Here is a 113,809-nt window from a genome sequence, read left to right as displayed (position 1 = left end):
CTCACAGGGGTACTTAATTGAAATTCTAATCAATGCAGCGGATTCTCTGGTCAGACCTTGGATACGGGGGCTGGAAACCCTTCTCTCCTCAGAGCAAGTCGCCATTAATTTGGGCAAAACTTAGGTACATAAAATGACCGCTCCCAATGGTCACGAAATGTGGCTACTCACGAAGTATGAAGCAGTAAATCCACAGTTAATTTGGGAGCCGGTCAGTCCAACTCAAGCAGAAGCCGCAGTCTTTGAAGCTTCTCGTGATCAACACAGCAGTAGTTGGGATGAAGGACTTGATCAGCTTGTCGCGTATTGTGAGACGTTATGATCCGAAAACCTGGCTGATAGCCTCAGATATCTCAGGGCTGAACCTCAGCGCGAACTTTGTCGAATCGCACAAGGAACAGTATCTATGAGATGATCTATTTTAAATTGGGGTAAAGAAATATGTATTCGGTGAGAAGGTGAAGGTTAATTGCAAATGGTTTACTTCATAATCTTTGAACCCAGCAATATACCTAATGTTCTTTGGGAGCGCACCATTACTGCCCTAACTACTTTTCCGACATTACAAGATTGGATTATAGCTACAGGTATATTCCTGGTTTATGGGCTATTAGCCCTGGGTATTGGCAGTGCTTCTCATTTCTTTCGTGGGAACTCACCAGTCGACCATTGGTTGCAGATTAGTGTTCAAGCTTTTTTGGCCCCAGCCTTTATCGAAGAAATTGGTTTTCGGATTGTACTTATACCTCACCCCAGTGAAACTGTCTCTTTAACAAGCTGGTGGCTGTATGCAGGCATTAGCCTGTTGCTGTTCCTGTTCTACCATCCCCTAAATGCTTTAACGTTGTATAAAGCTGTTGATCCTACTTTTTTCATGCCAGGTTTTCTAATTCAGGCCACCCTCTTGGGGCTTGCTTGTACTCTGGCGTACGAGACAACGGGCTCTGCATGGCCCCCTATATTGATCCATTGGATCCCTGTCGTGATCTGGCTTTGTTGGCTGGGAGGCTATGATCGTCTGACTTCATAAAAACTGACGACTACATGGACTCCTTGCTCTTTTTTCAAGAGGTGTTTTCTTCCCTCGACATTGTTTTAGTAGGTGGAATATCTCTGTTTATTGAACCTGTCGTGTGTCCCCACTGACGAGGTGATTGGCCAAAGTACCGCCGGAAATCTCGACTGAACTGTGACTGGCTAGAATAGCCTACCCGATGTGCTGCCTCACCGACTGTAGTACCACTGGCAATAAGGCTGGACGCATCGTTGAGACGATGAAGTTTAATGAACTGAATGGGGGAATAAGTCGTAACTTCCTTAAACTTACGGTGAAATACTGCGCGGCTCATGCCAGCCTGTTGAGCCAAATCGTCAATTGAAATCGCCTCATGAAGATTAGCTCTTAGAAAAGTCAGTGCCCGTGATATCTTCTGCATTCCCCCATAGGCTTGACGCACTGAGGAACCAGCTTCACCTCGAAGAACAGCAAATATTAGTTCTTTCATCCTGCCGTTGCTGAGCATGTGCAGGGCAACCGAATCATCTATCAATTCCAACAGCCGCCCCAGTGCTTCCGTAAAACCATCATCCCACTTTGCCACTGTCAACCCTGGCATAACCTCGGCAGTAGAGTCGCTAGCATTTTCCATGGCTGCCATCTCTATGACGGTCTCGATGATCACATGGGTGTCAAAGTTCAAGGAGAATCCGAGCAGTGGTTTTTCCGGTGAAGCCTCAATTATTTCCCCTTCTATAGGCAGGGGCATTGTACAGCACAAGTATTGATGCTCATCATAGACATGGGTTGTGCCATTTAAGTAGGCCCGTTTGCTGCCCTGAACAATGGCACAGATGCCGGGCTCATATACTCCCGGTACCCGTTCCACTAAGTGACTCATGCGAAACAGCCGTAATCCTTCCAATGGGGTATCGATGACTCCCTCGGTCACTGCATATCGGTCGATAAGTTGGACAATGTCATGCTTGTTCATGCATTTAGGATGACCTATTTTTCCTATTTTGAAACCTCACTGAGATAAATAGGCAAAAAAATGAGAGGAATGGGGCTGAATTTTAGCTTTTCAAGCGCTTAACCTGCAAATAGATTCCGCTAGGCCTTTATAAGCCACAACCGAACATGTGATTTACTCTCCCCACCCTTCAGCTTTATGCATTGGAAGGGGATGGAAACGTAATTTTTAATTTAATCATGAGTGCACAGCAACTCATGGTTGACTAACCGACAGGAGAAAACTATGAGTACCAACATTACAGCGGGCAAGAATACCGTCACCTTTAAAAGCGGGAATTACCAGCTGGTAGGAAATCTCTATGCGCCGGAGGGATTTGACGCTTTGCAAAAGTATCCCACCATTGTGTTTACACCGCCTTTTAACCAGGTAAAAGAACAGATGGGTGCACTCTACGGGCGTAAGTTATCAGAAAAAGGTTTCTTGTTTCTGGCCTTTGACCATACTGGTTATGGTGATAGCGAAAGCGACATTCGCAACTACGAAAATGCCTTTATCAAAATCGAAGACATTCACAACGCCATTAGCTTTTTGCGGACACTCCCTTATGTGGATCGCGACCAATTTTATGGCATTGGTGCCTGTGCTGGCGGTGGTTACATGGCGTTGACCGCTGTGACCGACAAACGGATGAAAGCCATTGTGACCGTCTGTGGCATGCTGGATAACCGTTCTACCTACCTGGCGACAGCGGATAAAGATATGGCAATCGCCATGTTCATAGCTGCTAATGAAGCACGGCAGCAACAGTATGAAACGGGTGAGCCAGTTTATATGGATACCCTCGGATATGAAGGCAAGTCACCAGACGAGATTCCCGAAGGTGCACCCCGCGAGGGCTTTGATTATTACATGACCAAGCGTGCCGGTGCAGAAACCTATCCAAATTATTCAAACCGCAGCCTGGCTAGTATTGCCGATATTAATGCGCTGACCGATGCGACCAGCTGGGCTCAATATCTTTACACACCGTATCTTGGCATTTACGGGAAAAAAGCATTGGCCGATACCGGTCCACTGACAGTGGCCTACTACGAAAAATGTACCGAACCAAAAGAGCTATTTGAAGTGCCTGGAGCTTCCCATGTAGACCTGTACGATGTTGAAGAATATGTCGATCAGGCCGTGGACAGAATTGCTACTTTCTTTGGCAAATATGGTAATCAACCATGAACCTTAAAACGCTCGGTAAAGGCCACCGGATTGCCAGCTTTGTGATTATGTTCTTGATGGTACCCTGTCAGCGTTCCTCGGTGAGGGTTGGTTTGAACAGTTTTGAGCACGCTGACAGCCTAAACATTGACACTGGTCATATTGTGATGTATACGCGGGCGATGGTTTAGCGGCGGCTTTTACCCAATTTACCTGCGATCGCAGGTAATTATACCAACTGCTGTTATACCCAATGCTTGACCCGCTGAACATCAACAGGCTGGTGGGGGTATTGACGACACCTATATTGGGAATTGCTCTATACCCCCCGACTCAGAATAGGAATATCAAGCACTAACAGGTTCCAAGAGAGGGTTCGGCTTGAGCCGCCCATCTTCCATGTAGATAATGCGATCGGCAATGTCGAGAATGCGATTGTCATGGGTAACTAACAAAATGGTACAGCCCTGTTCTTTAGCTAAGCGCTGCATAATGTTCACCACATCCCGTCCTGATTGTTTATCTAAAGCAGCTGTGGGTTCATCGGCCAGGACAATTTTGGGGTGACTGGCTAGGGCCCGTGCGATCGCAACTCGCTGGCGCTGTCCCCCCGATAGTTCATCAGGGTAATAATCAATCCGGTCCTCCAGCCCCACATGCGTCAGCATATTAGCCGCTACCTCGTCTAGATCTTGATCGAGAAAATGAGGATGTAGCTCCAGGGACATCCGCACATTTTGTCGAGCTGTGAGAAAACTTAGCAAATTATGGGCCTGAAAAATATAGCCAATATTGCACCGCAGTTTATTCAGCACCGGCTTAGGGACTCCGAGAATTTCTTGCCCTAAAATCTTTAAACTCCCGCTTTGTGCTGCCCTCAGCCCCCCCATAAGGGTGAGTAACGTAGTTTTTCCAGAACCAGAAGGGCCGGTGAGGATGACGATTTCGCCAACACGAATGGTTAGGTCGATGTTGAATAGAACCTGTTTTTTTAGATTTCCTTCACCAAAGTGATGGTTCAATTGTTGAGAGACGATAACTGGAGACATGGTCACACCGGAGAATCAGGGTAGAGATAGCGTAAAGTAGTTAGGCGCAAGGAGAATGTACGTAGAAGCTGTAGTAGGGGAAATTAGAGGATATATCCTTCAGTGTTGGTTTTAAGTAGGCTGTAGGGCATACCCTAAAAACCATTCTGTGTGATTAAGCTGTAACAACGATATTCATAGAAAAGACTCAAGCAATAAAGGGAATAAACAGTCTAGATGGGGAAACTCACTAAAAAATGTCAGCGGGATCGGCAGTACGTAGCTTTCTCATGGCAATGGCTCCTGAAACAGAGCACATAACAATGGTCAAAATGAGCACGGTGATGGCTCGTCGACTGGTCATGGCAATGGGCAACATTGTGGCTGTAAAAGCCAGCTGATAAAGACCAAAGGCGAGAACAATACTGGGCACGTAACCCAACACAGCCAGCAGCAACGACTCTTGGATGAGGACACTCAGCAAGTAGCTGTCGGTATAGCCCATGGCCTTGAGGGTGGCATATTCTGGCAAGTGTTCAGACACATCGGAGTAAAGAATCTGATAAACAATCACAATGCCGACAATAAAGCCCACACCGACGCCCAGGCCAAAGATAAAACCAATGCCGGTACCATTGGCCCAGTACTCCCGCTCAATTTGGGCAAAATCTTCTGGTGAACCAATTAAAACGTCGTCAGGCAAAGCGGCTGTGAGTTCATGCTGTACCTTTTCAACATCAGCCCCAGGCTTGAGCTGCACCAGCCCCACCTCAATGTGGTCAGCATTCTGGTCAGGAAAGAGCCGCAAAAATGTTGAGTCACTGGCAATCACGTTCCCATCGGCGGCAAAAGACGCACCGTTGGTAAACACCCCTGTCACATCCACCTGCATCCCATTTAGTTCTGCGGAAAATTGACCAGTCTCCCCATAAGCAGCCGCTGTGAACCCATACTCAGGTCGCCCCGCCTGGTCAAATAACAGTTGATTGAGGGGCTGAATTTTGTGTAAATTCTGATTCACCTCCGGAAAATTAAAGGAGGGTTCTGTTGGATCAATCCCCCAGACTAAAATAGCTCGCTCTAGCCTGGTCTCGGGATTTTTCCACTGCCCGGTGGCAATGTAAACACCGCTGACTGAAGCCACATCTTCATGGGCCAGGGTTTGATATAACCGCTGTCTGGGAAAATCTTTTACCGAGAACAATGTTTGCATCTGGGGATTGGTTAATACTAAGTCTGCCTGCAGGTTGCGGTGGGGCTGAATGGCCGCATCGTAAAGCGCACCTTCAAATCCCATTTGGATGAAAATTAGCATGTCGGCAAAGGCAATACCTGCGATCGCAACCATCAACCGTGTCCGCTCCCGCTTAACCTGCAGCCAGGCCAACGGCGTTTTTTTGAGAAATCGAGGCTTAAACATGGTCACAAAGAAAATCGAACGTTCGTTATCTAAAAAAGCAAATTAGAGCTGAACGGTGTGAACAAGACATTCTGTAAGCTAGGATTACCAAGACCAATATCAACGATAGGTTTAGCTGGAGTTGGTGGGGTTTGGGCCGCACGGCTAACCGCAATCACCGTCTGTACCTGGAGGTTGCTCAAGTTGGCCACACGCTCACTATCCCCAGGGTTGATGGCAATCTTCACCTCGACGACGCGTCGATCTAGATTCTCACCAGGTTCACGGGCGAAGACATTTTGGCGACTAATCTGACGACCAATTTCAATCACTTCCCCCTGCAAATCACCTGAGAAAGCTTGACCTCGCACTGTTGCTGATTGACCCAGGCGAACGCGACCAATATCGCTTTGATACACCTCTGCAATCACCAACATTTGGTCAGTTTGACCCAAGGCAACAATGCCATCCGTACTCATCTGTTCCCCGGGGCGAGTATAAACTTTCAAGACTTGACCCGCACTTGGGGCTCGAATAGTCGCCTTAGCCAAATCATGCTCAGCGCTCAATAAGGCTGCTTTGGCAGCATCTAATTCCACCTGCGCCAGTTGCACATCTACCGGGCGGATCTCGGCCACCTGTTCCAGGGTCGATTGAGCCGCCGCCAGCTGAGCCTGCCCCGTATGCTCCAAGCGAACAAGTTCAGCACGAGCTTCTTGTAACTGTCGCTGGGCTGTTGTTGAAGTCCTTTCTAGTACAGCTTCAGCTTCCACCTTAGCCTGGCGGGCCGTATCTACCGCTAACTGTTTTTCGTCATAGAGAGAGGCAGAAATAGCCCCAGCTTCGTAAAGAGATTGGTAGCGAGTTAGTTCAGCCGTCGCCGTTTGTAGCTCTGCCTGCAATCGACGAATCGTAGCCGTTTGAGCCGCGCGATCGCCTTCGTATTGGGCCTCAATGCGGGCAATAGTTTCTCGTTGTATTTGCAGCTGTCCTGTCAGTTCAGCCGATCGCTGTGTCACCGTTGCCTGCTGCGCCAAAATCTCGCCGGATTTTGCTCCTGCCTGTACCTGGGCCAACCTGGCCTCGGCCAGTCGAATTTGTTGTTGAGCTTGGATCACTGCATTCTGAAGCCGATCGTAGGAATCAAGCATAGCGATCGCATCGCCCTGGTTCACCTGGTCTCCCACATCAACAAACAGCTCTGCTAGGCGATCTCCATCCAACTCCAATGGAGCCGCCACCTGAACAATTTCTCCCGTAGGTTCTAACCGACCTAATGCTGCAACCCCCGGCAACTCCGTTGGCATAGCCGCCATTTCAGACTCGGTTACAACCGGTTGACTGTAGAGAGAGAAGCCAAGATACAAAATACCGCCAGAAGCTGCCAGTGCCGACAGTATCAGCCATAACAATCTTGAATTAAGGCTAAGAACAGTTTTGTTCATGGTGTATCACCATCTGAATCATAAGTTGACTTTGTTGTTCAAATGAAGGGGTCTCTGTGGTTGCTATATCGTAGCCATGATCATAGACATGTTGCAAAACCAATCCATCCATAAACACCATGACAAAATCCACTAATTCGGGCTTAGATAGTTGCAGATAGTCAGCCAGCAACTCTCGTGTCCGTCGCCAAACTTCACGCAAGGCCTGGATATCGCTGTCAGGATTAGGGCGGGTTTGTTGGGAAAAATCCACCCACAGTAATAGCTGTTGATAGTAATACTGCGTATTCTGCAAAACAAAATCCACGATGGCCTGTAGACGACCCTCTAAATCATTCAATTCAGGGACTTGCGCCAGAAAATCATAGATATCTTGCTCACATAGCTCCTGCACGAGCTGGATGAAAATACTCTCCTTACTTGGGAAGTAATGGTACAAGGTGCCTGTAGACACCCCCAGACCCTTGGCAATTTGCCGCATCGTAATCGAACCGTATCCTCGTGCAGCGAAGAGGTCGAGACACCCGCTTAGCAACTCCTTACGGTAACGATCATGATCGACAATTTTAGGCATAGCGACGTGTGAAGAACGGTAGACATAATTTTACCCCCCTCTATTTATTTATAACATATGTTCGTTATAAATAATCAAGACTCGATTAGATAAAAATCAAGAATTGTCAGTATGTTCAAGGTAAGAGCTAGCTTCATGCTTCAGGATCTTGCCAAGAAACCCACATCGGCAGACGCCTACAAGCCTCAATCAGTTAAGCGTTCAGCAACATTCAAAGGAGTATCAATAGAATGAATAGCGCATCAACAAAGACTAAGTATCACTGTGAACAGGAAAGACGTTACAGGAATGAAGTTAATACATTAAGCGCATGGCACGAAAAAGCAGAGTACCTGCACGCAATCAAGGGATGGGAGATAAAGACCCCATCTGGTCTAATTCCAAGATGTAGTCAGACGAGAAGAATTCCCACCTACAAGCATGGCTCAGGGTAGCTTTTTGGGCCACGTTTATACCATACTTTAGCTGGGCTGAGCTGAAAGATAATGGACGTACGCCGACTCGAACGGCGGACCTCATCGATGTCAACGATGCGCTCTAACCAACTGAGCTATACGTCCTCAATGGCTTATAAGCGTAACATGGTAATTCGAAATAGGGCAACGTTTCTTCGCAAGAATTTGTTTGAGTAGTTTTTAGAGTCCCGGATTGGGTGCGATCGCACTCACCCCTTGGCATCATCCCAAGCCTACGCAGGTTGAGCCCCCGGCTGCCCATCCTCAACCACAAAAGAGGCCAGGGTTTGCACTGCTGATGTAGGCGACTCTATGGACTCCACTGTGCGATAGTCCGCCTGCCAAAGATCGGGTGTGATGGTACAGCGCACATAGCCCCGATTAAGACCATCAAAGAACTTAGTGTGAGGATTACCAGGCACTGCCAGCGACACAAGCGCGTTAGTGTCTGCACCATCCCCAAAGCTCGACGAAATTGACGTACCGACAAATTCGGTACCCACGGTGGCAGAGGCAGGATTGTCAAAGTCGGCTTTGATGTCGTAAACCCAGCTGGAGTGAATATCACCGGTGATCACGACGGGGTTAGACGGTCGGCGAGCTTGTAAAAACTCGATAATGCGATCGCGCTGAGCCACATACCCATCCCACTGGTCAGGATTAAAGAAATCCCCTGGTAAAACCTGGGTGTTGCCAAAGTTAAATTGAGAAAATATTGTCTGCTGGGCCAGCACATTCCAGCGCGCATTTGAGCGATTTAACCCCGAGAATAACCAGTTCTCCTGACGTTGGCCTGTCATGGTAGCAGCCTCACTCAACGCTTCGGCACAGCGAGGGCCAAACTGATCGCCGCAGGGTTGGTCGGTGCGATATTGACGGGTATCTAAAATGTTAAAGGTGACCAGGTTGCCAAAACTCAATCGTCGATACAGCTGGAGAAAGGCACCGCGAGAGGCAGACTGTCGCCGCATCGGCATGTGTTCGTAGTAAACCTGGTAAGCAACAGCACGACGTATGGCAAAGTCTCTGGCGCTTTGTTCATCCTCAGGGAGAAAGTTAGCATAGTTGTTGTCTACTTCGTGATCATCCCAAGTGAAGGCCCATGGAAATGCGGCATGGGTCGCTTGCAAATTTTGGTCTAAACGATAGAGGGCATAGCGATTTCGATAGTCTTCCAGGGTAATCACGTCGCCGCTGTTGTGCTGACGTACAGCGTCCGCGCTAATCCCCCCTTCGTAAATGTAATCACCCAGGTGGATAACCAGGTCCAGGTCTTCCCGGGCCATGTGTTGATAAGCCGTGTAGAACCCATTTTCGTAGTCCTGGCAAGAAGCAAACGCAAACCGCAGGTCGTTTAACGGCGTTCCCGGTGCAGGTGCTGTACGGGTGCGGCCAACCAGGCTTTCTTCACCACCGGCCTCAAAGCGATACCAATAAACCCGATCCGGTTCTAGGCCAGATACTTCCAGGTGAACTGAGTGGCCTAAAGCGGCGCGGGCTAAAGTAGACTCTCTCCGGACCACATTTTGTAGGGCTTCATCCGTAGCAATGGTGCAGGTGACAGTGACATCGCTATTGGGCATGCCACCCCCCTTGAGAGGATCCGGTGCCAGACGGGTCCATAGCACGATGCCATCTGGTAGGGGATCGCCCGAGGCCACACCTAAGGTGAAGGGATAGCTGGAAAACCTTGTCTGGGCAAGAACGGGGTGCTGATTGACAAGGATAAGGCCGGTAAATGCACCCATGCCTGCCAATAGGCTACGCCGATTGAAACGATTAGACATGGGACGATCAATAGATGAACGGTGCATGCTGATGTTCCTGGTAAATGCTGACTGTTAGAAAGTTGTTGCCGCTGATTTAGGGGATGCCTCGCTCTGGCAAGATGGCCCTATGAATAATGATCAGTAACGGCAGCAAGTTTTGATAGCTGAGGCTATGGGCGACGACATAGGGCCAGGCCGACGAGCGTCACCAGGCCCGCCACCATGGCAGGTTCTGAAACAGGCATGGGCTCGGCAAATGTAACGGTGCCTGTATTGAGTTCAAATGTGGAAAAATTGTCAGTAAAAAAGCCAAAATCACCACTGCCCAAGGGCTCTTCGCGAAACTGAAAACTCAGGTCTGAGGCAATGGCAACAGAATAGTCTAAGCCTACGAGTTCACCGTCTTGAAATATTGCCAGGGGAAAGCCGCTGTCGGTATCGTCATCGCCCTTGCTATAGGTGACCGCTGTACTCAGGTCGGAACCCACATAGTCAAAGGTGAGGGAAATCAACCCAAAGTCTGGGGCTACCTGCTCCAGGCCAATGCCGCTCAGTAAGCTATCGTCGTAGGTGACCTGCCCTGAGAATGTGTCCCCCACTAGAAAATCACCGCTGACAATATCTACGAAGAAGTTTGTTTGAAACCTGGCTGCGTAGGCAGGGGCTGTGGATAGAAACGTCGAACCGACTAGAGTGGATGCGATCGCAACCGTTGAAAGAGCCATTCTCATTGCATGAACTTCCAGCTTTTAAGACTTACTTAATGTGTGAAAAAGACTAAACTATATAGCTTTAGAGAAGAGTCTTTACACGATCTTTTAGAATGTCTCAAACGGTTAGTCAGAGGACATTTTAACAAGGATGCAGGCTTTCTAAAAGATGCCTGAGCAATCTAAAAAGAGCCTTGCAAACTAATATAAATACGAAATAACAATACCCTTTTTTAGGCGGAAATTATGTTTGCCAAAACACATAGAAATAAGTTGTTATTGGCGGCATACCCCGCTTTAAAGCATCTAGAGTGGTTTCAATGTTGAGGCTGCGCTCTAGGCATCAGATCGTTAGGATAAAACAGCAGTTTCCTGATTCCGTGTGTATGACCTGGCAAGAAGTCTCTGGTAACTGGCTTCTCGTTCCCGATCGCCCAAAAGCCATTATTCATTTCTTAGGGGGTGCTTTTATTGCCGCTGCGCCGCACCTAACCTATAGTTGGCTATTGGAAAATCTGTACCAGCAGGGCTATTGCATCGTGGCAACGCCCTTTATCAATACCTTTGACCATGGTGCGATCGCAGACGAGGTGCTGACCACATTTGACCAGGCCATGATCTATCTCCGGCGTCAGGTCATTGGCGATCGCTACATACCTATATATGGTGTCGGTCACAGCATGGGCTGCAAAGTTCATCTGCTCATTGCCAGTCTGTACAACATCGAGCGAGCAGGCAATATTCTGATTTCCTTTAATAATTACCCCGCCCGCAAATCTATTCCGTTGTTAGAACAGTTCGTTCAGTTTGCTCCAGATTTTGATGTGGAATTTACCCCCAGCCCCAACCAAACCCTTAATCTGGTTCGCGATCGCTACGCCATTGGCCATAACCTGCTGATCAAGTTTCGCCGAGATACCATTGACCAAACCTACGATCTCAGTGATGTGCTCTACCAGCGCTTTCCCCAGTTCACTGCGATTCAGATTCTCCAAGGTACACACACCACACCCATTGCCCAAGATGTCCGCTGGCAGCCCGGTCAGTCATTTACAGCCTTTGATGCCATTGGTCAGTTTGTTAAACAAGAGTTCTACAAAGACTTAGGGCAGCTTAAGAAAACCATGCTCCAATGGCTGGGTTAAAAATCCGCCTACTCTATGACGACGTCTCTAACATTTGCTGCTAGGGTGGATAAACTCTTGCCACATTGAGCTCCACACTATGCTGTTTCGCTTGCTAACGTTCAGTACCGTTGCTCTGCTACTTACGTTCCCAGGCCAGCTAGCCTGGGCTGATTCGTCTAGATTACTTGCGCAGGCTGAGGAAAGTGAGGCTGCTGAAACTTCCGATGATTCAGAAGAGAATGCGACCTCAGAAGAAGTGTCCTCAGAAGCCGACGTTGAGACTAATGCAGACGCATTAGTGTCTGAAGAGGCAGCACCAGAGCAGCAATCTTTGGATGACGTAGATCAGCTAATTCTCACCGGGTTATCCCTGTATGAAGACGGCAATCTGGCGGAGGCAAAAACTACCCTTGAACAGGCGCTTGACGCTGCCCGGGCCAATGAGAATTTGGCCCAGGAGTCTTTTGCTTTAACTATGCTAGGGCTGGTGACCGTTAATCAGGGGGACTATACAACTGCCTCTGACTACGGTGAGCAGGCGCTGACGGCTTTAGAGGGGGTGGATGATCCTGAATCTAGGGTGGTCGCCCTAAATGTGCTGGCACTCGCGACCCAATCCCAGGGCAATTTACCGGATGCCATTACCTATGCCCAGGACGCCCTCACCCTGGCTGACAGCCTTGAGTTTGACTCAGGTCGCTTGAATTCTTTGAGCATTTTGGCCACCAGCTACAGAACCATTGGTCAAGATGTATTAGCCCTGGAGGCGGCCCAGTTGGTGATTCCCCTGGCACAATCAGAACGGAATGGCCAAGCCTTGTTGAGTGCTTTAAATGTGGCAAGTTCTTCGCTGTTGGCCCTGGGAGAGTATGAAACTGCGTTGACAGCGGCTGAAGATGCGCTGACCGTAGCAACTCAGTTGCAAAGCCCAGGATCGCAGGCCTTGGCGCTGAGCAATATGGGGGTGGCCCACTATCGCTTAGAAAACCTTGACGAGGCGATTGAGGCTCAAACCGAGGCATTGGCGCTGGCTGAAGAGGCAGAGGCCCTAGATGTGCAGTTCACGGCGCTATACGTATTGGCGCTGGCATTCTACGACCAGGGAGATTTGGATCAGGCAGTTGAGCTGTATGAGGACCGTTTGCAGCTGAGTCGTGAGTCCAACGCTGTGGGTGCAGAGCTACAGTCACTGCTGGGTCTAAGTTCTACTTATTTAGATAGTGGTCAGTATGAAGCTGCGATCGCATCCTTTGACGATTTACTCGTTCTTGCCCAGGAGCGTAATCAGCCCCTATTCCAAAGCTTAAGTCTGTCTGGTTTAGGCTTTGCCAATGTCCAGCTGGAGAACTATCCTGCGGCCCAAGGTCATCTTGAACAGGCTTTAGTGATTGCTAAAGACATGGGCGATCGTGAAGCCGAGTTTGGCCTGCTCAGCTTATTATCTGAAGTGCATCAAGCTCAGAATGAGCCGCAACAGGCGCAAGACTATGCTGCCCAAGCCGCAGCGCTGCAGGCAGAAGCAGAAGCGGAAAACGCATCGCCTTCAGATGACAATTCAGAGGAGGCCGCAGACGATGCAGAGTAACGCAAATTGCTGTTGCTGATTTAGAGCATGAACGGCTCAACCCAACAGGCTAACAACCTAGCCTTGAAAGGTGAAATCATACCGAGGATTAGCAACACTAAAAGGTGCATTGATTGAGCAACCGCCCACATAATTATTGCGGTTGCTTTACCAAGCTTAATTTGTTGCATCGGTTGAAATATATTAATATTCAAAGCTGTTTGGAACGTCGTCTTCGAACAAATTTTCGGATGTCATAAAATCTTGAACGTTGTGTAGAGCAGTTGGCTAGAAGCGCCAAGTTGCCTGTCTATTAGGAATACAGTGCCTTGGGCTGCACTCATCCTAAAGACTTTCTAGCTGTCCATAGGATTATGTATATCAGGGTTGAAGCGTCAGCCCTGCATAACTTTGACAATGCTGCTTGCCGTCGACGCACGTATTTTAAAACGCTTAAATCTAGTGATTACTCAAGGAGTGTTAGGTCAGATGGCCCAGGTCATTGTTGGTGAAAATGAAGGTATTGAGTCAGCGTTACGACGTTTTAAACGTCAGGTATCGAGGGCTGATATCTTCTCAGATATAAAAAAGAAACGTTATTTTGAAACCCCTATTGAAAAAGCTAAACGCAAGGCAATTTCTCGTCGTCGTAAGCGCCGCTTTAAATCCAATGCCAATGCCAGCGCCTAAGCACATTGCCTGAACAATAGCGACCCAGCAACTAAGGGGCGATGACGGTTAACCGTCATCGCCCCTTAGTCATAGATATAGCCCTAGCCTTTAAGCGGCTCTGCCTATAATAGCGCCAAGCCTTTTAAGGTCAGGCGGTTTAGAAATATAGTTTTCTTATATGTCCTAACTTTACTCCCGTCTATAGTTCATAACGGTGCGTCAGATCACAAAATTTTAAGTTTCGTATCACACCAATCAAGCCAAACCTTGTAAACAGTCGTAAACAAAGGCGTTTGCTTAGCTGGTGGTGAAAAAAAGATGCCGTTACGGCTGGTGTTCAGAAAGGACACTTTTAACCTGAACTGTATGCATAGGGTGCCCATACATGTCTGAGAAATTTGCCGCCAGTGCAATATCAGTCATTTGACTTAGACGAGCACGCTGTGTTGCTTAATGTGATGCATCCTTAAACTTCGTAAAGCTCTAAAGGCAACCCGTCAGGGTCTTGGAAAAAGGTGAAGCGTTTGCCGGTTAGTGCATCTAATCGGATGGGTTCTACTGGGATGCTGTGTTTTTGTAGGTGAGCAATATTGGCGTCCAGATTGTCGACGGCTAGGGCTAAATGGCGTAGACCGCAGGCTTCAGGACGTGTGGGTCGAGGTGGTGGTTCTGGAAATGAAAATAGTTCTAATTGGGCATTGCCCAGGGTGAGATCAAGCTTGTAGGATTGCCGCTGTTCGCGCCAGGTTTCACAAATAATGTCAGCTCCTAGAATGTCAACGTAAAAGTGCTTTGATTGCCCATAGTCTGAACAGATGATGGCAATGTGGTGAATGGCTTTGATGTGCATGGATTGATCGGTTAATGGGGACAGCCGTTCCATGGAACAGCTGTCCCTGAGGATAGTAATGGCTTGTCCTTAATGACATCGGGGCTGTCAAGGCTGTTTCAGCGATTATTGCTAAAAGCTGACTTTAAAAAACGTCTACGGTCGACGATCCGTTTTAGATGATTTTTCAGATGCAGCGACTATGCTTTTTCCTAAAATCCCTTGCTAATTTAAAGGTGGCTTAAGAATGTTTGGTGCATTTAATCAGTCACAACTAACTTGGCAAATACCTCGGCCCACATGCGGTCGGGGTTTCACTTTATGGGTTTAGCCCCTGCTTTAGACTTACAGCCAAAGCGTTGCGTTGTTATCGATGTAGTCAGGTTGTCCACAGCTGTTGGTGGCGCTAAAGGTTTGAAAATAGCGTTGCAGCTTAGGGGGTAGCTCAGGGTAGTTAAATAGACCATCACCCGATGCAATTTTGGCCCAAAAATTTTCTAGGACAGGGGCATATTGCTCTGCCTCGGCTGAAGATAAGTTAAGGGGCTTACTGGTGAGTAGTTTCATTATGAAGGGGAAGGAGCGATCGGCCATCCACTGATGGGAAGTGGCCTGTAGAGTGGGCCACTCAGGTACCGCCTCAATGCGGTGAGAGGTAATATCCAGCCGGTGGCGATCGTCTACAGTCGTCAGTTCACAGATGCGGTAGGGGTGAGGATAGCTGACGAGAGAGCCAGTGGTGATTTCATAGAGTCCATCAGTTTGGGCTACATCTTGCACATGTAGGTGGCCAGTGAGCATTAGGGGCACCCCAGCAGCCTGCAAACGCTGGGTGAGGTCAGGCGCATTTTTGACCATGTAACGCTGTCCCATGCGGCTATGGGATTGGCGGGGCAGATGTTCTAGGGCGTTGTGGTGCAGCATCACCAGGGTGAGCTGGTTGGTGAGCTGATCTAGCTGTTCATCTAGCCAGTCTAGTTGTTCTGAGTCGAGCCAGCCGGTGTAAAAGGGCTCGCCCTCTACATCAAAGCCGTTGGAATTTAATCCGATTAGATGGAGCCCATCCAAAATAGTGTGGTGATAGTACGGACGGGTTGGATCGGTATAGCCAAAGGCCTGGTAAAGATCAACAAACTCGTCTAAGGAAATGGTGCGATCGCACCCTGCCTGTCTCACCACATCATGATTGCCAGGCACCACATAGACCGGAAACGGCAACCGCTCCAGACGACGGACCAGCCAGTGATGATTTTCCCGCTCACCATGCTGAACCAAATCCCCAGGCAATAACAAAAAATCAATATCCATCTGTTCCAGATGATCCAAAATCTGTTCCAAGGCTGGGATGCTGACTTCCACAAGATGGAATCGATTAGGTGAGTCCCAGATGGTGTGGGGCAGGGCAACGTGCAGATCGCTAACCACTGCAAAACGAGCCAAAAGAGACATAGGAGTTGATAGGGTAGATAAGCAAACGGTACAAAGGCTTAGTTAGTTGTGAGCGCTTAATCTTGAGTTTTGAATTAAGCCATTGGCTTAGACCTTAAAACTCAAAGCTCAAAACTGTGTCCTCAGCCTAGTGCCATCATCGCCTGTTTTCGACTATGTCCCGTGTGCGCCAGCACGTTAACCCACTCAATATTCGCTACGCCACCCCTGTTACCCCGCCTTGCTGGGCCGATGTCTTTGCCCAGCCTGCCCAACCATTACATATAGATATTGGCTGCGCTAAAGGCTATTTCATCAGCGATATGGCTCAATCTTGCCCAGATTGGAACTTCCTTGGTTTGGAGATTCGAGCCCCCTTAGTAGAACAGTGTCTGAAACATCGTGACCAGCTGGGACTGCACAATCTACATATGCTGTTTTGTAATGCCAACAATTCCCTACGACCGCTATTGGCAAGTTTGCCTCACCCCCCCCAACGAGTGAGCATTCAGTTTCCCGATCCGTGGTTTAAAAAGCGCCACCAGAAACGGCGTGTGGTGCAACCGCAGCTAGTGGCAGATTTGGCTGAGTATATGCTGCCCGGTGCATGGATTTGGCTGCAATCTGATGTGCAAGCTGTGGCAGAGGACATGGTTGAGGTATTTGCCGCCAATTCCTCTTTTCGGCGTTCCTTTGAGCCTCCTCATCCAGCACCCGTTGGCACCACAGGACCCTGGTTAGCAAACAATCCCTTGCCAGCCCAAACTGACCGAGAACGAGTCACCCTAGGGCAGGGCAAACCTGTTTATCGGGCTCTCTTTATCAAAGCCTAGATGACCTTCTAGAGACGAGTTTAAGAGAATGAATAGCTGTCCAGCATGTGCCTCTCTAGAACACGTCTTGGTAAAAAGCTCTATTCGGTGACTTTGAGTGCGTAACGATGGCGACCTTCCGGTTCAAAGGAGCCAACCCAAACGCGATAGGTACCTTTGGTAAAGTTATCCTGAATCATAGCGTCACGATTTTGACGGCTGGCACTGTCGTTACAACGCACAGTGTTGTTATTCGGCCCTTGAATCAGCAATGTGGTGTCTGCGCCACCACTATCAACCGCTATCGTTAGCTCACTAAAGTCTTCCTCTAACGTCAAAACATGGTCTGGCGTGCGGTCAGCGTATCCTAGACAAAACTCACCATTGCTGTCACGGTTAGCGATGTTTGATAAACCATAGGAACCAACCGTTTCACCCGTTGCTTGAGTAGAGGTAAAGCCCAGGGCCAGGCTCATTTCATCGGCAGCTTGGGCAACGGCAGCTAATGCTAAGGGTAAAACAAGACCCGTTAATTTGAATGCTGTTGATTTGAAAGTTGTTGATTTAAACATGATGGTCACACCTCAGGGGCACACATTGGATGCTATAACTCACTATTTCTAGCATCCCTACACTCTTACAGTATCTCCTTTAATAGGGTTAGATACTATTAAGATGACGCTTTTTATCACTGGTACAATCTCCAAAATATCAGGATAAAAATTGATGGTTTATGGTGAAATAATTCTTTAATTTCTAATTTTCTAAGGGTAAAAACTCTGGGCCTGAAAGTGAGGATTATATCCCTTAATTTCTTTCTGTTCCGGTAGGCGGTAGGTAAGGTGTTTGCTGGTACTTTTTCCTAAGTGCACCAAAGATTCTGCCATTTTAACCGCTGCTGCCACAGCGTCAATTACCGGCACCCCTAAGCGTGCTTCTAACTGTTTTTCCAAACCACTCATACCAGCACAGCCCAGGCAAATGGCTTCAGCTCCATCCTGTTGAATAGCCAGTTGGCTAGCTTTGATCAGAATATCTAATGTGGCAGTCCGATCCTGCTCCGTATCGAGCACCGATAGTTTTGTGGTGCGTACCGATGCACATCGAGCTGTTAGCCCTGTTTTTTGAATTGTTTTTTCCACCATGTCTCGTACACGGTGGAGGGTGGTAACAACACTCCATTTAGCCGCTAACATATTGGCCATGTAGAGACTGGCCTCGGCAATTCCCACTACGGGCTTCGACGTAATTTCACGGGCTGCTTCGATGCCAGGATCTCCCCAACAGGCCAAAATAAAGGCATCAGAGCTAGTATCCAGAATAATTTGTTCCAAAATCCCAGGAATAGCCAGATACTCATCATAAAAACTCTCAATGGACTCAGGTCCTGTTTGAGGTTGTACAGTGATTATCTCCGTATTAAGGAACTTGATAGCTTGGGCTGAGGCATTGATATTCGCCGTCATCGGCTGGCAAGTATTGCCGTTGATGATCTTTATGTGACACGTTGGTTGAGCCATGGCCTTAGGGAGCTAGAACATGACAATGCTCCCATGCCATTAGGACCCAGCCTTAGTTTTTATCGTTGGCTGCTATGTATCCCCAGCTATAGGCTGTTGGGCCAATGGATTGATGCACGGTAAACTCGGTCACTGGCACATAATAGTACGAGTCAAAATAGGCTTCGGTGGTGGGCCATTCCCAGGGGGAAGGACTGACTTCATCGGCAAATTTCTTAATCGGTGCTTCCCATCGACCTGCATGGCCATTGGGATTTTGAACATCCATCGGGCCATAGATGGTGATACCTGGCGGTGGATCCTGCCCCAATGCCCGTACATCTGACATCAGCGGCATTTGGGGATTTCTGTGACCCAGACCAATGGTGTACATCATATTGCTAGGGTTGGCCCCTGCTGCAAATTGAGTTGCTAAAATGCCCGCCCGTAAATAGTCCTCATCCCCTGTTAGGGTGTGGGCATGGAAAAGCGCCCGAGTTTTGGGTGTGGTCGTAGAACCCCAGCCAATCGAACGACTCGGATCTGCGTTCCACTTAAAACCGGTGCTCTCAATACTTTCGATATCAGTTTTAGCTGCCCGAATGATGGCATCGGTTGCATTTTTTTGAATAGTTTTATTGACCGTTGGTTGATTGGTACGGCTATAAACAAATGCCGAATGGCTCTGATCGTGATAGCTATGGGGTGAGATGGAGACATCGGCACTAGTAAACACAGTTGTGTCGAGAAAAATCTGATGCCATTGGTCATCACCAGTCAGTCGATAGAGCTCTGCAGCCGCTAGATTACGGGCTGAGTGCACAATTTCATGCTGTTCTTCAGTCTTTTTGGCTAGCTCTGCTTCAGCCCAGTCCATGGCCCGAATAGCACTATCTTGATAGGTTTTAGCTAAGGTCTGATCGTAATTTTGCAGCACATAGGCGGCTCGCGTTGCCACATTGGCATAGAAATAGCTAGACCAAATGCCTGGGCCATACACCATGACCATCTGGGATTCTTGCCAACTGCCCTGGGGCTTAATTGGATGCTCAGCGGATTCAATGCCGCCTGGAATGCCGCCTGCTTCGGTCTGTAAACGGCGAAAAACATCCAAACCCCAGAGGGCCTCATCCATAATGTCCGGTAAATTATTGTTGGATTCAGGTAGATTCAGCTTAATTGAGTCGAAGAACTCTGGATGGAGTTCTACCAGTTCTAGAAATGACCGACTAACATGCAGGTGAGAAATACGACGGTCCCAATCTCCGGCATCCATCCATCCACCCCAGGCATCAGGCACTTCTTCCTCGGTGCGGGTTTCCACTAATGCTTCGAACGAATTTATCCCATCCCAATAGTTAAAACCCATGCGAGTATCCATCAGCGGCACGGTGGAGCGGTAAATGACCATGCCGTCTTCTGGATGGAAAGGGCGAGGTCGTCGGTAATCGGTGTAAGGTTGTTCGAGGGCAATGCCGCTGCGTTGATGGTACATTCCCCGGGCCGAGACATAGAATCCATCACGCCATGTATTTTCACCAATTTCGAACTCATAGGATGTGCCTACCCCGTCCACGTAGACACGGTACTGTCCCGGTGTGGAAAAGTCACTAAAGTCCATAATGAAAACATCGGTGTCATTATGGTTGCGATCCTGTGAGTCCCTGTAGTCTTTTGATTGCGATAGGGCCGTTTGACCTTCATAAACTCTGTTACCCGTGGCTGTATCAATCAGCCAAAATGCCTTGCCCATACTATAGTCAAGGCCCCCACCGTTCCCCATCCAGGTAGATAAGAAGGCTACTTTGGCCGGGTCATCGGGGTCGAACCCCAGGTGTGAGACTTGAACTGCTTCACTGCGGGTTTGTTCGGGTTTATAGATAAAACTAGTATCTTGCAGGACGGTTTTACCAAATTTGAGCTGATAGGTTTCACCCACCACTAGCTCGTCCGGCATTTCTAGGAATATGGTGTGGGTTGTAGGCCACTCAAACCGCCAGGGTCCAGTTTCTGCCATGGACCTGATGTTGCTTTTGCGATAGACATTGCTAGGAGCAACCTTTTTACCATCACTGGTTAGGATTTGGTACTGGTTAAGGCTGTCAATACAGTTGGTGTTGAATTTAGGGCCCACATATTGATCTGCCAATCGAATCATGTTGGGTACATCGGGAACCAGCTGCCCCAGAAACGTCCCCTGCCGCGATACCCAACCGTCTTTCTTAATGGTGTCACCAGGTTCAGCATTGTAAACAACCTGTTTGCCCCGAACCAGTTCACCCACTTCGACACGTAGGGCCACTACATTTTTGCTGACGGTATAAGCGTGGGTTACTGAGATACCCGATGCATCATCCTCTTTTGAGGATGATGAGTTGACGATGGCTGGAATTTCAATACCTGCCAAGTTAGCGTTGCAATGGTTAACGGTAGTCCAACCAAGTAGAAAAGAGAGGAGGTTTTCTAACATTTGGGTGTGAAGGTGTGGAAGTTGGACAGTGGGATTTAGTAGACAGTCTATTCCTGGGTTTGAAAAGTTCCTTGGATTTGCCTCGATGACATTTGCGGTAAATTTGCTGTCATCGAGATATAAGACATCTAAGTGCCTGAAATTGACGTTGGGACAATTGGAAACGTTAGGATTACTTAACCCTTCTTAAATTGTTGAACTGTGTCCGGATCTGTACTCCATGTTGTTGCCTATGCAGTTGTTGAGAACCAACAGCTGCTCACTGTCCGTAAAAAAAATACCCACAAGTTTATGTTTCCCGGTGGTAAGTTCCAGCCGGGTGAGAATGCGAAAGCGGCTATTCAGCGAGAGGTTCGGGAAGAACTAAGCTGTGAGATTGCCCCTGGCACTATTGAGCTCCTTGGTAAATATGTGACAACGGCTGCCAATGAAGCTGACACTGAGCTGGTGGCCACTGTGTTTCAAGGGGATTTGATTGGTACTCCTACGGCATCTAATGAAATTGTTGAGCTCCAGTGGATACCGATTATGGCGGAGGATTATGTAATTGAGCTTGCTCCGCTGATTACTGACTGTATTTTGCCGCAGCTTAGGATGTCGTAACCCGTCATCAGAAATCCTTAGTTATTTCTCACTAGCTCTCTATGTTGATGCTTTGTAAAAAGGTTTTTTGACTACGGTAGCAGGTACTGTTTTCTGACGGATTTGGACATTGATTACTGTGCCCACTTTAGCGAGTTCAATGGGGACATAAGCCAGTGCCACTGGATATCCCAGTGTGGGAGATAGGGTGCCACTGGTAACAATACCTATTTGTTTGTCATCCTGAATAATTGGATAGTTATGACGAGCAATATTGCGACCTTCTAGCTGTAGGCCCACCAGACGACGGGTGATTCCATCCGCCTTTTGTTGGGCAAGACTATCTCGACCGATGAAGTTGGGCACTTTATCTAGGTGGACTAACCAGCTCAGTCCGCCTTCTAGCGGTGTGGTTTCATCGTTAATGTCCTGACCGTAAAGGGCCATGGATGCTTCTAGTCTCAGGGTATCCCTTGCCCCCAGACCGCAGGGTTCAGCGCCATGTTCTTGTAGCGCTTGCCAGATAGCAGTAGCACCGTCAGCCTCTACCATTATTTCAAACCCGTCTTCACCGGTATAGCCTGTGCGGGCAAGGAACGATTTGTGTCCCAGCACCTGGCCATAGGCGTGGTTGTAACGACGAATAACGCTGAGGTCAATATCTGTGATTTTCTGTAAAGTTTCTACTGCTTTGGGACCCTGTATAGCGATTAGGGCATGGGTTTGGGAATTATCGTGCAGTTCGACATTGGCTAGATGTTCAAGTAGCCATGTCTTGTCTTTATCAGTTGTTGCGGCATTGACGATGAGAGTGACCTGTTCACCTTCGTCATAAATAATTAGATCATCAATGATGCCGCCCTGGGGATTAAGCAATACGGTGTACTGTGCTTTGCCAGGGGAGAGTTTGTCTAAATCTGAGGGAACGAGTTGCTGTAGCGATCGCAAAACATGATCCCCAGTCAAAATGAATTTCCCCATGTGGGAAATATCAAAGATGCCCACCTGATTACGTACAGCGGCATGTTCTTGCTTGATACCGCTAAACTGCACCGGCATTTCCCAGCCCGCAAAGTCAGTCATGCGGGCTTTGTTTTGAATACACAAATCGTAAAGCGGGGTACGAAGCAAACTCATGGCAAGCGGAGAGACAGTATAGACAATCCTACTCTCTCGTTTGACCCTATTTTTATCTATTGAAAGACATCTATGGATAGGCAATTCCGTACTTTATGGGGTATAAATCATGCTATTCAATGGGAAGGTAAAATTTCGCTGCAATTGATTGGAATAGCTCTTCAGGGAATACTAAGACCTCTCAGGGTTAGCGATCATGACAGAACATGCCATCTACACACTATTCCTCTTGGTTTGCCCATCAGCTTCAGGGTCTGATAAATCGCGGTCAGCGCAATCTAACGGCTCAACCATCCCATCGCTTTGTGTTGTTTGGCGAAGACTTTAGCGGTGGGCGCATGGTGACGGATTTGCTACGTCAGGTGGTGACCGACACTCGCTATGGTTCCTTGCCATCGACGTGGACCATGGAACCGCTATTAGAACAGCGACACTTTTTCCCGTTACGGCATATTCAGCGCCATGGATTGGCTTGTCCCGATTATCTGTTCGGATTCAAACTATCGGCAGCAGATCTGATTAAGACCCATGGTATGAGCGAACCCTCTCGGTTTATGGCCATCCTCTACGACCAGGGGTATAAGGTCATTCATCTGCGGCGGCGAGATTTAATGCGCCATGGGATTGCAGTTCTTAAGGCCCAACAGCCTGGTAGTCGTCACATCAACCCTACAGCTTTGATTGCCATCCTCAAAAAGCTAGATGAGCAACGCATTTCTGAAGCCGCCATTGTTGCCCAGGTACCTCATCTGACTATCACCTATGAAACTGATCTGTTAGATCCCAACGTCCACGACACAGTAGCCCAGCGTCTGTGTCGTTTCTTATCGCTACAGCAGCGTAAGCGGGTTCAGTACTCCATAAAATTAGTGCACCAAAGACTTTCAGATCTCATCGCTAACTACGACGAAGTCCATACTGCTTTAGAAAATTCAGACTATGCCTATGTGTTGACTGAGGCTTCGGCAAAGCTAGTTATCTAAAGATGGAATAGTTTTGAATTATTAGCCCTTTAATATGGTTGCTTCAAGTCAAAGGCTAATAACTCAAAATTCAAAACTCAATCTAATCACCCTGGTTTTCCAAAGCAGCAGCAGCATTTCGTCGCCACATGGTCGGTTTAATGCGTCTGAGGGCTGATGCGGGAAATTGCTGATTCCATTCTTCGTCACTTAGGTTGGCCAGGTCCTTTAACTTAGGAGCCACATTACCAGGGTAGGGTTCAAACTCAGCCACATCCGTGGGTTTGGCAAAGCGCTGATTCCAGGGGCATACGTCCTGGCAAATGTCGCAACCGGCAACCCAGTTATCCAGATGGTTGGCCACATGAGATGGCAGCTGCTCACTACGGTTTTCGATGGTGTGATAGGCAATACAGCGGCTAGCATCAACCACACCGGGGGCACGAATTGCACTGGTCGGACAGGCATCAAGACAGCGGGTACAGGTGCCGCAGTGGTTAGTGTGTGGGCGCGATGCCGGTAGGGGTAGATTGGTTAAAACCTCGCCTAAAAACACCCAAGAACCATAGTCACGGGTGATCAGGTTGCCATTTTTAGCCACCCAGCCCAACCCCGCTTCCTCGGCCCAGAATTTATCCTGCACCGGTCCTGTATCGGCGTAATAGCGAGCCAGGATAGGCTGACCGTTGTCATCCGGTTGCGCCTGTAGCCATAGCGATAGCTGTTTCAACTTTTTGTGCATGACCCGATGGTAGTCGCGGCCCCAGCCATAGCGGGCGATTTTGCCATATTCAGGGCTTTCAGGTCGCTGGTGGTGGGTGTAATAATTGAGCGCTACACAAATGATCGACCTCACCTCTGGCATCACCCGGCGAATGTCTTGGCGTTTTGGGTTGGCCATCCATGCCATATCTGCCTGATGCCCCTGGTCTAACCACTGCTGGAGCCGTGTCTGCATCGTCTTTTCCTGAACACTTGGCTCAGGCGTCACAGCCACAATCCCAACGCGATGGAAGCCTAATGTTTTCACCTGTTGCTTAATCTCAGCAAGCAGTGGATTGGTTACTGGGGAGGAGGGAGAGATGGAATCTGGCACTGCATTACTACCCGGACCTGACGACTAAATCCATGATGGTCTTCATGGTTAACAATGGCACGGATATCTGGAGTGTAGTCTTCTGGAACAACAATTTCAAATCCTAACCGTTGGTAAAAAGGAATTGTCCAAGGGATATGGCGAAATGTGGTTAAGGTGACCGTTGTAAAGCCTTGCTTACGGGTAGCCTCAACAACTTGCTTCATCAGAGCTGTGCCAATACCCTGTCGACTGTAATCAGGTAAAACATCAAGCTCCACCACAAAATAGCCGGTGGGTAAGCGATCAACGACTACAAACCCGACGAGCGAGGTCTGAGGTATTGCCGTGGCTGCTACCCATAGATGCCGTTGATGTAAGGCCTGATTTAGAAAATCAACGGAGACAATATCGTCTAGTGTTCCTGGAGTTAGCCCCAATGGACGGAGATAGGGGACATAACGTTGGGCTGCCGCTCGCTCTATGGCGGGTAGATGTTCCACATCTGATGGTTGGGCTGGCCGAATTAGATAGCCCACGGCGTACTCTACCGCATTGACCATATCCCCATTGTCCATTCCTTTTATCTTTGAATACTGATTTATTTGTATCCCAATCTTGTTTTTTAGGAAAGTCTTTATTTCTCTCCTTGCTGAAAATAATACGTCACAATTTAATAGGAAATTTGGTAACAAAAGATACTTCTCAAAAGGTAGTGACCTTTAATACTGGAGCCAACAAGGAAGGTTTCTAGGGTTCCGATTTAATCATTTGAGATATCTCGATGTTAAATGTCTGGTCCGAGAGAAACCGCCAGTTTTCTGGTACACGGCGGGATAAAAGCCCGGGAGAAACCGTTCAGCAGCTTGTGTCTGCTATGGATTCTCTCGGGCTTTTAATTTTTTGATTTCCTGTTGAATGTCATAACGGTTCAATATCCTTGCCTATTTAGCGCTATGCACCAACATCATGAGTGACACACCTACCTTTCGTAATCCAGCTGATTCAGAGGCGAACCGCGCCCTAGAGCGTGAGGCTCAACTGCCCCTCACGGGCTGGCAACAGGAAGTAGCCCAAGGGTTGGAGTATGGGTTAGAGGCCGCCGATAGTATTCGCGATCGCACCATTCCCACCTTCTCTCGTGGCGAGCTCCCCCACTACGCTGGCATTAATACCTTTCTCAAAGCTCCCTATATCGAGGACGTCCGCAAGGTGGGTGACTATGACATTGCCATTGTGGGTGTCCCCCACGACTCTGGCACCACCTATCGTCCTGGTACCCGCTTTGGTCCCCAAGGTATTCGTCGCATCTCCGCTCTCTACACCCCCTACAACTTTGAAATGGGGATTGATCTACGAGAGCAAATTACCCTTTGTGATGTGGGCGATATTTTTACAATTCCTGCCAACAACGAAAAGTCTTTTGACCAAATTTCTAAAGGCATCGCCCATATTTTCAGTTCCGGTGCGTTTCCCATCATTCTCGGCGGTGACCACTCCATCGGATTTCCCACTGTGCGAGGTGTATGCCGTCACCTGGGGGATAAAAAAGTCGGCATTATCCACTTTGATCGCCATGTGGATACTCAAGAAACCGACCTGGATGAGCGCATGCATACCTGTCCCTGGTTCCATGCCACCAATATGAAAAATGCACCTGCTAAGAATTTAGTACAGTTGGGCATTGGCGGGTGGCAGGTGCCACGCCAGGGCGTCAAAGTGTGTCGTGAGCGGGCCACCAACATTCTCACGGTTACAGACATTACTGAGATGGGGCTGGACGCCGCCGCTGACTTTGCTTTAGAACGAGCCCTGGATGGCACCGACTGTGTTTATATCAGTTTCGATATTGATTGCATTGATGCCGGATTTGTCCCCGGTACCGGTTGGCCTGAGCCCGGTGGCCTCCTGCCGCGTGAGGCCCTATACCTGCTGGGCAAAATCATTCGCAATGCCCCAGTCTGCGGTCTAGAGGTGGTAGAAGTCTCACCACCCTACGACATCAGCGACATGACATCTCTGATGGCCACCCGCGTAATTTGTGATGCCATGGCTCACCTGGTGCAATCTGGACAGCTGCCAAGGACAGGCACCCCTGACTATATTCACGCCGAGGCCAACATGGACGTCGGCAACGATTGGCAATAAACCAACCATGCACGAAACCGACATGACCAAAGCCTTAATTGGCACCATTCGCGACTGGTGGGACTCTCAGCCGGAAACCCCGATCATTGAAAAGGTTCATCTGATTGTGGGGGCATTTACCTGTGTCGAACCGGCCAGTTTGCAGTTTGCCTTTGACGTACAGACCCAGGGAACGTTTCTCGACGGTGCTCAGTTGGTGATTAAGGATGTTCCCCTGGTGGCCCACTGTCATACCTGCCGCGCTGATTATCGACCTGAATTTGGCAGCCAATATGCTTGTCCCACCTGTCATAGCCCCATGGAAGATATTCGATCTGGTCGGGAATTAAAAATTGACCGCCTTGAATGTGTTGCGGCCTAATGCCACCCCCCCCTGTGGAGACGTTCCATGGAACGTCTCCACACCCCGTTGTCCATTGCCCATTACCTAACAATGCACCAAACCTTTGACGCCGCCCTCGAAATGAATCTGCTCCATGCCAATCAGAAAGGAGCCGATCACAACCGTGCCCATTTTGATGAATGGGGCATCACCTGTATCAACCTGATGAGTAGTCCTGGTGCGGGTAAAACCCAGCTGCTGGAAACTACGCTTAAAGGATTACAGGGCTTAAATATCGCTGTGATTGAAGGGGACATGACCACTGAGCTGGATGCCAATCGCCTCCGTCAGTACGGTGTTCCGGTCATTGCCATCAACACCGGTCGTTCCTGCCACCTGGATTCCAAAATGGTGGCTGGTGGCATACATCAGCTGCAACATGAGCAAGATCCCGCCAGTCTGGATCTCGTTGTTGTTGAGAACGTCGGTAATCTGGTTTGCCCTGCTGAATTTGAAGTGGGTGAACATGCCAAAGTTGCTCTACTCAGCGTGACTGAAGGAGAAGACAAACCTCTGAAATATCCGGTGATGTTCCGAGAAGCAGATTGTTTGTTGATCACTAAAACAGATTTAGCACCCTATCTGGATGTTGACTTAGAAGAGATTGAAGCTAACGTCAGACAAATTAATCCCAATGTGATGATCTTTCGTGTGTCTGCCAAGACTGGTGACGGTCTAGCAGGCTGGTTTGAGTGGGTTCAGCAGACGGTTGCTAATCAGCCAAACCGTTTACAGCTCACAGTATGACGTTCCAAGGTCCTGTATAAAAGCTTTGTCCCTATGCAAAGCTTTAGGTTTTCAGCAGACGAAACCATTGGCTACAACCTGGATGTGATGCGATTGCTGATTTAGGGGATGAATCAATCTAGAGCTATTGCTATTTGACGATATCTCACAACTAAAGTCATCCCGAGGATCAGCAATGCCGATGTGATTACCCAAGACAGCTACTAACTAGTTCCACAGTTTAGTGAGGTGTGCGATGCGACGACAACGATTTTTATCTACATGTTTAGCCTTTGTCTTTGGTGTGGTGGTGGCTGTGGGGTGTGCTGGCAATGCTCCAGAAACCACCTCTGAACCTGCCGCTGATGCCCCAGAGATAGCTGCAGCTGAAGGTGCTCCTTTAGTGATTGGATACAGTAATTGGCCCGGCTGGCTACCCTGGGCTGTAGCGGAAGAAAAAGGCCTGTTCGAGGCCAATGGAGCCAATGTAGAACTCAAGTGGTTTGACGGCTATCTAGCCTCCATGGAGGCCTTTGCTGCTGGTCAGCTGGATGGGAATAGTCAAACGTTGAACGACACCATTTCATTTGCGGCGGATGCTGTCAATGGGGAAGTGGCTGTTTTGGTCAATGACAACTCAGCCGGCAATGACAAAGTGGTTGTTGCCGAAGGGGTTAATAGTGTGGAAGATCTAAAGGGCAAGACTGTTGCCCTAGAAGAAGGTGTGGTGGGTGACTTTATGCTTACCCAGGCCCTGGAGGAGGCTGGTATGTCTCGTTCTGATATCACCATCAAGAATTTAGAAACGGGGGCAGCGGCGGCAGCGTTTGCCTCTGGTCAGGTGGATGCCTTTGCTGGATGGCCGCCTTTCTGGGGGATTGCCCTGGAACGTGAAGGCAGCAAAGAACTGTTATCGTCCAAGGATTATCCAGGGGCAATTCCGGACCTATTGGTGGTGAGTCAAACAATGATTGATGAGCAACCTGAACAGGTGCAGGCTTTGGTTAACACCTGGTTTGCCACCCTTGATTACATCGCCAAAAATCCAGAGGAGTCCAATAAAATCATGGCGGAGCGCTCTGGTGTTTCCGTTGAAGACTATGAAGATTTCAAAGCGGGTACTCGCATCTTCACCATTGAAGAGAATTTAGAAGCATTTAGCGAGGGTGAGGGTATGAAACATATGCCCTTTGCTGCGCAGAAAATGAACGACTTTATGGTGGATGTGGGCTTTATTGAGGCCGGTCCTGAAGATTTGGGTGCCATCTTAGATGACAGTTTCGTGCAAGCCTATTCAGAGGGCTTGTAAATAGCTCTGATGGTAGGGGCGAACTGTGCGCCCCTACCTGTTTTTTATGTTTTCTTAGGAAGAACGACCGATGACTCAAACATCTGAACCGTTCAAAGATGATTTTGAGCCAACGCCTAAAAGCTTAGAGCCCACGGTGTTTTGGCGTATTGCTGAAGAGATTCCAGATTCGCTGAACTGGATTCTAATTGTTGCTTCCGTAGTAGTGCCTTTAACAGCCTGGTGGCTATTGTCTAACTATACGGGGGTAAATCCTAAGTTCTTGCCTAGTCCTCAGAATGTGGCTGGCGCTTTTCAACGACTATGGGAAAAAGGATTTATCACCCAAGATATTTTTGCAAGTTTTGGGCGAGTAACGATTGGCTTCACCTTGGCGGCGATTGTCTCGATACCGTTGGGAATCAGTATGGGAGCCTTTGCCAGTATTCGTGCCATGCTGGAGCCGATTGTTGGGATTTTGCGGTACATGCCTGCTCCGGCGTTTATTCCGCTATTAATTATCTATCTGGGTCTAAATGAGGAACCTAAAATCGCACTTATTGTGATCGGTACGGTGTTTTACAACATTCTGATGATCATGGATGCGGTTAAATTTGTGCCTAAGGACTTGATCGAGACTACCTATACTCTGGGGGGACGACGCTGGCAGGTGCTGATGTCAGTGATTACGCCCTACGTTATTCCGAGTATTATCGATACTTTTCGTATTAACGTCGCCACAGCTTGGAACTTGGTGGTAATTGCCGAGCTGGTGGCAGCCGAGGAAGGGTTGGGCAAACGTATTCTGCTGGCCCAGCGCTTCTTTAAAACTGATGAGATTTTTGCTTGCCTGATTATGTTGGGAGTCATCGGATTTGCTTTAGATTTAATCTTTCGTTGGGTGCTCAAGACAAGCTGTAAGTGGGCGTTTGATTAGTTATGCATCTTGAAATTTCTAAGCTTTATAAACAATTTTCAACGAAGCAGGGGCCGCTGCTAGCTCTTAAAGACATTAATATCCATGTTGAAACAGGGGAGCTGGTCTGTGCTGTGGGCGCTTCTGGCTCAGGGAAGTCAACATTACTGCGATTGGTTGCTGGTTTGGATACGCCCACCGGCGGTGAGATTACCGTTGATTTTGAGCCAGTGACGGGGCCAGGGGCTGACCGTGGCATGGTATTCCAGAAGTACACCCTCTATCCCTGGATGACGGTACAGCGCAATGTTGAGTTTGGTCTGAAGCTACAGGGGGTAACCCAAAAGGCAAGGCGTGAGCGGGCTAGCTACTATTTGGATGTGGTAGGGCTGGCTAACTTTGCTAAGTCATTGCCTAAAGAGTTGTCGGGGGGAATGAAACAGCGGGTTGCGATCGCACGCGCCCTGGCCTGTCATCCTAAAATCCTGCTCATGGATGAACCCTTTGGAGCCTTGGATGTGCAAACCAAAGAAGTCATGCAGCTATTTCTGTTGGATTTGTGGAAACGCACCCGCTGCACCATTTTGATGATTACCCACGATGTGGAAGAAGCCGTGTTTCTATCCCAGCGGATCTATGTGATGACGGCACGTCCCGGAACCATTCAGCGTGAGATTACCGTTGATCTACCTGAAGCACGCACCTACGCCATGAAGCGCGATCCTAAGTTTCAGTCGTACAAACATGAAATAACCGACCTATTGCGAGGCAAACAGGACTTAGATCTGGTAACTGCTTAGCCGCTGGTTTGCACAGCAATGCTATGTCAACAGCCTCTATCCCAGCCACTGATGGCCAAGGGTGAACTGCCCGAGCGGTTTTTGCCCAATGCCGAACATAACACCCCTCCTACCCGATGGCCCTTATAAAGGACCCGTATTTTGGCTGTACTTGGCACTATGGGAATGATAGTGCCCAAAGGCAGTGAACCAGTTAGAGGCTCGCATTTTGCATCAGTAACAGCTGATTTTGAACTTTTTACAGTCAGGTGAAGATAGCTAAGGGCTAAGCCCTATATTTAGACAAACCCAGTTCAATAAAACCGGGTAGGCAAAGCAGCATTTTTAGTTGCTTCTGCCACCTGCAGTCGTCAAACTAAGCCAACGTTGGGAAAAATTGCCACAGCGATGACCTTTAGCTTTTTTTCTAGAGGTTCTCAGCCAGGTTTCAGGAATGGCCTGTAGCTTCGAACATGAACCCAAACAGGAGCAGCAAACTATGGCAGTGGAGTACGATCTTGTCGTTATTGGTGGCGGTTCTGCCGGTTTAGTAGCCGCTAGCGCTGGGGCTCAGCTCAAGGCTCGTGTTGCCTTAGTCGAAAAACATCTACTGGGGGGCGACTGTCTCCACTATGGATGTGTCCCCAGTAAGTCCCTTATCCACGCTGGTCAGGTGGCCCACCATGTACGGACTGGGTCCCAGTTTGGCATCTACACCTCAAAACCCACCATCAAGTTTGAAGAAGCCATCAACCATGTTCAGAACGTTATCGGTATCATTCAAGAGCATGACTCAACGGAGCGATTTGAAGCCCTCGGCGTCGATGTTTTCTATGGCTCCGGTCAGTTTACTGACTCAAAAACCTTTGAAGTCAACGGCAAGCAATTAAAGGGACGTAATTTTCTAATTTCAACCGGTTCTCGACCTGCAATTCCTCCCATTGAAGGCATCAAAGAAGCTGGCTTTTTGACCAATGAACAGGTCTTTTCCTTGAAAAAGCGACCCGATTCCCTAGCCGTAATTGGCGCTGGCCCCATTGGCTGTGAACTCGGTCAATCCTTTGCCCGTTTGGGAGCTGAGGTCACTATTATTGCCAGCCGCGATCAGATTATGCCTAAGGAAGAACCTGAGGCAGCGGCTGTTGTCCAAAAGCAACTTGAGACCGAAGGCATTCGCATTCTTACCAAAAGCCGAGCCCAGAAAGTAGAGGTGATTGACGGCAAAAAGCATCTCTATGTCGGCGACCAAGTCATTGTTGTGGACGAGATCTTGCTCTCCACAGGTCGCATTCCCAATGTAGAATCCTTAGGTCTGGAGGCAGCCGGTGTAGAAGTCGGCAAAGCGGGTATTAAGGTCAATGAAAAACTTCAGACCAGCGTCAAGCACATTTATGGTGCTGGCGACGTTATTGGTGGATACCAATTTACCCACGTCGCTGGTTATGAAGCCGCTGTTGTGATCCAGAATGCGCTATTCTTAGCCACTAAAAAAGCCGATTATCGGGTTATCCCCTGGGCGACATTTACAGAGCCAGAGCTTGCCCGCGTTGGTTTAACGGAAGCGCAGGCAAAGGAACGATACGGGGATGACGTAGCTGTACTAAAGCACGATTTTAAGGATGTCGATCGCGCTTTAGCTGAGGCCGCAGGCCATGGATTTGCCAAATTTATTACCCGTCAAAACGGTGAAATTCTAGGGGCTCACATCGTCGGTCCCCATGCCGGTGAGCTCATCCATGAAGTGGTTTTGGCTATGAGCTACAAAATGAAAATTGGAGCCCTTAAGAGCATCATTCACATCTACCCCACACTGTCAGAAATCAATGCTAAGACGGCTTTGCAACTGACTAAGCAAAGCTATGCCCAAAACGATCGGTTACAGAATATACTGCGTGGGTTCTTCAGCTGGCGACGTTCCCTTGCTTAAGAGATCATTAAGTATCCAACCCTACTAATCACAGATACGCTCTATCAAAATCCTATGGGACGTGTGATCAAAATCATCCTCACGGTAATTTCACACAGGTAAAGTTAAATGCATGTTCCCTGTTATCAGCGCATCTACTGAATTTTACGAGGGTTACCCCCATGCCTTTCCTACCATTATTCATCGTCATTGGTATCTTTTTAGCAGGAAGTAAAATTCTCCAACAGCCTAATCAACGGCTTGAAAAACGATCAACCAAGCGCACATCCTATGGAGATTTTGAAGATCAGTCACTAAGCTTAGCCTTGATCGACTACATTTCTCGGGAGGCTAACGGCAGAAATAATGATGACGACTACAAGGGCAAATCTGGCTCTAAGTCTAGAAAGCACAAAACCCAGGTGAAATCTAAACGATAGTTCCTCATAAATACTGAGATTTCACCTATACAAAACCGTCTTAGAAAAAGTATCTAGGACGGTTTTTGTGTGTCTAGATGACTCAACTCTGATGTATAGCTTGGCGCACATCGTTTACAACATCAGCTCTTGCTGAAAACTATAGATAACATTGTTGTGTAAGTTGATGAGTTTATATGTCTGTTATTGCGTCATTATTTATTTCCGACAAATGGCGAAACATTATTAGTTGATTTCTTCTAAAAACAGTTACTTTAATCTTCACTTTAAAATTAAATAAAAGACTTAGGGTTTGAAAGGCAACGTATTTCGGGGGTTTTAGTGCCTGTTAGCTAGAGCGTAAATAGCTCTACTTTTGTCTAAATAGGTAAATTTATTTTCGCATAATACACATAATCAGGTAAGTACAACCACGGTTTTGGTTCAGGTAGCCCATGGCTTAGAAAAGTTAAAGAGAGGCATGTTGAGGGAATTAAGGAGATAGCCTCATCCATAGAACGTAAAACTAATTTTGCTTCGCTCTGTGCTTTTTAGTTCATAAAGAACTAGACGGTATGTCTTCTCTGAGTCCTGTTTATTCTATGGGTGCTATTTAAATTGAGAACTTTGTCAAAAATAACAACACGTATAAACCGCAGGACATCGAATTTACTATTTCACATGAAACTCACAAATAACACAATTACCCCAGTTTCTTTACCTGCCTCTAAATGGTTAGTGCGCTTGACAGCGATAGGAGTAGCAACATTGTTAGGGCTTCAATGTTGTTCTCCTAGTATAGTTCAGGCTTCTGAGGAAGAAGAAGTTCGCCAAGGTTTGCCAGGCAGACGCATCAGTGGTGCCTCTCGTCTGCCAACATCTGCCTGTGCCCAAAATACGGCACCTCTGGTGGCCATTGTGCCAGAGACTAATCTAGGGGCAACGGCCTTAGCGGAACCAACACTTTGGCTTAGTGTGCCAGAGGTCAAAAGTACCAAACAGTTAGAGTTTTATCTGTTTAATGCCCAGGATGAGATTATTTATCAAACGAACTTAACGGTTGAACCTACCGCTGATCTTGTTGGTTTAGATTTAGGTGTCATGGGTGGAGCGCCCAAATTAGAAATCAATCAGCGATATCGTTGGGCAGCTTCCATCGTTTGTAACCCTAACAACCGCTCAGAGAATATTTCAGTGGAGGGTTGGGTTGATCGGGTTGAGGGTTCTAGCTTAGACGCCAACAAACTTTGGTATGACCATCTGGGAGTATTGCTGGAACAGATGCAACGTCATCCACACAATCAAGATGTATGGAGTCAATGGCATACGCTAATGGCTTCAGCTAGGCTAGAACAAATTGTTCCTCTGTCGGTGAGTGCCAGCTCTGTGGAAATTATGCTGCCAACAACGGAGGCGATAAACTAACGGTTGCTCAAGAGCAAGCCATCAAGAAATTCCAAACGTAAATGTTGAAGAGATGTTCCATGGAACGTCTGCACATCCAAAATTTGGACGTTAATTGATTTTATTTCCAGTGCCACAGCTTGAGACTCTGCAGTAGAACCGACGGTGGGAACTGTACTGATCAGAAATCGTCACCTGAGGAGTGTTAATCGTCATGGGTAAGCTTCAAATATTATGGCGTAGTTATGGTCAAAAGATATGTGCTGCTGGGATCGCTAACACAGCTCTTTGGCAAGGGATCCCATGGGCTAATGCCCAGGTAATCTCAGCTCAAGACTCTATACAAACTCAAGTTGTTCAACAGAACAATCAATTTGAGATTTCTGGAGGAACAACAGCGGATAATGCCAGACTATTGTTCCATAGCTTTGAGCAATTTGACTTAGAGCAAAATCATCAGGCTGAATTTCAGGTGACATCTTGCGTAGAAGCTGTTTTTAGCCGCATCACCAATGGCATGCCCTCGCAGATCAATGGACTGATAGACGTTATTGGGGGTCCAACTAGTTTGTATTTGATCAATCCGGCAGGTGTGTTATTCGGTACTGACGCATCTATCAATTTGGCAGGTGATTTTACCGTCTTAACAGCTGAACGTCTAGATTTTGAGCGGGGACATTTTGGACTAACGGGTCTTTCCAGTGATGTACAGGGTAACGTTTTACAGTTACAGTTCAATCCTGACAGTCCTGGTAACATTACGAATTTAGGTGATCTGACGGTTGGTGCCGATAATTCTTTATCCTTAATTGGTCATAGTGTTGTTAATCAGGGAACCATAAGAGGTGGAGCAATTAACATCGCTGCGGTTGGCACCCATGAGATTGTTGGTTTGGCTGGTGGATTGCAGTTTGCGGCGGCGGCTCAACCCAGGGCATCGTTACCCCTGTGGCTTACATCCACAGGAGTTGACCATGCTACGGCCATTGAAGTCAATCAGGATGGAACCCTAAGCTTGACTGGGGGACAGTTGCTCGATGTTCCTGTTGGAACAGCGCTAGTGGGGGGGCTGCTAACAACTCAGCAAACAACCAATCTAGGCTTAAACCGTATTCAGATTGTTGGTGACCATGTGGCGACTGTAGGAGCGACATTGCGCACCACTGACGGTGGTCAAGTTTTGATTGGTGGTGACTATCAGGGCAGGGGCTTGTTGCCGACGGCTCAGTCAACTTTTATCGATGCTGCTTCTACAATTATTGCTGATGGTGAGGCGGGTGGACAAGTGGTCATCTGGTCAGATGGACTCACCCAATTTAGGGGGGCGATTAGGGCTCGGGGAAATACCGCTGGAGGGATAGTCGAGGTATCTGGCAAGGAGCAGCTGTATTTTGGTGGACAAGTAGATTTGCGATCGCAAGGTGCCCCAGGCACCTTACTGCTCGACCCGGAAAATATTGAAATTCGGGCGGGGAGCGATCCAGGAAGTATGGACACGGGTGAGCCTCAAATATTGTATGAAAACACCCTAGAGTCTTCTATCATCGGCAATATTAATTTGTTGCTACAAGCAGACAACAACATTACCATTGAACCCTTAAGCGATGGCGAGTTAACCTTTGGCCAAGGAACTGGCAGTATCAGCTTTTTAGCGGATGCAGATGGCGATGGTCAGGGCAGTTTTACCATGGCTCCAGGCGATCGTCTGAGCACTTCAGGGCAAGCCATTGCCATTACAGCTGCTGACATTACGGTCGGAACATTAAATACTAGTGCATTTTCCGCCATCGATAACTCGGAGAATGCGGGAAATATTCAGCTTACATCAACTCGCGGGAGTATTGTGGGTGGCGATCTTATTAGCACAGCGCGTGGCACCCTTAATAATAGTGGCAATGGTGGTGAGATAGCTTTATCGGCACCTGGTGCGATCAGCGTTGGCAATATTACAACGGCCACCACGGCCCTCAGCAATAGCGGTGGCGGTGGTGATATTACCCTTATTAGTCGCAGAAGCAACATTGTGACAGGTTCTCTGAATACTGGCACCTCTGGCAACAATAACTCAGGAGCAGGAGGAGAGGTTTCTATCGATGCATTTGCCAACATTAACACCGCTGATGTGACAACATCTGTTCAAGCCACTGTTAACAACGCTGGTGATGCTGGTAATATCTCTCTTATTAATCGTTCTGGTAATATTACGACTGCTGCACTCAATACCAATACAGAGGCGGCTAGCAGTAATACAGGCAATAGTGGTTCCATTAGGTTGAATGCCAGTAAAGGAGACATTACGAGTCAGCAAATTACGTCTATCACGGTTAGCCCTGATTCAGCTCAAACCCAGGGTGGCGATATTGGCCTAAGGGCTGATGGCATGATTGTAGTGGACTCTATTAACGCCACAGGAGAGGGGCAAGGTGGCAATATTAACGTGACTACGCAACAGTCATTTCGAGCTATTGATACGATTGCTGACACCAATGCCAGCCTATTGACAACAAATGGTGGAACCATTCGTTTAACCTACAATAGTGATCCTGCTATCTCGTTCTCCCTGGGTGATGGTGGGATAAATGGAACAGCAGGTGAGATTACGACCGGTTTAGATACCTTGACGGCTCCTCAGACTGTTGAAGAAGTTAGTTTAGAGACCATTGAACTCAATAACTTATTTGAGTCTTTCCCTTCAGGTTCACAATCTGACTCCCCAGAACCTTTGTCGCCAGTTGCAGACCTTTCCAATCTTTCCACTGTGCTTGGACTTGAGAGTATCGACAGTCTAAACAATAACGCATTAGCCAATGGTGCTAGGGAAAAGCAAGAAGGCTCTGTTAGCGATAGCGAGTTGATTTGGGCTCAAATAGAGAGGTCGTTCTCAGCTGAGTTCGCTAGAGCCCTCAATCTACCGATGCCTGCCTCACCCTCCTTACAGAGACTCCAGCAAACTCTGAGGCAGGTGAGTGAAGCTCAGGCCATTACACCGGCTCTGATGTACATTCGTCTCAAAGACACCCATGTCGAGTTAGTCCTTGTCACTGGTGAGGGGGCACCCGTGTATCGTCCGGTTGAGGCTACTGCCGCAGACGTGAAAGCTGTTGTAGAAACGTTTCATCAGACAATTACAAATCCAGTGTTGCGCCCTGCTCAGTATTTGCCTGCCGCGCAACAGCTGTATGATTGGTTAGTGCGACCAATATTAGACGAGTTGGAAGTCGCTGATATCGACCATATTGGTTTCGTTCTAGATACTGGGCTACGCTCTTTGCCGATGGCCGCTCTCCACGATGGGCAACGCTTTTTGATCGAGAATTACAGTATTGGCCTACTGCCCAGTGCTGGGTTGACCCCCCTAGAGCCCTCCATAGACTTGTTAACGGAGCCTGGTGCATTACAGGCTACCCTGGCTATGGGGGTTGCTAACTTTGAAGCCCATGCCGATCTGGCGGCGGTTCCGTTTGAGCTTTCACTGGCTAGTCAACGCCAGGATGATGAGCAATATTTGGATCATGAGGCCACCCTGGATGTGCTACGGCAGCGTTTAGAACAGGGAAACTTTAAGACTGTTCATTTAGCTACCCATGCAGTGTTTCAGCCTGGCAGTTTAGAGGCATCCTATGTGCAGCTTTGGGATCAAACTGTGAACCTGGAACAGCTGCAGACATTACCGCTTGATGCGGTTGACTTCTTGATTTTAAGTGCTTGTGCCACAGCAGTGGGCGATGCTGCTGCCGAATTTGGATTTGCAGGATTAGCGGTTAATGTAGGTGTTCAAACAGCGTTGGCCAGTCTTTGGTCCATTGATGATGAGAGCACCCTGGGCCTGATGGCGGAATTTTATCGTGCCCTTGAACAGCCTTTAACCCGCAGTGCCGCCCTTCGTCAGGCCCAGTTGGCGATGTTGCACGGCCAGGTTGGTATTGAAGATGGCACCGTATATGGCAGTGATGGTCAGCTAATTGGGCATCTGTCTGGGTTAGGCACCAGCGGCAGTTGGGATTTTAGCCATCCAGCCTATTGGTCTGGTTTTACGATGATTGGGAATCCTTGGTAAATCTACCGCCTAATTCATCATATCCAGTTGACTGCCTAATCCTAAGGGGGCCCATTGCGCTTTGGTAGCTTTTACGGTCGTAGTCGTCTACGTTCTGTGCAGCTGTGGCTGTGGCGATGGCTGCAGCGCTATGGCTATGTATTAATTGCTCTGGGAGTAGCTCTTGCTGTTATTGGTATTCGTCAACTTGGGGGACTAGAAGAGTTAGAACTTAAACTATTTGACAGTCGTGTCCGTCATGCTGTGACCAATGTTGATCTGCCCGATGTGGTGGTCGTAGGCATTAATGAGATGGATATCAAGCGCTACAACCACTGGCCTTTAAGTGATCAAACGATAGCTGAGCTGCTAATACAATTACAGACCTATGAACCTGTAGCCATTGGCCTGGATATCTATCGGGACATTGACCATCCTCCTGGTCGTGAACAGTTAGATCAACAACTGGCGGTGGAGAATGTCTATGGCGTATACGATGTAGGGTTGGATCCCACCCGCAGCACCCCACCACCGCAAGGGATGGATCTAGAACGTACGGGGTTTGCAGATTTTGTGGCGGATAGTGACGGGGTGATTCGCCGCAACTTTATGTTTGCCTCCATTAAGCCTGATGAATTCTATGCTCTGGGTTTAAAGTTAAGCCTGCATGTGCTGAAAAATCGCTATGGCCCCGATATTCTAAAAAAAAATTTAGCAGGCCTCACCATTGCTGGTCGGTTTTTCCCTACTTTGGCCCAAAATACGGGTGGTTATCAGAATGAAGACATGGCTGGCTACCAGGTCATGTTTCAGTACCAGACCACCGACAGATCAATTCGCCAAGTCTCTCTGACGGATGTTTTTAATAACGAGGTTGATCCCAATTGGTTCAAAAATAAGGTGGTCTTGATAGGTACCGTAGCCCCTAGTATTAAAGACACTGTTTTCACCTCCCTCAATACCCAAGCAGGATCGGTTGCAACAACACCGGGGGTGATTTTACATGCCCATGCGGTGCGTCAAATTTTGTCAGTTGTTGAAGGAGACTATTCTCTGATTTGGGGATGGACCCAATGGCAGGAAATGCTGTGGATAGGCTTTTGGTGTCTGATGGGAAGTGTTTTAGTTTGGCATATTCAGCGGTTTGTGCTGTTGACCCTAACTAGTGCGATCGCACTGGCTTCCCTGGTAATTACCGGCTGGGGGATGTTTCTTTACCAGGGTTGGATTCCCATTGTGCCACCTGCTTTGGGCTTTGCCACCGTGGTGAGCAGTACCATTGCCTATCAAGTTTTTTATCGCACCTTTTACGATCCGCTGACCAGTTTGCCCAATCGAGTCTCTAGCCTCAAGCGCCTACAGTCCTGTCTAAATCAGCGTAATGCATCGCAGCCTATGGTGGCCCTGCTGTTACTTGATCTGGATTTATTCAAATCAGTGAATGAAACGTTGGGCGTGCAAGTGGCCGATCGGCTACTGCAAATTGTTGCCGAACGCATCGTTTATCTGATGCCCCATGCATCGGCTGCCAGGGTAAGTGGCAATCAGTTTGCCCTAATTTTGCCGTCAGTGGCCCATCGTCAAGAGGCGATCTCCACCACGGCTGCTCTGCAAAAACAGCTGATGCACTCTATTCACATTGGTGGGCAGTTGGTCAGCACCACCATCAGTATTGGGATCGCGCTCCATCATAAAGGGCTGGGATATCGAGCCCATGCACTGTTGCAAGATGCTCACCGGGCTCTGGGTAAAGCCAAAAAATCAGGTCGCGATCGCTATGAAGTATTCAACGAAACCATGCGCACCCACTCGGTCTCTCAGTTTCAACTGGAGATGGAGTTGCGCCACGCTGGAGATGATGAACAGTTCCAGCTTTACTATCAACCGATTATCGAGGTAGCCTCGGGTAAAATAGCGGGCTTTGAAGCCCTGATTCGTTGGTTGCACCCTGAGCGTGGCACCGTGCCCCCCAATGACTTTATTAGCATTGCTGAGGACACTGGCATGATTCTAACTATGGGGGATTGGATTTTAGATGAAGCCTGTTATCAAATTCGCCAATGGCAACAGCAATTTCCCATGCCTCAACCCCTATTTATTGGTGTCAATCTTTCTAGTCGACAGTTTGTTCAACAAGATCTGGCGACGACGATTGCCACTATTACACAGCGGCATCAAATTGACCCCCGTGGCCTCAAACTAGAACTCACAGAAAGTGTGGCCATGGAAGATGTAGAAGCCGCTATTCAGCAGCTGAAACGATTGAAGGAGAAAGGCTTACACATCAGTCTCGACGACTTTGGTACGGGGTATTCATCCCTGAGCTATCTCCATCGGCTGCCGATTGATTCTCTAAAAATTGATAAATCCTTTGTTGACCGCATGGAAAACATTAGTGAACATGCAGATATTGTTGGCACCATTGTGTCCTTAGGGCATCGTCTGAATTTGGATATTATTGCCGAAGGTGTAGAAACCATGGCACAAGCCTGTCTGCTAAAGCAACTGCGTTGTCAATATGTGCAGGGGTATTTTTTTGCAAAACCTTTGCCTAGAGACCAAGCTGCGCAGCTGTTGAGGCAGAATAAGCGTTGGAAGATTGAAGATTAGTGGGGCGTAGGGAGTTATGACAATCTCTTTAATCGATCGCATGTTATGTCCTCAAATTTTGGACCCAACTACCATCATAGTTCTCTTTCAAAAGAATATATGATTATGATGGTGTCTGATTGTTTCAGTTCAGTCAATTTAGTTATAAACTTATCTAGCTAAGTTATGTGGACGGTCTACTATTGGTTCTCACCTCTCTAATTCCCAGTTGGGTCTTAAGCCTTTATCGGTACATGAGGGGTATGGCAAGTATTTGTTTCTTTTGAAGATGGCTGTTTTTAAGTAGCTTATATTGAGGCTGTAGGTGCATGAAATCTCTTGGTCGCCATATTTTAGTGGAATTCCATGGTTGCTCATCTGAAGTGCTGAATGATGTGCCATGCATAGAATCAAGCATGGTCGGTGCAGCCAAAGAGTCGGGAGCTACGATCATTAGCTCGGTATTTCATCATTTCTCTCCCTTTGGAGTGTCAGGTGTAGTCGTTATTCAAGAAAGTCATTTGGCAATTCACACCTGGCCAGAGTACCGCTATGCAGCTGTAGACTTATTTACCTGTGGTGATTCGGTTAATCCATGGACATCCTATAAAATTCTCAAAAAAGCATTTCAAGCTGAACATGGCTCAGCGGTGGAAATTAACCGGGGTCAACTGGATTTATTAGAGAAAGCGAGTATGGAACTGGGAGAGCTGAGGGATGAGGCCGCACAACAGATGGTAGTTCCGAAGTATAGTCGCAGCGTTTGGTTTACCGATCGCAATGAAAACATGGCCCTCTCGATTCGCCATAAAGGAGACTGTCTGTTTCGAGAAAAATCCCCTTACCAAACGGTAGAGGTGTTTGACACCTTTGAGTATGGTAAGTTGTTGGCCGTTGATAAAATGGTTATGTGTAGCGAAAAAGATGAGAAGGGCTACCATGAGATGATTATCCACGTGCCGATGGTGATGCAGCCAGAGGTGAAGGACGTTCTGGTGGTGGGCGGTGGTGATGGGGGCAGCATCCGTGAAATTTTGCGCTACGACCCTGTTGAAAGGGTGACCATGGTAGAAATTGATGATGCTGTTGTCAGGGCCTCTAAGGAATTTTTACCCAGCTTGTCGTCGGCCTTTGATCATCCCAAGCTCAATTTAATTATTGATGACGGCATTGAGTATGTGAAGCAGGCTCCAGATGCCTGCTTTGATATGATTGTTGTGGACTCTTCTGATCCTGTGGGTCCGGCTGAAGGGCTATTTTCCAAATCGTTTTATCAAGATGTTTATCGCTGTTTACGACCAGGCGGGGTGATGACGGCCCAGAGTGAGTCGCCCCATTTTAACCAAAAGGCATTTGTTGAGCTCAACCACTGTTTGAAGGATATTTTTAATGTCGACAGTGTCTTTTGTTATTTAGCGTTTATTCCCACCTATCCTACGGGCATGTGGAGCTTCACTTACTGCACTAAGGGGGGCAAACATCCTGTTGCAGATTTTGATCGGGCACGAGCCCAGTTAATTTCTAAAGAGTTTGGTCTGCAATATTACAACAGCGACATTCATGGGGCGGCGTTTTGCTTGCCCACCTTTATTCGTACCATGCTTGATAGTTAACTAGTTTGCGCTTTCTGCTAAGCGAGCGGAGCTGAAGCTAAAATTTTTTGACAGTAGTCTCTTTTAGCTGCGCTCAAGGAACGCTCACCTTGAAGGATAGTATGGGTAAACAGTCTCAATCTGAAAAGAAGTCATTTGATTCAGAGGAACGTATTTCTAACAAAATTGCCAGCTTTGATCCGGGCGGGGTAGGTGCTGTCAATGGTAATTTGTTTGGGTTTCCCCATGATTATGCCCATGCCAGTACGGTGGTGATTGGCGTGCCTTGGGATGTGACGACGTCGTACCAGGATGGCACATGTCGGGGGCCAGAGGCTATTCTACGGGCATCGCCCCAGCTTGATTTTTATGATTTTGATAATCCTGAAGCATGGCGACAGGGTATTTATATGCTGCCGATTCCACAGTGGTTGCTGGCGGAGAATCGGCGGTTAAGACCGGATGCGATCGCAATCATCCGCAATGCTGAGCAGGGCATAACCCCTGACGATAATCTAGATCTAGCGGCTGCCCTAGAGCGCATTAACCAAGGCTGCCGCGCCATGAGTCGCTGGGTCAGCCATCAAACCCAAGTGGCCCTACAGCAGCAGAAAAAGATCGTCGTTATTGGTGGCGATCACAGTGTGCCGTTAGGGGCTTTGGAAGCTCTGTCTCAGGAATATCTCAGTTTTGGTATTTTGCATCTAGATGCCCACGGTGATTTGCGCCATGCCTACGAGGGATTTCAAGAATCCCACGCATCGATTATGTTTAACGCGATGCAGCTGCCGCAGATTTCAAAGCTAGTGCAGGTAGGCATTCGGGATATTTCCCATGGTGAAATGTCCATGATTCAAGACTCTAATGACCGGATTGTGACCTATCTAGATACACAGCTAAAGCAGGCAAATTATGCTGGGAAAAGCTGGCTGGAACAGTGTCAGGACATTGTGCGCCATTTGCCTGAGCATGTGTATATCAGCTGCGATGTAGATGGTCTCGATCCGAAGCTATGTCCCCATACGGGTACACCGGTCCCTGGCGGACTAAACCTTGAAGAGGCTTATTGTCTATGGCGTGAGGTGGTTCGCAGTGGGCGGCATATTATTGGCTGCGACATTTGCGAGACCGGTAACCATGAGTGGGATGGCAATGTGAGTGCGCGGATACTATATAAGCTATTTAGTCTTATGAATATGGGTGAGGGTGGCTCTGAGTTGTGAGTGCTTAGTTTTGAATTAATAGCCTTTGCCTAGGATATGCCTCTAAAAACAACTAGCTAATAACCAATAACCGAGCACTCACAACTCAAAATTAAAAACTCAGAACTCTACAACCCTCCAAGTTAAGAAGTATTGCCTTCTCAACGCTTTCTAATGATTTGTTTAGATGCTTGTTCAGGTGCTGTTTTTATTCTGCCAAGCAATTAAAACTAGCTTTAGGTGGTTCGTTCAAAGGGGTAACTTGAATGGCGCGTCGGGTTAATTCGCCAACGGTTCTGCAAATGGAAGCGGTGGAATGTGGTGCCGCCGCCCTCAGTATGGTTTTGGGTTACTACGGTCGGTATGTGCCCTTGGCGGAGTTGCGCCATGCCTGCGGTGTTTCACGGGATGGGGTGACGGCAGCCAATGTGCTTAAGGCCGCACGCACCTATGGCCTGGAGGCGAAGGGATTTAAGAAAAGTCTGGATAGCTTAGAACAGCTAAAACCACCGTTTATTGTATTCTGGCATTTCAACCACTTTTTGGTGGTGGATGGGTTTGAGGCTAGCCATGTGCGTCTCAACGACCCAGCGACTGGACCGCGCCGGGTGACACGTCAAGAATTTGATGAGGGATATACGGGAATTGCGCTAACGTTTGCGCCAACGGATACCTTTGAAAAGGGTGGTCGCAAACCCAACGTAATTGGCTCCCTGGTACGGCGACTGGCCGGATCTACGGGAGCCTTACTCTATTGCACATTGGCAGGTTTTTTGCTGGTGTTGCCAAGGCTAGCACTGCCTGCGTTTAGCCGCATTTATATTGACAACATTCTGTTGGCTAAGCGTTTGGACTGGTTACCCTATGTGCTTTTGGGCATCGCCTTAATAGTGCTGGTGCAGGGCCTATTGACCATGCTGCAATTGCGCTTTTTGCGAGCGCTCAGGATCAAGCTGGCGGTGGGTATGGCCAGTCGATTTGTGTGGCATGTACTACAGCTACCGGTGGGGTTCTATGCCCAGCGGTTTGCGGGGGAAATTAGCGGTCGCATTAGTCTAAATGACAGTGTGGCCGCAGTGCTGTCAGGGAGACTGACGACGACAATTATTAGCTCGGTGATGATCGTGTTTTATGCGATCGCAATGCTCCAATACGATGTCCCCCTAACCATCATCGTCATCTCTTTTGCCATCATTAACGTCGGCGTTCTACAGTGGGTATCTCGGCAACGTAAGGATGCCAACCTGCGACTGGTGCAAGAATACGGTAAGGCATCAGGAATTGCCGTCGCTGGATTACAGGGCATGGAGACCCTCAAGGCAGGTGGTTTAGAGTCTGACTTTTTTGCTCGCTGGGCGGGGTATCACACCAAAGCGGTCAATGCTCAGCAGAACCTGGGATTGGCTAACCGTGTGATTGGCCTGTTGCCATCGCTACTGTCCACCCTGGCTGCACTGTCGCTGCTCATCATTGGCGGCTGGCGCATCATCCACGGCAGTCTCACCATCGGTATGTTGGTAGCATTCCAGCTGTTAATGCAAAGCTTCCAGGGGCCGGTGAATGCCCTAGTGCAGTTTGCCGGGACATTACAAACCCTACAGGGCAATCTTGACCGTTTGGATGACGTGTTGGAAAACGAGACAGATGTCGCTTTTTGCCAGCACTGCAAGCACAATGTCTCTGAAGAAGAGGAGGCTGCCAATAATCACCGTCTTTCTGGAGCCGTGGAGATTCGTAATCTTTCCTTTGGTTACAGCCCGCTGGATCCTCCTCTGATTGAAGACTTTAACCTCACCATTAAACCAGGGCAGCGGATCGCACTCGTGGGTGGCAGCGGCTCGGGTAAATCTACATTGGCGCGAGTGATTGCGGGACTGTATCAGCCGAGAAGTGGTGACGTTTGTTTTGATGGCCGCCCCCGACAAGAGATTTCCCAAGCCACACTAACAAACTCCATTGCCATGGTAGAACAGGATATTCTGTTGTTTGCCGGTAGCGTACGGGATAATCTAACGCTTTGGGATGATACCGTTTCGGATGACGATTTGAAGCAGGCTTGTCGAGACGCGGCGATTGAAGAAGCAATTTTGGCGATGCCCTATGGGTATGATGCCAAGTTGTTGGAAGGGGGCCAAAACCTCAGTGGTGGTCAGCGGCAGCGACTGGAGATTGCGCGGGCATTGGTTAATAACCCGTCGATTTTGATTATGGATGAAGCGACGAGTGCGCTAGATACGGAGACTGAGAAGATGATTGATCAGAATCTACGGCGGCGTGGGTGTACGTGTATTATTGTGGCGCATCGGTTAAGTACGATTCGAGATGCGGATGAGATTATTGTGTTGGATCGAGGGAAAGTTGTGCAAAGGGGAAATCATGAAGAACTTTGGCAAGAGGCTGGCCATTATGGAGACTTGATTCGCAGTTCAGGGACGGCATTGGCGGTTGCCTAGAGAGTTTTGAGTTTAACTGTTTTATCGACGACTTGATCCCATGGTTCTCGCAGATTCACAAAGCACGTCTAATACCTCTGGCATTCATTCCATCAACAGTAATGATGTCTTTCCTCTACTATCTTCCGGACTGTGGCGAGTTAAATCTGGTCGCTTAGGCATATTTGCCGTGGGTTGGAAGAATGGTGAACCCGTAGGCGAACGCCGCTATCTGTGGACTGTAGATGTAGGGGATTTGATCATCGAGACTGAGGCTAGATCCTGTGATCTGGCTTTAGTGGCGGTGGCGTTTGAGGCAAGTGAGATAGAACCTATCGCCAAAGAAGCAGATGCTAATGGGGATGGGGGTATTTGTGGCCATGTGACCATACCGTTGCTCAGGCAGGTTGAGCGATGGGTGGGTGGACTGACTCAGGTCAAGGGATTTCCTGGCAGATCGATTGCAGAGTCTTCTGAAATTGTTGGGACCGTGAGCCGTGAGCCTGCCGAGGGCTATAGTCCAAAGGCCGCGATGATGTGGGTGAGACCTACGACCCATCAGGCATATTGGCTAGATGTGGAGCGGTTTGTGCTTGGGCCTTCGTCTCCTTTGTTTCCGATTTCGCGGACAACTTGGTTGCAGGCTCCAGAAGATCAGTCAGTGGAGTTAGAGATTGTTTCTGCTGATCAGCTTTGCTCTAAGAGTTCCTATAAGGAATTTATGCAGGGGTTAAATCTGTTTCACCAGTATGCGCTGGAAGTCATTGAAGAAGGGTGGCAGACAGATCGACAACGCGGGGAACAACAGTTTACGGCTCGCCAACAACTAAACCAGGAAGTGACACAAACGGCACTGCAGGGTTTGGTTTCTGTCTTGCAGCCAAGTTCAGGGGATTATTTGCTGGCAGACACGCCGCTGCTAAGGGTGGCAGGGGCCGTGGGCCATGCCTTGGGAGTGAAGATTGAACCTCCGGCAGAGTCTGAACAGGCGCAACAGGTTAAGGAGCCGTTGGAGGCGATTGCCAGGGCATCTCAGCTGCGAATGCGGCAGGTGTTGTTGCGGGGGCGCTGGTGGCGGCAGGATGTTGGCCCATTGGTGGCCTATACGCAAGATGAGCGTCGTCCAGTGGCATTGATTCCGGTGCGTCAGACTCACTATGAGCTACTGGAAGCGAATGGTCAGCGCATACCCGTGACTGAAGCGGTTGCGAGGACAGTGGAGCCGGTGGCGTTTATGTTTTATCGGCCTTTGCCTGAGGGCCATCTGACGGCCTGGAATTTACTGAAGTTTGCGTTTCAGGGGCGTCAACGAGACCTGACAGTGATGGGGCTGGCGGGAGTCGTAGTGACTCTGTTGGGAATGGTGCTGCCGCAGATGACGGCGGTGCTGGTGGATGATGCGATTCCCTTTGGTAGTGCAGGATTGCTGTTGCAAATTGGTTTGGCGCTGGTGGCTGTGGCCATTGGGCGAGCAAGCTTTCAGCTGGTGCAGGCGATTACCACCATGCGACTGGAGACGGGGTCTGATGTGGCATTGCAAGCAGCAGTGTGGGATCGCTTACTAAAGCTCCAGACTTCATTTTTTAGGGACTATGCCACAGGGGATTTACTGTCGCGGGTGTCAAGTATTACGTCGATTCGTCGGTTACTCAGTGGTTCGGCATTAGATGCGATTTTGTCAGGGACGTTTGCGTTGCTGAATTTGGGATTGTTGTTTTATTACAGTGGTAAATTGGCTGCGCTGGCACTGGTAGTAGCGCTGTTGATTATGGTCGTCACCGTCACTTCTGGCGCATTTTTGCTAAAGAAACAGCGACCTATGCTGGAGATTCGAGGAGAACTGTATGGTCTCATGGTGCAGCTGATCAATGGAGTCTCAAAACTGCGGATTGCTGGGGCGGAGTCGCGGGCGTTTGCTCAGTGGGGTAACAAGTATCGTCGACTGTTGGAGATAGAGCTCAGCACCCAGCAGTTGGAAGACTCGGTCAATGTGTTTAATACGGTGATTCCCACCGTGACAACTATTGCCCTGTTTTGGTTGGCAAGTACGCTGGTAGGGCCATTTGAACTATCGACGGGGCGATTCCTGGCATTTAATGCAGCCTTTGCGATCTTTATCGGCGGTATCACTAATCTGAGTTTGACGATGATCGATGTGATGGATGTGATTCCGCTGTGGATGCGATCGCAACCTATCCTCGCGGCATCTCCTGAAGTTACTACTGAAAAAACCGATCCGGGGCAGCTATCGGGAGCATTTTGTGTAGATCGTGTTACCTTCCGCTATCGGGAAGATGGCCCGTTGATTTTAGACAATGTGACAGTAGAGGCTAAGCCTGGAGAGTTTATTGCGCTGGTGGGACCATCTGGTTCTGGTAAGTCTACTGTTCTGCGGCTGCTACTAGGGTTTGAACATCCCCATTCAGGCACTGTTTACTATGACGGTCGGGATATGTGCGGTTTAAATTTAACTGCCATCCGTCGACAGCTGGGTGTGGTGTTGCAGAATGGTCACATCAGCGCTGGGTCCATTTTTGAAAATATCTCAGGTGGAGCACTGATTACCCAAGATGATGCCTGGCGAGCGGCTGAGATGGCTGGGTTTGCTGAGGATATCCGCAATTTTCCAATGCAGCTACACACAGTAGTCAGTGAGGGAGGCGGCAACCTTTCTGGAGGACAGCGACAGCGATTGATTATTGCGAGAGCGTTGGCCCTTAACCCAAAACTGTTACTGTTGGACGAGGCTACCAGTGCTTTAGATAATAGAACCCAGGCAATTGTGAGTGAAAGTCTAGACCAGCTGAACGTTACCCGTGTTGTTGTCGCCCACCGTCTGAGCACCATTCGAAATGCCGACCGCATTTATGTGATTAAAGCTGGTCGTGTAGTTCAGGTAGGCAACTTTGATGAGTTAGCAAAACAACCAGGCGTTTTTGCAGAGCTCATAAAACGACAGCTAGCTTAAGCTCCATGAATTCTATCTTAGGATGCATTGCGTTATTGCTAACCCATTCTAGTGGACTGGACTAGGGTGCCCTATAGAATTTGCAGAGAACGATTGTGATCGCTGCCAATTCACAGCCTATCAATCAATCTAAGCTTGTGAGTGTAACGGTAGCAGCACTGCCTCACATTCAGGAAGTGGACTATTTTGAGCAAGTTACGATTGATTTTGGAGTGCGATCGCTTTCCGACCACAAGTCCTCAGCCTCGAAAAGGCGTGCCTCAATGTAAGCAGCTACATATTTTGCTAAAGATTTGGTGATTGATACCAGTGGCTATAGTTCTCAAGCACCCAAATGGTTGAAAGCGATCGGCTATGATGCCCCAGAAGAGACAGTAGTCACAACGTCAATGGGCTATGCCAGCCGCCTCTATGAAATCCCTGCTAATTTTCAAGCAGACTGGAGAGGGGTGTACATTCAAGCAGCTCCTCCCGAGCGAACGTCCATGGGAGTACTTTATCCAATTGAAAATAACCATTGGATTGTCGGTGTCTGTGCGACGGCTCCGCATCGACCTTCTAAAAATGAAGCTGAATTTCTAGAGTCCTTGCGAAATTTGCCAAGTCCACACATTTACAATGCCGTGAAGGATGCAAGGCCTGCAACTGAAATCGGAATTTATCATCCACCAGGCAATCGATTACGCTACTATGAACGGAACGTCTTAGCTGCTAGCTACAAGGATTTATTGCCTTGGGAGATTCTGTCTGCTCATTTACACCGATCTATGGACAGGGGATAACGGTAGCCGCATTAGGAGCCATATTGTTGCGGCAATGTTTGCAAGAAACTGCTTTAACAGAACTACCTAGTCGTTTTCAAAAAGAACTTGCCAAGGTCAATGCAACCCCTGGATCGCAGCGACCAGTCAAGACGCGAAATATCCCAGTGTGAAAGGCCTAACACAACCTCCAATTCTGCCAGAACAAGCGATCGGCTGGTATACGGATCAACTTATTCAGCTAACAACGAAAGAACCTCAAGTGACCTTGGTATTATTTAATGTTTCTCATATGGTTCAGCCATCTGGTACATTATTTCAGCCATCAATGCTATTTCGAGTCATTCAACAACTGCTAACTTGCCCATTGTGGTTTTCGACATGAGGTAAAGCCATGGATATAGAGTCGTATCTTAGACGCATTGGATACTGCGGGCCACGTGAACCTACAACAGAGACGCTGAAACAACTTCATCGGGCGCACATGCTTGCTGTTCCATTTGAAAATCTGGATATTCTTCTAGGTCGCCCGATTACCCTTTCCCTCGCGTCGTTCTACGACAAGATTGTTCAGCATCGGCGAGGTGGTTTCTGTTACGAGCTGAATGGACTCTTTGGATGGCTACTTGAGCAGCTTGGTTTTACGGTAGTACTCTTGTCAGCACAAGTGTTTAATGGCGATCAACCAGGGCCTGAGTTTGACCATCTAGTTCTATTGGTTGAGATGGAGGAACGTCTAATTGCAGATGTGGGATTTGGAGATTCATTTCTAGAACCGCTACGGCTCGATGCTGGAGCAGAGGATGTGCAATATGGTTGTTCATATCGCTTGATAGAATCAGGGACTGATAGGCTCCTCCAGCGTCGACGAGAGTCTACTTGGGAGTCACAATATGTTTTTTCATTGACTCCCCATCAGCTTGCTGAATTCAGCACCATGTGCGAGCATCAACAGACTTCTCTAGAGTCAGCTTTCAAACAAAAATCACTCTGCTCACTGGCAACGCGAGATGGACGTATCACGCTTTCAAATAATCGTTTGATCGTAACTGCTGGAGGGCAGCGTCAGGAACAGATGGTGGCAGATGAGAAGGCGTATCGAAATCTTCTGAAATCTAAGTTCGGGATAGAATTTAAAAAAGGAGTATGCGTTGATATTCTTATAGGTCTAGATGTATTGCCTAACTAGCCTTACAGCTGATAAATAAGTTGTTTTTCAGTTTCTTTAAAAGATACCCCCCCGCACCGCTAAAGGTAACCTTAGGTTCTCAGTTTCTCTCGTCTAAAAACCCTTCTATTCTGGTATGTACCTCATTAAAGTTGCGATAGTCTGATAAGTCAACCTCCTCTTCTTTAATTGTTCTCATCAGTCGTTCAGCATCGCCATTCTCATAGGCTTTGCCCACACCCGCCATACTAATGGCTATCTCGTTCTCCTCCAATAGCTGAACATACGCATTGGCCGCATATTGCACCCCTTGGTCTGAATGATGGATCTCTGGAATATATTGATTCAGTCCTTTCTCCAAGGCTGTTATCGTTAACTGTTTCTCCATCGTTCTATCCAAGTGCCAGCCTCGAATACTGCGGGTAAACACATCCATTAACACCGCTAAATAAACAAACTCATCCTTCAATCGAATATACATTATGTCGCCCACCCACACCTGCCCTGGACGCTCTACTGCCAACCCTTTGACTAGATTAGGATACCGCTTATAGCCATGCCCACTATTCGTTGTTCGTTTCCGACGTATGCGCCGCTTGGCCAGTAGTCCTAATTCTCTCATTAATCGGCTGATACGTTTATGATTAACTGTCCATCCCTCTCGCTGCAATTGTTTCGTAATCCGGCGATAACCATAGGTGGGATACCGTCCCGCTACATCAATGATCGCTTTTTTCAGTTCCTCCTCTTGCTGTTGTTTATCTGATTCTGTCCGATAGTAATAGCGGCTTCGGCTGTAGCTAATCACATCACAGATTACCTGGATCGGATACTCGGCTTTTAACTGCTCAATCATCGTTCGTTTCCGCTCAGATTCCATACGTCTGAAGCTTTTTTGCTACCGCTAATTCCATCGTTAGCCGACCTACCATGCGTTCTAGTTCCGCGATTCGCTCGACTGATTCATGCCCACCTCCTTTGCCTCCAAACGCTAAATGCGCCTGGTTTAGAAATTCATTGCGCCAACGATTGATCACGGATGTATGAACTTTATGGGCTCGACTCACTTCGCTCACACTCCGCTGGCCACTGACGATCTCCAGCACCACGTTTGCCTTAAATTCGCTACTGTAGTTTCTGGGTTTGCTGGCCATATTCATTCCCCTTATTGGACTCTAGCTTACGCTCTCTCAGTCCTGTCCTAATTTTGGGGGTCACTATAGTCCTGCTTTCGCCTCCCATCTGTACTAAGGCTGATGTTGCTGTGTGGGAACCACAATGTACGTTAATACGTCAGGTAATTCTGTGTAAAGCAAATAGTTGACATTCCCCTCTGGTGACCAATCGGCCAGAGGGGTTTTCTTTCCCGAACTCTGTCCCAAACGCCCCCCAGGCGCATACACTTCTCACTATGATGGAGCAACAGCATGGTTAGACTGCTACTGGGCTTGGTTCAGATATTTTAATATAACCAGTTTACGCACCGCCAACGCACGCTTATACAACTGTTCGGCCAGGGTTGTGTCGCCACTAAAGATGCTATGAGTATCTTGGAGAAACTTTGCTTTAGGCGTATTGGCAATTTGCAAAGAAGAGTGAAACCCTTCTTGTAGTAACTTTATAGCGACGTCTTCTTGACCATTGGGAACAATTCTTAGCAAGCGTTGGTAGGCTTTAAGCTGAAAAATCACACTTTCTTTATTGTCCTCTAAGCCTTTCCAATTATAGCTATCGAGGGTCGAATTTTTGAGTAAATTTGCGGTTCGAAAATCAACTTTCCTATTTCGTTTCAGAAAGGACTTCAAATCTTTGATGTTATTTGTTGCCTGCAAGCTTTGGATATTATTTGTTGACGCGGCATCCTCTGCTATGTCCGTCACACTGATAGTGACTGTTTGAGTATCCGTTAACCCATCCGAATCAGTCACCGTTACTTCAACGTCATAGTTATTATCACCATTGGTATCCCCAGGCGCTTCAAAATTAGGTGCATTGTTGAAGGTGACTACACCGTTATCAGCATTAATGGAGAACAATGCTGCATCAGCACCCCCTGAAATGCTATAGGTTAAACCAGAGCCTTCAGAATCACTATCATCTGATGTTTCTACGTTAATTGCGCCAATCTGATTCTCTGGAACACTTGCTGTAAAAGTGCTGGTAATAGTTGGAGCACTGATAAAATCAGCCTTAGTTAGCTGTGTAGGGTGAACTCTTATCAAAGTGGCCAATTTCTCACCATCATTTGGATCACCAGCCTTGTTAATAAAGATATCTGTATTGTTAGCACCTTGAGAAAGGATATCCAAATCATCAAAGGTAAGGCCACCCTCTAGCTGAATCTTATCCTGTCCATTTTGAAAGTCTATCAGGGTATCAGACCCGCTACCGGGAGCTAGCACAACAATATCGTTACCTGCTCCACCCACCAGTATATCGTTACCTAATCCCCCCACCAGTAAGTCATTGCCAGCACCACCCTCTAATCGATCTTGACCTTTCCCACCATACAGCCAGTCATTACCGGCACCGCCCTTTAGTAGATCTTGACCTTTCCCACCATACAGCCAGTCATTGCCAGTACCACCCTCTAGCAAGTCCGCTCCGGCCATTCCTTTAAGACGATCGTTACCACTCAGACCCAAAAGCTGATTGCTTGAATTAGTTCCGTTTAAGACATTATTACCCTCATCTCCAATGCGGACACCGCTATCGATAATTTGATTAAAAAATTCACCAAACATTCCTTCAATCTCCTAAAGCAATTACAAGATAAGTGACAATCTTTTCCCTATGTCGCTGGCCTTACTATGGCGAATCTCAAGGGTAGGAAAAAGACCGAAATATTCAGGTTTATTCAGGTAAATATTCAGGTTTATTCAGGTCTGATGAGACTATGTGATCCACTACTCAACGTTCTGTGATCTAGCGCATGCTGAAACTAACAATCCATCCTAATTCCCATGCCTGACACCTATTAATTTTCCAGATTCTTCAACTTTCTCCGAACCCTGCCTCTAGTTTCTCAGTAACTCATCAGCTCGTAACCCTGGGCATAAATATTGCAGCCAAGCACAACCACTTTAGAGCGGCTTGAATCGGTCAGAATCTTAAGTGGAGTGAGCGGGTACCGGACTTGATTAAGGGAGATGCAGTCACCTAACCAAAACAAAACCCTGACCGAAGCCAGGGTTGGAAGGGTAAGGTGTATCTCGATCTTTTGATGCTCATCAACCATAATCTCTGATTTGGCTGAATGAGTGTCAAAGCCCCGAGTTATAGTACGTACGATGTTTGGTTGGGTTGTCAGTCGTGCCCGCGCTCACTGTTCCGTCCGAATAGAAATAGTAAACATGGTCATTTGAACCAGCGATACCGACACCAATCAAACTCTTATTCTCTGGTTGGTTAGACTCATAATAATTTCGGTGAAGCACGGGATTGTCTGTAGTACCTGAGCTTACGGTTCCATCCGACCACCAATAGTAAACATGGTCGTTAGACCCTGCAATGGCAACCGCTATCAGATCTTTATCCTCATCCTCTGGAAGGTTACCTGGATAGTAGTCTCGATACCTAGTTGCGTTATTGGTCGTTCCCGAACTTACCGTGCCGTCGACATACCAGTAATAAACATGATCATTTGATCCAGCAATGCCGACTGCGATAACAGATTTTTGAGGCGGGTAGTTGGCACTATAGGTCTGTCGGTGATGCTCTGGATCGTCAGTGGTACCAGAACTCACCTGACCGCCAGTGTAGAAGTAGTAGGTGTGGTCATTAGACCCGGCAATACCAATACCAACCACGTTACCTGTATCAGCGACTGATAATTTTGGAAAGGCTGCGGTCGCAATGAGTGTGGCAGCAGCAAATAATATTTGTTTGTATTTCATGATCTCAATTCTCCATTTCTATGAGGCTTTAATTTGAGGCGTAATGATATTCATTGTGGTCATTACGCCTTTATTGTCATGGGTCATCGACCGACTTCAAGACTGAGAATGCATGACTTTTTACTGATTTTGCATGACTTTCCTGAGAACATAGAAATGCTCAGCATCTTAGCCAAAGCCTCCAGGATGGCAAAGGGGAGCGGCAGGGGTTGGGGGGGAGATTAGTAAGCCATACCCCATGATGACGCCCGCTAATGGCAAAAAAACGGGGACATAAACTCAAAGCCTGATGCTGCCGTTCTGCTGTGATCGCTGAAAGCCCTGAAAAATCCATAGCCCCGTTGTGTCTAGTGCAACTAATCCACGGTATAGAGCCTTAGGTGATTCAGTAGAAAGTTTCCACCTAATCACCCAAATCAGCATGTTAGGCTGACAGCTGTCCAGCTAATTATCTTATCGGGGTGTTAGACTGAAATATTTCTACCTAATCTACTAAATCAGGGGATTAGGCAGAAAGTTTCCTCTCAATAATGAGTTAGTCGTCACGGATGTTTTGTCCGCGATTTCCAGCGGTTTTGTGGCTCGTTTTCGGCAATCCAACGCGCTGATGGCGTGGGTGTTGCGGCGGGGTAGAATTGCCGCATGAGTGAAAAGGCTTGCCCCGAGATCGCATCCAGAACCGTTGTCCAAAGCGAGCGGCCAGGATGTGTAGGGGAGGTGCCGCCTCAAGCGCCACTGAGCTAGGCGTTATGCTGCAAAGAGATAACCTTAATGCCATTCGACATTGATAAAATATTTGTTGATTGCTGCTCCAAAATTGAACAGTTTACCTAGGGGCATTCTGATGAAGCGTTTTATGCTTTTGCCATTGACACCTCAATGTTATGTTTCAATTCGATTGAGCAATTTACACAAACTCTTAAGGAGTATCAATCTCGTTGGACCCGTAAAACACGACCGCTCAAGTCCCTCGCCGAGATGACTGAAGAAGATTGGGTTCATGACAAATTTGCATTAACCCTTGCTGAAAAATATAGCGGCTTAGCCAGAAGCGATGAGAAAAAGATCTTAGAATTTATCAATAAACGCCGTATCCGTGAACGAGCTATTAGCTATCAAAAATATTGATATGAATGTCAGGTATACAACTTCAGTTGAAAATACAAACTGGAAGGACATGTCCAATATATTCAAAGCTGTCGGATGGGGTGAAAGGCTTTCGGCACAAGTTAGACTCTCATTCGAAAGAAGCTCCTTTAAACGCTTTGCTTATATTAGTGATGAATTGGTTGGTGTAGGTAGAACAGTTGATGATGGATATTACTATGGATGGATAGTTGATTTGGCTGTGTTGCCGGAATATCAAAGGAATGGGATTGGCTCTAAAATCCTTAGTGAGCTTGAAAACGACCTCAAGCCTTTTCTTACTACAATGTTGACAGCCGTACCAGGGAAAAACAGCTTTTATGAAAAACTAGGTTGGCATAAACAGTGCTCAGCCTATATATGGCCTCGATCAGAAGAGCAAATACGCTCATTCACCATCAATGGCTAACAAGCACTTGCAACGGAACGGAAATATGCACTATTGATATAATGAAACATTATTGTCGTTCGCTCAAGCCCAAGCCGTTACACTAGTAATTGAGGTTAAATTTTGATTTCACATATTACGCTTGGTACTGGAAATATCGAAAAGGCAGTTTTGTTTTATGAAACATTGCTAGGTTTGTTTGGTGGAAAACTAATCCATCAATCAGAAAAAGTTGTCTTTTTCAGCTTTCCGGATAGCGATACCAAATTAGCTATAAGCATACCGTTTGACGGTATGCCAGCTACTCATGGTAATGGAACTATGGTTGCGTTTAAATTGCTAAGTATAGAGAAGGTCAAAGAAGTTTATTCCAAGGCTGTCGAATTAGGCGCTTCATGTGAAGGTGTTCCAGGAGAAAGGAACGAGGGGGCATTCTTTGGTGCGTACTTTAGAGACTTTGACGGAAATAAAATCGCTGTATTCTACCGGTATGAGTAATTGCACAACGCCATCAATGGTAATTCCACATAACAACAAACTGTAAGGTGTGGTTCTTGCTGCAACTTCTAATACCTCTCTAATAAATTTTAGGGGCCACACCATGCTTATAAACTCCCTGAAGCAAGCGCTCTCAGCCTAAAATATTTGCGATGCGAACACAGGTAAAGGCCCTTACCTTGCCGCCTAACCCTGTGCAGGAGCGGACGGAACTATTTACATCCAGGTATCGAAAAACTACTGGCCGTCGCTCAGCCATACGTTAGGCGCACATGCCAGACCATATAATCCGCCGGGCGATCGTCAACGATGCTTCCACATTAAGCGATCTCGATCACATTGCCCGTGGCAGTTCCAATCGAAGGGACTTTATCCGAAACACGGTGGAAAGTGATTGCGCTTGGGTGGTCGAAATTTCCGGTGAGATTATTGGCTACGGAGTCATCTCCCATGGGTTCTTTGGCCGCTCATTCATTGATCTCATCTACCTTGCAGAACCCCATCGCTCATCCGGGCACGGACCTAAATTGGTGGCGTTTCTCGAAAGACAATCGCAATCGAGCGATCTATTCACCTCGACCAACGAATCCAACTCGCACATTCAACATGTCCTTGAGAAACTGGGTTACGAACGGTCAGGAGTCATCCATAATCTTGATCCCGACGATCCGGAGATCGTGTATGTCAAACGTTCGGTGCGCGCCTAACCACTCGTTGGAGCTTCAACTCCTATAATCGGTTTAATGTGTGGATAAAACAATAGGCTAAACGAGACTAAAGACACTGAACTCTTGAGGTGATGGTGAATGGACGTTCTCACACATTTCGTCGAAAATTTTGAAGCGACTATCGGATTATTTGCCTATTCGCTGAAGGTTTGTTTTGAAGCTATTTCCATTGGTACCATCCTATTTGGGCTAATTACGAGTGGGCGACTTGCGTTCTTACTCTTACGACGTCCCAACACCTATCACTACACCCGAGTCCGTGCCCGCTTTGGGCGAGCCCTGGCTCTGGCTTTAGAATTTCAATTAGCCGCCGATATTTTAGCGACAGCGGTATTCCCATCCTTTGAGTCCTTGGGCCAATTAGCAATCCTTGCAGTGATCCGAACGGGCCTCAACTTCTTCCTCACCCGAGAACTGGAAGAATTACACCGGTTGGAAGAAGCTGTGCTAGTGAGATCTTCAGCTGATAACTTAAGTACAAGTTCTGAGAAGTTAAGTACAAGTTAAGTGAGGACAGGGCATCAGGATAAAACACCTTTATTGGGTAAACCTCTTGCAGCATTTGTCTTACCTGCTAAGGGAACCACCGAGGCTTACCTTTATCGGTCGCATGAAGGCAAACCGCGCAGGAACCTACACGCCTAACCCCGTGCCTATCTGGAAGCGGTTGGAGACGGAGATGGCTTAGAGCACCCTGCACCTGGGCACCCTAACTCAAGATAGACATAGCACCTTGCAACACCCCCTGACGCTCATTGCTTCGGGGGTTATTTGTTGGGGTATTTTTTTGAAAAAAATCCCTCGGCTGGTAATAGCTGAGGGACATGAACAGTGAATTTAGAGTCTGGTGAGCACCCTTTTGTCCTGAGGAATATGTAGCATAGACCTCCGAGTGTCTTTAAAAGTTGCGAAGGAATGCTCAATGCTATCTATTGAGGGGGGTAGCCGAAAGTCTCATTTAGTAAAAGGCTCCCGATAGCAAACCATCCCAGGGAAGTTTTTAGTGTAGTTTCCCTACATACAACACATGAAACTTACCCCGGTTATCGCTTCGTTTGCATTGTTTTCTGCTGCTCCCTCGGCATTGGCTATACCTGTGTGCTACATGGATATGTATGGTGTACGCACGGACCTGAGTTATATGTGCAACGAGCGAGACGTCGCGGCCCAGGCGAGAGAGGAACAAGCGATTGCCGTGCTCAATCAGCAGAGGCTATCAAACTTATATACCTATGGCGTTAGGGCTGTCGGTAATAACATAGAAGGGACGCTAAGAAATTCTGGAACCTCGCCCATTAGCAACATTACGCTCACTATTCGTGCTCAGCAAGAAGGACGGTCTGAAGAGTTCAGGGAAGTAACTATCGATCAGGTTGGCGGGCGAACTGAGGCTGATTTTGTGGCTACCTTTAACCATTCACCCCAAAGTTGGTCGATTGAAAGCATTGAGATTCAGTAAATTAATCGCCTATTAAATGTCAAGTACTTTGGGCTCTTCCGAGCTTTTGGTAACTAAAATTGGCCTAAATCACCGTTCAGTTATCATCTGAACTCCTTGCATTTCCGTTAGAGATGCTGCCACATCCCTTTCAGGTCAAAGGCATAGTTGCTTGGCAGCGCAAATGGTCAAGGCAGTTATTGCCTTGGAAGTCCACCTTGCAGAGGTTGTTACCGAAACTGTTGTTATCTGATCAATGCCCTCTTGCTAGTTTAGTAGAGAGGTATTTTCATGCAGCCAAAATAAATCGTTTTGCCAGTAGGTCGAACCCTGCTCTGCCATACATTTGCCGCTTCAACATTTTCAGTCGATTGTTTAATCCTTTGACCGGTCCATTACTCACCTCCAACGTGAGACCAGCCTTGACGGCGGCATGATTATAGAAATACATTTGAACGCTATGCTGTTGGATTATGGGGAGTCGATAATGCTATAAACTGGCGTAGCGCTATGGCATATGATGCAGCAGCTATTTTTTATGAAGCTCTTGAAAAATCTTCTTGTGTGCCAACTATGGAAAATACTGCTTTTTGTCGCACCCAAGTTCAAGAGCAGCTAGCGACACAAGTCGCATTAGATTACGGAGCAACTGGTAGGTTGAGATTTGATTCAGGTAACCGAGTTGTTTCTGAATCCAAAGAAGAGCGTAGTAATGGTGATGGGATATTGGTGGAATTACGTGAAGGAAGCTTTGAGCGCATTGTTGAATAGCACTAGACTATCCAACAATTACATGTAATTCTATTCTTCATACAAGTTTAAAGTTGTTACAGAAGATAGAAAACTACGATATAGCCTATTTAATAAGCTTTGAAACTTGAGTTGCTAGCTTCAAGGGGACGGCCTGGAACTTTGAGATAATATTGATTAATTTGAAGCAATTTCATCCAATATTATCCTCAAAAAAATTAGCGTTTTGTGAGAGCTAGTTGCTTAATATTTACCGCCTCCACATTAGCTTCTAGATTTTCAACAATCTGTTGTCCTAGGGGGGTTGCTTGCAAATAGGTCAATGCAGGCTGAATGTAGGAATAAACTTGAGTGCGATAAAACTTAGGAAAACCCAATTTCAAATCCTCAGGAGTCCGATAGCCCAGCTCTTGGTTCTTCCCTAATTCCTCGAACTCATAGAAAAGCGCCACTGTCTTTTGTAAATAACCCGGATCGCTAAGCTGACCAATCAGGTCCGCCGCACGGGTCAGACCAGGATAGTGCCCCGTAACCTGATAGACCGGCTCATCTGGTACCGGAAATCGAGTAAAGCCAATGTTGCGCTTAATTGCCTGGAGGTCTAAAACTTCATAGTGGCTGAAATTCTCTTGCACGAATAGCTTACCTCGTTCAATGTGGTAAGGAGCCAAACTAGCATCTGTTGACCCTGGAGGTAGGGTAACCCAGGTTGTTTCTGGCACTAAACCAGAGGTCTGAACCCGCGATCGAACATAACGGCGTTGTGCAATATCATCCTGCTGGCAGACACCGCTGACATAGCCAATATCATGGCAGAGCAACGACACCATAAAATTCAGCCAGTCCTCACAAGTGACATTACCCTCAAGCTGATGCTTGCCGTGCAAGATTTCCTGCCCTACTAGACAGACAAGGATCGTGTGTTCAACATTGTGGTACAATGCTGTGCTCGCACTAAGCCTATCCAATACCTGAGCAGCAAACGTGCTTAATAAATGACCATAGTCCAATTGAAACGCTTGTTCAGGCTTTGCAGATAGGTAGCCCAAAGGTTTCCCCAGCATTTGAATATACTTCTCGTGCAGCTGATTTACACAAGCTTGCTTCATTGAGGTGGAGGGGTATAGCACTTTTAATGTCCGTGGAACTTGATTGCAGGTTAAAGAGCTTGCGTTTAAGGAACTATGGGCTATGGGTAAATTATATGTTTCATTTAACCTACCCTTTTCAGTCTTAATGTCAATCTTACTTGGTTTGATGAATATATTTGCTCTTTGCATTAGCGTTTCTTTTGATAAACGATAATAATTTCGTCATCCTGACTGTCGAATAGGTCGATTACCTTTTCGATAGATAGCTAAGATGTTTGGGGTTGCCGTGCTAGCATTGCCCCTTTTGAAAAGCAGTAATAGCCGGAGAAAAACAGAGAAATATCAAAAGAACAGGTGCCATTGATGTTCTCCTTCCAGGGGCGGCTGCTTGACATTGTAATGGGGCACTATGCTTGCATTGGGCTATTTAATACTGGCGCTGCACAGGCGTTTGCTTAAGTCTATAGTTTGGCTCGAATCATGGGCCAAGGCTACAGGGGAGTAACCCCGTGGCTAGTCCAGTATTTTTGTGCTATCTGACTATCCCCGTCATCCTTAGTATCTGGCGTTAAGCTCTGGAGTGTAACCAGAAAAGCTCACAACCTGGGGAAAATTTGCTAAGTATAGGATAGCTGCTCAAACGCTCGCTTCATCTAAACCTCATAAAACCTCAGCAAAGCCCTCCAAACCTCCACATTAGCTTTGTCAGAAAATAAACAGCGGGGTAACTTAGGACTGTGCATCCCCTGCCTCGACTACCTACCATGATTCGTCACTCCCATGCTCAGCAGCGATTTTGCCATGGATGCAGATGCAGCCTTGGAATTTGTTGATCGATTAGTCTATGCCAAGACAGAAAAACGACTTAATGACCTAGAACGTCAGGTTTTTCTGGGTTCGTGGCATGGAAAAACCTATGAGGAAATTTACCCGTTTAAGGCAGAATACATTGAGAAGTCTGTCGGCTATCGACTTTGGCATAAACTCTCCGATGTTTTAGGGGAAAAGATTACTAAAAAACGCCTGAAAGGATGTGTTGAACGGGCAATTAAACAACAGAAACAGATTGCCATTATTTATCGGCAACAAACGCCAGATGCTCAGATCGCTGAGATTTTAAGCCGGGCGGTTCAACCAGTAGGCCATTCTTTTTTAGCTAATTTAGATACGGTATCCAGTACAGGCGGTAGCTGGGCTAGCCAGCTGGAGGCAAAACTGATCTGCTGTAGCCACTTTATTTTGGTGTTGTCATCTCAAATGGCGATGAGTGAGATGGTCATTGAGATTTTGCAACGCATTTGGGACCATCATGTTAGTTACTACAGCCATAAGCCATGGTTGTTAGTGCTGCATGTATGTACAGAGTCACCATTTCCTTTAAATCATGACCTGCGTAATTATCTAGCGCAGGCTCGACAGTATAGCTGGGTGAAGCCCAACGATGAGCAACGACTGGTTCGAGATCTCGTACAAATTATTCAGGTTGGCAAACCGCCCATAGTGGGTACTGCTAAGGTTAGCTCTACAGAAAAAACAATTGAAAGTCCATCATTATGTTCTGCTGATGTAGAGCGGTCTGAATCCTCTCTGCCTGCCCCACGGCCTGTTGCAGATCCAGAGCTACCCAGGGGGCAAGTACGCCTGGCTTCTGCCTTTTACATTGAACGCAATCCTCAAGACGTGCTGTGTTATGAAGAAATTTTCAAACCAGGGGCTCTGATTCGCATTAAGGCCCCACGCCAGATGGGTAAGACATCTCTGATGGCTCGGATTTTGTCTAAAGCGCGCGAGCAGGGATATCAAACGATTCCCCTTAGCTTTCAGCATGCGGACCAGGAGATTTTCAATAGCCTTGATAAGGTGCTGCGCTGGCTATGTGTGCGTGTGGCTCGCAAACTAAATCTTCCGCCTCGGCTAGAGGATTTTTGGACGGACACCTATGGCAGTAAGGATAACTGTACGGCTTATTTTGAGGACTATCTGCTGCCTGAAATTACCACACCTCTGGTGTTGGGGATGGATGAGGTTGATCGGGTGTTTCATTATGCCAATATTGTAGATGACTTTTTTGGACTATTGCGGGCCTGGTATGAAGAAGCGGGTTATGGCATAGCAGGCAGCAGTCTTTGGGAAAAATTACGGTTAGTGGTGGTGCACTCGACGGAGGGCTATATTCCTCTGGATATTAACCAGTCGCCGTTTAACGTCGGTCTGCCCATTGAACTGCAGGATTTTAATCTAGACCAGGTGACCGATCTGGCTGGTCGTCACGGATTGAATTGGACAGCTGAGCAGCTTGAACAGCTGATGACGTTGATTGGTGGTCATCCATATCTTGTGAGATTTGCGTTTTATCACATTGCTCAAAAGCGCCTCACCTGGAAGCAGCTTCTAGAAAGTGCGCCAACAGAATCTGGCATTTATGGTGACCATCTGCGCCGCCATTTGTGGGTTTTACATCGTAATTCTGTTCTGGCTAATTCATTTAGCCAGGTGCTGGTTCGACATGAACCCGTTTGTCTGGAATCGGAATGTGCTTTCAAGCTTCACAGTCTTGGATTAGTAAAACTGGAAGGCAATGGCGTTGTTCCTCGCTTTGAATTGTATCGTCAGTACTTTAGTGGCCGTTTGAAGGTGATTGTCTAAAGGGGATTATCTAGAGGGAATGGTCTGAAGCTGTGATCAAAGAGATGACAGGCTTGTGTGTAAATGAGGGGGTGATATAGGTATGAAATATAAGGTTGGAGGACATTTACCTCTGGATGCTCCAAGCTATATCGTGCGGGAAGCAGATGAGGCGCTTTATCAAGCATTGAAAGCGGGCGAGCTGTGTTATGTGTTTAACTCTCGCCAAATGGGGAAGACCAGTCTGCGGGTGCGTACACTTTATCGTTTGCAACAGGTTGGTGTTGCCTGTGTGGCCATTGATCTGAACAAGATTGGTAGTCGAGATATTACGGCTCAACAGTGGTATGCCGGTATTATGCGGCGTTTAGTGACCAGTTTTGACCTGCCTGTCAATCTGCGTCAGTGGTTAAAAGAGTATGACTATCTATCACCGGTAAAGATACTTAACGAGTTTATAGAACAGATATTGCTAGATAATGTTACCCAGCCAATTGTTATCTTTATTGATGAGATTGACAGCATGCGGCGCTTGCCGTTTGAGACCGATGATTTTTTTGCCTGTATTCGTTCTTGTCTCGATTCGGGGCGGCTAACGTTTGCGCTGTTGGGGGTCACTACACCCTCTGATTTGATTACAGATAAGTATTGCACCCCCTTTAATGTGGGACGGGCTATTGATCTGCATGGGTTTACGTTTCAAGAAGCCCGCACCCTGGCCAAAGGATTGGTTAATGCTGAACGTCCAGAGGTGGTGCTGAAATGTATTTTGAACTGGACGGGGGGACAGCCGTTATTGACTCAGAAGCTATGTCAGGTCGTTACGGCTGAGAATGAGCCGATTACGGCAGGGCAAGAACGGCGCTATGTGGAAGTTTTGGTGGAAGCTCGCGTTTTGGATAACTGGGAAGTTCAGGATGAGCCACCCCACTTAAAGACAATTCGCGATCGCTTGCTAAATATTGAGAAACGAACGGGACCGTTATTACAGCTGTATGAGCGGATTCTCAAAGATAGGTATGTCTCTGCCGATGACAGTGGTGAACAGTTAGAGCTACAGCTGGCAGGACTGGTGGTAAAACGGGGTGAACAACTGCGTGTTTACAATCGGATTTATGCCACGGTCTTTAATAACCAATGGGTGCAACGGGTTTTGTCTAACGTTTACGAGGAGTTTATGAAAACTGTTTCTAAACAAGAGCAAAAACTTTTGTCCATGCTCAATGTCATGGAGGGTAAGGGGTTTGACTATATCCTTAATGAGATTTTAAGTGATATTACCTTGAAAATGAGTGTGTTGTTGAGTGCCGACCGCACGACAATATTCTTCATTGATCCAGAGAAAAATGAGCTGTGGTCCATTGAAGCCAATAGCGGTGATATCAAATACCCTACGATTAAGATTTTGACCAATGAGGCGAGTGCAGGCCAGCTGACAGAATTTCAACAGTTTATTCAAGCTACTCAAGGGTCTGCTCGTGAAGCTGAGAACTATATTACGTATAATGATTTATTTTTTTCTTTGCCTCAATCTCAAGGGCATTTGATCTCGTTTGTTCATTTAGTGAATAAGCTCAAACTCTCCCATAATCCAACCGCCCCCTTAGAAGAACGCGTTGATTTGGTGGGCTTTAACCAAGAAGATCAGGTGCAATTAAGGGACTATGCTGAACCGATTCAGCGGATTTTAGAACAGTGTCATTACTGTTATCGCCTTACCCAGCGCATACAGACATCTGAGGCCCTGACGGAAGCGACAACATCTGTGTCCCAGAGTAGTCTCAATCCTGATGAAATTATTGGGCGGGTGATTGATGCAGCCAAGCGATTGATGAATGCTGATCGGGTGACTCTGTGGTTGGTTGACCCTGAAAGTCAAGAACTTTGGTCGAATATTCCCTTTGAAAATGGTGAGGTCAAAGAAATCCGCATTCCCATTGGTCAGGGCTATGCAGGAATGGTGGCGCAAACGGGAGAACCTTTAAATATTGGCTTTGACCTATATGACCATCCTCAGTCTGATCGGGCTAAGTTGACGGATCGGCGGACGGGCTATCGTACCTGTAGTTTGCTGTGTATGCCGGTGTGCGATCGCAACGGCCAGCTCCTCGGCGTCACCCAATTGATCAATAAACGCCGCCAGGGTGATTTCCCTCCTTACGATCCCAGTACCTGGCCTGAGCCCCCTGCCTGTTTTCAGGCCAGTTTTGACATTACTAGCCAACAACATATGGAGGTCTTTAATACCCAGGTGGGTATTGCCCTGCAAAATGTTCAGTATTTTAACGAACTTGAACGTCAGTCGGCCTATCCCCGTAATGTTGTCAGCAGAACCCTGGAATTGTTAAATCAGGTCATGGACAAACAGGGGTTCGATGAGATTTTAGACACCACCCTGCGTTCTATTACCCTTAAATTGGGCCAGTCGTTGGGAGCCGATCGGACGACCATTTTTCTGTTTGACTCCGACCGTCAGGAATTTTGGTCCATTGTGGCAGAAACCGATAGCGAAGCCAATGATTTGGAAATTCGGGTGCCTCTCAACCAGGGCATTGTAGGAGAGGTTGCAGCCCACCATCGAATGATTAATATCCCCTACGACTTTTATGGCGACCCACGTTCAGCGTTTGCCCAAGAGCAAGAGCTAAAAATAGGCTATCGAACGTACACGTTGTTATCTTTACCCTTGATCAATCATCGGGGTGAGTTGATTGCCGTGGTGCAGCTCTTGAACAAATTATTGCCCTATTTGAACCCAGATTTACCCTTAGAAGAGCGCATTGATCGTCAGGGGTTTACGGCAGAGGACATTGAAACTGTTAATGCTAGCTCCGCTGCCATTCAGATTATATTGGAGAGCTTCTTTTCGTACCATAAGACATCGCGGGGGCAGCGGGTGGCGGCCACGTTGATGGGGGCGGTGCGTTCCTGCGATTTTAATACAGCTGAACCAGAGGAGATATTGGGACGAATTATTGATGCGGCTAAAGAATTAATGAGTGCAGATCGGGGCACCTTGTGGTTGTTGGATTGCGATCGCAATGAACTCTGGAGCCGCATCCAGTTTGATAATGGTCAGGTGGAAGAAATTCGACTCCAGATCGGTGAAGGATTTGCAGGAGAAGTGGCTAAAAGCCGTGACCCCTTAAACATTCCCTTTGACCTGTACGACCATCCGGCCTCTGAACGAGCAAGGAATACTGACGCTAGCAGCGGCTATCGTACCTGTAGTCTACTTTGTATGCCGATTCTTAATCAAGACGGTGAGTTGATTGGTGTGACCCAGCTGATTAATAAACAGAAAGCAGGGCACTATCCTGAGTTGCCGCTGGTGTACGACCAACCCGTGCCAGAATTGTATCGAACTAGTTTTGATGATAGCGATCAAAAGTGTCTCTATATCTTTAATAATCAGGTGGGAATGATCATTCAGAACGCAGAGCTATTGGCTGCCGTACGACAACAGGAGCAGATTCTGAGAGAGAATTTGTCCAAGCAGTGACGTCTCAGGGTCTTCGACAAAGCTCTATAAAACTGACTATTGGCTCTTGCAAGCGTCTTATATTACACAAGGCAGATATTGACGCGGAAGAAATAACTCAATATTTCAATATATTTCGAAATAGTTCCAATATGTCTTAACGTAATGTTTTGAGATTCCTGGCAATTTCTTCCATAGGGCTAAAGACCCACCCTAACACTTAGGACTTTCGCCTCATGCTTTATTGCCTAAAGCTTGTTTAGATTTAGACTAATACTGTTGACCATAAGACTTATATACTGTCTGTTTTGCTGACTACAAGAATAATCTCACAATATATTCATAAAAACTGTTTTGAACTGTTGGAATAGTTACTGTATGGTGACACCATTATCTTCATGTTAACTTCAAATAAAGTTTATGTGAGCTTTAAAACCAGTTTTCATACCTTTCCGTACTATCCATAGAAAATCTTTGATTTGTTGGACTATCGGAATAACGGTCTATATCTATGATGTTTTGAGAACAGTAAATCTAATGTATAGTTCTTGGGGAAGCACTAAGCGGGACTTGTGTGGAGATTCCAGACATTAACTGGTCTCTGATTAGTTGAGGTTTGGGAATTAGTTAGGTTTAAGACAGAATTCAGTGTTTTTTCATATTTACGAGATATTTTAAGGAGAGGTCATTTTGACCTAGCAAGAGTCATGCTTGGTAAGCTGATGCGATCTACCGCAGCCAGAGTTTTACTGGCTACTTTGGCCTGTTTGTTGTGTGATGTTAGCTCATCTTTATTGCCGAGTGCGTCAGCACATAATTTAGGGCAAAGCTATGTCTACTTTCAAATTAGGGAAGATGCTGTCTCGACACGGGTAGAAATGCCCGTTAAAGAATTAGATGAGGTACTTGAGCTGGGGCTTGCTAATAAAAAGAAAGTTCGTAGAGGAGATATTGAACCTCATATAGAGCAGATTAGAGCCTATGTAGATGAACATCTAACCCTTGACTGTTCTCCTCTGGCATGTAATCTTACATTCCAAGAGTATGGATTCCTGAACACCACATTTGCCCAGTTTCTGACGCTTGAGTATACCTTAGAGGGTTTTCAGACTACGCCTGAGGCTATTGATGTTACGTACGATGTGATTCTAGAGCAATTACCGCAGCATACAAATATGTTGCTGGTGGAAGAAAACTGGATGACTGGAACCTTTCAAAATGAGTCTACGCCGCTAATGATATTTAGACAACCGGGGCAGACTCAGACGTTAGATCTAACATCCGGTAGTCTGTGGCAGGGCTTTTCGGCGGTCGTTCATCTTGGGGTAATACATATCGTAGAAGGTATTGACCATGTTCTCTTTTTAGTTGCTTTATTGCTGCCATCGGTGTTGAGGCGACGAGACGATTCAATGTGGCAGCCAGTGGGCAAGTTTTCAACTGCGTTTGTGTACATTATCAAGATTGCTACGGCCTTTACGATTGCCCACAGTATTACGCTCTGCCTGGCTACATTACAGATTGTACAGGTGCCTTCTCGCATAGTGGAGTCTATTATTGCGGCGTCCATTGGTCTAGCTGCGGTGGATATTTTTTATCCCATCTTTCGGGGACGCTCATGGTTAATCATTTTTCTCTTTGGGTTATTCCATGGATTTGGATTTGCCGATGTGCTGGCAGAATTAGGGGTGACCAGTCAAAACGCGGCCCTATCCTTGTTTGGATTTAACCTGGGTGTGGAAATTGGGCAATTGATGATTATTGCTGTAGTCTTTCCAGTGCTCTATTTGTTGCGAAACCAACAATTTTATCCCAGTTTTGTCATGAAAACAGGAGCTTCGATGCTGGGGGTAATGTCACTCTATTGGTTTATAGAACGGGCGTTTGATGTCAATATTCGAGTTTTACCAGTGCTACAGGGTCTGTTTTAGGGTGGCTAGTGGGGTGAAGCATCATTTTTTAAGATGGTAAGTTGGCAAACAGGTTTTCCATGGTTTCTTTGGCGCAATCTAGCATGGTTGATAACGTCGTTGTGGTTTCTAAGTCACCGTTACAAACGCTGATACTCACGGTAGAGGATACCCGACGAATTGTTGAGTATGTGGGTTTAGATGTCCTGATGGATGAGACGATTACTCGCCTCACCCAGGCATTTGAATACTTCGATCCTGCAAAAACTGTGGTGCCCGTGCGTACTGGGTTCAGCTATGAGCAACCCCATGTGGGTTTAGTGGAATGGATGCCGCTATTCGAAAAGCATCGTCAGATTGTGATCAAAGCGGTGGGATATCATCCCCAGAATCCGAGCTTGCATAACCTACCGACGGTCCTTTCCACGGTTTCTGCCTATGATCCGGCGTCGGGGCATTTGTCTGCGGTGATTGATGGTACATTTCTGACGGCGTTGAGGACAGGAGCGGCATCTGCGATCGCAACCCAACTCCTAGCCTCATCCAACAGTCAAGTCCTTGGCCTGATTGGTGCTGGAGCCCAAGCCGTTACACAACTTCATGGTCTCTCTCGCTGCTTTGATCTTAAGAAGGTGCTCATTTTCGATAGCGATCCAGCCGTGAGTCAATCATTTGCTGAGCGTGTGGCATGTTTGGGGTTAAACCCTTTAGAGATTTGCCAGGCAGACGTTGCTGATATTGTTGCCGCAGCTGATATCCTCTGCACAGCAACATCCGTGGATGTGAATGATGGACCGGTCTTTCCCGATCAAAATCTGAAACCCTGGCTGCACGTTAACGCAGTGGGGGCTGATTTTCCTGGTAAGTTTGAGGTACCCTTAAGTCTTTTAGAGCGCAGTTTTGTGTGTCCTGATTTTCGAGATCAGGCCATTCGCGAAGGCGAATGTCAACAGTTTAAGAACCTGAAGCAGATTGGAGCTGAGCTATCTAACGTAGTCAAGCATCCAGCCCAGTATCGTCACCATCAGCAACAGACCACGGTTTTTGATTCCACCGGATTTGCCCTTGAGGATCAGGTGGCCATGAATATGCTGCTGGACTATGCAACTGAGCTGCAGGTCGGTACCTTAGTTGAGCTAGAAAGCGCCACCGCTGAGGTCAAAAATCCCTACAGTTTTGTCCTGTAATCTACCCACATCTCGCCCCCAAGATTTGTCATGGATTTTTCCTGGTCAGACGAACAACTCGCTTTTAAGAATCGTGTCATTCAGTTTGCGCAAAAGAACCTCAATGGTGACATGGTTGAGCGCGACTACCATGGCAAATTTTCCTGGGAGAACTGGAAAAAATGTGCTGAGTTTGGTATTCAAGGCATGTGTATGCCGGAAGACTATAGCGGATCGCCCGCCCTGGACATTATGACAGCGGTGCTGGCGATGGAAGCCCTCGGCTATGGCTGTGAAGATAATGGCCTTACCCTGGGTCTGAATGCCCAGATGTGGACGGTGCAGATTCTTTTGCAGCAGTTTGGGACTGATGACCAAAAGCAACGATATTTGCCACGACTATGTCGAGGTGAATGGATCGGTGTGCATGCCTTATCTGAACCCAATGCTGGGTCAGATGTTTATAGTCTAAAAACCCATGCCCAAAAGTGTGACGGGGGCTATATGCTCAACGGCAGTAAAAAGTTTGTCACCTGTGCTCCTATCTGTGATTTGGCCCTGGTATTTGCCACCATTGATCCGAGTCTAGGCAAGTGGGGGGTGACGGCTTTTCTGGTGGAGCGGACAGCGGCGGGTTTCTCCACGGGGCCAGTCAAGGAGAAAATGGGTCTACGCACAGTGCCCTTTGGAGAGATTTTCTTTGAAGACTGTTTTGTTCCCGAAGAAGATCGTCTGGGGCCGGAAGGAGCCGGGTTTAGTTTCTCCCATAGTTCGCTGGAGTATGACCGTTGTTTTAACCTGGCCAGCGAGCTAGGCACCATGGAGCGTCAGCTAGAGAAGACCGTTGAGTATGCCAAAGCGAGGGAACAGTATGGTCAACCCATTGGTAAGTTTCAGTCCGTGTCGAATCGAGTGGCTGATATGAAACTGCGGCTGGAGACGGCGCGGCTGTTGCTGTATAAGGTGGCTTGGTTAAAAGAACGCGGGCAACCGGCCATGCTTGAGGCGGCATTGCTCAAACTGTATCTGAGCGAGTGTTTTGTGGCCTCAGGGTTAGATGCGGTGCGGATCCATGGCGGTAATGGTTATCTCACGGAGTATGGGGTGGAACGAGATTTACGGGACGCCATTGGTGGGGTGATTTATGCGGGTACCTCGGATATTCAGCGCAACATTATTGCGCGCTCATTGGGATTGTAGGAGGTGGATATGATTTATTTGTTGTCTCAAATTTTAGATCGGTCTGCCGAGCAGTTTCCTGAGCGCGAAGCATTTCGTTGTGATGGTGAGAGTCTTACCTATGGCGAACTGTTGCGGCGTGCAAATGGGTTGGCCCATAAGCTGGTTGATCTGGGGGTAAAGCGGGGAAACCGGGTAGGGATTTACTTGCATAAGAGTTTGGAGAGTGCGATCGCAATATATGGCATTTGGAAAGCCGGTGCTGCCTATGTGCCGCTTGATCCGAGTGCACCTGTTGCCCGTACAGCCTACGCCATTAACCATTGCGGTATTCGTCACCTGATTACCCAGAAATCAAAGCGGGTGCGGATGCCGGATTTGTTAGATACGCTGGTGGGAGAGGCCCATGGTGTGGGCATGCATGGGAGCAGAGCCCATGGAATTAGGGCACGCAGCGGTGCACCCCTACAGTACATCATTGGTTTGCCAGAAACATTTGCCCTGGAACAGGCTGTGGACCATTGTGACTGGTCAGATATTCTACCCAGCGATATCTCGCCGTCGGTGCTCACCATGGAGCAAGACCTGGCCTACATCATGTATACCTCGGGGTCTACGGGCACTCCTAAAGGAATTATGCATACCCATTGCAGTGGTCTAAACTATGCGCGGATGGCGGCCTATACCTATGGTTTGACCCACGAAGATCGTCTGGGTAATCACTCGCCGCTTCATTTCGACATGTCCACCCTGGACTACTTCTCAGGGCCGTTGGTAGGGGCGACAACGGTGATTATCCCTGAAGCCTATATGAAAATGCCTGCTAGTCTTTCGCAGTTGGCCCAGGATGAAGCGTTAACCATTTGGTACTCGGTACCGTTTGCGTTAATCCAGCTACTGTTGCGGGGTGTGCTAGAAGAGAGAGATTTAAGCTCACTGCGCTGGGTGTTGTTTGGTGGAGAGCCCTACCCGGCGAAATATATGTATGGGTTGATGGAACGTTTGCCCCAGGCACGTTTTAGTAATGTGTATGGACCAGCAGAAATCAACCAGTGTAGCTATTACCATGTCCCTCCTTTGTCTGAGGGCCAGGCGATGCCTGATGAGGTGGCTCCCATTGGACAAATCTGGGCTAATGCAGAGGAAATTGTGGTGGATGATATGGACAATCCAGTTATGTCAGGCGATGTGGGTGAACTGCTGGTGCGAACGCCGACCATGATGATGGGTTACTGGCAGCGACCTGACTTAAATAAGAGTGCTTTTTACCGGACTGAAATTGCTCATCAGACGGCTGTATTTTACCGCACAGGGGACTTAGTGCAGCAGCTACCGGACGGTAACTATCAATTTGTTGGCAGGAAAGATCGTCAGATTAAAACTCGGGGCTATCGCATTGAACTGGATGAGGTGGAAGCGGTTTTGGTGGGACACCCTGATGTGGAAGAAGCGGCGGCCTATGCGGTGTCGGCTGAGGCCGGTAGCTATCAAGTGGAAGCGGTGGTGATTCTGAAGGCCGAGGCTACCTTGAGTGATGGTGAACTGCTTAATTATGTGGGGGAACGATTGCCGGGGTATGCGGTGCCGAAATGGATTGCGATCGCGACCACATTCCCTAGAACGGGCACTGGCAAAATTGATCGACGGGCGTTGCAACAACAGGCGGAGAGGAGAGTTATTAGTTATTAGTTATTGGTTCTTAGTTCTTAGTTATAGAAATAAGGTGATTTCTCTTGGCGGGCAAACTTTAACTCAAAATTTAAGACTCACAGTGATGGATAACCAAGAAATTCTTAAACAATATATTAGTCAAACCCTGCTTAACGGTCGGATGCAGGTTGAGGCAGACGATGATCTCCTCGGTGAAGAGATTATTGACTCCATGGGAGTGATGCAGCTGGTGGCTTTTGTGGAAGATAAGTTTGGCTGTGATGTGCCCCAGTCGGACATCATCATCACTAACTTTAGGACCATCAAGGCCATTGATGCCTACCTTGCTAAGCGGAGCCTGTAATCATGACCGTTGTTGCAATGCCACTTCAATCCACTGCCGCCCAGTCTAATCTGACAACGGCACAGCATCTGCTGTGGCTGGGGCAAAAGCTGGCACCAGAATCACCGCTTTACAACATGGCGTTTTTGTTTACGCTATCCGGTGAGATTGAGCCTGCTCATTTTCAGGCTGCATTCCAAGCATTGGTGGAACGCAGCGATGCTCTACGGATGGTGATTGAGGAAGTGGACGGTGTGCCGCAGCAGCGGGTATTGTCTCAACTGGATTATGAAGTGCCGGTGTTTGATTTCAGCGATCAAGAGAATCCCCAAGTAAAGGCATGTACCTGGGCAGAGAATCGTAGTCAGACACTGTTCAATTTATCCGAGAGACTTTTTGAAACAGCTCTAATACGTCTCAGTTCTAACTGTTATGCCTGGTATATCAGTCAGCACCATGTGATTACGGATATTCAGTCAGTTCAACTGATTTACCAAACAGTAGGAGACTTCTATCATCGTTCGATAGCGGGCAATTTGTCAGAGGCCCCAGCATTACCAGCATATAGTGATGTATCGTTGCCATCACCCTCGTCTCGCGCCATTGACTACTGGCAACAACAGCAGGCGAACTCAGTAGATCTTTACCATCGATCAGCAAGCCAGGTATCCCCTCGCACCCGTCGTGTTTCATGGGAGCTAGGCCCAGAAAGAACGGCTGCATTGAAACAGCTGGCGATGAACTCGGATGCACGGGCGTTAACGCCCCAGCTGTCTCTGTTTAACCTGGTGGCTGGTATTCTGCTGGCCTATCTCCATCGGATTAGCGGCAGCAATCAAGTAGCATTTGCCACCCCTGCCCATGGTCGCACTACCGCACTGTTGAAAGAGACTATCGGCGTATTTATCGAACTGTTTCCTTTACAAGCTGACATTGAACCAGGGGAAACCTTTGCATCGCTGTTACGTAAAGTGAGTCATGCCAGCGGGGGTATGCTACGCTATGCCCAGCCTGGTGTTAGCCAGTTTGCCCCCAGTCGTGATGTCAATGTGGTACTGAATTTTATCCACGCTAGGCTGTCGGATTTTGATGGTCGTCCAGTGTCTTCAGAATGGATTCATCCAGGGGCTTGCGATCCACGACATCATTTACGGCTACAGGTGCATGATTTTGATGATCGGGGCAGTCTGCAGCTACATTTCGACTTTAATTGTGACTTGTTTGAGCCAGAACTACAGGAACGGGCCACAGGCCATTTTCTGGCATTGGTGGATGCGGTGTTGGCTGATCTTAACCAACCCATTGCTGAGGTGGAGATTGTTAATGGGTCGGAAAAGACTCACCTTGTAGATCTGGGGAAGTGCGATCGCATTGACGTTACTCAAACCGTAGTGCAACAGTTTGAAAAACAGGTGGAGAGAACCCCAGATGCTGTTGCAATCTCTTGTAACTATGAAACTTTGACCTATAGTCAGCTGAATGCCCGAGCCAATCAGCTGGCCCACTATCTTCGACAGCAGGGTGTGATGCCCGAGATGCCCGTTGGCATCTGTCTGCGCCGTTCTGTTGAGATGCTGGTGTCTATCTGGGGAGTGCTTAAAGCCGGAGGAGCCTATGTGCCCATTGATCCCAGCCACCCCAATGAGCGCATTGCCCATATTCTGAGAGATACCCAGGTACGTTGGGTGCTAACCCAGTCTGAGTTTACGGTGCGCCTGAACAGTCATGCCGTGAATATCCAGTTGGACACATTAGATTTAACGTCGCAGCCAGACAACAATTTAAATAATTCATCTACCATTAATCAGCTGGCTTATTTGCTCTACACGTCAGGGTCTACGGGCAAGCCTAAGGGCGTAGAAGTTGAACATCGTGGATTAGCCAACTACGTTAACTGGGCGATTAAACAGTATGTGAGAGGGAGAACTCTGGTGTTTCCCCTGTTCTCTCCTTTTACATTTGATTTAACGGTTACTTCTATCTATGTGCCTCTGCTCTCAGGTGGACAGGTGGTGATTTATCCTGAAGGGGATGAAGCTATTGATCTTTCGCTGCAGCAGATCTTCCAAGAGAATGTAGTAGATGTGATTAAACTAACCCCTTCTCACCTGGCGCTGGTGCAGGGCATGGCCATTGGCTCTCGGGTAAAGACGCTGATTTTAGGTGGAGAGGATCTGAAAACATCGTTGGCAGGTGCCATTGCCAATGCTAGTGACCATCCCCTTGAGATTTACAACGAGTACGGCCCCACAGAAGCCACGGTTGGCTGTATGATTCACCGATTTGAACTGGAGCCCGATGCACCCACCTCAGTATCCATTGGCAAACCAGCGGCAGGGTCGGAAATTTATCTCTTAGATGATCATTTAAACCTGGTGCCCCAGGGAGCCGTAGGTGAAATCTTTATCGGTGGCCCTGGTCTGGCGCGGGGGTATCTCAATCAATCTGAATTAACGGCGGAACGGTTTGTTGCTCGCGGTGATCAAAGACTGTATCGTACAGGGGATTTGGGCCGCTGGCAGGAAAATGGACAGCTAACGTACCTTGGGCGCGGTGACCGTCAGGTAAAGATTCACGGTACCCGCATTGAGCTAGGGGAAATCGAAGCGGCCCTGATGGACCATCCTGAAGTAAGTGCTAGTGCCGTTAGCTTAGTTCAGTCGGCTGGTCCTGTGCAGGCTGGTCCGGTGACCTATTGCACTCGCTGTGGCATTGCCTCCAACTATCCTGGCATTACCTTTGATCACGAGGGTGTTTGTGATATTTGTCAAACCTATGAGACCTATCGCGATCGCACCGAGCAATACTTCAAGTCGATTGACGAATTCAAGTCTCGTCTAGAGAGAGCCCGTCAGCGCAAACAGGGTGAGTACGACTGTCTGATGCTGCTCAGCGGTGGTAAGGACAGCACCTATGCCCTGGCTCAGCTGGTGACCATGGGCTTCAAGGTGTTTGCCTTTACCCTCGATAACGGCTACATTTCTGAGCAAGCAAAAGACAATATTCGACGTGTTGTTAAGACTCTGGGTGTGAAGCATCAATTTGGCACCACACCGGCGATGAACGACATTTTTGTCGATAGCCTGAATCGCCACTGTAATGTATGTAATGGCTGCTTTAAGACTATCTATACCCTGAGTATGAAGCTGGCTTACGAGCGAGGAATTCCCTGCATTGTGACGGGTCTCTCACGGGGACAGTTTTTTGAAACCCGTCTAACAGAAGAATGGTTTACTGAACTGTTTGGCCAGTCTGAGTTTGATGTAGACCAGATTGACGAGACCATTCTGGCCGCTCGCAAAGCCTACCATCGCACTGACGATGCCGTATCACAGCTGATGGATGTGAAGGTATTTCAAACCGATGACATTTTTGAGACGGTGGAGATTATTGACTTCTACCGTTATTGCGATGTAGAGCTAGCAGAGATGCTCTCTTTCTTAAAGGACCAGGTACCCTGGATTCGTCCGTCAGACACAGGGCGTTCTACCAACTGTCTGATCAACAATGTGGGCATTCATCTGCATACTAAGAAGCGTGGCTATCATAACTACGCTCTGCCCTACAGCTGGGATGTGCGTATGGGGCACAAAACGCCAGAAGCGGCCATCGACGAACTCAATGATGAGATTGACGTGGCCGAAGTGGAGAGAATTCTTCAGGAGATTGGCTACGAAGACGCGCAAATAAACAAAGCCCAGCTGGCGGCCTATTATGTGGGGCAGACCTCGACAGCAGACTTGAGACGCTTTTTAGCCCAGCGATTGCCCAGCAATTTGGTGCCCGCCTATTTTATTCAGCTGGAGCAGATGCCCTTGACCGTGCATGGCAAGGTGAGCTTTGCAGCTCTGCCGGATCCAAAAGCCAGTCGTCCCGAGCTACGGGCAGAATTTGTTGCCCCTGCTACGGCTGAGGAGAAGACATTAGCCAAGCTATGGCAGCAGGTGCTGAAGGTGGATCGCATTGGCATCCACGACAACTTTTATGAGCTGGGCGGCGATTCGATTATGGCCATTCAAATTGCTGCCCGGATGTCAGAAGCTGGTTTTAGCTTATCTCCCAACCAGATTTTTCAGCATCCCACCCTGGCAAAGCTGTCTGCTGTAGTGGCCCCTGAGCATGAGTATATGGCCCCAGAAGATTTGACAGGGTTGATACCTCTCACTCCCATCCAGCAGGCATTTTTTGAACAACAATCACCAGAGCCAGAACAGTTTACCCAGACAGTGGTGCTAAATGTGGCTGAAATACTAGACCTGTCAGTTTTGAAGGCAGCCCTGACAGCCGTGGTAAATCATCACGATAGTTTACGGCTGACCTATACTCAAACCGATGCAGGCTGGGAGCAACGTTATGGTGAACCTGTTTCTGATGTGGCCACTATCGAAGTAGATGTCTCGGCGCAGCCCCATCCTCAAGAAATCATTACTAAAACCATTGCCAAACTTCAGACCCAGCTTGACTTAACCAAAGGAGATCTTGTTCGAGCGGTTCTCTTTGATCTAGGTGACCGCCAGCAGCTAGGGCTGGTCATACATCACCTGGCAGTAGATGCTCTATCTTGGCTAACGCTAATTCAGGATTTAGAAACAGCCTACCAGCAACTCAGTCAGGGTGAGGAACTTTCGCTTCCGCTCAAGACTAGCTCCTTTAAAGCATGGGCACATGGGCTTAAAGAGATCGCATTACCTCAATCAGAAATTGACTATTGGCTCTCTCCGCCTGACTCCGTTGCTCAGTTAAGTGGTACTACTCAGTCCGAAGCTACTGCTCGCACTGTTTCTCGACAGCTCAGTGATGACCTGACCCAAACGTTTCTGCAAACATCTCGTGCGCGTCCTCAAGAACTGTTGTTAGCGGCTTTGACCTTAGCCGTTAAACAACACACTGAGCAACCTACGGTTCAAGTTGCTTTGGAAGGTCATGGACGAGAAGAATCCATAATTCCCAATATTCGCTTGGTGCGCACCGTTGGCTGGTATACATCGCTCTTTCCGGTAACACTAACAGCTCAATCTGAACCTGGTGAGACATTGAGATCTATTAAAGCAACCCTAGAACAGGTTCCTCAAAATGGTATTGGGTACGGTATTTTGCGCTATCTCAGAGGAAATGAAGCTGTTACTAACCAGCCCCAGCCTGAAATCTTATTTAACTATCTCGGGACTTTAGAGCAGCTGCTACCGCCCAACTCTATGTTCCGATTTTCTCAGCCATTACAGGTATCTCGAAGTCCGAGACAGATGCGATCGCACCCCCTAGATATCAGCGCCTTTATTAGAGAAGGCCAGCTCCATATTGATTGGTGCTACAGCGGTCTAGACGACTCTACAGCCCAGGCACTCGCTGATGGTGTAATGCAGCATCTCCAAACACTTCTGGAGGGACCAGGCAACAAGGTAACAGCCGCAGACTTTCCCCTGGCAAAGCTTAACAGCAAAAAGCTCGATAAGCTTTCAGCTTTGTTAAATAAGGCCGATCGTGCAGGAGGTCAGGGTTAATGGAAAATGTTGCCGATATCTATACGCTCTCGCCGGTACAGCTAGGTATGTTGTTTCACACCCTGGCCGACACCCAGGCTGGTGTTTATGTGAATCAATACACCTGTAAGCTCAGCGGTGATCTCCAGATAGAACTCCTACAGCAGGCGTGGCAACAGACGGTGGCACGGCATCCGGTTTTACGCACGGCATTTCTGTGGGACGGGTTGGATGAGCCGTTGCAGGTGGTTCGTGAGCAAGTGGCGCTGCCCTGGCGGTCATTGGACTGGCGTGGGGTAACGGATGCTGAACAGACGGCTAAGTTGAATGAGTTTTTGGGGTGCGATCGCACCCAAGGCTTCAACCTAGACCAGGCTCCACTGCTACGCCTCACCCTAATTCACCTACGCGACAACGTCCATCAGTTTGTCTGGAGTTCTCACCACCTGTTATTTGACGGTTGGTCGCTGCCCCTCATCTGGCAAGACATGCTGACCTACTACGGCGCGTTGCTCCAGGGAACCGTACCCCAGCTGCAGCCCACACGCCCCTACCGCGACTACATTGCCTGGCAACAGGAACAAGATCTCAGCACTGCCGAAATCTTCTGGCGAAATCAGCTCCAGGGTTTTGTTGAGCCCACACCGCTACCTGCTGCCCACTCTGGTACATCCCAACGCTACCAGCAACAGACACAATCCCTATCACCGTCTTTAACCACAGCCCTTAAAAATCTGGCGCGACAGTATCGGTTAACGTTGAATACCCTGGTTCAGGGAGCATGGGCATTACTGTTAAACCACTACAGCGGTGAGGACCAAGTGACCTACGGTTCGGTGGTATCGGGTCGTCCGGCTGCTCTGAGCGGTGTGGAAACCATGGTGGGATTGTTTATTAATACCCTACCTGTGCGGATAAGCATTGAGCCTGACCAAACTCTCATCGATTGGCTACGGTTGCGACAGCAACAGCTTTTCGACCTGCGACAGTACGAAACCACAGCCCTTATCGATATCCAACGCTGGAGCGATGTGCCCCAGGGCAGTCCCCTGTTTGAAAGCATTGTAGTGTTTGAAAACTATCCAGCGGCAGCAGTTACAGAACTGGGGTTTGATATCAGCGACGTGCGCTATTTGGAGCAGAGCAATTATCCGCTGGCGCTGCTGGTGGTTCCTGGTGAGTCATTGGAGTTGTTGCTGTTGTTTGATTCGGGCAGGTTTGAGGAAGGTGTAGTCGCACACCTACACACCCATTTAGAACTGTTGCTGACTGCCTTTATCGAACAGCCTCAAAGCAAACTCGCTGATCTGCCCCGTCTCACACCAGCAGAACAGCAGCAGCTAAGCACCTGGGAGACGATCGACTATCTCCGTAACTTAACTATTCACCAACTGATTGAAGCCCAGGTACAGCAAACACCAGACGCTCTAGCAGTTGTGTTTAAAGAGCAAACACTCACCTATGGCGAACTTAATCAACAGGCCGATCAACTGGCCAATCTGTTTCGCTCAAAAGGCGTTACCCCTGGTGATCGAATTGCCCTATGCCTAAAGCCGTCTCTAGACAGAATCATTAGTATTCTAGCCGTGCTCAAAGCAGGCGCAGCCTACGTACCCCTTGATCCAGCATATCCGGCTGAACGGCTGAAATACTGCCTAGAAGACACCAACCCAAAATTCTTGCTGACGCAGCGCTCAGTTATCCTGCCGCATACCTCTGTTTCTGTTCTTTATTTGGATGGGAATGGGAAGGTGCAAGGGCAGGCACAGGGGCAGGTACAAGACCAGCCCCTACGATCCCCCTATCCCCCCATCCCCTCATCCCCCTCTGCCTCCCCTGCTCCCTCTGCCCCTCAACCTCAAGACATCGCCTACATCATCTACACCTCTGGCTCCACCGGCACCCCCAAAGGCGTCATGGTCAGCCATCAAAATTTGGTACATTCTACGACTGCTCGCACCCACGTTTACCCAGAGCCTGTGGGTCGATTTCTGTTGCTCTCATCCATTGCCTTTGACAGTTCTGTTGCCGGTATCTTTTGGACCCTTTGTCAGGGAGGAACTCTGATCTTACCGCCCGAGCGCATAGAACAAGATTTGCAGCAGCTAACTGATTTGATTGCTCACCAGCGAATTACCCATACACTCTGTGTACCGACGCTGTATTCTTTGTTGTTGGAATCCGCTAATCCGCAACAGCTAGCTAAACTCCGCACGGTGATTGTGGCAGGTGAGGCCTGCCCGCGTACTCTTGTTCAGAATCACTATGCCAAACTGCCTGCTACGGATTTGTATAACGAATATGGTCCCACTGAGATAACTGTGTGGTGTACAGCGTATCGCATTCCGACGCAGATTGAGCCCGGACCTGTGGCAATTGGTAAGGCGATTCCCAACACGCAAATTTATCTGCTGGATAAGGATTTGAATCCGGTTCCCATTGGGGCCATTGGCGAAATTTATGTCGGTGGTGATGGGGTGACGCAGGGATATTTGAATCAGCCGGAGAAGACGGCGTTGTCGTTTGTGATGCCGAAGGGTGGGCATTGCCCACCCTTCTACAGAGGGCGATTGTATAAGACTGGCGATTTGGCCCGATATCGTTCCAACGGCACCCTGGAATGGTTAGGACGGTGTGACCGGCAGGTGAAAATTCGTGGATATCGGATTGAGCTAGGAGAGATTGAGGATGTTCTACAAGACCATCAAGCAATTCAGGAAGCCGTAGTTATTGCTCGCAACACATTCCAGCCATCGGATGTCGATAGTTTAGTTTCTGCTCTTGCCTCTCTTCCTCTTGAGAAAACAGAGATATTATTAGCCAACGCAATGGGGGAGGGCTTTTAGCATGTTAATGAAGGAATCATGGCTAAAATACACTCTTGTTAGGGGGTTAAAAAAACTCAAGCTTCGACAAGGTAGCGCTCTGAAGCAAAAGCTGTTAAAGGAAGGGCGAACCCGCTGGTTAGATATGGGTAGTCGCCGGTTTGAAGACGGCTTTATGTGCTTAGACTTGGGCTCAGCTGATGGCCTATCTCCTGACAGTGCTGAAAGATATTATCAGGCCAATATCAGCCAGCTAGGAGAGGCCGATCGTGCGAAATTGGGGCAGTTTGATTTAGTTAGAATGCAGCATGTTTTTGAACATTTTAGCTTTGAGGAAGGGATAGACCTTCTAAAGTTCTGTTCTAGCATCCTTAAGCCAGATGGCTATCTATTAATCACAGTCCCAGATTTACGAATCCATATCAATGGGTATTTCACAAACTATCGTCATATGGATTATTTTGTGAAATATGCTCAGCGTAGGATTCCAAAAGATGCACCGCCAAGCTTTATTTTTTCATTCCATGCTCACCAATTTGGATATGCGCCAGTCGAAGAACCGGGTCAAGTCCATCGGTGGAGCTATGACTACGAGGGTCTTAAGTATCAGCTAGAGAGAGTTAATCAGTTTAAAGACATCAAACGCCTGGATTTGCTTGATCCTTGGGCTGCTGTTCCATTTACCCACAACATGCCCATTGAGGATCTGTGTGTGATTGCACAGAAGAACTCAATGGAGGGAGGGTGACAATGGCCCATATTGTTTGTATGACTGGAGGACTGACCGGCATTCTTAATGCCAGTTTTGCATTGGTGAAACAGCTGGCACAGGCTGGACATCGAGTCACCTATGCGAGCCCGGCTCAGCTACGGGAGTCGGTTACCGCCCAAGGTATTCCTTATGTGCAGCTCGATCCCTGGGTAATTCAAGCAGGTGAGCCGCCAAGAAGCCGCTGGCAAAAGTGGCGAACACACCAAGAACGACAGCAGCGAGCAGTTGATGCCCTCGGTGTGCAGAACTTTGTCGAGACTATACGGGATCTAGCTCCAGACTTGCTGTTAATTGATATGGAGATGCATCCTCACATCATGGCGGCTGTCACTGGTCAGTTTTCGGTTGCGTTGCTGTGTCAGTTTCTCTCTATTTGGAAGCGTCCTAATCTACCGCCCATTCATACTAGTATTGTGCCAGGTAAAGGACTGTCAGGACAGCGAATCTCCATTGAGTGGAGTTGGTGGCGCTATAGCTGGAGAAAATGGTGGGAATTCCAGCGAGAGTGCTGGCGGCGCATGGGCATTGATCGAGTCTCGATACTGCGCTGCTATGCACGACAGATCGGCTATCCCTGGCGTAATCAACGTGATCAGTGGTTAGTACCTTATCCCCACGGCTCACTACCCATTCTCTGTTTTAATGCGCTGGAACTGGACTTTCCCCATGACCCTCATCCCTCTATGAATTATGTTGGTCCTATGGTTTTAGAAAACCGTCAGGAGCCAAGGGTTGAGTCAGCAACAGAAACGGCTCTTTCACAACTTTTTGAGAAACATACGTCTGGTGAAAGATCTCTTATATATTGTGCCTGTAGCACCTTTGTAACGACCGATCAGCGATTTCTTCAACAGCTGATAGAGGCCGTCTCGGCTTGTCCAGAATGGAATTTGGTGTTGGGCTTGGGGGGAAAGTTGAGTTCTTGTAAACTACCAAACTTGCCACCTAATGTTTATGCCTTTAACTGGGTACCTCAGTTAACGATAATTCAGCATGCAGACTGTGTCATCAATAATGGCGGCATTAATAGCATTAATGAGTGTCTGTACTTTGGTGTGCCGATGTTGGTTTATTCCCTCAAGCATTTTGATCAAGATGGGGATGCAGCTCGTGTGGCTTACCACGGTCTGGGGATTGCTGGCGATATTGTTCAGGATCAATCAGCGAAAATACGCCAGTATATTCAGACCTTGCTGAGTGATCAGTCCTATAAAAAACAGGCCGAGCGCATGGGTGAGTGCTGTCATCGCTATGGCCACCGCGCCGCTCGGGTTGTTGAGTCTTTATTGGATTCTCAACGGGCAGAACGCGATTTCTTAGCTGTTAGCAACCAGTGGGGAGGGGGTGCATCATGACAAAAGATAGCTATGGGGAACTACGTCAACGGGTGATGAAGCTCTCGCCAAGTCAGCGAGTGGCGTTAGCACAACAGCTGTCTCATTCTCCCCAACGGCTAGTTGCCTATGTGGTGCCTAAAACGAATGGAGATTCTCTAAATCCTTCTGCATTAAAGGATTTCCTCAAATCTAAACTGCCCAATTACATGGTGCCTGCGGCCATTGTTCCTTTAGAGACCCTACCGCGTACTGCTAATGGTAAGGTTGATCTTAACGCCTTGCCTGAACCAAAGATAGCTACCTCTAATGCAGGTGAGACTCCGCGCAATGCCATTGAAGAAACCCTAGCTCAAATTTGGCAAGATCTGCTGAGGCTCAATGCCGTTGGCATCCACGACAACTTTTTTGAACTGGGTGGAGATTCGATCCTGAGCATTCAAATTGTTTCTAGGGCACGAGAGGCTGGACTACGGCTAGCGCCTAACCAGCTGTTTGAACAGCCAACGATAGCGGAATTAGCGGCAGTCGTAAATATTACCCCTGAAGTGGCTGCCACCCAGGACGTGGTGACTGGAGAAGTACCCCTGACTCCGATTCAGCAGTGGTTCTTTGAGCAGGAGATGGAATCTGCACACCACTGGCATCAGGCAATGTTGGTGGAGGTGCCTGATGGGGTGAATAGTGAGATGGTGGAGGTTGCGATCGCAACCCTCTGGACCCACCATGATGCCCTTAGGCTGACCTTCCCTAACCAACAAATCAACGCTGATGCCAGCAGCCCACCACAGCTAGTTCAAATAGATCTCACACACTTGAGTGAATCTGAGCAAGTTCAGGCGATTGCTGATCACGGCACTAAGCTGCACAAAGATGTGAATTTAGCCGCAGGTGGCCTCATGCGGACAGCTCTGTTCATGCGCGATACAACCCAACTGGACTGGCTACTGCTTAGCTTGCACCATCTGGTAGTCGATGCTGTTTCCTGGCACATTCTTCTGGGTGACTTATCGACCCTGCTAGGTGGGACTGCACAACTACCTGAGAAGACAACTTCGTTCAAGACCTGGTCTGAAACACTGAGGGCGGCTACACAACAAGCCAAAGCTGACTTTTGGTTAACCCAGGTGGAAGAGTCTCCCATCCAATTGCGGCGTGATTATGATGACACAACATTATCTATAGAAGGAACAACGCAGACAGTTTCGGTTTCCCTGAGTGAAGAAGATACCCAGACATTACTCCAAACTGTTCCTGCTGTTTACAACACCCAAATCAATGATGCATTGCTGACTGCGTTGGCGCAGACGTTGTTGCAGTGGGTGGGCACAACATCAGGTACTGTCCGGGTGGAAGTAGAAGCCCATGGTCGAGAACAGATGACCCCTGAGATCGACGTATCGCGAACCGTAGGCTGGTTCACGACTACCTATCCAGTCAATCTACAGGTGAGAAATACTAAAGACTGTAGGGAGTCACTTAAATCAGTCAAGGAGCAACTGCGGCAGATTCCTGATCGGGGTATTGGCTATGGAATGTTGCGCCATTTAGGAAATGAGACGATACGACAGAAATTGGCTCAAGCATCTGACTCCGAAGTCTTGTTTAACTATTTAGGTCAGCAAGATCTCTCATCTGCAGGTTTACAGGTAATCCAGGATATTGATGTTGGCACGCTGAGGGATCCACGAAACAGGCGTGGCTATCTCTTGGAGATCAATGCCTGGGTCGCCAACGGACAACTACAGGTCAACTGGCGTTATGACACCAAGATTCATCGATCAGACACCTTGGAAACCCTAGCTAATCAATACCGTAGTGCTCTGAAATCTCTTATTGTCCAATGCTCTGACACAGACAGCGGCGGTTTTACACCATCCGACTTTCCTGACGCGGAATTTAATCAGACAGAACTAGACGACTTTATTGGCCAACTTATTGGGGAGGTATAACGATGGATAAGAAGAATATTGAAACAATTTATCCTTTAACTCCCCTACAGCAAGCATTTCTGTGGCATAGTCTGCAGACTTCTATCCAGGATGGATTAATCCATATGCGCTGCACGTTGCGTGGCGATGTGAATGTCACCCTGTTGCAGCAAGCCTGGGACTTCGTCGTAGGTCGTCATCTAGCATTGAGAACGTCGGTTCATTGGGAAGGCGTGAAGCAGCCGCTACAGGTGGTAGCGCGTCAGGCTTCTATTCCCTGGACACAGCTAGACTGGCGTGGTCATGAAGATCAGCAGGCAGCGTTGGCCGATTTTCTGGTGACGGATCGGCAGCTAAGCTTTAACCTCAATCAAGCTCCCATCTCTCGCCTTGCCTTAGTTCGCCTGAGTGACACAGACTATGAACTGGTGTGGAGCTGTCATCACCTGATGCTGGATGGCTGGTCTGGGGCGTTGGTATTTAATCAGGTATTTGATGCCTATGAGACATTGCTAGCGGGGCAGTCGCCAGTTCTAGGAGCTGTTCCCAGTTATCAAAATTATGTACGTTGGCTGAAACAACAAGATGAAGCGGCAGCAGCAGAGTTTTGGCGCGAGGCATTAGAAGGCTATGGGGAACCGATGGGTTTACCAGTTTTGAAAGGAGAAGAAAAGCTCAAAACTCAAAACGTCCTCCCACGCATTACTTTTTCTCCTGAGGTGACTGCAAAGATGCAGGAAGTTTTGCGATCGCACCGTCTTACCCTCAATACCCTAATACAAGGCATTTGGGCCTTACTTCTCCATAGTTACAGTAGCAATTCTGATGTTGTATTTGGTGCAACGGTCTCTGGTCGTCAAGCAGATCTAGACGGCGTGGAATCCATTGTGGGGATGCTGATCAATGTCTTGCCAGTGCGTGTCAAGATTGCGGCTGAACAAACCGTACTTGACTGGTTACAGACGCTTCAGTCGCAACAGGCGATGGCCAGTCGCTATGCCTATGCCTCGCTGGACCAAATTCAGGGTTGGAGTGAGACTGCGGGGCGTTTGTTTGACAGTTTGTTGGTGATTGAAAACTACCCAATACAGACAGCAGTAGCCCGTAGTTTGCAGGTGGAGAAGATGCAGTCCGGATTGGTGAGCACCTATGGGCTGACCGTAATTGTGAAACCGGGGGATGCACTGACGGTAATGCTGCAGGCAGATGAACCCTATAGGCAGGCGCTACCTATCCTGTTAAAGCAGTTCGAGCAGGCTTTATTGGTCATTGTTGAGCATCCGGAACAGTCTGTTGGTGAAATCGTGCCACCACAGGACCTGTTAGTGGTAGAGCAATCTCTTAAGTCTGTAGAAGACTCTGCAGTTAATCTCAGTCGGGATCAGTTAGAAGGCAGTTTCTTTGCACCAAGCAATCCGTTAGAACTAAAGCTCACTCAAATTTGGAAATCTGTTTTAGGGGTGAGTTCTCTCAGTGTGGAAGACAGCTTTTTTAATATGGGGGGTAATTCGCTGTTAGCAGTGCAGCTATTTAACGAGATGCAACAGCAGTTAGACTGTGCGCTACCGCTAGCAACCTTGTTTCAGGCTCCTAACGTGCGTCAGTTTGCAGCACTGCTCAGTCAAGACCAGCCGGTTTCTCAATGGTCCAGCCTGGTACCAATTCAAACTAGCGGTGCTCAGACATCCTTGTTCTTCCATGGCGGCTCAGCAGATGCCCTAACTTGGGCCAGATTCTCTTATTTATTGGGAACTGACCGACCATTCTATGCTTTGCAACGACCTGATCTTGATGGCAGTGAGGTGACCCATACCACCGTTGAGGCATTAGCAACAGATTGCGTCAACGAAATGCGCATGGTGCAGCCAAAAGGTCCGTACTTGGTGGGTGGACACTGCTTGGGAGGAGCAGTCGCCTTTGAGATTGCCCAACAGTTACAGGCCGATGGCGAGGATGTTGCTAGCGTTGTGCTGATTGATTCCTATCGACCAGGGGCGTTACCTGAAACAGCGCTAATGAAGCTGCAAAGCCGTTTGCAATTAGGTGTTTTTTGGGTACGAAAGAATTATTACTACCACGGGGGATGGGAGAAACTAGCCTCGTTGCTAGGGAAGATTTGGCAAAAGCTAAGGTCGGTTGCAGGCCCCCCTCCCCCTCCAATGCTGGGAGACTTTGAAACGAGTCAGGATTCTTCTAACTTAGTGAATTCTGAAGATAGCTCCCCTGTTACTAAAGCTTCTAATTCCGAGCAGCCCAAAACTCCCTACGAATATCGCTATGCTCGAGCGCAAGAGGCTAATGAGCTAGCGGCAGAATGCTATGTGCCCCAGCCCTATGCAGGACGAGTGAAGTTGTTCCGAGCAGAGATCCAGATTTTAGATTGGTATTTTGGCCGTGAGCTGGGGTGGCAGGTGGTCGCAAAGGATGGTGTGGAGGTGACAAAGATTCCGGGATTCTTTGGGAATTTGTTTAATCAGCAGGCGACACCACTGTTGGTGAAGCAGGTGAGAGATTATCTGTCGGAGTTGGAGTAAGGGCGATGTGGGTAAATTGCATACCTATATCAAAGGCTTGGCGATATCTGGTTCCCCGTCGTAAGGCTACGGTGTACACACAAGTACTGAAAACTAGCATTTTCGGTTGCCTCACCCCCTCTAACTCCCCCTTGGTAAGGGGGAGAACTGGAGTTTCCCCCCTTGGTAAGGGGGGATTAAGGGGGGTAATACAGGATTTTGAGCTCACTTCTGAGATGTGTATACACGGTGGGGGGGACAACCTAAGGAACAGTTTCTCTATACGAATTCATTCACACATTAATTCCTAATATCACACTCCTTACACACTTATGACTGCTCAACCAACTCGAATTCTACAAATAGTGCCTCGCATCTTCCCCGATGTGGATGGTGTCGGTGACTATGCGTTACAGCTGGCCCACCAGCTATATAATCACCACCAAATCCTGTCTGACTTTTTAGTATTCAGACCCAACCCGAAACTGCGGCCCCAACTAGATCAGTTCCCTGTACATCGACTCGAAAACCATACGGTGCAAGGGCTACTGAACCGTGTGCCAGAAAATATATCAACTATTTTTCTTCAATACAGTAATTATCCCTATCTGCGGGGAAAACTAGATGTGCCGATGTGGTTAGTGGATGCACTGAAGGTGCTGAAGCAAAGGGGGATGCGGATTGTGGTGATGTTTCATGAGTTACCGACGTTGCGCTATAAGCGGATTCGCTGTCCAAATTTTGTGCAGCGACGGGTATCCCTTGGGCTGGCTCAAGTAGCTGATGTGGTGGTGACCAACAATGTGGCATTTCAGCAGACACTGGCAAGGTGGACAGAGTTGCCAGTGCACTGTGTGCCTAACTTTTCGACAATTGGGGAGTTAGGGCAGGTGAAGCCGCTTGCTGCACGTAAGCGTTCGTTGGTGGTGTTTGGCAGTAGCGATCGCACCCGCGTTTACCGTAACAATACGGAGACACTCAATCATATTTGTCACACATTGAATATCGACACCCTTTATGATGTGGGTCGTCCGGTTGAGTGGGACGATCAAGGATTGGATGTAAATGTAGTCAGAACTGGTTTTTTACCAGCGGCTGAGGTGAACCAGCTACTGGCTGAGTCCTTAGCAGGAATCTTTGACTATCGACGATTTCCTCAAAACCTAGCGAAATCCACAGTATATGCAGCCTATTGCTCCCATGGGCTGTTGCCGATTTGTAATGGCTATGGTTTAAAGCCTCAAGATGAGATTGTGGCCAACCATCATTATTTAGTGACATCGTCGCTACAAGCGTTTGCCCAACCATCGACGCTGCAGGCAATTGCAGATAATGCCTATACCCATTATCAAAACCGTACTCTGGCCCAATGTGCCATCCAGTTTGCCAAGTTGCTTCATCCGGTTCCATCTACCCAAGCCATGTATACTGATGAATGTACGGACATCAGCATAGGACAGAGCCTGCCCCATTCTCCGGCTCCATTTTCTTAAGGGAACAAGAAGAACCGCCCTTAAGGTCATGGTCTTTTAGACAGAAGGATTTAGGATTTAGGGCTCATTCGTTAAGAAGAGTCTGTCTGCCAGCCACTTGCTAACCTTATTTTTATTGAGTTATGCATACACAAGAGGTCGGTGAAAGTGTTGATATGGGTCAATTAACCCCCTATCCCAAGCTGTTTATCGTGGGCTGTCCACGTTCTGGGACGTCGTGGGTGACATCGTTGATTGCAGGGCATCCAGATGTTTTAGCGGTACCCAGGGAAACCCATGTTTATCGGCTGGTGTATGAGCCGTTTGTGGAGATGCCAACGTGGAAGTGGAAGAAACGGTTACAGTCTTGGAAAGGTATTTTACGGCGCTATGGTCTAAAATCACTGTTGTTTGGCTTTCAGCCTGCGGACATTTGGCGGGGAATTTTACGGGAGCATCAGATTCTTAATCGGCCTGATAGTCATGGGTTACATGGGCTGGTGGACTATGGAGACTTAAGGTCACTGATTAAGGCGATTCGCTTGCAGGTGCCAGAAACTAACCGTGGGTTGGTACAAGCAGAAGAGCTAATTGCAGCGATGTTTGATCGGTTTTTTGAGCAGCATGGCAAACCAGGGCAAGTAGTCTTAGAAAAGACACCAATGCACATTCGCTATGGGGAGCAGATCTTATGGCGTTTCCCAGAGGCTCGGATTATTGAAGTGGTTCGGGATGGGCGGGATGTATGTGTGTCGTACAATGCCCTGGCGAAGCAGCAACGCTGGGCGCAGATAGGTACAGCTGGCGCAATTCGACAGTGGAAGCAATGTGTGGAGTGGGGCGAACTGATTCGGGAGCGACCCAGTTTAAGTAACCGGGTACATACGGTGCGGTATGAGGCGCTAAAGGCAGACCCAGATAGGTGTTTACAGCAGATTTTTCAGTTTGCCAACCTGGCATGGCATGAACAGCAGACTGAGGAGATTGTTAAGGCTGCAGATATTAGCCGAATCGAGCAGAAAGGGGATGGACAATACGTGAGATCTGGTTCTGTCGGTGATTGGAAAAATCAACTATCTGAAGCTGAGATTGCCACCTGTGAAGAGATTGCTGGTGAGCAGTTAGTGCGGCTTGGCTATAATGCTGATAGATAAATTAGATTACCTGCGGAATAGCTTTCCTCGCAACTTTCGATTTCAGCAGATGTCTGATAATGCCTCATTTATGATGAACGAATGATTTTGTATCTCATCTGCTTCCTGGTCAACTAACTAACTAGATCAGAAATTACAGCAAGTACTTTACTATGAACTCATTAATATCTGCGAGATAGTTACTTAATAAATCGTCCTTTCGCAAATCTAATCGTTTTTTTGCACGTTCATATAAAGCTATTGAATTAAAGACAGAAAGATTAGTTTCTAATCCTCGAGCAGAAAGATGGTTTCGCATTCGAAAACTGGGGTATAGAATACCATCCGCGTCCGTGTTTTCGTACAAATATCTAGACCATTTTTGTGAGAGTTTTCTATTACTAGTGAGAATGATATCTTTAGGGACATTCCAGTTAAGTGGCCCATCGCCCCTTAAATCTATGATTTTCATAGATTTAAGGGGCTTACAAAATGCAACTCTTAGAGGAGTATGCTTCTGTGTTGCATAATATTCTATCTCTTGAGGTATATTAGCGATCCCCTGAAAGCGCTCGGCTAAACAACAATGCAATAGCTCTATTGATGAAGGTGAAAAACTTGCAGCTGCGTAGTATATACCTCTCTTTTCATCACTTTCGTCATTATTAGAAATATGATGATCGAATCTTCCTCTTAAATTCTTGCTGTAATTAAAAACTGTTGGACCTCTCCCTTTTCCGTGAGTGTAAATTCTGACTAGTTTTAATGAATGAATGCTTTCATCTGCAATATACCTAGGATCGCGGTGATTAGAATCGGGCATTATAAGAAGGATTGCCTATCTCAAATACGTATAGATATAAGTTGATTAGTGAAATACTACCATAATCAATACTGTCTATATTCAATATTAAGTGCTATTAAACTCTAGTTTCCAAATATAAGCTCCTGATGCAGATTTAAAGAATAATTTTCTTAAGAAGACATCCTTTAGTATACATATCAAAAGATATTTGAACGTACTGCATGTTCTTTAGACTATCCGCTACAAAATACAATATTAGGAATTAGGCTTTATAAAAGATAAAACGCTTTAAATAATGAGGAGTATGTTTATGAAGCTCCAATTCCAATGGGGGGCATCAGACTCTTCGCCAAAGGCTTAGTCACTTCGAATACATAACTCACCAATATAGAAAAACTCTATAAGTAAGATTTATAAAAATCTTTGACTAAGATGAATATTAAATCTAGGCTCAATAGCTGTTTCAGGGAGGTGGACTAATGCAATGGCTTGTAAGCCTTACCCAAAGCATGATTCAGAGGCCCTGCACCTCCTAGACTGAAACCCTTGTCATACAAGGGTTTCAATCGTTCCTTGATTCAGACCTCCCAGAAACCCATATAGAGCCTAAATCTATTACAGTTTCTATTTAAATACGATGGGCCAGAATCAATAACTGGTAATCTTCCCAGATTTTATATGCATCTCACTAGACAGAGAAATGCTATAGATGGCAGCAGACTTTAGCGGATCTTTCTAATTAAAAATTAGCCCTTACTCTCTAAAAACGCTTACTAAACTGAGCTGCGCTAACGACCTTAGTTTTCTCTTCAGAACTGCCTGTTTTCAGTAGTCTATATGGAATCTTGTTGTCTAAATAAATGTTCTCACTAGTAAGCCAATCAAGTTTGCTATATTCAGACATATCATCATTAAGAGCTTCCAAAACTTGATCCAGTTTCTCTAGCAATCTCACAGAATTATTTTTCGAAAAATTGAATTGAAAAATAGGAAACCTGAGTTCTCCTCTAAAATGAACACCGAAAAGTTCTCTTTCAGCAACTTTAGTAAAAATATCACTCTCATTTTCCAGATCAAGCATAAGAGCAACTTGACTAATATTTAATGAATTCTTCAAGGAGACTTGGTGATTAAAAATATTACTTATATAAACTAAGATTTCATTCTCTATAATTTCTCCAAGATCCATATTTCTCTTTCCTAAAAACTCTTCTAGAATATCCCTTAAACTGGAATCTTTATGCTGTCTATCCTCATGTTTCCGAATAAGCTCATACTTTTGAATTGCTCGTTTTACATTATCAGCAATCTCGCTAGTTTCTTTTCGTTTTAAGTCAATAATAGTATTACCTTTATGCTGAATATCATATGTAATTCTTTTTAACTTTGCTTGAAAGTTTTCTGAAAGCAGTGGTTTGTTATGAAAAGCTAAAAGGCTATTTATTTCTTCAAGCAATGAAAGTAATCCAGGAACTCTTATATATTGAGGCTCACTAGCTTGACACTTCACATATATTGTTTCTCCATTCTCATCAGAAAATCGACTAGCATTTACCAGTACTTCCTCTTCTTTCCCATCTTTCCTACGAAGAGAAACAGTTCTATTGTAAGTCCTTCCATCTTTTTTTAGCTCTGCAAAAAATTTCTGGCGTTCTCTTCTCCTAGCATAAAGGTCTATATCTTCTTTAAATAGCAACTCTTCTTGCGAATATCCGATAAAATCAGACATTGCCTTATTTGCGTATATAACCCTTCCATTCTTTCCAAAAACACATGTTGGAATGTGAGACTTTTTCTCTCCTACATCTTCTGTAATATCTTCTACATAGCCATAGAAAAACACTAAATCACCGCACCCATAAACAGGGCAAACAGTTTTTGAAATTAGCAAACTTTTGCCATCTTTATGCTTTGCTACGAAGACACATTTATAAGTATTTTTGCAACCATTTTCATTTTCTCTATACTTTAGTCTTTGAATCAACATGTCTCGATCACTTGATTCGTCGTAAATATCCTTAGATATGTCCAACTTTTTGAAATCTTCCTCAGACGTATAACCATATATTTCAGCAAGCTTAGGATTAACTTCAAGAAAATCCCCCTCCAATGTACTTGCGAATATGCCAATAGGTGAGTTCTCAATCATTCCCCTAGATAACGATTGAGTGTCTTCACTGAAGACAGCGTGAAAATATCCTTCCCTGTATTTCTTGAGTGATGCAAACCCTAACGATATAAGAGAATTAACTTCTCTACCTCTTGCATAGAAGATAAAGTCTGGACATGTTAAGTCTGAACATACGGGGATGCCCGCTTCGTTCACATCTAAATGCTCCCTAATCCAAGCCCATGCTGGACAAACGAAAAAAAACTTTACATTTTCAAATCTTGCCTTAAATTCACGCAGACTCAATCCATACTTATCAAGCAGTTCATTATTCGCATCAAGGATATTTCCGGACTCATCCCATTGCAACGATGGCGAAACTGAACTTTTGCTATCTAGAGGAGACTTGTCACTCATGTCTGCAAAGTCAAACAATTATTCTTCTGCTATAAGCATAATGCATAGTTTTCAAAAATCAATCTTTTTTTTAAATATTTACCATCAATTTATTTGATAGGAACTAAGTTTCCGCAATTTCCAGATTTTGAGGTTCATGATGTGCAGTAACTGCGATCAAACTAACGTATCTATAAGAGATATTGCATGTACAGATTAAGCAACATAAGTACAAGTTGCCAGAACTAATGACTCAGCACTTTGTAGTCCGTCACTTAAGATACTTAAGGTCTCTTTAGGTAAATGTTTATAAGTTTGTATTTTTCTTTTTTATCAGAAATGAACTATCTTTTGAAAAATCATAATGAATGACTAATAGCGTAGTATGTAAATAACGAAATCACAATTCAATGGAAAGTATTTTGGAAACACATAAAATAGGTGGCTCCAGTAAGGCTAAAAATGAGAACTAAAAATAACAAGTGAACTAATGCCCTTCAAGAATAAAGTCGTTTTAAGTCTACAAATTATCTTTAAGCCGAAAATATTTCAGAATTACTTAGTATGTTTAGGCCTTTTTCATTCTACCCATCTAAAAATTTAGCTAATCGTAAATTTGAAATCCAACCTACTAAAGGCTCGTCCATATTGCCCTCATTTGTAATAAAAATATCTTGACAGGATGAAACACTTTCCATTTTTAACTTTGCAATAGCAATCGTTGAAGTTCTAGAAACAGTAACAAAACCTGACCCAGCTTCAAATCTTACACCTTTACGGTTGTGCCAACTAATAAACTCGTTTAGATTAGCTTCTCCAGTATTTCCAGCTGCAAGATATTGAAAAATCATGCTCTCATGAATCATATAAAGTGGCTTGTTCTGAAAATCAGTTATAGGTAATCGGCTACAGCCACTATTAAATTTTTCGCACAGTTCTGAAAGTCTTATATCTTCATCAGCTTGACCTTGTTCTATTTGAAAAAGTGTTATATCACGTAAAAGTCGCATAATAGATGTGACTTTTACATTAGCTCGTTCTTCTGGAGCTAATTTTTTAACTAACTCTCGTACTTGTTTGTTCGCTGACTCAAAATTTTCTCGGTCAAAATAGAATGCTAATATAGTGCCAACCCATGATGCAAAAACTGGTAAAACAATATTAAAGATGTCTTTGGAATCATCAGGATTGTTTCTAATTGTAAATATTGCTAATGCGCTGATAGCAATAGTAGAGAATATTAGAACAGCATATGCAAGAAAATGTCTGTACATTTCTTTGGCATTCTTTGAAGTGGACATTCTTTGAAGTGAAAAGCTTGTGTTCATTATTGATTAGCAGTACATCTCAACAGTTGAAATAGTTAATTGAGAGATATGTTAATAAGTTTTTGACTGTTATGCGTATAGTTGCTCTTAAAAATATTATTTTTCTAATCCGTTTATCATTTCAATGTAAATCCATATTCACTGTTATGGTGTAACTTCTCACTGATATGCATCTACAGGAAACCTAGTAATAATTCTTTATTCATTAACTGATATGCGTAGAGCGTGTGATCGTAATAAGAAATATAATGTTTTACGCAGCCTGACATCAAAACTCAATACTTGTAGTATTAGCATATATGTCAACCTAGTATTGAAAGAATTTATTAGAATTCTATAACAATATCGCTGACTGCTCCATTTGGATCCAGTAGTTCAACATAAACATCTTTCTTGAGAAATTGCTAATTAGTCGTCCCTGAAAAACCTCCCCCTTAAGCATGAGTGCATTTCAAATTTGCACTGAGTAGAAATACTTAGAGTTCAGTTTTGGCCTTGTAGCATGAGCAAAGCAGCATTAGCCCAGGGATTGGATCACAGCAAAATGACCGCGAGTGCGCCAATTATCAAATTTTGCGGCGGCTGTTTCGGCAATTAATGAATCAATACCGACTAGCGCATCAGATTTGAGTACTCTCAACGTCAGAGCTTTGAAGGGAACTCCGTCAGTGGCGATTTCAACGGGGGTATCCATTGGCCATTGTCGGTCTTGTACAAATCGACGATAGTTGAGATCACCTTTTGAAATAACAATAGTTGAGTTACTCAGGGTGTTGCTAAGGTCGTCATTTAAAGCACTGAAGTGTCTGGGTTCACCCCAATCTGCTTCAGCCTGGATGAGCAGTCGATCACAGTCCATAGCGGACCTAAGCCGCTGTCCCATTAGGCAAATGCCTTCAGAAAGATTCTCATCAACAAAACGATTAAGGGTTTCCTCTACATCAATGGAGAGCGCATCGGAAACAAACATGGGCCATGGTTTCACATGAATGATCACCCGAATATTGTTGAATGATCTGAGTAATGCATCGACCATGACCAGATCCCAACAGAGCTCATGCCCAGCATTATCAGCGATTATATGAATGTCTCCTTTAACAGGATGCTGCTCTAAACAAGAGATAAACTCGTCGCTTTCGTCAAGTAACACACGATCATTCCATAAATTAGAATCACTTCGTGAGGTGATGAGCTGACTGTAGTCTGCTTCATTAGCAAACAATGAACAACGAATGGTTGCCTTTAGTAAATCTGTGTCAGATAGCTGTAAAATCTTTTCTAAACCGGAGTCAAGAGCTGGAATTGCTTCGGCTAGTGCCCTTTGACGAGTGGGCCAAAAGACATCTACACCATTATCAAAATAGCCCGCGATGGAGTTTAATCCGTGATAGAAGAGAAATTCTAAATCAAAAAACGATAGATCGTTCCAGGTTAACCTGCTTAGGTGATCAAGATAGTTTTCCCAGTAAGCTGTGGGGCAAGAGAAGATTTTTGTATCAATGGGGCTGCCTCCCATAACAGACTGAAGCAGTCTTTGGGCAGCTTCTAATTGCCTATGATCTTCTAGTTGTTTTTCAATAGTAGACAGAATCTTGGGTAGACGACGGGTAATTGTATAATCGACAAACCCTTCACCACGGATGCGTTTGATGGGGTCAGGAGTATTGATCGATGTGTTCATGATTATCCTCGGATCACCGTCACCTGACGCTTGCTCTCGGTTTCTGCTACCTCAGTTGTAGTTCGTTCAGCGATGGGCCGTAATCCCTGACGCTGGTCAAAAATAATTAGCCAACCCTGATTAAGACCTAATCCAGCCAGATAGCGATCCAACTGTTCTAACCCTGCTTTTAGTGGATCGGTTCGTCCTTGTCGCCACACTTTCAGTTCGATTCCCAGTATGGTCTTGCCATAGCGCAAACACAGATCCATCCGGTCGGTGCCGATAGCATATTCCCGTTCCAGAGTGCCGCCACCATTCACAACTCGATGTAAGAAAGCCATCATAACTAAGTGGGGGGCAATCTCATGATACGGAGCACTTTTAAGCAATGGTTCACCATGTTGTCGCCAAAATGAGAGAAATGCTTTGAGTAAGGCATTTGGTATTAACTCTCCCTGGTCATTTAGCCAGGATGGAGCAATCATCGGTAATGAAGCTTGGGGTACTTTGGCCAGGACCCGTGGTAACACTTCCCGATAGATGGGATTAGCTATGACGATGCCACCGCCATTGGCCAGCCTACATAGGCCGAGATCTAACACATACTGTAAATCTTCATTGGGAACTACGGGTAACGATTGCCCTGCCAGAATAGGTTCGATAATCGCTCTCACACGATCTTCTCGCAGGCGTTCAGCCAAACTATCCAGATGGGTGTCTTGTCGTTGAATTAAAATTTCTTTGGCTGCGTAGATATGGCCAACGTCAATGATTTGCTCAGGATTGGGAACAAGTTCTTCAACAATTTCTTTGGCTAAGGCATTGACTAGCCAGGGTTGGCCCTGGGTTAATTCATATGCAGCCTGTATGGCGTCTGTCGTAAACTGTTGTCTGGTTTCTTCTGTGTGCTGTTGATAGAGCTGAAGGATTTCTGATTGATTGAAGTTTCGTAGGGTTAATGATTTAACTTTAATATTGAAGGGACTGGCTGTTTGTAAACGGTTACTACCACCTGAGGCGACTTTATAATCACGTACATCTCTAAGACCGATTAGTGCCAGGGAGTGCGGGAAGTTTTTAGGGCGGCGGGGATAGCCATCACGTAGCTGACGCAACACACTGATGAGGGCATCATCCATAAGGGCGTCGATTTCGTCGATGAAAACCACCAACGGCCTGGGGGACGCCTGACACCAGGCTTCCAGGGCGGCTCCGATGCGGTTGCCGTCTACCTGGGGCCATGGAGGTGGTTGTAGGTCTGGGGGTAACCAGGCTCTGGCAGCCTGTCGCCAGGATTCTAGGATATTAGTTACTGCTTTGTCTGGATCGTGGCTGAAGGGTTGGCCGACTTCGGTGGAGACCATGATGGCGGTGTAGCGATCGCTGGCGGTTAGTTCTTGGGCCAGGGCCAACATGGCGGTGGTTTTACCGGTTTGGCGGGGGGCATGGACGACGAAGTAGCCGCGTTGATCGATAATGCGCTCGATGCCTGGGAACCGTGCGGTGGGCGGTAACATGTAATGGATTTCAGGCTGGCAAGGGCCAGCCGTGTTGAACCATTTGGGCATGCGAGGAAGTCACGACGAAATGATATGTGCAGTATAGCAATGTAGACTGACATGTCGGCTCATATTGAAGCATTAGCTATTGGGCACGTTGTAGTACTTCTGATTCATCCAGAGGAGTTGATGGATGATGGGATAGGCAGAGTGAAGTTGCGACTTTAAGGGGTGGATTGATAGATTCTGAAGCGACATAGAATTGTCCCCGTTTAAGTTTTGCAATATCATCCCCATGTCCACCGCGCTGACGTATTTGGTCCTGCACTACGCTGATAGCAGCAGGGGAATTTGCTCTTCCATAAAACTGATTAGAACAGTTTGCAATAATATTGTGATCAATACTTTTAGGAGCCTGGGTTGCAAAAATAATACCAAGCCCGTATTTGCGTGCCTGAGCTGCAAGTCGATTGAGGCTAGATTTGCAAGGTGTAGATTGCTGGGATGGCAGAAAATCTTTGGCTTCATCAATAACTAGCAGTCCCCTCAACGGTTTATCTAAGGGAGCTGGGTTCTTTTTGATCCAGGTAAATAGCGTCATTGCCAACTGATTGAGAAACTGTTGTTGTTGAGATAGCCCTGGCAAACCAATAAAGTTAATAATAGATAGACGTGTCTTTGATGGATTCTCTAGACCTAATAAGATAGCTGGATCAAGGGAGGAGCCCCTTTGGCGTAGAAGTGGATTATTGGCAATTTCGGCATTCAATAGATCAGCCATTTCCTGGGCTCGTTTATGGGCATTTGTGATACCACCATTGGCTTCTTCGGGAAGTTCTTTTAAGAACTCGGCAAAGTATTCTAAATCTCCTCCGCCTGTACGAGCAAAATGCTCTAGGGCATTTCGCAAAACTCCACGCTTAATCTGGGCTGCATTCCCTTTACCCGCAGCTACAACAGCTTGCAAACTGTCGCGAGCCATATCAATTGCCTGACTCAATTCATCGGCATCATTAATTAGTGCCGTAAAGTTGGGGAGAGGATCAAGGGAAAGCGGTCTACCGGATTCACGTCCTGGTGTCCAAATCATCACCTCAGTATTGTGGTGATAGTATTCAGCTTTGTATTGATCGTCTTCACTCCAAACATCCGGTCGGTTCGGCCATCGATCTCCCATTCTGGCTAAATCATTGGCCCCATCAATCACAATGGCAGGGATGCCTTGAAGAGCAGCCTCTTCAACCAGTCGTCGGACGAGTACTGTTTTACCGGCTCCACTGCCTGCCAAAATTACCGTATGTTTGGTTAACGCTTCTAGCGGGATTGAAATACTATTGCCGATTTGTTTGCCTATGATTCGTTTACCTACGGGTAAGCCATTAGGTTCATTTTCGGAAGCTGACGAGACAGAAGTAGGCGAGTCAGATCTTGAATGATCTGTCGGGGTCTCGCTTGATGTTTCACTAGAATTAGCCCTGGAGGAAGAAGATTCGGCATTGCCTGAAGAAGTACCTTTAGAGCTATCGGCAGGTTTCGAATTAGCTTGACTATTAGCAGTAGGAATTGCATCGCCAAATAGCCAGTTTACAGTATCTTGCAGACAAGAAAGCTGGGAAACTGGGCGTTGATGTTTCAGCCAACTATCAAAGTTAGGTAGGTTTTGCGATTTTAACTGATGCAAAGCACCCATAGTCTGCAGCTCTGCATTAGTTGGATAGATGAATATTCCCCCTGCCTGAGAAAATTTTTGTGTTAGCTGCTGAGTTGCTGCACCGCCTGGAATATCATTATTTTGGGTTCTAACAATGACCAATCTTCGAAAGCTTAAGGCACGATCAATACCAGCAGTAGTCATGGCGGCTTTTAGTCGAGCCTTATAAGCAGAATGATGGGTACGCTGGAGGGCTCTGAGGCAGAGATGTTTTTCGCGATCTCCTTCTGTTCTATAGATTAACCGGACCCGAGCATGCATCTGGGGATAGTTTTTGCCGCCAGGAAAGTTAATGTCTAAAGCAGTGTCTACATCATTAGAAACAGCATTTTCTTGTTGAAGACAATGTCCAACTGTCTGTAGCCACTGGCCTAAAATAGTATCTTCTTCTTTCTCATTTAGTGCTTGGCTGATATTGAACTGCTGAAACGCTTTTTGAAATGCTTGTTCAATAGCACGATATCTATCCGGTGGTGGATTGATCGGACTACTTTCTTCAAATGAGTTTAGTTCAGTAACTTTTTTAGCAGTTGAACAACTCTGACGGTGTTGTTCACAACGTTGTAAAATTTGCCTAGGCAACTTCCCTTTTCGAGCGGCATCTGTAAAGAAATCAGGATGAAATGGCCAGGTTGAGTAAGGTATCCTTAGAGCTTTCGGGTAAGCAGTTTTGATGCGAGACTCAACTAGCTGAGATACTACAGTTTGTTGAGTAATTTCTGCCAAAACAGTGGATTTATGAAACCGATCGCTAAATGATTTAACTACATCCTCTTGTAATATTGTCCAAGTTGGACCTAGGCAAGAAACTATCGTTAATGTACGTGATGTTTTGTCTCGTAGTGCCATTAAGCCACCACCAATTCCCTCGATAATTAATTTGGAAGTGAGCTGCTCTTCTGATAGTTCATCATTCGTTAATAAAGATTTAGCATAGTGATGCTGGGAAACAATAGAATCAATCTGATCAAAGGCCAGAACCCAAGCAGAATGTAACCCTAAAATCCAGGAAAGTCCTTCTACAGTGTCGCTTAGTTTTGTACAAGATGTTGTTTTAAAGCGAAATTCCCTCTTTGCAGAATCTTCAATTTCTAAGCCACATAACCAAGAATATCCGATGTCAGAAAAAATAAAATCATCAGAATTAAGCAGTACTAGGGCTCTGACAATATCCTGATATCGATTAGCTGCTTGATGATTACGTTGATTAATCGCTTTAAGGATTAACAGAATTCCCTTATGTAGGGGAACGGCTGTTAACTTTGCCATTTCTTCAGCTGAAACATTGCCATGGCCAGCTAAATCAAGTAGAGATTGTATAACTTGCCTCAATTGAAATTGGGGAGTTCCATCTTCACTTTCTTCACGAAGAGAACTTATATAGCCTTGTACAGTTGTTTCCCAAAAATCATGAACATCGGTCATATCCACTAAGATAAAGCCAATATCCTGAGATGCTAGCTGCTGACGCAGAACACCTAGAAAATGGGTTTTTCCTGCACCAGGTGCTCCCACTAAAATCTCTCCTAGTGGTGGATTAGGATCTTTTGATTTAGAAAGTTGCGTTGCCACAGCAAGGATTTTTTCGCGTTCTTGCTGATGTAAACCTTCAATATGAAAAGCAGGTGGATCCCATATATTTCGTACATGGGTAGTCCAGCTAAAGTCAATGGCCTGTAACGCTTTCAGAGCCTGAGCATTATCGATCATAATGATTAATTACTTAATATAGACAAAATAGCGTTTATCTCCATCCCCTAAGTCAATGGCTGCTTGCTCATCTTCAGGTCCAATTTCTTGGGGATCTTCCATAGGACTTAGAGAAACTCCACCAGCCTGTTGCATAGAACGCAAGGTATCATTAATTGCCTGAGGTGATATATCCTCTAAATGTTGATGAATTTTGGAAAGTCGCGCTCTATAATCGGCACTATTTTGAGTAATACTAGCGTATGCTTCACGAATTTTCTCTTCAAGGGAAGAGTTTGACATCTGACTTTTAACGAAGGTATCTGAGGAAGATGTTGTAGAAGCCAAGAAATCTGCCAATGGAACATCGTTAGTACGCATATATTGCCCTAATCGCATTAGAAGCACTTGGAAAATAGGGATGGCTGTCGTAAATCTGGGGTTGATCTCTATCTTGAAATCTTCTGACTGGAAGCGTTCTGTCATCCAATACCAGGCTTTATCTTCTAAAACAAGATGGCTGGCCACACCTCTTTTTTCAAATTTGATCAGTCCCTTGTCAACTAATGGCTGACAGTTTTTTTTCGTCATCTTAGGTTTCACTTTTGAGACCATTGGTGTATCGCCTGTCAGCAGAAGATTCAAGAGAAGTAATTCGTGCTTATATGTTAGTTGTTCACTCATTAAAGTACCTCACGTAAAGATCGAAGTTGCTGTCGCCGAAATCGAACGACGTCACGGATTTTGTCGATGGCTACCTCAGCATCTGACATAACTTCATCATGGGGTAGCCTCAACACAATATAGTCGCTTATGAGGAGTTCGTAGTCGCGGTTGCGATCGCGATTAAATCCAAATCGATTCCCATGGTGTCGATAGCCATCAATTTCAACCACAACACGCCCTTCGGCCCAGAGTAAATCGACCACATAGTCGCTAAGGCGGACCGTTTGTAACCTTTGGTTAAATTTAAATAATGATACTAATTCCGTATCTTGGGTCAGTAGGATCGCTAACTTTTGTTCTCCAGGACTAAAAGGGTGGGGCCTACCATGAATGGGAAAAATAGTGTGTTTAGCTTCTTGAGGAGGTTTAGTCTGTTGAAATACCGATTCAACAGTAGATAAGGTGATCGCTCCATAGAGTATTGACTCTAGCTCATTAGATGTGGCCAAGCTCTCTGGAAGGAGTAGGACGATGCGTGAATTTGTATGATCAGCTATCCAAGTGACTGCTTTGGCTAACCCAAGTAAACAATGGCTTGATGGTTGAGGATCTGAGATCGCAAGAATAAGCCCATCTAACTCAAGCGCAAGCGCAAGTTGAGTTAACTGTAGGTTATGGGGAAAGTCTTTTAGAAAAGGTACCTTTTGGTATTGACATGCTTGTACCGCAGCCTTGAGCCAAGGTAAAGATAAATTTTCATGGGTTGCCTGCACGACAGAACATGAAAATTTATTCATCAAAGCATCCGTTGCCAATGCCCCAGATTCTATAAATAACTCATCTTGTTGATACCAAGCAGGCCATAACTCAAAAGAAACTTTAGCTAAAGTTTCTACAACATCAGCAACGACCTGTCTTTGCTTAGGTAGTAAATCCCAAATATGTGTTACAACTCGTTGCCAATGCATATCATTGACCGCAGCAAGTATGTGAGCGATATCACCTGTGGCATTCTTGCATAGAACGGCTTGAACCTGGCTTGGAGAGAGCAGTTTCAAGGTATCACTTAATGACTTTTGATGAGACATTAGACCTGCATACTACATCGACAATGAAGTCTATGGAAGTCTATACAGTATTTAATACAACGTTTCAGAAAATTTTAATGCCGTATTTTCACTGTAAGGATTCATTATTTCAGCCAGAGATCATAGCCTACCCCAAATCCTTTAAATGCTCTACCTTCCAGCTGTCAACAGTCTCACAACACAATTGTCGTCCCATCCACCTATGACTCCGATCTCGCCACCAACACGCCATTTTCTAACCGCAAAATCAATTGCCCCTTCCCCAATAGCCCTGGGTCCGCAACAACTTGCACATCATGGCCAAGATCACTTACCCCCAACGCCACATGCCGTGGCACCGTCTGCTCCAAAAACACCCGATTACCCTGATCAAACTGTCAACAGATTGCATCCAGTGCCGCCTGCAAATTCAATCCATGATCTACTAAATCCGAAACCATCTGCAAATGCCCCTGGAGCTGCATCGATGCCCCATCCCCCCAAACGACCTGACAACTATTACTGACGACGGTAGAGTTCGACTTCGTTGGCCAGGATGCGGACATTGTAATAGGCCAGGAAATCTTGGCCGAGGAGACCGGCTGAAAAGTTGGGCGCGATCGCAACATGCACATTCATCGCGGCTGCCGACTGCACCCGAATCGACCGCACCCAACCATTACTGATCGGAACCGCCGTCTCACCTGGAATCTGCAAAAATCCTCCTGGAGTCCCCTTAATCCCCAACATCGATGCCATCGTCTCGGTAATAATGGTGCGAGGCAAATCCTGCTGCATCAACATATCAAACGAGTGTCGGTCATTAAACCGTACCTCAATCACCGGCATCCCCGACCGCATCGCCTTAATCGGCACCCGAATTAACCGCTCCGCCTCGACCTCCGCCTTTTCTTGATCCAACTCCTGACGAATTGCCTCCGCCCGATTTGCGGCTACCTTCTGCGCTCGCCAATTCCCCTGATCTAGCCATAATGATGCCGCCTGCCGATAATCCGCCAACGCCTCCTTCCCAGACTGCACCGATGCTCGCGCATCATATAGTTCAGCTGATGCCTTTATTGCGATCGCATTCGAATAATCCTTAAATGCATTGTCCATATCTCCCAGCTGTTGATAGGCTTGCCCCCGTATCGTCAGCCGCTCTGCTGTCGCCTCTGTTTTGATCAACTCTGTTATTGTTGTCATTGCCCCGTAGGCATCTCCCAATGCCAGCCGAATTTTGGCCCGTCGCACCTGAATCATCGGATCTTCGGGAGCTAGCTGCTGCACCCTGGCCATATCTCGTGTTGCTGCTTCGTAACGATGGAGCTGGGCCTGGAGATAGGCACGATCGCACAGGGCCTCTATATGATTCGGATCAATTTCCAACAACCAATTTAGATCTGCCAATGCTTGTCTGAATAGACCTTGGGTCACTTTTTCCCTTGCCCGCTGCAAAAATTCTGTTGGTGACACCATGGGGGCTGCTGGTGTTCCAGAGGTCTTTCCTGGAGTCTGGGATACCTTAGCGGTCGGCGTGACTGGCTGATTTAACTCTGTCTGTAGCTGATTCGCCTGCTCCAAGCAAGCGGTTGCGTTCGCCTTATCCTTTTGTGCCAGATATAACTTAGTGGCTGCCTTATAGGCGTTGATTGCTGCTTGGGGCTGACCCACCTGACGATACATTTTGCCTAATAATTGTTGCGCTGCTGCTAGCTGAGGATCTAGCTTTAATGCTTGCTGGGCATCGATAATGGCTGATGACGGTGTGGCGGTGGTGACATAGGCGAGGGCTCGTCCCAGGTACGCCTGCGCCGTTGGTTCTCGTTGGATGACTTTGGTGTAATCTGCGATCGCTCCCGCACTATCTCCCACCTGAAGCCGTGTCCGTCCCCGTAGTCGGTACGCCTCTGTCTGTTGCGAGTTGGCTAAAATCACCTGATCCAATAGGGCTAATGCTGTACGTAGTTCGCCCCGCTCAACACAATCCACTGCCTGCTGATAGCTCATTGTTGTTTTTATGCCAGTTGTTTTGACACCATCCTATGGACCCTATCAGGAGTTTGCCCCCATTGGTCTTATTTTATTAACTCTATGGAGAAAAACAACCGTAGGGTGGGCAAACACCTATGGATATCTGTTATAACCCCTACCGATATTGATGCTTGCCCACCCTAACCGATTTGGAAAAGTTGGGCAGATATAACGGTTGGCAACGGGCATAGGAGATCTAACCTCCCCACCTTTGTATCTTCAGAGCTAGTCATCCTGTCCAAAATCAAATTTGGAAGAATTAAAATCTACATCCGTCATTGGTCCCATAACTCCCACACGCCATCCTACGAGATTACTAAATTTATCAAAGGCTGCACTCTCTCGTTGTAAACGATTCTCTGCGAAGCTAAGCTTACCACCTACATGTAACCAAATTTCTCTAAGGCAACGGAATTTCGATGACAAAGGTAGTTTCCTTTCCTGTTGTAGTATAGATCTTTCCATGATGCTGGTTGACGATGATTTGATGGGTTGTCGCCAGGCCTAAGCCAGTCCCTTCACCGACGGGTTTGGTGGTAAAAAATGGGTTAAAGATATTGGATTTAATTTCTGGAGGAATGCCTGGTCCGTTGTTCTTTATAGTAATAGTGACAAGTTGATCGGTAGCGTGGGTTGCGATCTCAATTTTAGGTTGAGTACAGGCAGGCATCGTTACGGCATCCACCGCATTGGTCAAAACATTGAGAAACGCCTGGTTTAAATTTCTGGCATAGCATGGCACTTTAGGTAGTTGTCCATAGTGGCGTTCGATAACAACGGGCGTATGGGCTGAGTCTAGACGATGGGTTAAAAGCAGTAATGCATTTTCTAACCCCGCATGGAGATCGACCGCTTTGAAATCCGCTTTGTCTTGATGTGCAAAGGTTTGCAGTGATTTTATAATGTCACCAATACGTTCTGCACCAACCTGCATAGAATTAATTAGCTTTGGAAAATCATCTAGCAAAAAATCAAGTTCTTGATCGTCAATAACAGATTGAGCCTGTAGTTGAGTCTGGGTCTGGGGTGGTAAGGCTTGGTATCCCTGGCGATAAAGGGATATTAACTGGATCAAATTCTGAGCATAGTCAGCGGCATGGGATAGATTACCCTGTATGAAGGTTGCCGGATTATTAATCTCGTGGGCCATGCCCGCTACCAACTGCCCCAAGCCTGCCATTTTCTCGCTGTGCACTAACTGGACCTGGGTTTGTTTCAGTTTATTCAGGGTGTTAGTCAGCTCGATAGTCTTATTTCGTTCGCGTTGTTCAGAACAGCGTAGTTCAGCCTCGGCCACCTTGCGCGCTGTGATGTCACGAATCATGATGGTATAAAAAAGATCGTCAAAAACCTGTGTCTGGGTAACGGTTATTTCCAGGGGAAATAAATGCCCTTCAATATGTCTCCCTAAAATTTCATGGGGTTGTTGACTTTCGCTGGTTAGCTGCAGTAACCGTTTGAGACAGACTACTTTATTGTCCCAGGCACAGTTTTCCAAATAGACAAAGTGTGAAAAATTGTGTCCAATCATCTCTGACTTAGAGTTGCCAAAGATCCGCTCAACTGAAGGGTTTGTGGTTTGAATCAGGAGCTGATCCACAGAAACGGATAAAATTCCTTCACCCGCTGTTTCAAAAATTGCTTCTGTTTTTTCAATTGCTTTTTCTAATGTTGTGACTACCTGAAAATACCACTGGGACAGTTGCCCTTCTTCATAAAAGGTATCGACTGGTATGCGTCGCGTTCGTTTACCCGTGCGTGCATGGTGACTGATGGTTGTATAAAAATCCTGTAGTGGGTTTCTAGCCTGGTGTTCAGTGATATTAAGTCCCACATACTCTTGCCGAGCAGTAACCCTGAGGGCAAAGCAACGATCCAAAAGTACCAGAGCCAATAGTGTTGCTGTAAAGCTCCATAGGCCACAGGCTAGGATGCCAGATACTTGAACTTTAAGCTGTTCTAGTGGGCTCAGACCTGTGTTGAGAATGACCGGATCCGCAAAAATAGCGACGGCTAAGGTGCCCCATATACCGGCCCCTAGATGGACGGGAATTGCACCAACGGCGTCATCAATATGCCAGTGCTCCATCAGTTTGGTGAGCCATAACATGCACAAACTGCCGACGCCACCAATCAGGAGAGATTCAGCTGTGGATACAGCGTGACAGTTGGCCGTAATCGCGACTAGCCCTGCCAGGGCCCCGTTCATGGTTGTACTAACGGTCAGGGTCTTTTGGCGAATGAGGGCTATGAGTATGGGGGTAACGATGCCAGCGGCCCCGGCTAATAGGGTATGGGTCAAAATGTTGGGAACATTATCATTCAACGCCAGGGCACTGCCCCCATTGAAGCCAAACCAGCCAAACCAGAGCAGCATTGTGCCGAGAAACGAAAGGGGAAAGTCGGAACCTGAGATACTCTGGTGCGATCGCTTTTTAGAAAACCGGCCCAAGCGGGGGCCAATAAATAAAATAGTTGCCAGGGCGCTCCACCCCCCCACACTGTGCACCACGGTGGAACCCGCAAAATCAATAAAGCCTTGCTGCCCCAACCATCCCAGCATTTCTCCCTGGAACAATCCATTCCAACTCCAGTGACCAAATAGGGGATAGATCAGACCTGAAATAATTACGGAGATGGCAATGTAACCTTTAAAACTAATCCGTTCAGCGGCTGCCCCCGATAAAATGGTCACAGCTGTGCTACAAAACATGGCCTGGAAGAGGAAAAATGCATTAAACCAGGCAGATAGTTGTTCTAGGGGTGGACAGTAGCTATTGTTACCTAACCATCCACCGTAGGATTGGCCAAACATGAGACCATACCCAATGGTCCAGAAAATGAGGACTGAGACACTGAGATCAGCAATATTTTTAATAACAACATTAATGCTATTTTTACGACGAGTTGCTCCGGCCTCCAGACACAGAAACCCTGCTTGCATTAAAAAAACCAGACCAGCGCTGCACACCAGCCACAATATATCTATTTTGCCGTGCATTTAATCAGTCAATAAAGAAATATAGCTTTGGTTGATTTGAGCAGATGCAACGTTTGGGAATATTCAGTGTCAGTGTTAATGCAACGACAGACAGACGCAAATGCATCTTGGGTTTGATTGCAATATGACTTGCATCTCATTCTATCTGTGATTTACATCAATATACTGTATACAAATTGTACGCTAGGTACTCAAATGCCGATAGCCTAGCGAAACTTGAGCACATAAATTTCAGTATCGTCAACTCAGTAGTGTAAATTTTGGCACTACCTGTTCTATTGCGGCCCACAAGCTCACAAAATACAACCAGCGCCGCCTCAAAATTTCTGCCCCCGTTGCTGCGGCTAGCGGTTGAGAAGTTGCCACAGCCCCCCGTGTTCCCAACATGACAGGACGAGCGGAAGCTTAGGGATAGGACGTAAGATCGAATAGTTACATGTTGGGGGGCGAGGTCTTTCTATGTTGGGCACGTTCTCAAGGCTATAACCTGCTGACGTTTGAGATGTATACCAGAGGGTAAAACTTAAGCGGATTAGGCAAGTAAGTTACAGCGGAAGAGATCTCTACACCTGCAAGAATCATTAGAGAGGGAATTATGTCGGTTAGCGATCGCAACCAAATCAAAACAATATTCGAGGACATCTATCCCGAAAACGCCAGGGCCAAAGATTCCGATGCCTATGCCGCCATGTTTACCAAAGCAGCTATACAAATGCCACCCCATGTTCCTGACCATTACGGTAGAGCCAGTATTGCAGCAGGATATGCGCAGCAGGTTGCCGATAAAGATCTAGCTCCCACACTCACCGCCGAAGAAATCCAGGTTATGGGAGACTTTGGCTACGTCACTGGCATCGCCATGGTGACCGTACACCCCCACGATGGCAGCCCATCGGTGCAAATTAAGTTTCGGGGCCTATGGCTCATGCAAAAAGAGCAGGGAGATTGGAAAATCCATCGTCAGATCTGGAATGAAAAGCCCCAGTAAATAGCCACTGCTCCGCTAAACCCTTTACACTAACAAGACCGGATCTGGCTATGAATTCTCCTCTATGCAACGCTTTAACCTCCAAATCTTTCAACGTTTCTGGACCATTGCCAAAACCTACTGGTTCAGCAATGAAAAGTGGAAAGCCCGAGGACTGCTGCTCATCATTGTTGTACTTCTCCTGGCCTATACCGGTCTTAGCGTTGTCCTCAATAATCAGCGGGGTGAGCTGATCTCTGCGTTGTCTGCCAAAAATGAATCCCGATTTTGGCAAACCGTTGTCATTTTTATCAGTGTTCTAGTCGTTTATGCGCCGCTGCTGGCAGGCTACACCTACCTGCGTGACCGTCTGGGTCTGGCCTGGCGACGCTGGCTGACTGGCGACTTTGTAGAGCGTTACTTTGCTGATAGAGCGTTCTACCGCATTAATCAGTTTGATCCTGATATTGATAACCCTGACCAGCGGATTGCTGAGGATGTTAAGAACTTTACCCAAGAGTCCCTGACCTTACTGCTGGTGCTGTCTGACTCGGTATTGGAAATTATTGCCTTTAGTGGCGTCTTGTTGGGAATTTCTAAAGAGCTGGTACTCTTTTTGGTGGGCTATGCCATTGTCGGCACCCTGGTCACAGTGGGTGTGTTTGGCCAGCCCCTGGTTCGTCTAAATTTTGAACAGTTAAAGCGGGAAGCTAATTTTCGGTTTAGCCTGGTGCGGGTGCGCGAGAATGCTGAAGCGATCGCATTTTACCAAGGTGAGACTCAAGAATCGACCCAGGTTAATAACCGATTTATGGCGGCGTTTGATAATTACAAGCGTCTGCTAGGCTGGGAGTTAGGACTGAATGGTGTGACCAATGCCTATGAATTTATTCCGTTTATCTTACCGGCTCTGGTGGTTGCCCCTGGCATATTCAACGGTGAAATCGAAGTGGGTAAGGTCAGCGAAGCCCAGGGGGCATTTATTCGCGTTTTCTTCTCTCTTAACCTGATTGTTGCCCGCTTTCAATCCTTGACTGCGTTTGGGGCGGGGATTGATCGTCTCTATGACTTTGCCACATCCCTTGGCCACATTGAGGAGCCAGAGAGTTCACTAGAGGAGAATACTCAAGAGGAAATAGAGCAGGCAGAGTCGGCAATAGTTGTTGCCCACCCCGTTATCAATCGTGAGATTGGTTTAGAGTTGACGCTACAGAATTTGACATTGCAGACGCCTAACTATCAGCGCACGCTAATTGAAGATCTCTCGTTGGCATTAGATACCCAAAGTTCGCTACTGGTGGTTGGCCCCAGTGGTTGTGGCAAGAGTTCGCTGATGCGTGCGATCGCAGGTCTATGGAACTCTGGCAACGGCACCATCGAGCGCCCCGAACTGGAGTACTTGCTATTTCTACCGCAAAAGCCCTACATGATTTTAGGTAGCCTCCGGCAGCAGTTGCTCTATCCCTATCCCGATATTGAGTTAAATGATGCCCAGCTCAAAACAGCACTTCAGCAAGTTAACTTGCCTGACTTAGATGAACGCTTTGGTGGCTTTGATGCTGAAGAAGAATGGAGCGATGTGTTATCCCTGGGAGAACAACAGCGACTGAGTTTTGCCCGAGTGCTGCTGCATCAGCCAAAATATACAATTCTCGATGAAGCCACCAGTGCCCTTGATCGTGACAATGAACAACAACTTTATGGTCATTTAGCGGCCACCAAAACCGCTTACCTTAGTGTTGGCCATCGCAAATCTCTGGAAGCATACCATCAATCTATATTACGACTGTCAGAAGACCATACATGGCAGCTGCAATCGCTGCTTGATTCCGTGGTCTAAGTCAGCAAACATCTATGGACAGGTGGGTTAGGGCAACTTTACTGAGTAATCTTTATTAAAGTCACCACAGACTTTATTTTGGCTTTGCCTAGGGACCCTGGCAATACAGTTAAATATACTTACGGGAAAGCACTTAGGTGCTAATCAACAGTTAAACGCTAAAACACTATAGTCTCAACCTAATTTAAGTCTCCATTAGAGTGTGACTACCGGGTGTCAAGTTAGATATCTGCCACTGTTTTAGTCGGTAGGATATCTTAGGGTGCCATAGTTTGCATAGTCGCATCGCGACAGAGGGGTGCATAACCAATCTGTCACTCATTGTAGTGAGCTGTTGAGCATCTCAATTTAAATAATTCTGTTGGATTTAATGCAGAAGCAAAGAAGACTTATTTGTCTACAACTGCCTGGACGTATTTGAACAACTTGTTATCTTTAGCCTGGCTCGATTGCTAAAAACAGACGTAATCGTTGAGAACAACAGATTACTAAGCGATTGAACTGGCAAATACCCCAACACATCTGCCAAGTCAGATCAGGAACGGGCTGTCTGTTTTTAGAAATTCCCTGTGGCAAATACCAATTCAAATGACGTAATTGCGTCATGATACATGCTTTTTAAATTATTTATGTCAGGAGATTCCATGAATCGATGTTTAGGTAAAGCCTCTTGGCTTTTGATGGCTTCTGTTACGTCGGGGGTGGTTGCGATCGCATCCCCCGGTCAGGCCGCTAGTCTTGCGTTTTCAGAAAGCTTACTAGAAGTAACCTTTAATCAAGATTTCTTTGGTAGTGCAACAGATACAAATACGGATACTATTGCCATCGCCGAAGATGGTGAAGTTATGGTAGATGCTATAGCAGATGCTGCAGCTTTTAATGATGCGGCTGGTGCAGATTCATGTTTGTTCGGCTTAGGAAATCCTGGTGCCTGTAATGTCGCATTTAGCGAGGCGATAGGTGACGACGGCAACAACTATTTTGGCATTGGTGAAAGCTTTTCTGAAGTCATTGGTGACTTCTTTGTCGCCTCTGGCAACAGTTTTAGCTTTGACTTTATTGCCTCGCTGCTGCTCGAAACAGAGATTGATCGTCCTGATGTTGAAGCTGCCCAGGCAACTGGTGAAGTCTCATTCTCCCTCTATGGAGGTACTCAATCCAATTCTTTATCTCTGTTGGATACCTTTACACTCAGTGGACGTTTATCCACACTTGGCTCAGACGATAATTTCACTGAACCACAGACGAGCGGTGCGCTGACATTTGACACGTTCTTTGACACATCCTTTGGCGGACAAAGTGAGTTTGTCGATGCCTTTGTGGAAGGATCCTATAGCCGTAGCTTTGACACAGATACCTACCTACAACTGGTGGAAGTTAAAACCAGTTCTGCCTGTGTGGCAACGGCTGCCAGCCAGCAAGACTGTAAACAGTCGGTGCCAGAACCCACTGGTGTATTAGCTTTAATTGCACCACTCTTAGGCTTAACTGGCTTCTCATTAAAAAAAAGCTCCATGGCTAGTGTAAGGAGATCTTAATTGATTAAGAGATTGTCTCACATTATTTAAACATCTCTTCTCTTTGTCTTTTCCCCCTTTAACGCTCCTTTACTTTAAGGTCGTTGAGGGGGAAAATGTGTTTTGAGGTAACTTAACTAAGCTTGATATTGGTCAAAACTGCCAAAATGGCCACACTTGCTAAAAATGTCAGCTGCCGAACTAAATAGGGTTTGCTGTTGAAGTCTAGCCTTCATACTCAGCAAGGGTTTCAATCTATTGAGATTTGCTTAAGTGCACGAAAAATTGGTTAAACTGCTCAAAACCCTTGCACCTACTCAGGGAAATGTACC

At 47.0% G+C, this 113,809-nt stretch carries 84 protein-coding genes, 1 tRNA gene and 1 riboswitch; of the genes, 52 read left to right on the top strand and 33 right to left on the bottom strand.

Annotated elements, in window-relative coordinates:
• The first annotated feature begins 133 nt into the window (after positions 1-133).
• On the top strand, positions 134-322 hold the full coding sequence (locus QGP82_RS16735) for a hypothetical protein (RefSeq protein WP_499060370.1): 189 nt from the start codon (positions 134-136) through the stop codon (positions 320-322).
• A gap of 153 nt (positions 323-475) precedes the next feature.
• Positions 476-1,030, top strand: a complete 555-nt coding sequence (locus QGP82_RS16730) for a CPBP family glutamic-type intramembrane protease (RefSeq protein ID WP_499060368.1) — start codon at positions 476-478, stop codon at positions 1,028-1,030.
• Positions 1,031-1,064: 34 nt separating this feature from the next.
• On the opposite strand, the gene QGP82_RS16725 is transcribed toward QGP82_RS16730, so the two are convergent.
• Positions 1,065-1,991, bottom strand: a complete 927-nt coding sequence (locus QGP82_RS16725) for an AraC family transcriptional regulator (protein WP_163663317.1) — start codon at positions 1,989-1,991, stop codon at positions 1,065-1,067.
• A 264-nt stretch (positions 1,992-2,255) separates the two neighbouring features.
• On the opposite strand from QGP82_RS16725, the gene QGP82_RS16720 reads away from it, so the two are divergent.
• Positions 2,256-3,203 carry an alpha/beta hydrolase gene (locus tag QGP82_RS16720; protein WP_163702896.1) on the top strand — a complete coding sequence of 316 codons (948 nt, stop codon included), beginning with the start codon at positions 2,256-2,258 and terminating at the stop codon, positions 3,201-3,203.
• The gene (locus QGP82_RS16715) at positions 3,200-3,373 is read left to right on the top strand and encodes a hypothetical protein (protein ID WP_499060366.1); all 174 of its coding nucleotides are present in this window, start codon (positions 3,200-3,202) and stop codon (positions 3,371-3,373) included. The genes QGP82_RS16720 and QGP82_RS16715 overlap by 4 nt, the downstream gene beginning before the upstream one ends.
• 156 nt (positions 3,374-3,529) lie before the next feature.
• Here the strand turns inward: QGP82_RS16715 and QGP82_RS16710 are convergent, their stop codons facing one another.
• The 7 genes from QGP82_RS16710 to QGP82_RS16680 form a co-directional block, all read right to left on the bottom strand.
• Positions 3,530-4,231 (bottom strand): DevA family ABC transporter ATP-binding protein, encoded by a 702-nt coding sequence (locus QGP82_RS16710; RefSeq protein ID WP_163663323.1) that lies wholly within the window; start codon positions 4,229-4,231, stop codon positions 3,530-3,532.
• 229 nt (positions 4,232-4,460) lie between these two features.
• Positions 4,461-5,630, bottom strand: a complete 1,170-nt coding sequence (devC, locus tag QGP82_RS16705; protein ID WP_163663327.1) for an ABC transporter permease DevC — start codon at positions 5,628-5,630, stop codon at positions 4,461-4,463.
• 29 nt (positions 5,631-5,659) lie between these two features.
• Entirely contained in the window at positions 5,660-7,054 is a 1,395-nt protein-coding gene (locus QGP82_RS16700; protein ID WP_499060363.1) for an HlyD family secretion protein, read from the bottom strand.
• Positions 7,035-7,628 (bottom strand): TetR/AcrR family transcriptional regulator, encoded by a 594-nt coding sequence (locus tag QGP82_RS16695; RefSeq protein WP_163663331.1) that lies wholly within the window; start codon positions 7,626-7,628, stop codon positions 7,035-7,037. The genes QGP82_RS16700 and QGP82_RS16695 overlap by 20 nt, the downstream gene beginning before the upstream one ends.
• Before the next feature lie 486 nt (positions 7,629-8,114).
• A tRNA-Val gene (locus QGP82_RS16690) sits at positions 8,115-8,188 on the bottom strand.
• Positions 8,189-8,316: 128 nt separating this feature from the next.
• On the bottom strand, positions 8,317-9,897 hold the full coding sequence (locus tag QGP82_RS16685) for an alkaline phosphatase D family protein (RefSeq protein ID WP_499060361.1): 1,581 nt from the start codon (positions 9,895-9,897) through the stop codon (positions 8,317-8,319).
• Positions 9,898-10,022: 125 nt separating this feature from the next.
• Positions 10,023-10,577, bottom strand: coding sequence for a hypothetical protein (locus QGP82_RS16680; RefSeq protein ID WP_499060359.1), 555 nt, complete (start codon positions 10,575-10,577; stop codon positions 10,023-10,025).
• Between the two features lie 371 nt (positions 10,578-10,948).
• Between QGP82_RS16680 and QGP82_RS16675 the strand changes: the two genes are divergently transcribed.
• From QGP82_RS16675 to rpsU, 3 genes are all read left to right on the top strand, one after another.
• Complete coding sequence (locus QGP82_RS16675; RefSeq protein ID WP_163703693.1) at positions 10,949-11,707, top strand: DUF1350 family protein; 759 nt, start codon at positions 10,949-10,951, stop codon at positions 11,705-11,707.
• Between the two features lie 79 nt (positions 11,708-11,786).
• Positions 11,787-13,274, top strand: a complete 1,488-nt coding sequence (locus tag QGP82_RS16670; RefSeq protein ID WP_499060357.1) for a tetratricopeptide repeat protein — start codon at positions 11,787-11,789, stop codon at positions 13,272-13,274.
• Positions 13,275-13,742: 468 nt separating this feature from the next.
• A complete protein-coding gene (gene rpsU / locus QGP82_RS16665; RefSeq protein ID WP_163671611.1) occupies positions 13,743-13,943 on the top strand; it encodes a 30S ribosomal protein S21 in 201 nt (66 codons plus the stop codon).
• A 448-nt stretch (positions 13,944-14,391) separates the two neighbouring features.
• On the opposite strand, the gene gloA2 is transcribed toward rpsU, so the two are convergent.
• Together gloA2 and QGP82_RS16655 are read right to left on the bottom strand one after the other, a co-directional pair.
• Positions 14,392-14,775, bottom strand: coding sequence for an SMU1112c/YaeR family gloxylase I-like metalloprotein (gloA2, locus tag QGP82_RS16660; RefSeq protein WP_163703694.1), 384 nt, complete (start codon positions 14,773-14,775; stop codon positions 14,392-14,394).
• Between the two features lie 324 nt (positions 14,776-15,099).
• Positions 15,100-16,203: a metallophosphoesterase family protein gene (locus QGP82_RS16655; protein WP_499060355.1), complete on the bottom strand. Its 1,104-nt coding sequence runs from the start codon at positions 16,201-16,203 to the stop codon at positions 15,100-15,102.
• A 155-nt stretch (positions 16,204-16,358) separates the two neighbouring features.
• Here QGP82_RS16655 and trmB point away from each other — a divergent pair, with 155 nt between their 5' ends.
• On the top strand, positions 16,359-17,015 hold the full coding sequence (gene trmB, locus QGP82_RS16650) for a tRNA (guanosine(46)-N7)-methyltransferase TrmB (protein ID WP_163663341.1): 657 nt from the start codon (positions 16,359-16,361) through the stop codon (positions 17,013-17,015).
• An 80-nt stretch (positions 17,016-17,095) separates the two neighbouring features.
• Here the strand turns inward: trmB and QGP82_RS16645 are convergent, their stop codons facing one another.
• The 3 genes from QGP82_RS16645 to QGP82_RS16635 form a co-directional block, all read right to left on the bottom strand.
• Positions 17,096-17,566 (bottom strand): hypothetical protein, encoded by a 471-nt coding sequence (locus QGP82_RS16645; RefSeq protein WP_499060353.1) that lies wholly within the window; start codon positions 17,564-17,566, stop codon positions 17,096-17,098.
• A 192-nt stretch (positions 17,567-17,758) separates the two neighbouring features.
• Complete coding sequence (locus QGP82_RS16640; RefSeq protein ID WP_163663345.1) at positions 17,759-18,514, bottom strand: aspartate/glutamate racemase family protein; 756 nt, start codon at positions 18,512-18,514, stop codon at positions 17,759-17,761.
• 52 nt (positions 18,515-18,566) lie between these two features.
• Positions 18,567-20,900 (bottom strand): glycoside hydrolase family 9 protein, encoded by a 2,334-nt coding sequence (locus QGP82_RS16635; RefSeq protein ID WP_499060350.1) that lies wholly within the window; start codon positions 20,898-20,900, stop codon positions 18,567-18,569.
• Positions 20,901-21,164: 264 nt separating this feature from the next.
• On the opposite strand from QGP82_RS16635, the gene QGP82_RS16630 reads away from it, so the two are divergent.
• Positions 21,165-21,566, top strand: a complete 402-nt coding sequence (locus tag QGP82_RS16630; protein WP_163663349.1) for an NUDIX domain-containing protein — start codon at positions 21,165-21,167, stop codon at positions 21,564-21,566.
• Between the two features lie 39 nt (positions 21,567-21,605).
• Here the strand turns inward: QGP82_RS16630 and gcvT are convergent, their stop codons facing one another.
• A complete protein-coding gene (gcvT, locus tag QGP82_RS16625) occupies positions 21,606-22,682 on the bottom strand; it encodes a glycine cleavage system aminomethyltransferase GcvT (protein ID WP_163663351.1) in 1,077 nt (358 codons plus the stop codon).
• 206 nt (positions 22,683-22,888) lie between these two features.
• Here gcvT and QGP82_RS16620 point away from each other — a divergent pair, with 206 nt between their 5' ends.
• Positions 22,889-23,665, top strand: a complete 777-nt coding sequence (locus QGP82_RS16620; RefSeq protein ID WP_163663353.1) for a hypothetical protein — start codon at positions 22,889-22,891, stop codon at positions 23,663-23,665.
• A gap of 82 nt (positions 23,666-23,747) precedes the next feature.
• On the opposite strand, the gene queG is transcribed toward QGP82_RS16620, so the two are convergent.
• Positions 23,748-24,740 (bottom strand): tRNA epoxyqueuosine(34) reductase QueG, encoded by a 993-nt coding sequence (gene queG / locus QGP82_RS16615; RefSeq protein WP_499060347.1) that lies wholly within the window; start codon positions 24,738-24,740, stop codon positions 23,748-23,750.
• Entirely contained in the window at positions 24,707-25,282 is a 576-nt protein-coding gene (locus QGP82_RS16610; protein ID WP_499060344.1) for a GNAT family N-acetyltransferase, read from the bottom strand. The genes queG and QGP82_RS16610 overlap by 34 nt, the downstream gene beginning before the upstream one ends.
• A gap of 176 nt (positions 25,283-25,458) precedes the next feature.
• Positions 25,459-25,572, top strand: a riboswitch (guanidine-I (ykkC/yxkD leader).
• Positions 25,573-25,688: 116 nt separating this feature from the next.
• Between QGP82_RS16610 and QGP82_RS16605 the strand changes: the two genes are divergently transcribed.
• The 17 genes from QGP82_RS16605 (at position 25,689) to QGP82_RS16525 (ending at position 51,456) form a co-directional block, all read left to right on the top strand.
• Complete coding sequence (locus QGP82_RS16605) at positions 25,689-26,867, top strand: agmatinase family protein (protein WP_490794892.1); 1,179 nt, start codon at positions 25,689-25,691, stop codon at positions 26,865-26,867.
• 7 nt (positions 26,868-26,874) lie between these two features.
• Positions 26,875-27,228 carry a hydrogenase maturation nickel metallochaperone HypA gene (gene hypA / locus QGP82_RS16600; protein ID WP_490794891.1) on the top strand — a complete coding sequence of 118 codons (354 nt, stop codon included), beginning with the start codon at positions 26,875-26,877 and terminating at the stop codon, positions 27,226-27,228.
• Positions 27,229-27,300: 72 nt separating this feature from the next.
• The gene (hypB, locus tag QGP82_RS16595; protein WP_499060372.1) at positions 27,301-27,996 is read left to right on the top strand and encodes a hydrogenase nickel incorporation protein HypB; all 696 of its coding nucleotides are present in this window, start codon (positions 27,301-27,303) and stop codon (positions 27,994-27,996) included.
• A 235-nt stretch (positions 27,997-28,231) separates the two neighbouring features.
• Positions 28,232-29,284 carry an ABC transporter substrate-binding protein gene (locus QGP82_RS16590; protein WP_163671430.1) on the top strand — a complete coding sequence of 351 codons (1,053 nt, stop codon included), beginning with the start codon at positions 28,232-28,234 and terminating at the stop codon, positions 29,282-29,284.
• A 70-nt stretch (positions 29,285-29,354) separates the two neighbouring features.
• Positions 29,355-30,200, top strand: coding sequence for an ABC transporter permease (locus tag QGP82_RS16585; RefSeq protein WP_163671431.1), 846 nt, complete (start codon positions 29,355-29,357; stop codon positions 30,198-30,200).
• 2 nt (positions 30,201-30,202) lie between these two features.
• Entirely contained in the window at positions 30,203-30,979 is a 777-nt protein-coding gene (locus QGP82_RS16580; RefSeq protein WP_163671432.1) for an ABC transporter ATP-binding protein, read from the top strand.
• A 478-nt stretch (positions 30,980-31,457) separates the two neighbouring features.
• Complete coding sequence (locus QGP82_RS16575; RefSeq protein WP_499060340.1) at positions 31,458-32,885, top strand: dihydrolipoyl dehydrogenase family protein; 1,428 nt, start codon at positions 31,458-31,460, stop codon at positions 32,883-32,885.
• A 161-nt stretch (positions 32,886-33,046) separates the two neighbouring features.
• The gene (locus QGP82_RS16570; protein ID WP_163703129.1) at positions 33,047-33,304 is read left to right on the top strand and encodes a hypothetical protein; all 258 of its coding nucleotides are present in this window, start codon (positions 33,047-33,049) and stop codon (positions 33,302-33,304) included.
• Between the two features lie 660 nt (positions 33,305-33,964).
• Positions 33,965-34,708, top strand: coding sequence for a DUF928 domain-containing protein (locus QGP82_RS16565; RefSeq protein WP_163671435.1), 744 nt, complete (start codon positions 33,965-33,967; stop codon positions 34,706-34,708).
• Positions 34,709-34,901: 193 nt separating this feature from the next.
• The gene (locus QGP82_RS16560; protein ID WP_499060337.1) at positions 34,902-38,744 is read left to right on the top strand and encodes a CHAT domain-containing protein; all 3,843 of its coding nucleotides are present in this window, start codon (positions 34,902-34,904) and stop codon (positions 38,742-38,744) included.
• A 54-nt stretch (positions 38,745-38,798) separates the two neighbouring features.
• Positions 38,799-41,333: an EAL domain-containing protein gene (locus QGP82_RS16555; RefSeq protein WP_163703127.1), complete on the top strand. Its 2,535-nt coding sequence runs from the start codon at positions 38,799-38,801 to the stop codon at positions 41,331-41,333.
• Positions 41,334-41,641: 308 nt separating this feature from the next.
• Positions 41,642-42,925, top strand: coding sequence for a polyamine aminopropyltransferase (speE, locus tag QGP82_RS16550; protein ID WP_163665370.1), 1,284 nt, complete (start codon positions 41,642-41,644; stop codon positions 42,923-42,925).
• A 101-nt stretch (positions 42,926-43,026) separates the two neighbouring features.
• The gene (locus QGP82_RS16545) at positions 43,027-44,127 is read left to right on the top strand and encodes an agmatinase family protein (RefSeq protein WP_250564988.1); all 1,101 of its coding nucleotides are present in this window, start codon (positions 43,027-43,029) and stop codon (positions 44,125-44,127) included.
• A 245-nt stretch (positions 44,128-44,372) separates the two neighbouring features.
• Positions 44,373-46,559, top strand: coding sequence for an NHLP family bacteriocin export ABC transporter peptidase/permease/ATPase subunit (locus QGP82_RS16540; RefSeq protein ID WP_006519918.1), 2,187 nt, complete (start codon positions 44,373-44,375; stop codon positions 46,557-46,559).
• 40 nt (positions 46,560-46,599) lie between these two features.
• Positions 46,600-49,506: an NHLP bacteriocin export ABC transporter permease/ATPase subunit gene (locus tag QGP82_RS16535; RefSeq protein WP_499060334.1), complete on the top strand. Its 2,907-nt coding sequence runs from the start codon at positions 46,600-46,602 to the stop codon at positions 49,504-49,506.
• A gap of 296 nt (positions 49,507-49,802) precedes the next feature.
• A complete protein-coding gene (locus QGP82_RS16530) occupies positions 49,803-50,288 on the top strand; it encodes a hypothetical protein (RefSeq protein ID WP_163703123.1) in 486 nt (161 codons plus the stop codon).
• A 373-nt stretch (positions 50,289-50,661) separates the two neighbouring features.
• On the top strand, positions 50,662-51,456 hold the full coding sequence (locus QGP82_RS16525) for an arylamine N-acetyltransferase family protein (protein WP_163665358.1): 795 nt from the start codon (positions 50,662-50,664) through the stop codon (positions 51,454-51,456).
• A 79-nt stretch (positions 51,457-51,535) separates the two neighbouring features.
• Here QGP82_RS16525 and QGP82_RS16520 read toward each other — a convergent pair whose 3' ends face one another.
• The 4 genes from QGP82_RS16520 to QGP82_RS16505 all read right to left on the bottom strand — a co-directional run bounded on the left by QGP82_RS16520 (position 51,536) and on the right by QGP82_RS16505 (position 55,331).
• Positions 51,536-52,291, bottom strand: a complete 756-nt coding sequence (locus QGP82_RS16520) for an IS3 family transposase (RefSeq protein ID WP_499060331.1) — start codon at positions 52,289-52,291, stop codon at positions 51,536-51,538.
• A 13-nt stretch (positions 52,292-52,304) separates the two neighbouring features.
• Positions 52,305-52,589, bottom strand: a complete 285-nt coding sequence (locus QGP82_RS16515; RefSeq protein ID WP_163665354.1) for a transposase — start codon at positions 52,587-52,589, stop codon at positions 52,305-52,307.
• Positions 52,590-52,874: 285 nt separating this feature from the next.
• Positions 52,875-54,179, bottom strand: a complete 1,305-nt coding sequence (locus tag QGP82_RS16510; protein WP_163703121.1) for a cadherin domain-containing protein — start codon at positions 54,177-54,179, stop codon at positions 52,875-52,877.
• A gap of 519 nt (positions 54,180-54,698) precedes the next feature.
• On the bottom strand, positions 54,699-55,331 hold the full coding sequence (locus QGP82_RS16505; RefSeq protein ID WP_163703120.1) for a hypothetical protein: 633 nt from the start codon (positions 55,329-55,331) through the stop codon (positions 54,699-54,701).
• 978 nt (positions 55,332-56,309) lie between these two features.
• Between QGP82_RS16505 and QGP82_RS16500 the strand changes: the two genes are divergently transcribed.
• From QGP82_RS16500 to QGP82_RS16475, 6 genes are all read left to right on the top strand, one after another.
• Complete coding sequence (locus tag QGP82_RS16500) at positions 56,310-56,459, top strand: hypothetical protein (protein WP_163665348.1); 150 nt, start codon at positions 56,310-56,312, stop codon at positions 56,457-56,459.
• Positions 56,428-56,886, top strand: a complete 459-nt coding sequence (locus tag QGP82_RS16495) for a GNAT family N-acetyltransferase (RefSeq protein ID WP_348918750.1) — start codon at positions 56,428-56,430, stop codon at positions 56,884-56,886. Before QGP82_RS16500 ends, QGP82_RS16495 begins: the two co-directional genes overlap by 32 nt.
• A gap of 102 nt (positions 56,887-56,988) precedes the next feature.
• Positions 56,989-57,363, top strand: a complete 375-nt coding sequence (locus tag QGP82_RS16490) for a VOC family protein (RefSeq protein ID WP_163665346.1) — start codon at positions 56,989-56,991, stop codon at positions 57,361-57,363.
• Between the two features lie 272 nt (positions 57,364-57,635).
• Positions 57,636-58,070, top strand: coding sequence for a GNAT family N-acetyltransferase (locus QGP82_RS16485; RefSeq protein ID WP_163703119.1), 435 nt, complete (start codon positions 57,636-57,638; stop codon positions 58,068-58,070).
• Positions 58,071-58,169: 99 nt separating this feature from the next.
• A complete protein-coding gene (locus QGP82_RS16480; RefSeq protein WP_163665342.1) occupies positions 58,170-58,598 on the top strand; it encodes a DUF1622 domain-containing protein in 429 nt (142 codons plus the stop codon).
• A gap of 520 nt (positions 58,599-59,118) precedes the next feature.
• Positions 59,119-59,550, top strand: coding sequence for a hypothetical protein (locus tag QGP82_RS16475; protein ID WP_163665340.1), 432 nt, complete (start codon positions 59,119-59,121; stop codon positions 59,548-59,550).
• Positions 59,551-59,818: 268 nt separating this feature from the next.
• On the opposite strand, the gene QGP82_RS16470 is transcribed toward QGP82_RS16475, so the two are convergent.
• Positions 59,819-59,980, bottom strand: coding sequence for a hypothetical protein (locus tag QGP82_RS16470; RefSeq protein ID WP_499060374.1), 162 nt, complete (start codon positions 59,978-59,980; stop codon positions 59,819-59,821).
• A 59-nt stretch (positions 59,981-60,039) separates the two neighbouring features.
• Between QGP82_RS16470 and QGP82_RS16465 the strand changes: the two genes are divergently transcribed.
• Positions 60,040-60,300: a hypothetical protein gene (locus QGP82_RS16465; RefSeq protein ID WP_499060326.1), complete on the top strand. Its 261-nt coding sequence runs from the start codon at positions 60,040-60,042 to the stop codon at positions 60,298-60,300.
• Between the two features lie 197 nt (positions 60,301-60,497).
• On the opposite strand, the gene QGP82_RS16460 is transcribed toward QGP82_RS16465, so the two are convergent.
• On the bottom strand, positions 60,498-61,388 hold the full coding sequence (locus tag QGP82_RS16460; RefSeq protein ID WP_499060325.1) for a metal-dependent phosphohydrolase: 891 nt from the start codon (positions 61,386-61,388) through the stop codon (positions 60,498-60,500).
• A gap of 762 nt (positions 61,389-62,150) precedes the next feature.
• Here QGP82_RS16460 and QGP82_RS16455 point away from each other — a divergent pair.
• From QGP82_RS16455 to QGP82_RS16385, 15 genes are all read left to right on the top strand, one after another.
• Positions 62,151-64,016 (top strand): AAA-like domain-containing protein, encoded by a 1,866-nt coding sequence (locus QGP82_RS16455; RefSeq protein ID WP_499060323.1) that lies wholly within the window; start codon positions 62,151-62,153, stop codon positions 64,014-64,016.
• Between the two features lie 82 nt (positions 64,017-64,098).
• Positions 64,099-67,497 carry a GAF domain-containing protein gene (locus tag QGP82_RS16450; RefSeq protein ID WP_499060321.1) on the top strand — a complete coding sequence of 1,133 codons (3,399 nt, stop codon included), beginning with the start codon at positions 64,099-64,101 and terminating at the stop codon, positions 67,495-67,497.
• Positions 67,498-68,198: 701 nt separating this feature from the next.
• Complete coding sequence (locus QGP82_RS16445) at positions 68,199-69,407, top strand: HupE/UreJ family protein (protein ID WP_499060319.1); 1,209 nt, start codon at positions 68,199-68,201, stop codon at positions 69,405-69,407.
• Positions 69,408-69,490: 83 nt separating this feature from the next.
• Complete coding sequence (locus tag QGP82_RS16440) at positions 69,491-70,573, top strand: ornithine cyclodeaminase family protein (RefSeq protein ID WP_499060317.1); 1,083 nt, start codon at positions 69,491-69,493, stop codon at positions 70,571-70,573.
• Between the two features lie 30 nt (positions 70,574-70,603).
• Positions 70,604-71,752, top strand: a complete 1,149-nt coding sequence (locus QGP82_RS16435; protein ID WP_163703113.1) for an acyl-CoA dehydrogenase family protein — start codon at positions 70,604-70,606, stop codon at positions 71,750-71,752.
• A 9-nt stretch (positions 71,753-71,761) separates the two neighbouring features.
• Entirely contained in the window at positions 71,762-73,420 is a 1,659-nt protein-coding gene (locus tag QGP82_RS16430) for an amino acid adenylation domain-containing protein (RefSeq protein WP_499060315.1), read from the top strand.
• Between the two features lie 85 nt (positions 73,421-73,505).
• On the top strand, positions 73,506-73,745 hold the full coding sequence (locus QGP82_RS16425; RefSeq protein WP_023070732.1) for an acyl carrier protein: 240 nt from the start codon (positions 73,506-73,508) through the stop codon (positions 73,743-73,745).
• A 2-nt stretch (positions 73,746-73,747) separates the two neighbouring features.
• Complete coding sequence (locus tag QGP82_RS16420) at positions 73,748-79,225, top strand: amino acid adenylation domain-containing protein (RefSeq protein WP_499060313.1); 5,478 nt, start codon at positions 73,748-73,750, stop codon at positions 79,223-79,225.
• A complete protein-coding gene (locus tag QGP82_RS16415) occupies positions 79,225-82,050 on the top strand; it encodes a non-ribosomal peptide synthetase (RefSeq protein WP_499060311.1) in 2,826 nt (941 codons plus the stop codon). The genes QGP82_RS16420 and QGP82_RS16415 overlap by 1 nt, the downstream gene beginning before the upstream one ends.
• Position 82,051: 1 nt before the next feature.
• Entirely contained in the window at positions 82,052-82,777 is a 726-nt protein-coding gene (locus tag QGP82_RS16410; protein ID WP_499060309.1) for a methyltransferase domain-containing protein, read from the top strand.
• A 2-nt stretch (positions 82,778-82,779) separates the two neighbouring features.
• A complete protein-coding gene (locus QGP82_RS16405) occupies positions 82,780-84,156 on the top strand; it encodes a glycosyltransferase (protein WP_499060307.1) in 1,377 nt (458 codons plus the stop codon).
• Complete coding sequence (locus tag QGP82_RS16400; protein WP_499060305.1) at positions 84,153-86,087, top strand: condensation domain-containing protein; 1,935 nt, start codon at positions 84,153-84,155, stop codon at positions 86,085-86,087. The genes QGP82_RS16405 and QGP82_RS16400 overlap by 4 nt, the downstream gene beginning before the upstream one ends.
• A 2-nt stretch (positions 86,088-86,089) precedes the next feature.
• The gene (locus QGP82_RS16395; protein WP_499060303.1) at positions 86,090-88,600 is read left to right on the top strand and encodes an alpha/beta fold hydrolase; all 2,511 of its coding nucleotides are present in this window, start codon (positions 86,090-86,092) and stop codon (positions 88,598-88,600) included.
• Positions 88,601-88,911: 311 nt separating this feature from the next.
• Positions 88,912-90,072, top strand: coding sequence for a hypothetical protein (locus QGP82_RS16390; RefSeq protein WP_499060302.1), 1,161 nt, complete (start codon positions 88,912-88,914; stop codon positions 90,070-90,072).
• A gap of 122 nt (positions 90,073-90,194) precedes the next feature.
• Positions 90,195-91,205 (top strand): sulfotransferase family protein, encoded by a 1,011-nt coding sequence (locus QGP82_RS16385; RefSeq protein WP_499060300.1) that lies wholly within the window; start codon positions 90,195-90,197, stop codon positions 91,203-91,205.
• Between the two features lie 133 nt (positions 91,206-91,338).
• Here QGP82_RS16385 and QGP82_RS16380 read toward each other — a convergent pair whose 3' ends face one another.
• The 11 genes from QGP82_RS16380 to amt form a co-directional block, all read right to left on the bottom strand.
• Complete coding sequence (locus tag QGP82_RS16380; RefSeq protein ID WP_499060298.1) at positions 91,339-92,007, bottom strand: RES family NAD+ phosphorylase; 669 nt, start codon at positions 92,005-92,007, stop codon at positions 91,339-91,341.
• A gap of 742 nt (positions 92,008-92,749) precedes the next feature.
• Positions 92,750-94,516, bottom strand: coding sequence for a PAS domain S-box protein (locus QGP82_RS16375; RefSeq protein WP_499060296.1), 1,767 nt, complete (start codon positions 94,514-94,516; stop codon positions 92,750-92,752).
• A gap of 563 nt (positions 94,517-95,079) precedes the next feature.
• Entirely contained in the window at positions 95,080-95,796 is a 717-nt protein-coding gene (locus QGP82_RS16370) for a hypothetical protein (protein ID WP_499060294.1), read from the bottom strand.
• A gap of 544 nt (positions 95,797-96,340) precedes the next feature.
• Positions 96,341-97,504 (bottom strand): ARMT1-like domain-containing protein, encoded by a 1,164-nt coding sequence (locus QGP82_RS16365; RefSeq protein ID WP_499060292.1) that lies wholly within the window; start codon positions 97,502-97,504, stop codon positions 96,341-96,343.
• 2 nt (positions 97,505-97,506) lie between these two features.
• The gene (locus QGP82_RS16360; RefSeq protein ID WP_499060290.1) at positions 97,507-99,054 is read right to left on the bottom strand and encodes an ATP-binding protein; all 1,548 of its coding nucleotides are present in this window, start codon (positions 99,052-99,054) and stop codon (positions 97,507-97,509) included.
• 76 nt (positions 99,055-99,130) lie between these two features.
• Positions 99,131-102,406 (bottom strand): helicase HerA domain-containing protein, encoded by a 3,276-nt coding sequence (locus QGP82_RS16355; RefSeq protein ID WP_499060288.1) that lies wholly within the window; start codon positions 102,404-102,406, stop codon positions 99,131-99,133.
• A gap of 9 nt (positions 102,407-102,415) precedes the next feature.
• Entirely contained in the window at positions 102,416-103,069 is a 654-nt protein-coding gene (locus QGP82_RS16350) for a hypothetical protein (RefSeq protein WP_499060287.1), read from the bottom strand.
• Entirely contained in the window at positions 103,069-104,139 is a 1,071-nt protein-coding gene (locus QGP82_RS16345; RefSeq protein ID WP_499060286.1) for an endonuclease domain-containing protein, read from the bottom strand. The genes QGP82_RS16350 and QGP82_RS16345 overlap by 1 nt, the downstream gene beginning before the upstream one ends.
• A gap of 200 nt (positions 104,140-104,339) precedes the next feature.
• The gene (locus QGP82_RS16340) at positions 104,340-104,495 is read right to left on the bottom strand and encodes a hypothetical protein (RefSeq protein ID WP_499060284.1); all 156 of its coding nucleotides are present in this window, start codon (positions 104,493-104,495) and stop codon (positions 104,340-104,342) included.
• 142 nt (positions 104,496-104,637) lie between these two features.
• Complete coding sequence (locus QGP82_RS16335; RefSeq protein WP_499060283.1) at positions 104,638-106,128, bottom strand: tetratricopeptide repeat protein; 1,491 nt, start codon at positions 106,126-106,128, stop codon at positions 104,638-104,640.
• Between the two features lie 424 nt (positions 106,129-106,552).
• Positions 106,553-109,153: an ammonium transporter gene (gene amt / locus QGP82_RS16330; RefSeq protein WP_499060282.1), complete on the bottom strand. Its 2,601-nt coding sequence runs from the start codon at positions 109,151-109,153 to the stop codon at positions 106,553-106,555.
• A gap of 595 nt (positions 109,154-109,748) precedes the next feature.
• Here amt and QGP82_RS16325 point away from each other — a divergent pair.
• The 3 genes from QGP82_RS16325 to QGP82_RS16315 all read left to right on the top strand — a co-directional run bounded on the left by QGP82_RS16325 (position 109,749) and on the right by QGP82_RS16315 (position 113,498).
• The gene (locus tag QGP82_RS16325) at positions 109,749-110,141 is read left to right on the top strand and encodes a YybH family protein (protein WP_163664501.1); all 393 of its coding nucleotides are present in this window, start codon (positions 109,749-109,751) and stop codon (positions 110,139-110,141) included.
• A 64-nt stretch (positions 110,142-110,205) separates the two neighbouring features.
• Positions 110,206-111,960, top strand: a complete 1,755-nt coding sequence (locus tag QGP82_RS16320; protein WP_499060280.1) for an ABC transporter ATP-binding protein/permease — start codon at positions 110,206-110,208, stop codon at positions 111,958-111,960.
• A gap of 644 nt (positions 111,961-112,604) precedes the next feature.
• On the top strand, positions 112,605-113,498 hold the full coding sequence (locus QGP82_RS16315) for a hypothetical protein (protein ID WP_499060278.1): 894 nt from the start codon (positions 112,605-112,607) through the stop codon (positions 113,496-113,498).
• Positions 113,499-113,809: the final 311 nt, after the last annotated feature.

Source organism: Leptothoe sp. LEGE 181152, from assembly GCF_032906605.1.
Taxonomy (GTDB): domain Bacteria; phylum Cyanobacteriota; class Cyanobacteriia; order Phormidesmidales; family Phormidesmidaceae; genus Leptothoe; species Leptothoe turfae.
The sequence above is the reverse complement of the archived record's forward strand: the minus strand, read 5'-3'. Positions and strand labels throughout refer to the sequence as shown.

Coding starts and splice junctions, on each gene's coding strand:
- QGP82_RS16735 (WP_499060370.1), top strand. CDS start 134: ATGACCGCTCCCAATGGTCACGAAATGTGGCTACTCACGAAGTATGAA.
- QGP82_RS16730 (WP_499060368.1), top strand. CDS start 476: ATGGTTTACTTCATAATCTTTGAACCCAGCAATATACCTAATGTTCTT.
- QGP82_RS16725 (WP_163663317.1), bottom strand. CDS start 1,991: ATGAACAAGCATGACATTGTCCAACTTATCGACCGATATGCAGTGACC.
- QGP82_RS16720 (WP_163702896.1), top strand. CDS start 2,256: ATGAGTACCAACATTACAGCGGGCAAGAATACCGTCACCTTTAAAAGC.
- QGP82_RS16715 (WP_499060366.1), top strand. CDS start 3,200: ATGAACCTTAAAACGCTCGGTAAAGGCCACCGGATTGCCAGCTTTGTG.
- QGP82_RS16710 (WP_163663323.1), bottom strand. CDS start 4,231: ATGTCTCCAGTTATCGTCTCTCAACAATTGAACCATCACTTTGGTGAA.
- devC (WP_163663327.1), bottom strand. CDS start 5,630: ATGTTTAAGCCTCGATTTCTCAAAAAAACGCCGTTGGCCTGGCTGCAG.
- QGP82_RS16700 (WP_499060363.1), bottom strand. CDS start 7,054: ATGAACAAAACTGTTCTTAGCCTTAATTCAAGATTGTTATGGCTGATA.
- QGP82_RS16695 (WP_163663331.1), bottom strand. CDS start 7,628: ATGCCTAAAATTGTCGATCATGATCGTTACCGTAAGGAGTTGCTAAGC.
- QGP82_RS16685 (WP_499060361.1), bottom strand. CDS start 9,897: ATGCACCGTTCATCTATTGATCGTCCCATGTCTAATCGTTTCAATCGG.
- QGP82_RS16680 (WP_499060359.1), bottom strand. CDS start 10,577: ATGGCTCTTTCAACGGTTGCGATCGCATCCACTCTAGTCGGTTCGACG.
- QGP82_RS16675 (WP_163703693.1), top strand. CDS start 10,949: ATGACCTGGCAAGAAGTCTCTGGTAACTGGCTTCTCGTTCCCGATCGC.
- QGP82_RS16670 (WP_499060357.1), top strand. CDS start 11,787: ATGCTGTTTCGCTTGCTAACGTTCAGTACCGTTGCTCTGCTACTTACG.
- rpsU (WP_163671611.1), top strand. CDS start 13,743: ATGGCCCAGGTCATTGTTGGTGAAAATGAAGGTATTGAGTCAGCGTTA.
- gloA2 (WP_163703694.1), bottom strand. CDS start 14,775: ATGCACATCAAAGCCATTCACCACATTGCCATCATCTGTTCAGACTAT.
- QGP82_RS16655 (WP_499060355.1), bottom strand. CDS start 16,203: ATGTCTCTTTTGGCTCGTTTTGCAGTGGTTAGCGATCTGCACGTTGCC.
- trmB (WP_163663341.1), top strand. CDS start 16,359: ATGTCCCGTGTGCGCCAGCACGTTAACCCACTCAATATTCGCTACGCC.
- QGP82_RS16645 (WP_499060353.1), bottom strand. CDS start 17,566: ATGTTTAAATCAACAACTTTCAAATCAACAGCATTCAAATTAACGGGT.
- QGP82_RS16640 (WP_163663345.1), bottom strand. CDS start 18,514: ATGGCTCAACCAACGTGTCACATAAAGATCATCAACGGCAATACTTGC.
- gcvT (WP_163663351.1), bottom strand. CDS start 22,682: ATGAGTTTGCTTCGTACCCCGCTTTACGATTTGTGTATTCAAAACAAA.
- QGP82_RS16620 (WP_163663353.1), top strand. CDS start 22,889: ATGCCATCTACACACTATTCCTCTTGGTTTGCCCATCAGCTTCAGGGT.
- QGP82_RS16610 (WP_499060344.1), bottom strand. CDS start 25,282: ATGGTCAATGCGGTAGAGTACGCCGTGGGCTATCTAATTCGGCCAGCC.
- QGP82_RS16605 (WP_490794892.1), top strand. CDS start 25,689: ATGAGTGACACACCTACCTTTCGTAATCCAGCTGATTCAGAGGCGAAC.
- hypA (WP_490794891.1), top strand. CDS start 26,875: ATGCACGAAACCGACATGACCAAAGCCTTAATTGGCACCATTCGCGAC.
- hypB (WP_499060372.1), top strand. CDS start 27,301: ATGCACCAAACCTTTGACGCCGCCCTCGAAATGAATCTGCTCCATGCC.
- QGP82_RS16590 (WP_163671430.1), top strand. CDS start 28,232: ATGCGACGACAACGATTTTTATCTACATGTTTAGCCTTTGTCTTTGGT.
- QGP82_RS16585 (WP_163671431.1), top strand. CDS start 29,355: ATGACTCAAACATCTGAACCGTTCAAAGATGATTTTGAGCCAACGCCT.
- QGP82_RS16580 (WP_163671432.1), top strand. CDS start 30,203: ATGCATCTTGAAATTTCTAAGCTTTATAAACAATTTTCAACGAAGCAG.
- QGP82_RS16575 (WP_499060340.1), top strand. CDS start 31,458: ATGGCAGTGGAGTACGATCTTGTCGTTATTGGTGGCGGTTCTGCCGGT.
- QGP82_RS16570 (WP_163703129.1), top strand. CDS start 33,047: ATGCCTTTCCTACCATTATTCATCGTCATTGGTATCTTTTTAGCAGGA.
- QGP82_RS16565 (WP_163671435.1), top strand. CDS start 33,965: ATGAAACTCACAAATAACACAATTACCCCAGTTTCTTTACCTGCCTCT.
- QGP82_RS16560 (WP_499060337.1), top strand. CDS start 34,902: ATGGGTAAGCTTCAAATATTATGGCGTAGTTATGGTCAAAAGATATGT.
- speE (WP_163665370.1), top strand. CDS start 41,642: ATGAAATCTCTTGGTCGCCATATTTTAGTGGAATTCCATGGTTGCTCA.
- QGP82_RS16545 (WP_250564988.1), top strand. CDS start 43,027: ATGGGTAAACAGTCTCAATCTGAAAAGAAGTCATTTGATTCAGAGGAA.
- QGP82_RS16540 (WP_006519918.1), top strand. CDS start 44,373: ATGGCGCGTCGGGTTAATTCGCCAACGGTTCTGCAAATGGAAGCGGTG.
- QGP82_RS16535 (WP_499060334.1), top strand. CDS start 46,600: ATGGTTCTCGCAGATTCACAAAGCACGTCTAATACCTCTGGCATTCAT.
- QGP82_RS16525 (WP_163665358.1), top strand. CDS start 50,662: ATGGATATAGAGTCGTATCTTAGACGCATTGGATACTGCGGGCCACGT.
- QGP82_RS16520 (WP_499060331.1), bottom strand. CDS start 52,291: ATGATTGAGCAGTTAAAAGCCGAGTATCCGATCCAGGTAATCTGTGAT.
- QGP82_RS16515 (WP_163665354.1), bottom strand. CDS start 52,589: ATGGCCAGCAAACCCAGAAACTACAGTAGCGAATTTAAGGCAAACGTG.
- QGP82_RS16510 (WP_163703121.1), bottom strand. CDS start 54,179: ATGTTTGGTGAATTTTTTAATCAAATTATCGATAGCGGTGTCCGCATT.
- QGP82_RS16505 (WP_163703120.1), bottom strand. CDS start 55,331: ATGAAATACAAACAAATATTATTTGCTGCTGCCACACTCATTGCGACC.
- QGP82_RS16500 (WP_163665348.1), top strand. CDS start 56,310: ATGACTGAAGAAGATTGGGTTCATGACAAATTTGCATTAACCCTTGCT.
- QGP82_RS16485 (WP_163703119.1), top strand. CDS start 57,636: ATGCCAGACCATATAATCCGCCGGGCGATCGTCAACGATGCTTCCACA.
- QGP82_RS16480 (WP_163665342.1), top strand. CDS start 58,170: ATGGACGTTCTCACACATTTCGTCGAAAATTTTGAAGCGACTATCGGA.
- QGP82_RS16475 (WP_163665340.1), top strand. CDS start 59,119: ATGAAACTTACCCCGGTTATCGCTTCGTTTGCATTGTTTTCTGCTGCT.
- QGP82_RS16470 (WP_499060374.1), bottom strand. CDS start 59,980: ATGTATTTCTATAATCATGCCGCCGTCAAGGCTGGTCTCACGTTGGAG.
- QGP82_RS16465 (WP_499060326.1), top strand. CDS start 60,040: ATGGCATATGATGCAGCAGCTATTTTTTATGAAGCTCTTGAAAAATCT.
- QGP82_RS16460 (WP_499060325.1), bottom strand. CDS start 61,388: ATGAAGCAAGCTTGTGTAAATCAGCTGCACGAGAAGTATATTCAAATG.
- QGP82_RS16455 (WP_499060323.1), top strand. CDS start 62,151: ATGCTCAGCAGCGATTTTGCCATGGATGCAGATGCAGCCTTGGAATTT.
- QGP82_RS16450 (WP_499060321.1), top strand. CDS start 64,099: ATGAAATATAAGGTTGGAGGACATTTACCTCTGGATGCTCCAAGCTAT.
- QGP82_RS16445 (WP_499060319.1), top strand. CDS start 68,199: ATGCGATCTACCGCAGCCAGAGTTTTACTGGCTACTTTGGCCTGTTTG.
- QGP82_RS16440 (WP_499060317.1), top strand. CDS start 69,491: ATGGTTGATAACGTCGTTGTGGTTTCTAAGTCACCGTTACAAACGCTG.
- QGP82_RS16435 (WP_163703113.1), top strand. CDS start 70,604: ATGGATTTTTCCTGGTCAGACGAACAACTCGCTTTTAAGAATCGTGTC.
- QGP82_RS16430 (WP_499060315.1), top strand. CDS start 71,762: ATGATTTATTTGTTGTCTCAAATTTTAGATCGGTCTGCCGAGCAGTTT.
- QGP82_RS16425 (WP_023070732.1), top strand. CDS start 73,506: ATGGATAACCAAGAAATTCTTAAACAATATATTAGTCAAACCCTGCTT.
- QGP82_RS16420 (WP_499060313.1), top strand. CDS start 73,748: ATGACCGTTGTTGCAATGCCACTTCAATCCACTGCCGCCCAGTCTAAT.
- QGP82_RS16415 (WP_499060311.1), top strand. CDS start 79,225: ATGGAAAATGTTGCCGATATCTATACGCTCTCGCCGGTACAGCTAGGT.
- QGP82_RS16410 (WP_499060309.1), top strand. CDS start 82,052: ATGTTAATGAAGGAATCATGGCTAAAATACACTCTTGTTAGGGGGTTA.
- QGP82_RS16405 (WP_499060307.1), top strand. CDS start 82,780: ATGGCCCATATTGTTTGTATGACTGGAGGACTGACCGGCATTCTTAAT.
- QGP82_RS16400 (WP_499060305.1), top strand. CDS start 84,153: ATGACAAAAGATAGCTATGGGGAACTACGTCAACGGGTGATGAAGCTC.
- QGP82_RS16395 (WP_499060303.1), top strand. CDS start 86,090: ATGGATAAGAAGAATATTGAAACAATTTATCCTTTAACTCCCCTACAG.
- QGP82_RS16390 (WP_499060302.1), top strand. CDS start 88,912: ATGACTGCTCAACCAACTCGAATTCTACAAATAGTGCCTCGCATCTTC.
- QGP82_RS16385 (WP_499060300.1), top strand. CDS start 90,195: ATGCATACACAAGAGGTCGGTGAAAGTGTTGATATGGGTCAATTAACC.
- QGP82_RS16380 (WP_499060298.1), bottom strand. CDS start 92,007: ATGCCCGATTCTAATCACCGCGATCCTAGGTATATTGCAGATGAAAGC.
- QGP82_RS16375 (WP_499060296.1), bottom strand. CDS start 94,516: ATGAGTGACAAGTCTCCTCTAGATAGCAAAAGTTCAGTTTCGCCATCG.
- QGP82_RS16370 (WP_499060294.1), bottom strand. CDS start 95,796: ATGTCCACTTCAAAGAATGCCAAAGAAATGTACAGACATTTTCTTGCA.
- QGP82_RS16365 (WP_499060292.1), bottom strand. CDS start 97,504: ATGAACACATCGATCAATACTCCTGACCCCATCAAACGCATCCGTGGT.
- QGP82_RS16360 (WP_499060290.1), bottom strand. CDS start 99,054: ATGCCCAAATGGTTCAACACGGCTGGCCCTTGCCAGCCTGAAATCCAT.
- QGP82_RS16355 (WP_499060288.1), bottom strand. CDS start 102,406: ATGATCGATAATGCTCAGGCTCTGAAAGCGTTACAGGCCATTGACTTT.
- QGP82_RS16350 (WP_499060287.1), bottom strand. CDS start 103,069: ATGAGTGAACAACTAACATATAAGCACGAATTACTTCTCTTGAATCTT.
- QGP82_RS16345 (WP_499060286.1), bottom strand. CDS start 104,139: ATGTCTCATCAAAAGTCATTAAGTGATACCTTGAAACTGCTCTCTCCA.
- QGP82_RS16335 (WP_499060283.1), bottom strand. CDS start 106,128: ATGAGCTATCAGCAGGCAGTGGATTGTGTTGAGCGGGGCGAACTACGT.
- amt (WP_499060282.1), bottom strand. CDS start 109,153: ATGCACGGCAAAATAGATATATTGTGGCTGGTGTGCAGCGCTGGTCTG.
- QGP82_RS16325 (WP_163664501.1), top strand. CDS start 109,749: ATGTCGGTTAGCGATCGCAACCAAATCAAAACAATATTCGAGGACATC.
- QGP82_RS16320 (WP_499060280.1), top strand. CDS start 110,206: ATGCAACGCTTTAACCTCCAAATCTTTCAACGTTTCTGGACCATTGCC.
- QGP82_RS16315 (WP_499060278.1), top strand. CDS start 112,605: ATGAATCGATGTTTAGGTAAAGCCTCTTGGCTTTTGATGGCTTCTGTT.